Genomic DNA, 113360 nt, shown 5'->3' with positions numbered 1-113360 from the left:
CAAAAAACGCTTTAAATGTGAAACCATCGCGGCGCAACTGCGCCTTCTGGTGGGGCATCTTTACAACCTCTATACGGAAACAGACGTAGCATAGGTGAAAGCAAAGCGCCGGAAAAGTAATAAGCTTACAAACAGATGAAGATTGCAGCCGTAACGTCTATAATCAGCGCCCCACACAGAGGTAGATCATGACTGTAACGACTTTTTCCGAACTCGAACTCGACGACAGCCTACTGGACGCGCTCCAGGAGAAAGGTTTCACACGCCCGACCGCCATCCAGGCCGCCGCCATTCCGCCTGCGCTTGAAGGGCGTGATGTACTTGGCTCAGCGCCGACCGGTACGGGTAAAACGGCGGCATATTTGCTGCCAGCGTTGCAGCACCTGCTGGACTTCCCACGTAAGAAATCCGGCCCGCCGCGCATTCTCATCCTGACGCCGACTCGTGAACTGGCGATGCAGGTTGCCGACCACGCCCGCGAGCTGGCAAAAAATACCCACCTGGATATTGCCACCATCACCGGCGGTGTGGCCTATATGAACCACGCCGAGGTGTTCAGCGAAAACCAGGATATCGTGGTCGCAACCACAGGCCGACTGCTGCAATACATTAAAGAAGAGAATTTTGACTGCCGTGCGGTCGAAACATTGATCCTCGACGAAGCGGATCGCATGCTGGATCTGGGCTTTGCGCAGGACATCGAGCATATTTCTGGCGAAACACGCTGGCGCAAACAGACCATGCTGTTTTCCGCAACGCTGGAAGGTGAAGCGATCAAAGACTTCGCCGAGCGTCTGCTGGAAGATCCGGTTGAAGTTTCTGCAACGCCGTCCACCCGCGAGCGTAAAAAGATCCACCAGTGGTACTACCGCGCAGACAACTACGAACACAAGCTGGAATTGCTCAAGCATTTGCTCAAGCAAGACGGCGTGACCCGTTCAATCGTCTTCGTGCGTAAACGCGAGCGTGTCCATGAACTGGCGGAGCAATTGCGTGCAGCGGGTATCAACAACTGCTATCTCGAAGGCGAGATGGCACAGGCGAAACGCGTTGAAGGCATCAAACGCCTGACCGACGGTCGCGTTAATGTGCTGGTTGCCACCGATGTCGCCGCCCGTGGTATCGATATTCCTGACGTGAGCCATGTGTTTAACTTCGATATGCCGCGCAGTGGTGACACCTATCTGCACCGAATCGGCCGTACCGGTCGCGCGGGACGCAAAGGGACCGCGATTTCACTGGTCGAAACCCACGATCATCTGCTATTGCAGAAGATTGGTCGCTACGTTGAAGAACCGCTGAAAATCCGCGTGATTGATGAACTGCGCCCCACTACGCGCGCACCGAGCGAAAAAATGACCGGTAAGCCGTCGAAGAAAGTGCTGGCTAAGCGTGCAGAGAAGAAAAAAGAGAAAGAAAAAGAGAAGCCGCGCGTTAAACAGCGCCACCGCGATACCAAAAATATTGGTAAGCGCCGTAAGCCAAGCGCCGCCGCGACAGAACAACAAAATAACGAAGAATAAAAAAACGCCGGGATAGCCCGGCGTTTTTATTTCCGCAGCCTGCGGATTACAGGCTTTCAGTAAAGGTACGAGCGATAACGTCGCGCTGCTGTTCCGGCGTCAGAGAATTGAAACGTACGGCATAGCCAGAAACACGGATGGTGAGCTGTGGATATTTTTCCGGATGTTCTACAGCATCCAGAAGCGTTTCGCGACGCAGCACGTTTACGTTCAGATGCTGACCGCCTTCTACACGAACTTCCGGTTTCACTTCCATCGGAATTTCACGGTATTCAATGTCACCCAGTTTGCTCACAGCAACGACTTCATCTTCGGAATAACCGGCTTTTGCACAAACACAGCGCGCTTCGCCTTTTTCGCTGTCGAGCAACCAGAAAGAGTTCAACAGATCATCGTTTGCCGCTTTAGTAATTTGGATACCCGTAATCATGATGTGCCTCCCTTAGGCATTATTTTTGATTTGATCGGCCTTGTGGCGGCCAATTGGTAAAACCATTGTTGCTTGAGTGTATATATACCCTCCGCACACCCCTGATTCTTTGATTAAAATCAATAAAAACCACACCACGAAAAAGGTGATAGGCAGAATTTATTGTTTTACATCAAGTTAGCAACTTTCCGACCTTTAAAATTTTTGTAAATTTTCAAATTTTTTTAAGCTTCTAACGTTCTGTTTTACGTGTCGATTTTGCGCCAGCGGAAGAAGCAGTTAAGCTACAGTCACTGAAATTGGCAGGAGAGCGGGATGACCACCTCATTAACATGGCACGACGTGCTGGCAGAAGAGAAACAACAGCCTTACTTTATCAATACCCTCAGCGCGGTAGCGACAGAACGGCAGTCCGGTGTCACCATCTATCCGCCGCAAAAAGATGTCTTCAATGCGTTCCGTTTTACTGAACTGGGCGATGTCAAAGTCGTGATCCTCGGTCAGGATCCCTATCACGGCCCCGGTCAGGCCCATGGGCTGGCATTTTCGGTGCGTCCCGGTATCGCCATCCCGCCATCATTACTGAATATGTATAAAGAGCTCGAACAGTCGGTACCCGGGTTCGTTCGCCCGACGCATGGTTATCTGGAAAGCTGGGCGCATCAGGGCGTGCTGCTTCTCAATACTGTCTTAACGGTGCGCGCCGGGCAGGCGCACTCCCATGCCAGTCTTGGCTGGGAGACCTTTACCGATAAAGTGATCAGTCTCATCAATGAACACCGTGAAGGCGTGGTGTTTTTACTTTGGGGATCGCATGCGCAGAAGAAAGGGGCAATTATCGACGGTAAACGCCACCATGTATTGAAAGCGCCCCACCCGTCACCGTTATCCGCACACAGGGGCTTCTTCGGGTGTAAGCACTTTGTTCTGGCAAATGAATGGCTGGAAAAACACGGCCAGACACCGATCGACTGGATGCCTGTGTTACCGGCGGAAAGTGAATAAATATTGCAGCTCACATCCCGCAGCAATGGCGGGATGTGTTGAACACATTTACAGGTACTCTTCTCCCGTCGCAATTTCCCGCACGGCCCGTTCCCGGAACTGACTGGGACTTACGCCCGTATGCTTATGAAAGAAACGGGTAAAATAGGCCTCATCGTTAAATCCCAGAAAGGCAGCCAGTTGTTTGATGGTCTTTGAGGTATAAACCAGCTCGCGCTGCGCTTCCTGAATTACCCGCATATTAATCACATCCAGACTCGACATCCCCAGCGTTAAACGGCACAGACGCGAGAGATGTCCGGGCGACATTCCCATTTCGCAGGAGTAATCATTCACTGTCAGCCGTTGGCGAAATTTCTGGTCAACGATGGCGAGGAATTTGTTGATCTGCGATGCCTTGCGCGACGAGTTATCCATCTGCTGATCGGCGAGACCGGGCTCGGTAATCCGCGATAGATGAACAAACATAGAGATAAACAGCGACGCGCACATTGCTGTCTGGTTAATCATGGGCACGCGTAATTCATTCAGCATAGAGTAATAAAACGCCCAGATGGCATCCTTCTCGTCGGGGAAATACTCCAGCGAAATAATGCACGGTTTATGCACCAGCTTGAGGATATCGGGTGCCAGCACGCCCATGACCGACTCAAGCGGCCGCTGCGAAGCCGTAATGGTGAGTCCTTCGGTATCTGGCGTGTAGTGAAAACCGTGAACAGTCTGCGCGGGGACCAGAATCAGACAGGGGGCTTTTGCCAGTTGTCGCGTGCAGTTCATCAATACTTCGACCTGCCCTCGCTGGATGAATAACACCTGAATAAGCGAGTCATGTACATGCGGGCTTGCCCGCCAGTTCAGATCCTTTGATCGCAAGGAGATCATCTCGACATTGAAAAAATTCTCCCAGCTTAGCCCAGACTGCTCACCGTATAATGCATAAGTAGGAATAGTGGTTGCCATCAATGCTCCTCTACTCTTCTCAGTGCTGCTGCACGGCCTGGCTGGTCTGTCGGGAACTGTGAAAACAGCGGACTTATTCCGCAATATCTGCGTTCAGCACTCGAAGACCAGCGCAGCAAACGATTTAAAAAACGAGATCGTCAGGCGGGTAAAATGACTGCCCCCTCCTGACGTAACGACTCGATATCTTTAGCTGAGTATCCATATTCATTCAGAATTTGTTGTGAGTGATATCCCAGTCGCCGGGACGGTTGGATCTGCGATTCTCCCATGCCGTGGATCGTAACAGGCGGCGTCACCAGCACCCGTTTGTTTCCCGTGGGGTACTCAACGTGACGCAGGCAGTCGGTCGCCCATGCCTGGTCATCTTCCAGAATCTCATCCGGGGTATACCCTTTCTCATGGGCAAAATCGTTTTCTTTTAAGAGCCGCATCATCTCGCTAAGCGGACGTTTGGCGACCTGCTCACTGATAATATTGATAATGTCCCGATTACGGCCAAACTGGTTCACGTCAGCAATACGGCAAAATTCCGGACTGTCGACCAGATCCTCACGGCCAAGAAGCACCATAAACTTATTGAAGAAGCGATCGTATTCCGGAATACAAATGACCATCCATCGCCCATCAAGGGTTTTATAGGTGTTGTTGAACGGGTTGGAGACTTCACAGCGCGACTTCGGATAGACGTTGCCGTACTGTGCTGAGGTCACGGCAATGCTCATCATAAACAGCGCCGTATGGTGCAGGCTAACCGTCACCTTCTCGCCCGTTCCCGAAAGCGTACGCCCGTACAGCGCAGCGCAAATACCCGACACCAGGCACATGGACGCCTGAAAATCACCAAAGCCGTTTACCGAGTTGATCGGGGTTTCGCCGCGCTCATTGGTTGACCCAAGGATCCCGCCGCGACAAACGTAAGCCGTCGCATCAAACCCGGCGGTGTCTTTTTCCGGCCCTTTTTCGCCATACCCCAGGATCTGCGCGAAGATTAAGCGTGGAAAGCGCAAGTGCAACTCTTCCCAGGAAAACCCAAGCCGTTCAAGCGCTTTTGTGCGATAGCTGGTCACAACGACATCTGCCGTCGAGAGGATGCGGTACGCAATAGCTTTCGCGCTCTCTTTTTTCAGGTTCAGGCACAGGAATCGTTTATTAGCGTTAGAGATATCAAATGCCGGGTTTTCGTCATCCTCGTAAGGCATGTTGAACACAGAAGCCTGAGTACGTCCCGGATCGCCAGACGGCGGTTCGATTTTGATCACATCCGCCCCCCAGTCACCCAGAATACGTGCCACGGTGGGTGCTGCCAGGAATGACGTTAAATCCACTACTTTAATGCCTTCTAATGGCCTCATAAGTCATGCTCCTTCATTTTGGAAAAACCCTGTCGCCCGGCCAGTCCGCCCGCGCCGCGCAAATTCCCGTGCAATCCTTTCTTTTCAATGGGTTTAATCCGGGCGATAAGCATGAAGAATGCGCCCAGAATGGCGATGCTTGCCCCCAGATAGAGCGCGTACTCATACTGTCCGGAAACATCAATAACCCATCCCGCCAGAACCGGCGAAAGAATACCCGCCAGCGTGCCAAATACGCCGTTCAACCCCACCAGCATGCCGGTGTTTTTCTGGGAGAAAATAATCGGAATGGAGAAATGCGCAGCCATGGTGAAACAGAGGAAAAAATTCGAGGCGGAGATGAGCGTAGCCGCGCTCCAGAGGCTGTTTGCTCGCGTCCCCAGAATCAGAAACACCCCGGCCAGCAGCAGTCCGGCAACCGGAGAGAGCTTACGCCCGATATTTTGCCCAAAGCGCCGACAGGCGGCGTCCGTGACCAGACCGCCGAGCGGATAGGCCAGAATGGCCACCAGATACGGGAGCATGGAGTAAATCGCGCTTTGTTTAAGATCGATACCGCGTCCCATCGCGAAATAGGTCGGCAACCAGGTCATAAAGAGAAAAAACAGATAATTCGTACAGAAGTAACACAACGCGCAGGCCCAGATAGAGGGTGTTGACAGGATATCGGCTTTCGTCAGATCGCCCCCTGCCGTCTCTTTCTGAGCGGATGGTTCCGCGTTAGCAACAGCCTGCCCCGCCTGAATATACGCAAGCTCCTGACGGTTGATGCGATTATCCATTTGCGGGCGACTGTTACCCAGCCACCACCACAGCAGGCACCACACTAACCCCGGCACAGAGACGATGTAAAAAACGGATTTCCAGCCCCAGGTTTGAATAATCCAGGCCGCCAGCACCATGGCAAAGGCGATCCCCGCAGGACAACCAACCTGTAGTAAGCCGGTCGCTTTGCCGGATTCACTTTTAGGTACCCATCTGGCCGCCAGCGAAAAGTTCGCCGGAACCAGCAGCCCCTGCCCGACGCCAACCAGAATACGCAGCAGCATCATGATGCCGAGCGTGGAACCTAGCGGTGTTAAGAAAGTAAAAACGACCCACCACAAGGTACCGGTTACCAGCACAATCCCACCGCCAAAGCGGTCAGCCAGCAGCCCTGCCGGCAACATTGTTATCGCGTAGCCAATAAAAAATGCAGTGGAGACCCAGCCAAACTGTATGGCGGTCCAGCCATATTCATGCATCAGTGCCGGCCCGCACATCGACATACTGCTACGGGCAACAAACATAACGAAATAATCAATAATCAGCAGAACAATAATGCCCCAACGTCTATTCCCAGGTGATGTACTCATAGGTCACTCTCGCGAGAAAATAAGAATGATCGCACCCACGAAATCACGCGCAGTGTGCGATCACAGGCGGGATATAACGGAATAACATCCCGTGATATCCCTTCGTTGCATGGGCTCAGGCGGATTAGCGAATTTCACCCGCGGCGGCAATCAGCGGACGTGCAATCGTCAGGCGCTGAACGGTACGCGGGCCTTCTTCAAACCACAGCGCGCGTGCATCGCGATACATTCTTTCCACCGGGCCATACGGGTTATCTTCGAAGTAACCAATCCCACCGAAGATCTCCAGGCAGCTATCCGACACAGTTCGCACCGTATCAATACCGTGCAGTTTGCACATCGCCGAAACCATCTCGATGTCTTCGCCGCGGTCGAATTTCTGCGCGCAATCACGCAGCATTACGCGCAGGGCATGAACCTGAGTGCCCATGTCTGCCAGCGTTTGCTGAATGGCCTGACGCGCTACCAGTGGCTTACCGAACGTCACACGATCCTTCGCACGGGCAATCGCCAGTTCCAGGAAGCGCTGCGACATGCCCAGGCAGGTAACAGCAATCATCGCTCTGGAGTGCGCCAACGCATCCATGAAGATATCCAGACCATCACCCTCTTTGCCCATAATGTTGTGCGCAGGCACTTCGCAGTTTTCAAAACGCAGATATGCATGGCCCGCGCCACGGCAGCCCATCATGTGTGGCATCGGATCGATGTAATAACCCGGCGTGTTGGTTTCGATAAAGAAAGCGGTTAATCCCCCTTTTTTGCGTTTGCTTTCATCCGTTACCGCAATAACGTAGCTACCGTCAGAAATATCCGTATGGGAGATCAGGGTCTTGGTACCATTAAGAATGTATTTATCCCCTTTTCTTACTGCGGTTGTCCGAATATCCGCCCCGGAACCACACTCTGCTTCGGTCAGTGCAAAGTTGATGTAAGCATCTTTATTGGCCAGTAACGGCAGCCATTTAGCGCGAAGGTCGGGGGCGCCATGGTCATACATGATGCGCCAGTTCAGGCCGTTAGCATGGTGCAGGTTCATACGCATACCGCCAGGGCCGCGGCAGAACTCTTCCATGACGGAAAAGAATTGCTCGCAGTTCAGTCCCAGACCGCCAAACTCTTCAGGAATGGCCAGGCGAAATAAATCATTTTTGCGACATACGTCGTAATAGGAGTCCGGGAAGACATTAGTTCGCTCAACCACCAGTTGGATTTCCTCCAACTCTGTTTCCGTGACTTTTCTGACTTTTTGTTTCAGTGCTTCCAGTTGCTGTTGAGATAAAATAGCCATATACCAACCCCACTTCATATTAAATGATTAAATAACCATTGAAGAATTCAGACGATACCAATGTAAGTTGCAATAAATCCTGGGCCCCTTTTCGTCTTTCTTCACGAATTGACACCGGGATTATAAAAAGTGGCGCAAAGGCTTGATATTGACATATCCAACCAATTATTGGACAAATCGAACATACATGATGTAGCGATAGCATATAAAATAACAATAAAAACAAATATATAAATAAAATAATCAGGCGATAAAAAATTTAAAAATTACCAACACGCATCACAAAACGGGCTTTAATGTTCGTTTTGTCCAGGATCAAGTGAGATATGTCTATATATCCTCGCAACACCTGTAATTATTATTCCAGATAAAACAACATTCGAACCAGTAATTATAAAAGCTGGCGAACCGGACAGAATGATCGGCGATAAATAATGCCGGGGAGTGCTTTATTTTATAAATCCCCACCGGAGAACCTATCAAGAGGATGCGTCATGGACTTTAGCCTGACCGAAGAACAGGAATTACTATTAGCAAGTATTCGGGAGTTGATTACCCGTAATTTTCCCGAAGAGTATTTCAAAAGATGCGATGAGACACGGACTTTCCCGCGCGAGTTCTTCAATGCCTTAGCCGAAAGCGGCATTGGTTTATTGGGCATTCCCGAAGAGCTGGGCGGCGTGCCCGCCGACATGATGACCCAGGTACTGGTGCTCGAAGAGATTGCCCGCATGGGCGCCCCGGCCTACATCATGACCGAGGGGCAATGCATCCATAACATGCAGCGATTTGGTAACGCAGAGCAACTGGCCAAAACCGCCGAGGTGGGCCTGACGGGGATCCCCGCCTACTCTCTGGCATTTACCGAACCCCAGGCCGGTTCAGACAACAATCGCATCGCCACCACCTACACCCGTAAGAACGGCAAAGTGTATCTGAATGGTCAAAAGACCTTTATCACCGGTGCAAAAGATTACCCCTACATGCTGGTGCTGGCACGCAATCCCGAGCCGGAAGATCCTAAGCGCTGTTTCACCTTATGGTGGCTGGATCCCAATTCCCCCGGCGTCAAACGCAACAATCTGCATAAAGTCGGCTGGCATATGGTCAGCAACTGCGAAGTCTTTCTGGATAACGTTGAGTTAGAAGAGAGCGACATGGTGGGCCAGGAAGGTTATGGCTTTATCCATATGATGCAAAACTTCGATATCGAACGCCTGGTCATTGCCGCCCACTCGCTGGGGGTGGCGGAATGCGCCTTCGAAGATGCTGCGCGCTACGCCAATCAGCGCATTCAATTCGGCCAAAACATTGGCCAGTTCCAGATGATACAGCTCAAGTTGACCCAAATGGCCATCAAAATTCAGAACATGAAAAACATGGTCTACCGCACCGCCTGGGAGTGCGACAACGATTTATCGATGCGTCTGTCCGCCCCGATGTGCAAGTTGTACTGCGCTCAGTCGGCCTGCGAGGTGATTGACGATGCGATGCAAATTCTGGGCGGTCTCGGCTACACCGATGACAGCCGCGTATCCCGCTTCTGGCGCGACACCCGCGTAAACCGCATTGGCGGCGGCACAGACGAGATTATGGTTTACATCTCCGCTCGCCAGATCCTGAAACAGTATGAAAAATAATAGGATATGCCATGAGATTTATTGCCTGCTACAAACTGGTTCCTGAGGAACAAGATATCGTTATCACGGCTGACAGAACCCTGGCGACAGACAAGGCCGGGGAAAAAATCAGCCCCTTTGATCTCAACGCAATTGAGGCCGCCGTTCAGCTCGCGGGAGAAAGCCATGAAGTGGTGGCCCTGAGCGTAGGGGGAAAAGCGCTCGATAACGCCAAACTGCGTAAAGACGCCCTTTCACGTGGTCCCAATGCGCTTTACCTGGTTCGCGATGATCGTCTGGCCAGTTCCCTGCCCTATGACACCGCACGCGCTATTGCTGCCGCAAGCCAGAAAATCGCCTTCGACCTGCTGATCTGTGGCGAAGGTTCCGGCGATATGTACGCCCAGCAAACCGGGCTGCTGGTCGGTGCAATGTTGCAGCTCCCGGCGGTGAACGGCGTCAGCAAAATTGAACTCAAAGAGGGCTTCGTCACCGTTGAGCGCACGCTGGAAAATGAAATAGAAGTGCTGGATGTGCCACTCCCGGCGGTACTGTGCGTCTCATCGGATATCAACCTGCCACGCATCCCCTCGATGAAAGCCATCCTCGGCGCCGGGAAGAAAAGCGTCACCCAATGGAGCGCGGGTGACATTGACTGGGCACCGGATTCAGCGCGGACTGAATTAGCTGGCGTCTACGCGCCGCAACAGACGGAACGCAAACACATCATCATTGAAGGCGACGGGCAGGAAGAGGTCTCTCGCCTGCGTGATTATCTGACCAACGCGTTGAGCTAAGGGTAGCGGAGAAGCATCATGGGCAAAATCAATAATGTTTGGGTATTCAGCGACAGTGCCGATCGCTATGCAGATCTGCTCGCTGGCGCACGACAACTGGGTGAACACGTTAACGCAGTGATATGGGATGAGCGTGACGTCACTGAGGTTAAACAGGCAGACGCGGTCTATTTGCTGTGTGGCAAAACCGATAAGCAGCGCGTCGAAAACTATGCGGAAACATTCGCCTCGCTTATCAGAAAAGAAGACGGCAAAACGCTGATTCTGCTGGCCGCGACACGCCGTGGCAAAGGCCTGGCGGCAAAACTCAGCGTGCTGCTGCAATCCGCGCTGGTGAATGACGTGACCCTGCTGGAACGCAACGGCGACGACCTGTACGCCGAACATCGCATGTATGGCGGGCTGGCATTTGGGCGGGAAAAAGTGAATACCGCTGTCGCCGTCATCACGCTGGCGAGCGGTGTTTATGAGCCGTTGGCCGAAGTAAACGCCGCTACTCCCCCACTCACTCAGGTGGATTACATCCCACCCGCCAATGAAATGCTCTGTCGTGAACGGCGGTCAAAAACGGCCAGCAACGTCGACCTTGGCAAAGCGCGCCGTGTCATCGGTATTGGCCGTGGCCTACTGGCGAAAGAGGATCTGCAAATGGTCTGGGATCTGGCCTCTGCGCTGGATGCCGAAGTGGGCTGTTCGCGTCCGATTGCCGAAGGCGAACACTGGATGGATCGCGAACGTTACGTTGGCGTTTCCGGCGTGCTGCTGAAATCCGATATTTATCTCGCCCTGGGCGTTTCCGGGCAGATCCAGCATATGGTCGGTGGCAATGGCGCCAAAACCATTATCGCCGTTAACAAAGACAAAAACGCGCCGATTTTCCAGTACGCCGATTATGGTCTGGTGGGCGATATCTATAAGGTCGTCCCCCTGTTAACGGAATTATTAAAACGATAAGACGCAAGCCGCCAGTCTTTCTGGCGGCAATGGAGTAAAAGTATGTCGGACGAAAAATTTGACGCGATTATCGTGGGGGCCGGAGTGGCGGGATGCACCGCCGCGTATGTGATGGCGAATGCCGGGCTGGACGTACTGGTCATTGAGCGGGGGGATACCGCAGGCAGTAAAAATATGACGGGCGGGCGGCTCTATGCCCACAGCCTGGAAAAGATCATCCCCGCTTTTGCGCAAAGCGCCCCCGTTGAGCGAAAAATTACCAAAGAGAAGATCTCTTTTCTGACCAATGACAGCGCCGTCACGCTGGATTATCAGGCGCCGTCTCGCAATGCGAACCCGGAACAAGCGTCCTGGACAGTTCTGCGTCATGGATTTGATAGCTGGTTGATGGAACAAGCCGAAGCGGTTGGCGCACAGTTCATCACAGGCGTGCGGGTGGATGCGTTAATTCACCAGCAGGGGCGGGTAACCGGAGTTCAGGCCGGGGAGGATGTCCTTGAGGCAAACGTGGTGGTGCTGGCCGACGGGGTAAATTCGCTGTTAGGTCGTTCAATTGGACTGGTACAAAAATCGAACCCTCATCATTACGCCGTCGGGGTTAAAGAGCTCATTTCACTGCCAGCCCAAACCATTCAGGACCGCTTTGGCGTAACGGGTGACGAAGGCGCGGCCTGGCTGTTTGCCGGTTCCCCGTCGGATGGCTTAATGGGCGGAGGGTTTCTCTATACCAACCGTGAATCCATTTCACTGGGTCTGGTGTGCGGCCTGGGGGGCATTGAAAAAGCGCAAAAATCGGTTCCGCAGATGCTGGAGGATTTTAAACAGCACCCGGCGGTGCGCCCCCTTATCGAAGGGGGAACGCTGCTTGAGTATTCCGCTCATCTGGTACCAGAAGGCGGAATCGAGATGCTGCCAAAACTGGCGGGCGATGGCGTGCTGGTCGTGGGTGATGCCGCCGGAATGTGTCTGAACCTCGGCTTTACCGTGCGGGGTATGGATCTGGCGATTGAGGCCGCGAATATCGCAGCGCAAACCATCATTGCCGCAAAAGAGAGTAATGATTTCAGCTATGCCCGGCTTGAAAAATACACGCAGGCGCTGGAGAAAAGCTGCGTCTTGCAGGATATGCGGCACTATCGCAAGCTGCCTGGCCTGATGGAAAACCCGCGCCTCTTTACGCAATACCCACAGATGGCGGCCAATATCATGTCCGAACTTTTCACTGTGGATGGCGCCAAACCGACGCCCTTCTGGAAGACGATATTGAAACAGGGAAAACGCGTCGGGTTAATGAATTTATTAAAAGACGGCATCGCTGGAGGGCGCGCATTATGAGCACGGTAAATGTCGATGTGAAACTGGGCGTCAACAAATTCAGAGTGGATGAAACTAACCCACACATTATTCTTGTGGCCGACCCTGACAAAGCGCAATTTCGTAAATTGATCACTGCCTGCCCTGCCGGGCTATATCGCGAGGATGAGGCAGGAAATATCCATTTTGATTATGCCGGCTGTCTGGAATGTGGCACATGTCGTGTGTTGTGCGAAGGGACAATATTAGAGAAATGGGAATATCCGCAGGGGAACTTCGGCGTTGAATTTCGTTTTGGCTGATCCCCTCTTTCGCTCGCGTCACCCTTTGTGGTGAACGTCACTCTCCCGTGCGGGGAGGATTTATGTCAACTCAGGAAAAAATTGATATCAGTACCGTTCTGGATAAGCACCCGATTAGCCGACGCCAGTGGCTGATAGTTTTTTTAGGGTTCTTTGTATTAGGTATTGATGGCTTTGATGTTACCGCAATAGGTTTTATTGCTCCGGCCTTGATCGATGACTGGCTGATATCCCGCCATATGTTAGGTCCGGTGATGATGAGCGGCTTATTTGGTCTGGCTGCCGGTTCACTTATTTCCGGGCCGCTGGCTGACCGCTACGGGCGTAAAAAACTCATCATTGGCTCTGTCATATTTTTTGGTGCAAGCAGCCTGCTTTCTGCGTGGTCGTGGAATTTATCCAGCCTGACCTTTTTTCGCTTTATTACCGGCCTGGGGCTGGGGGCTGCGATGCCCAATATCACCACGCTGGTGGCAGAGTATGCCCCCTGGCGTTATCGCTCGCGCCTGGCAACCGTAATCCACTGCGGTTTTAATACCGGTGCGGCATTGGGCGGTCTGCTGAGCCAGCAATTACTCGGTACCTTTGGCTGGCGTTCCGTCTTAATTACCGGCGGGGTATTACCGTTAATATTCGCGCTCATCCTGATACGTTACCTGCCGGAATCGATGCAATATCTGGTTCAAGACCCCGCGAATAAACAGCGTCTGACGCACTTGCTGAATAAATTCGTCCCCGGCATTGCCGACGCAAAGACCCATTTTTATACCTCTGAGCCGCAAAAAGCACATGCCAGTACTGCCAGATCGCTTCTGCATCCGCCATACACCTTTGGCACCCTCGCGCTGTGGCTAACACTGTTTGCCGGTTTGTTCTGTGTCTATCTGTTATCAAGCTGGCTTCCGCTGATGGTCAGGGACACCGGGATGACGCTGTCACAGGCCGTCATCATGGGTTCGGTATTTCAGATTGGCGGCATGATGGGCAATTTCTGCATCGGCATTGAAATGGACCGCTGGGGCAGGCATTGCGCCATCATTCTGACCCTGCTGGGGGGCGCCTGCAGTGCACTGATTCTGGGGATGCATATCCCGTCACTGCCGGTGCTATGTGTTCTGGTTCTGATGCTCGGGTTTACCGTCAATGGTATCAGCCCCGGTTGTTATGCGCTGGCCGCTCATTTTTATCCAACGTCCATTCGGGCCACCGGCGTGAGCTGGGCGACGGGAGTTGGCCGTCTGGGTGCCATAACCAGCGCAGGTGCGGGTTCAGCCATGCTGGCGGCGGGCTGGACATTCAGTGAAGTCTTTATGTTTCTGCCGCTTCCTCTGGTGGCAGGCGCGCTGGCGCTGTATTGCAAAAAGCAACGAAGAGCTATCGCCAAAACTCATTAGGCCAGGTTATGTCCAGGGACAACGACGGAATGACAACCATGAAAATCAACGAGGCGCTGAAAATGCGTTATCGACAACAAGGATACTGGGGTGACGCGACGCTGGCGGATTACTGGCATCTGTCGGCAAAGGCGTCGGCGGATAAAATCGCCGTCAGCGACAACCACGGCACAGCGTATACCTACCGTGAACTCGATAACGCAGCAGGCGCGCTGGCGATGTGGCTTGTGGAAAACGGTATCCAGCCGGGTGATCGGGTCGCCCTGCAACTTCCCGGCTGGTGTGAGTTTACCGTTATCTATCTTGCCTGTCTCAAATGCGGCGCCGTCGTCGTGCCGCTGCTCCCGGCATTTCGGGAGTCTGAACTGGCATGGATCATGAACAAATGTCAGGCTCGTATTCTCTTTACCGCAACGCGCTTTAAAAATGTTCGTCCCATTCAAATGCTGCCCGCGCTGCGCCCGCTGCTTCCCTGGCTGGAGAAGGTGATTGCGGTCGATAAGCTCGAGCCCGCCCGGCACGAGTTGTCTTTGAGCCAGATACTGGCAAACACGCCACCATTAGCTCAGGCCATTGCGACAAAAAGCGATGACCTGGCCGCACTGCTGTTCACTTCCGGTACAGAGGGCCACCCTAAAGGGGTAATGCTGACGCACAATAATATCATCGCCAGCGAACGGGCCTACTGCGCAACGCTTAATTTGAACAGCACGGATATTATGCTGATGCCAGCACCACTCGCCCACGCCACGGGTTTTATGCATGGGGTCACCGCCCCGTTTATGATGGGTGCCCGCAGCGTATTGCTGGATATTTTTAACCCGGAGCAGTGCCTTGAGATCATTGAACGGGAAAAATGCACCTGCATTATGGGGGCAACACCGTTTGCGTGCGATCTGCTTAAGGCGATGCAGGCCCGCCAGTGCGATATCTCTTCTTTGCGCTTTTTTCTGTGCGGCGGGACCACCATTCCGGGCAAACTGGTGCGTGATTACCACAAAGCCGGAGTTCCATTGCTGGGGGTATATGGCAGTACGGAGAGTGCGCCACATGCCATCGTCCGTCCCGAAGACTCGCTTATTCGCCAGGTGAATACGGACGGGGCGGCGGTAAACGGAGTGGAGATCAGAGTCGTCGATAAAAAGAGAAACACTCTGCCGGAATATACCGAAGGTGAAGAAGCTTCTCGCGGCCCGAATGTGTTTGTCGGCTATTTCGATGAACCGGAATTAACGGCACAGGCACTTGATGATGAAGGCTGGTATTACAGCGGGGATTATTGCCGGGTCGACAAGGCAGGGTATCTTAAAATTACCGGGCGAAAAAAAGACATCATTGTTCGCGGCGGTGAAAATATCAGTAGCCGGGAAGTGGAAGATATTCTGTTGCAGCATCCTGATGTTCGAGACGCCGCCGTCGTCGCGATGCCAGACCAGCGGCTGGGAGAACGTTCATGTGCCTATGTGGTACTGACCCATAAAGAACAACCTCTGGTACTGGCAGATATCATCCGTTTCTTTACCCATAAACGCATCGCTAAATATAAATATCCGGAGCACCTGGTGGTGGTCGACAATTTACCGCGAACGGCCTCCGGGAAAGTCAAAAAGTTCATGTTACGCAAAGATATCGTTCAGCGCCTGGCCCTTGCCTCCCGAGAAAACGCATCCCCGGCACTCGACGAGGCCATATCCAAATAAGGATACCAATGTGCTTATTAACAATAACCTTTCCGGCAGAACACAGCCGAAAACATCGACACGAATAAAAAACAGCACCAAGCCGTCTTTTATCCAGGGGGAGCCTACGTTTTATCACTGTCCCCGGTGCGGACAATTTCTTGTGACCATTAATAACAACGGCGGCGAGACACAACTACGCTGTTGTGACGAAACGCTGAGTGCATTAACCCCGCAGAATACAGACGATGCGCTGGCAGAAGACCACCTGCCGCAGATGACGATTTCCGGCGGCTTTGAATCAAATACCCTGACGGTGAATATCGGTACAACGCCACATCCGATGACAGACGATCACCGCCTGCTGTGGATCTACGTTTATACCTTCCAGGGTGGCCAGTTTAAATTCCTCAGGCCAGGCGATCTGCCAGAAGCCACCTTCGCACTGGCCGAAAACGATGCGTACGTCTACTGCGATCGTCCGGTCTGTAAAGGCAGCCGATGCAAATTTAACTGTAAACGAGGGTTCACCGCATACAGTTGGTGCAATCAGCATGGGTTATGGAAGCATTCATTTTGATGATGCATCTGCTCTGGGGGTAAAGCGAACAGACAGAGGAGAGAAGAAATCAGCATGCCGTGAAGGCATGCTGATCGTGGTTTTATCAGGCTTTGTTTTGACGCCACCATTCTGCCAGCAACACACCCGTTGCTACAGACACGTTAAGACTCTCAACGTTATTGGTGCCGTTAATCGAGATGCTCAGATCCGCGTTATCAAGCGCAGCATCGGAAAGACCGTCACGCTCCTGACCCAGCACCAGCACCATTTTCTTCGGCAACGTGGCGCTAAACAGCGGCGTACCTTTATGGCTGGATGTGGTCACAATGGCATAACCAGCTTTGCGGAAAGCATCCAGCGCCTCGATAACGCTATCGCCCGTAATCGCCTGCACGTGCTCCGCACCGCCTTCCGCCGTACGAACTGCAGCACCGGATTCGATAACGGCCGCATCCTGCAACAGAACGCCTTTCACGCCGAAATGCGCGCAACTGCGCATCATCGCACCCAGGTTATGCGGGTTACCCACATCTTCCAGCGCCAGAACGCAATCTTCGGCGCCGGCCTGTGCCACCCACTGCTCAACACTGGTACCGTTACGTTTTTTGATCAGGAAGCAAACGCCACCGTGATGTTCAGTACCGGACGCTTTTGCCAGCTCAGCCTCATCAACCACATGGTAGGCTTTGCGGTTAGCCGCCATCCAGCGCAGTGCTTCTTTAAAGCGCGGGGTTACGCTCTGAACAAACCAGGCGCGCACGATGCAGTCAGGACGGCTGGCAAACAGCGCCTGACAGGCATTCTCGCCATAAACGCGGGTCTCTTCCGCACGCTGACGACGCAGTACTTCCGGATCGATAAAGCTTTTACCGCTGATACCGCCGTGATCCGGCTTTGTTGGCGTCTCGTCACCCGGCGCGCGGGAAACGGTACGCCACGGGGAATCACTCTGTGGACGGTCACGGTCGCGACCACGATCATTGCTTCGCTCTTCGCGAGCAGGACGGCGGCCACTGTTTTTCTCTTCGCGAGCGGGGCGACGGCCAGCATCGGCACGAGACGATCCGCTACGAGCAGGCCCTTTCCCGGTACGCGGGTTTTGGCTGCGTTTATCGGAATCATCATCACTGCGGACATACATCACTTTGACTTTGCCGCTTTTGTTTTTCAGTTCATCGTTCATGCTTTTCTCCACCAGCGCTGCGCGAGCGCGCAGATTACCTGATGTGTCGGCGCTTAGCCATTAATTCGTTCAAAAGCTATCGACTATTGTACTCATTGAATAAAACGCGTTGTCGTTTAAAACCACTTCATCAATAATATGTAACATATTAGAAACATATCGGCCTTGTGCCACTCTGTACCACTGCTCTCCCGAGGTTAGTTATGAATACCGTATGTGCAAGCTGCCAGGCGCTTAACCGCATCCCCGAAGCGCGCATTAGCGATGTCGCAAAATGCGGACGCTGTGGACATGAGCTGTTCGACGGCGATGTGATTAACGCCACTGGCGAAACACTGGATAAACTGCTGAAAGATGACCTGCCGGTCGTTGTCGATTTCTGGGCACCCTGGTGTGGTCCGTGCCGTAGCTTCGCACCGATTTTTGAAGACGTGGCGGAAGAGCGTAGCGGCAAAGTTCGCTTCGTCAAAGTGAACACCGAAGCTGAACGCGAACTCAGTGCACGCTTTCGTATCCGCAGCATCCCAACCATTATGTTGTTCAAAAATGGCGAGGTTGTCGACATCTTAAGCGGCGCCGTTCCCAAAGCCCCTTTTAATAGCTGGCTTAACGAATCTCTCTAATCCTGGCGGGGCACATCTTGTGCCCCGTTTTCAGCTCTGCGACAATGGCGTTTTTCACGCGATTCTCATGACTGATAACGCCGTACTCACGCTCCGGGCAATGCGTATTGCTCGTTCCACTCGCCCTTTCCTCGCCCGAGGCAATCGCGTTATTCGCTGCCAGCGCTGCCTGCTGCCAAAACAACAGTGCCTGTGCGACACCTTGCAACCCAGTACGGCCCGCAGCCGGTTCTGCCTGGTGATGTTCGATACGGAACCCATGAAGCCCAGCAATACTGGCAGGCTTATCGCCGATATTCTGCCTGACACAACGGCGTTTCTCTGGTCACGTACTGAGCCACCCCAGGCGCTTATTGATTTATGCAACAGCGAAGACTATCAGCCGATGGTCGTCTTTCCCGCATCCTATGCAGGAAACGAACGGCAGGTATTATCCGCACCGCCCTGTGGAAAACCGCCGCTATTTATCATGCTGGATGGGACCTGGACCGAAGCACGCAAAATGTTTCGCAAAAGCCCCTATCTGGACGCCCTGCCGGTTATCTCCGTCGATTTATCACGGATTTCAGCCTATCGTCTGCGTGAGTCGCATGCCGACGATCTGTACTGCACTGCCGAAGTCGCGATTGCGCTTCTCGATTTAGCAGGCGATCAAGCTGCCGCGAAAAGTCTGGGCACCCATTTTTCCCTCTTTCGCGAACGTTACCTGGCGGGTAAAGCGAATCATCAGCGTAGCGTCACAGCAAAAGAACCAGAAAACGTTTAAAATCATCAGGTCACTCTTTACTGGAGGCCGGTATGAGCCAACGTGGGCTGGAAGCGTTGTTACGTCCCAAGTCGATCGCCGTGATCGGGGCATCAATGAAACCGGATCGCGCCGGTTTCCTGATGATGCGCAATCTTCTGGCTGGCGGTTTTGCCGGGCCGGTTTTACCCGTGACACCCGCGTACAAAGCCGTACTTGGCGTACTGGCCTGGCCCGATATCGCCAGCCTGCCTTATGTGCCGGACCTCGCCGTGCTCTGTACCAATGCAAAACGTAATCTGCCTTTGCTGGAAGAGCTTGGTAAAAAGGGCTGTAAAACCTGCATTATTCTTTCTGCCACCCCTGAGCAACACGCCGAACTGCTGAACTGTGCAGGGCGTTACCAGATGCGCCTGCTCGGGCCAAACAGTATGGGGTTACTCGCGCCCTGGCAGGGTCTTAATGCCAGCTTTTCCCCGGTACCGATTACCCGTGGCAAGCTTGCATTTATTTCGCAATCCGCCGCCGTCTCCAACACCATCCTGGATTGGGCTCAGCAACGTGAGATGGGGTTTTCCTATTTTATTGCGCTGGGTGACAGCCTGGATATCGACGTCGATGAACTGCTGGACTTCCTGGCACGTGATACCAAAACCAGCGCCATTCTGCTCTATCTCGAACATTTAAGCGACGCGCGCCGGTTCGTCTCGGCGGCTCGCAGCGCGTCACGCAATAAACCCATTCTGGTTATCAAGAGTGGCCGTAGCCCCGAAGCCCAGCGGCTTTTGCAAACCCGTGCCGGGCTGGATCCGGCTTGGGATGCCGCCATTCAGCGTGCCGGTCTGCTGCGTGTGCAAGACACCCACGAACTGTTTTCCGCCGTCGAAACGCTCAGTCACATGCGCCCGCTTCGCGGCGACCGGCTGATGATCATCAGTAACGGTGCCGCCCCTGCCGCACTGGCGCTCGATCAGCTGTGGTCGCGTAATGGCAAACTGGCAAAGTTGAGTGACGATACGCTGGCAAGGCTTCGCAATGGATTACCCGATTATGTCAATGTGGGTAATCCGCTGGATTTACGCGATGATTCCAGCAATGATCGCTACACCACCGCACTTGAGATCCTGCTCGACAGCCAGGATTTTGATGCGCTGATGGTTATTCATTCTCCGAGCGCCGCCGCCCCTGGCAGAGAGAGCGCTCTGGCGCTCATTGAGGCGCTGAAAAAACATCCACGCGGTAAATACATTACGGTGCTGACAAACTGGTGTGGCGAGTATTCTTCCCAGGAAGCGCGACGGTTATTCAGCGAAGCGAGCCTGCCGACATACCGTACGCCAGAAGGGACGATCACCGCATTTATGCATATGGTTGAATACCGGCGTAACCAGAAGCAATTACGTGAAACGCCCGCCTTGCCTACTCACCTGACGGCCAATACGGCCGAAGCCCATCAGTTACTGCAACAGGCGATCACAGAAGGGGCAACCACGCTTGATACTCATGAAGTGCAGCCGATACTCAGCGCCTGGGGTATCCAGACACTGCCGACGTGGATTGCTGGTGATAGCGCCGAAGCGGTACATATTGCCGAACAGATTGGTTACCCCGTAGCGCTAAAATTACGTTCGCCGGATATTCCTCATAAATCTGAGGTCCAGGGGGTTATGCTTTACCTGCGCACTGCGGCAGAGGTCCAACAGGCAGCAGATGCGATTATCGATCGCGTCAAAATGAACTGGCCGCAGGCGCGTGTTCACGGCTTGCAGGTACAAAGCATGGCAAACCGTGCCGGTGCGCAGGAACTTCGTGTGGTCGTCGAATCCGATCCGGTGTTCGGTCCGCTTATCATGTTGGGAGAAGGCGGCGTCGAGTGGCGCGCACAGGAGCAGGCCGCCGTTGCGCTACCACCGCTGAATATGAATCTGGCGCGTTATCTGGTTATCCAGGCCATTAAAAATAAGAAGATCCGCGGGCGTAGCGCCCTGCGCACATTGGATATCGCCGGGCTAAGTCAATTCCTGGTGCAGGTCTCAAACCTTATTGTGCACTGCCCGGAAATCCAGCGCCTGGACATTCATCCTCTGCTTGCCTCCGGCAATGAATTCACCGCACTTGATGTCACCCTCACGGTCGGGGCGTTTAGCGGCAACGGTGAAAGTCGTCTCGCGATTCGCCCCTATCCGCAGCAGCTAGAAGAGACCGTTGAGCTAAAAAACGGCGAGACCACGCTTTTCCGCCCTATTCTTCCTGAGGATGAACCGCAGCTACAGGCGTTCATCGCCAGGGTAACAAAGGAAGATTTGTACTACCGCTATTTCAGCGAGATCAACGAATTTACTCATGATGATTTAGCGAATATGACGCAGATCGACTACGATCGGGAAATGGCATTTGTTGCAGTGCGTCAGGTAGAAGGAAAGGATGAGATCCTTGGCGTAACCCGCGCCATCTCTGACCCGGATAACATTGATGCCGAATTCGCTGTGTTGGTTCGTTCCGATTTGAAAGGATTGGGTCTTGGGCGACGGTTACTGGAAAAGCTCATCAGTTACACTCGGGATCACGGACTTAAGCGTTTGAATGGTATTACTATGCCAAACAATCGCGGCATGGTGACTCTGGCGCGTAAACTGGGATTCGAGGTCGACATTCAGCTTGAGGACGGGATCGTTGGATTGTCCCTGAATCTGAAGCAGACCGGTGAATCCTGAGTAAGGTACTGGAAATGTTGACCACTTTCACAGGTACTGGTGTTATCATTGTCCGCTTCTGTCGGGGTTATCGGACAGAAGCCCTTTCAATAAACAGAGAAGAAACGCACTGTGATGTTGTCAAAATTTAAGCGTAATAAACATCAACAACACCTTGCCCAACTACCCAAGCTTTCCCAATCAGTTGATGATGTAGAGTTTTTCTACTCTCCCGCTACTTTCAGGGAGACATTGCTGGAAAAAATTGCCAGCGCAACACGCCGTATCTGCATCATCGCTCTTTACCTTGAGCAGGATGATGGCGGTAAAGGTATCCTGAACGCCCTCTATGACGCCAAACGTCAGCGCCCTGAGCTTGAAATCTGCGTGCTCGTCGACTGGCACCGGGCACAGCGTGGTCGTATTGGCGCGGCAGCATCCAACACCAATGCCGACTGGTATTGCCGTATGGCGCAGGAAAACCCAGGCATTGATATTCCCGTTTACGGCGTGCCAGTCAATACCCGTGAAGCGCTTGGCGTACTGCATTTTAAAGGCTTCATTATCGACGATAGCGTGCTGTATAGCGGCGCGAGCCTGAACGATGTCTATCTCCACCAACACGATAAATACCGCTACGACCGCTACCAGCTTATCCGCAATCCCAAAATGGCCGATATCATGCTGGGCTGGGTCAAACAAAACCTGATTGAAGGGCGCGGCGTAAATCGTCTCGACAACGCGCAACGTCCGAAAAGCCCTGAAATCAAAAATGATATTCGTCTGTATCGTCAGGAATTACGCGACGCGGCCTATCATTTTGAGGGCGATGCCGATAACGATCAGCTTTCGGTTACGCCATTAGTTGGACTTGGAAAAACCAGCCTGCTGAATAAGACCATTTTCCATTTGATGCCCTGTGCGGAAGAGAAGCTGGTTATCTGCACACCTTATTTCAACCTGCCAGCTGTGCTGGTACGCAATATTATTCAGCTCCTGCGTGAAGGCAAAAAAGTCGAAATTATCGTTGGCGATAAAACGGCTAATGACTTTTTTATTCCAGAAGATCAACCTTTTAAAATTATTGGCGCCCTGCCTTATCTGTATGAAATTAACCTGCGCCGTTTCCTGAGCCGTCTGCAGTATTACGTCAATACCGATCAATTGGTCGTGCGCTTGTGGAAAGACGACGACAACAGCTATCACTTGAAAGGGATGTGGGTTGATGACGAATGGGTGCTGCTGACGGGGAATAACCTTAATCCGCGTGCCTGGCGCCTGGATCTGGAAAATGCCATTCTGATCCACGACCCGAAACATCAATTAGCGGCTCAGCGTGACAAAGAGCTGGATCTTATCCGTACCCATACCACGGTAGTTAACCATTACCGCGATCTGCAAAGTATCGCCGACTATCCGGTAAAAGTACGCAAGCTCATTCGCCGCTTACGTCGAATTCGTATCGATAAACTTATCAGCCGCATTCTGTAACACCCGGCCCCATCATTTGATGGGGCTTTTTTTCAGGTTCCTCTATGATGCGATGCTTAATATTGACGAGTGTACTGTGTTTAACCGGGTGTGCGCACATGGCAAATGACCAATGGAGCGGGCAGGATAAAGCACAGCATTTTATTGCTTCTGCCATGCTCTCCGCTGCGGGCAACGAGTATGCACAACATCAGGGAATTAGTCGCGATCGCAGTGCCGTTTATGGCCTGATGTTTTCTGTTAGCCTTGGCGCATCAAAAGAGTTTTGGGACAGCCGCCCGGCAGGAAGCGGCTGGAGCTGGAAAGATTTTGCCTGGGATGTTGCAGGCGCTACCACGGGTTACGCCGTCTGGCAGCTAGCCAATCACTAAAGACGAATACCTTTACCTTTCCGGTGTAGCATCAACGAAACGATAAATGCCAGTGCGCAAAACGCAGTGACATACCAAAAGAAGGCCGTCTCGATACCTGCCGATTTCAGCGACAGCGCAACGTACTCAGCCGACCCGCCGAATAACGCATTGGCAACGGCGTAAGATAAGCCCACGCCCAGCGCACGGACCTGTGCCGGGAACATTTCGGCTTTCAGGATACCGCTTATTGATGTATAGAAACTCACGATGAGCAGTGCCATCATCACTAATGCAAAGGCGGCATAGGGTGATGAGACATACTGTAGCGCACTTAAAATAGGTAGCGTGAAGAGCGTCCCCAGCCCACCAAAACAGAGCATGGAAGCACGGCGACCAATGCGATCGGATAAGGCACCTATCAGGGGCTGAATAAGCATAAAAACAAATAACGCCACGGTCATCACAATGCTGGCCACATTGGCATGCATACCGGTCGTGTTAACCAGATATTTTTGCATATATGTCGTGAAGGTGTAGAAGCTTAGTGAACCGCCTGCGGTAAAGCCGAGCACCATCACAAACGCCCGGCGATTACGCCATAACCCTTTAAGCGACCCAGCCTCTTTTAATACTCGTACCTCTTTTTTCGATGTTTCATCCAGTTGACGACGCAACCAGAGCGCGACTACAGCCAGTGCGGCGCCAATTGCAAAGGGAATACGCCAGCCCCATGCACGTAACTCAGCATCATCAAGGATCTGCTGAAGAACAACGACCACGAGAAGCGCCAGCAATTGACCCCCAATCAAAGTTACGTACTGGAAAGAGGCATAAAACCCTTTACGTCCTTCAACGGCAATCTCACTCATATAAGTTGCACTGGTGCCGTATTCGCCACCCACAGATAACCCCTGGAACAGTCTTGCCAGTAATAACAATGCCGGGGCCCACGTACCAATGCTTTCATAACCCGGTAAGCAAGCGATCACCAGAGATCCCAGACACATCATGCATACTGAAATCAGCATCGACGTTTTGCGCCCATGCCTATCAGCAATACGCCCAAACAGCCAGCCGCCTATCGGACGCATGAGAAATCCGGCGGCGAAAATGCCTGCCGTCTGAAGTAGCTGGGTCGTTGTATTTCCGGCAGGGAAAAAGATGTGAGCAAAGTAGAGCGAACAGAATGAATAAACATAGAAATCAAACCACTCCACCAGATTTCCCGATGACGCACCAACGATTGCCCACACTCTGCGACGTACATCGGTCAAATCGGTTGTTTTATGCTCAGGACGAGTGGTGACATCTGCCATATTTCCCCCTTTGATTGGACATCTTCGATTTTTTATATAAATCAGATTACGCCGGGGTAAAAAGTTAATACAGTGTTAATGATTTGCCTGCTATCATTTCAGAATGTTAGCCTAAGAATGCGCTTATCCCCAGCGTGTGATATGTTCGCGCTTGCGTCGGAGATAATCTTTATCCTGGCGGATCTTATCCCACCATTTTTTAAAGATCGCCGCTGCGGCTGCTTTTACCGGGTCATTTCCTCTTTGCTGAATGCTACCGTCCTCAGCATACTTTTTACCCCCTTTATAGTTGGCGTAACGCCGGGCGCGGGTATATCCCATTTGTATAAATTTGCGGGCCATATCCATGCCAACAAAGTCATTTTGTTGTCGATAGGTTTCGAATAATTGGTAAATTTTTTCAGCTGATGTTGTAGCGGACTCAGCATCTTTGTAACGCCACCAGGGAAGGATTTCACTCTTATAGGGCTCAACCAGCAAAACGCCTTGTTCACCACGTCCCACCTGATAGCGCTCAGGATGATCACGAAAATTAATGCTGGCGAAATCTTGCTGGTAATTGAAGGAATGGCTGGTCAACTATCGTCTCCTTAAACATCTCGAATGGATAAGGATAGGCTATTTAAAAGGCAATGCTATGCAGGCTGGAGAGACGGAAAGTTGTCGAAAATCGTTTTCAGGAGATAAAAACGCAAAAAGCCCATCCGTGAGGATGGGCTTCTTACTTGTCTGATGCCTGGCAGTTTATGAATCACGTTGTGATTCACCCTTCGGGCCGTTGCTGCGCAACGTTCAAAAGCGCTCGCTTTTGTCCTACTCTCTGTCGAGTAGCGAACTGCCCCGAAGACGGGTGCAGGTCTTTTAATTTGATGCCTGGCAGTTCCCTACTCTCACATGGGGAGACCCCACACTACCATCGGCGCTACGGCGTTTCACTTCTGAGTTCGGCATGGGGTCAGGTGGGACCACCGCGCTAAAGCCGCCAGGCAAATTCTGTTGCCGGAAACGAATCTTTTTCACTGTGGCTGCGTTGGCTGCATTCGCAAAGTCAGTCACATACTCATGTATGCTCCTTCCTTTCCTTCATTTGCCGCCTTGCCTCAGCGTAAAATCTTTCGTTCCCGAAAATCTGTATCTAAGCTGAAAATTCTCTCAATCCGCCAAAACATCTTCGGCGTTGTAAGGTTAAGCCTCACGGTTCATTAGTACCGGTTAGCTCAACGCATCGCTGCGCTTACACACCCGGCCTATCAACGTCGTCGTCTTCAACGTTCCTTTAGTGTCCTTAAAGGACAAGGGAGAACTCATCTCGGGGCAAGTTTCGTGCTTAGATGCTTTCAGCACTTATCTCTTCCGCATGTAGCTACCGGGCAGTGCCATTGGCATGACAACCCGAACACCAGTGATGCGTCCACTCCGGTCCTCTCGTACTAGGAGCAGCCCCCCTCAATTCTCCAGCGCCCACGGCAGATAGGGACCGAACTGTCTCACGACGTTCTAAACCCAGCTCGCGTACCACTTTAAATGGCGAACAGCCATACCCTTGGGACCTACTTCAGCCCCAGGATGTGATGAGCCGACATCGAGGTGCCAAACACCGCCGTCGATATGAACTCTTGGGCGGTATCAGCCTGTTATCCCCGGAGTACCTTTTATCCGTTGAGCGATGGCCCTTCCATTCAGAACCACCGGATCACTATGACCTGCTTTCGCACCTGCTCGCGCCGTCACGCTCGCAGTCAAGCTGGCTTATGCCATTGCACTAACCTCCTGATGTCCGACCAGGATTAGCCAACCTTCGTGCTCCTCCGTTACTCTTTGGGAGGAGACCGCCCCAGTCAAACTACCCACCAGACACTGTCCGCAACCCGGATTACGGGTCCACGTTAGAACATCAAACATTAAAGGGTGGTATTTCAAGGTTGGCTCCATGCAGACTGGCGTCCACACTTCAAAGCCTCCCACCTATCCTACACATCAAGGCTCAATGTTCAGTGTCAAGCTATAGTAAAGGTTCACGGGGTCTTTCCGTCTTGCCGCGGGTACACTGCATCTTCACAGCGAGTTCAATTTCACTGAGTCTCGGGTGGAGACAGCCTGGCCATCATTACGCCATTCGTGCAGGTCGGAACTTACCCGACAAGGAATTTCGCTACCTTAGGACCGTTATAGTTACGGCCGCCGTTTACCGGGGCTTCGATCAAGAGCTTCTCCTTACGGATAACCCCATCAATTAACCTTCCGGCACCGGGCAGGCGTCACACCGTATACGTCCACTTTCGTGTTTGCACAGTGCTGTGTTTTTAATAAACAGTTGCAGCCAGCTGGTATCTTCGACTGATTTCAGCTCCACCCGCAGGGGCTTCACCTACATATCAGCGTGCCTTCTCCCGAAGTTACGGCACCATTTTGCCTAGTTCCTTCACCCGAGTTCTCTCAAGCGCCTTGGTATTCTCTACCTGACCACCTGTGTCGGTTTGGGGTACGATTTCGTGTTACCTGATGCTTAGAGGCTTTTCCTGGAAGCAGGGCATTTGTTACTTCATCACCGTAGTGACTCGTCATCACACCTCAGCCTTGATTATCCGGATTTGCCTGGATAACCAGCCTACATGCTTAAACCGGGACAACCGTCGCCCGGCTAACATAGCCTTCTCCGTCCCCCCTTCGCAGTAACACCAAGTACAGGAATATTAACCTGTTTCCCATCGACTACGCCTTTCGGCCTCGCCTTAGGGGTCGACTCACCCTGCCCCGATTAACGTTGGACAGGAACCCTTGGTCTTCCGGCGAGCGGGCTTTTCACCCGCTTTATCGTTACTTATGTCAGCATTCGCACTTCTGATACCTCCAGCATGCCTCACAGCACACCTTCGCAGGCTTACAGAACGCTCCCCTACCCAACAACACTTAGTGTCGCTGCCGCAGCTTCGGTGCATGGTTTAGCCCCGTTACATCTTCCGCGCAGGCCGACTCGACCAGTGAGCTATTACGCTTTCTTTAAATGATGGCTGCTTCTAAGCCAACATCCTGGCTGTCTGTGCCTTCCCACATCGTTTCCCACTTAACCATGACTTTGGGACCTTAGCTGGCGGTCTGGGTTGTTTCCCTCTTCACGACGGACGTTAGCACCCGCCGTGTGTCTCCCGTGATAACATTCTCCGGTATTCGTAGTTTGCATCGGGTTGGTAAGCCGGGATGGCCCCCTAGCCGAAACAGTGCTCTACCCCCGGAGATGAATTCACGAGGCGCTACCTAAATAGCTTTCGGGGAGAACCAGCTATCTCCCGGTTTGATTGGCCTTTCACCCCCAGCCACAAGTCATCCGCTAATTTTTCAACATTAGTCGGTTCGGTCCTCCAGTTAGTGTTACCCAACCTTCAACCTGCCCATGGCTAGATCACCGGGTTTCGGGTCTATACCCTGCAACTTAACGCCCAGTTAAGACTCGGTTTCCCTTCGGCTCCCCTATTCGGTTAACCTTGCTACAGAATATAAGTCGCTGACCCATTATACAAAAGGTACGCAGTCACCCCATTAAGAGGCTCCCACTGCTTGTACGTACACGGTTTCAGGTTCTTTTTCACTCCCCTCGCCGGGGTTCTTTTCGCCTTTCCCTCACGGTACTGGTTCACTATCGGTCAGTCAGGAGTATTTAGCCTTGGAGGATGGTCCCCCCATATTCAGACAGGATACCACGTGTCCCGCCCTACTCATCGAGCTCACAGCCTGTGTGCTTTCGTGTACGGGGCTGTCACCCTGTATCGCCGGACTTTCCAGACCGTTCCACTAACACACAAGCTGATTCAGGCTCTGGGCTGCTCCCCGTTCGCTCGCCGCTACTGGGGGAATCTCGGTTGATTTCTTTTCCTCGGGGTACTTAGATGTTTCAGTTCCCCCGGTTCGCCTCGTTTGACTATGTATTCATCAAACGATAGTGCAACGAATTGCACTGGGTTTCCCCATTCGGACATCGCCGGGTCAAAGGTTCATATCACCTCGCCGGCGCTTTTCGCAGATTAGCACGTCCTTCATCGCCTCTGACTGCCAGGGCATCCACCGTGTACGCTTAGTCGCTTAACCTCACAACCCGAAGATGTTTCGTAAAACATCATCGTGTCGCGAAAATTTGAGAGACTCGAACACACTTTCGTGTGTCGTTTCAATTTTCAGCTTGATCCAGATTTTTAAAGAGCAAATATCTCAAACATGACTCGAAAGTCAGTTTTGAGATATCGGTGGCAACGCCTTTCACACATTACCGCGCAAGTGGCGTCCCCTAGGGGATTCGAACCCCTGTTACCGCCGTGAAAGGGCGGTGTCCTGGGCCTCTAGACGAAGGGGACACTTAAGTCTCGCTCGCAAGACGCCTTGCTTTTTACTTTTCATCAGACAATCTGTGTGAGCACTACAAAGGCAGGTTCTTTAAGGTAAGGAGGTGATCCAACCGCAGGTTCCCCTACGGTTACCTTGTTACGACTTCACCCCAGTCATGAATCACAAAGTGGTAAGCGCCCTCCCGAAGGTTAAGCTACCTACTTCTTTTGCAACCCACTCCCATGGTGTGACGGGCGGTGTGTACAAGGCCCGGGAACGTATTCACCGTGGCATTCTGATCCACGATTACTAGCGATTCCGACTTCATGGAGTCGAGTTGCAGACTCCAATCCGGACTACGACATACTTTATGAGGTCCGCTTGCTCTCGCGAGGTCGCTTCTCTTTGTATATGCCATTGTAGCACGTGTGTAGCCCTGGTCGTAAGGGCCATGATGACTTGACGTCATCCCCACCTTCCTCCAGTTTATCACTGGCAGTCTCCTTTGAGTTCCCGGCCGGACCGCTGGCAACAAAGGATAAGGGTTGCGCTCGTTGCGGGACTTAACCCAACATTTCACAACACGAGCTGACGACAGCCATGCAGCACCTGTCTCACGGTTCCCGAAGGCACTAAGGCATCTCTGCCAAATTCCGTGGATGTCAAGACCAGGTAAGGTTCTTCGCGTTGCATCGAATTAAACCACATGCTCCACCGCTTGTGCGGGCCCCCGTCAATTCATTTGAGTTTTAACCTTGCGGCCGTACTCCCCAGGCGGTCGACTTAACGCGTTAGCTCCGGAAGCCACGCCTCAAGGGCACAACCTCCAAGTCGACATCGTTTACGGCGTGGACTACCAGGGTATCTAATCCTGTTTGCTCCCCACGCTTTCGCACCTGAGCGTCAGTCTTTGTCCAGGGGGCCGCCTTCGCCACCGGTATTCCTCCAGATCTCTACGCATTTCACCGCTACACCTGGAATTCTACCCCCCTCTACAAGACTCAAGCCTGCCAGTTTCGAATGCAGTTCCCAGGTTGAGCCCGGGGATTTCACATCCGACTTGACAGACCGCCTGCGTGCGCTTTACGCCCAGTAATTCCGATTAACGCTTGCACCCTCCGTATTACCGCGGCTGCTGGCACGGAGTTAGCCGGTGCTTCTTCTGCGGGTAACGTCAATCAACACGGTTATTAACCGCATTGCCTTCCTCCCCGCTGAAAGTACTTTACAACCCGAAGGCCTTCTTCATACACGCGGCATGGCTGCATCAGGCTTGCGCCCATTGTGCAATATTCCCCACTGCTGCCTCCCGTAGGAGTCTGGACCGTGTCTCAGTTCCAGTGTGGCTGGTCATCCTCTCAGACCAGCTAGGGATCGTCGCCTTGGTGAGCCATTACCTCACCAACAAGCTAATCCCATCTGGGCACATCCGATGGCAAGAGGCCCGAAGGTCCCCCTCTTTGGTCTTGCGACATTATGCGGTATTAGCTACCGTTTCCAGTAGTTATCCCCCTCCATCGGGCAGTTTCCCAGACATTACTCACCCGTCCGCCACTCGTCACCCGAGAGCAAGCTCTCTGTGCTACCGTTCGACTTGCATGTGTTAGGCCTGCCGCCAGCGTTCAATCTGAGCCATGATCAAACTCTTCAATTTAAAAGTTTGATGCTCGTAGAATTAAACTTCGTAATGAATTACGTGTTCACTCTATGAGACTTGGTATTCATTTAGTGTCCGAAGACATTAAGAATCCATGTCACTTTGAGTGCCCACACAGATTGTCTGATAAATTGTTAAAGAGCAGTGCAACGCGGCTTTCGCTCACCGTTGCGAGGTGGCGTATATTACGCTTTCCTCTTTCAGAGTCAAGCGTTTATTTTCGCTTTTCTCTGTCGGGACTCTCAGGAGAACCCCGCTGACCCGGCGGCTTGTTTGCCGTTGTTCCGTGTCAGTGGAGGCGCATTATAGGGAGTTCTTAGGAAGTGACAAGTATAAAATTCAAAAAAAATATCGTTTGCTCACTTTCCAGGCAAAACAGATATTGAGAGGCAATTCTTGCCTGGTTTTTAAACAAAAACGAGCCCCTGGAGGCTCGTTTTTGCTGTTTTGTGACTTACTGCACTGCCACAATCCGATCATCTTTCACAACTAATTGAATTGTTTTGCCCGGTAAAAGTTCGCCAGACAAAATTTGCTGCGCCAGCGGGTTTTCAATCTGCTGCTGAATTGCACGTTTCAAAGGCCGTGCACCATACACCGGATCAAAACCATTCTCGCTCAGCAGTTTCAACGCTTCATCGGAAAGGTTGACTTCATACCCACGCTCTTCCAGGCGTTTGTACAAACGCTGCAACTGGATTTGAGCAATAGAAGCAATGTGTTTTTCACCAAGCGGATGAAATACAACCACTTCATCTATACGGTTGATGAATTCCGGACGGAAGCTATGGCTGACCACACCTAACACCAGCTCTTTCATATGGCCGTAATCCAGTTCGCCAAACCGCTCCTGAATTAAATCCGACCCAAGGTTAGAGGTCATGATGACCACCGTGTTACGGAAGTCTACCGTTCTCCCCTGCCCATCGGTCAGGCGGCCATCATCCAATACCTGCAATAGGATGTTAAATACATCCGGATGCGCTTTCTCGATCTCATCAAGCAAGATGACGGAATAAGGACGGCGGCGGACCGCCTCGGTCAGATATCCCCCCTCTTCATACCCGACATATCCCGGAGGAGCACCGACGAGACGCGATACCGAGTGTTTCTCCATAAACTCAGACATATCGATACGCACCATGGCGTCATCACTATCAAACATAAAGTTAGCCAGCGATTTGCACAGTTCGGTTTTCCCTACCCCGGTCGGCCCAAGGAATAAGAAGGAACCAATCGGCCGATTCGGATCGGACAGCCCGGCGCGGCTACGGCGGATGGCATTCGATACAGCTTCAACAGCTTCATCCTGGCCAATCACACGCTGATGCAGCTCTTGCTCCATACGCAGCAGTTTGTCGCGTTCGCCTTCCATCATTCTGGAAACCGGAATACCGGTCCAGCGCGCCAACACTTCGGCAATTTCTGCATCCGTCACTTTATTACGTAACAGACGCATCGTTTTACCTTCAGACTGAGTGGCCGCTTCCAGTTGTTTTTCCAGTTCCGGGATCTTGCCGTATTGCAGCTCAGACATCCGCGCCAGGTCACCAACACGACGCGCTTGCTCAATAGCAATTTTTGCCTGCTCAAGTTCGGCCTTTATCGACTGAGTACCGGAAAGCGAGGCTTTCTCAGCCTTCCACTCTTCTTCTAATGTGGAATACTGCCGTTCTTTATCTGAAAGCTCGTCGTTGAGCATCTCCAGACGTTTTTTACTGGCATCATCCGATTCTTTCAGCAACGCCTGCTGTTCAAGTTTGAGCTGGATAATACGGCGATCGAGTCTGTCCAGTTCTTCAGGCTTAGAGTCGATCTGCATACGAATGCTGGACGCTGCTTCGTCGATCAGGTCAATCGCTTTATCCGGCAACTGGCGATCAGCAATATAGCGGTGCGACAAAGTTGCAGCCGCTACGATAGCCGGGTCAGTGATCTGCACGTGATGATGCAGCTCGTAGCGTTCTTTCAGGCCACGCAGAATCGCGATCGTGTCTTCAACAGACGGCTCAGCAACAAACACTTTCTGGAAACGACGTTCCAGTGCCGCGTCTTTTTCGATGTACTGGCGATACTCATCAAGCGTCGTGGCCCCCACGCAGTGAAGCTCACCACGTGCCAGCGCCGGTTTCAGCATGTTCCCGGCGTCCATGGCACCGTCTGCTTTCCCCGCTCCCACCATAGTGTGCAACTCGTCGATAAAGAGAATAACGTTACCTTCCTGTTTGGAGAGGTCGTTAAGCACACCTTTTAAGCGCTCTTCAAATTCACCACGGTATTTCGCCCCGGCCACCAGCGACCCCATGTCCAGTGCCAGTACCCGACGGCCTTTTAAACCTTCCGGGACTTCACCGTTAACAATACGCTGTGCCAGTCCTTCAACAATGGCGGTTTTACCGACGCCAGGTTCACCAATAAGAACAGGGTTGTTTTTGGTACGACGCTGCAGTACCTGGATGGTACGGCGAATTTCTTCATCACGCCCGATAACCGGATCGAGCTTGCCTTGTTCAGCCCGCTCAGTCAGATCGACCGTGTATTTTTTCAAGGCCTGACGTTGGTCTTCGGCCCCTTGATCATTCACGTTGTCACCTCCACGCATTTGATCAATTGCCTGAGTCACATTTGCCGTCGTCGCACCGGCTGATTTCAGCAGGTCGGCAAGCGAGCCGCGTGATTCAAGCGCCGCCAGAATAAAAAGCTCTGACGAAATAAAGTTGTCCCCTCTTTTCTGCGCCAGCTTGTCGCAGAGATTCAGTACTCGCATGAGGTCTTGCGAAGGCTGCACATCGCCGCCGGTGCCCTCCACCTGCGGCAAACGGCTTAACGCCTGCTCAATAGCCGTACGCAATTGCCCGGCGTTCACGCCAGCAGAGGTTAATAAAGGACGTACCGATCCCCCTTCCTGATTCAGCAAGGCGCTCATTAAATGAAGAGGTTCGATGAATTGGTTGTCGTGCCCCAGTGCAAGCGACTGGGCATCGGCAAGAGCAAGCTGGAATTTATTGGTAAGACGATCCAGACGCATAACTCCCCCCATAACAGGTCAAAATTGCTACTGGAGATTAAATGAGGTCATCCCTCAATTATTCAAGGTGAATGACCTGAATTATGCGAAAAGAAAGTTACACGTGCCGGATCGTCTTGATTCGATAGGTTATATCAGCCAAATGAAACTTGCCATACGGCCTGTGTTTTTGTCCCGACGATATGAGAAAAAATCATCCTTTTGGCTGAAAGTGCAACGATCGCCGCCGAAGACTTGCGTCACGCCGACGCTTGCCAGGCGCTGACGCGCAAGGGTGTAGATATCCGCGTAATATTTTTCCCCTGCCGGGCGAAACGCACTGTCTGCAATAGACTGTACTGCCATAAAAGCATCGCGCACTTCCGGGCCGACTTCGAAAGCATCGGGCCCAATAGCCGGTCCCAGCCAGGCAAGAATATTTTCGGGTTTATCAGCGAAGCAGTTCACGGTCTCTTCCAGTACACCCGCACAAAGCCCACGCCATCCCGCGTGAGCCGCTGCCACTTCTGTACCCGCGCGATTGCAAAAAAGTACGGGCAGACAGTCCGCGGTCATTACGGCACAAACTGTCCCAGGCGAATTGCTGTACGAGGCATCGGCACGCTTGCTGGCATATGGTTCACCGGTAAGTTTAAGGACATCCTTACCGTGCACCTGTTCAAGCCACACCGGTTTTGACGGAAGATTTCCCGCCATAAACGCTCGCTTACGGTTCTCTTCAACATGTGTCAGGTCATCACCGCAGTGCGCCCCCAGGTTGAGCGAATCGTAAGGTGGCAGGCTCACGCCGCCGATACGTGTAGAGCTACATGCCGCTACGCCTGAGGGAAGCGGCCATTCAGGGACAATCAGTTTGGTCATAACCAGGCCACATCATCCTTATGGGTTTCGAAGTCGGCACGCATGGCGTCAATCAGGTCAATCATGTCCTGCGGGATTGGCGCATGCCATTCCATCTCAATGCCAGTGATTGGATGGTACAGGCGCAGCATCGTTGCATGCAGCGCTTGTCTATCGAACTTACGCAGCGCGGCAATAAATTCATCCGACGCACCTTTTGGCGGACGCGGGCGACCACCGTAGAGCTGGTCACCGACCAACGGATGCGTGATGTGCGCCATATGAACGCGGATCTGGTGGGTACGCCCCGTTTCCAGACGCAAACGCAGGCGCGTGTGAATACGGAAATGTTCCATGATGCGATAGTGCGTCACCGCAGGTTTACCCATCGGGTGTACAGACATATGCGTACGTTTGGTCGGGTGGCGACTAATAGGCTCTTCAACCGTACCGCCTGATGTCATATGACCAATCGCCACTGCTTCATATTCACGAGTTATCTCACGCAGTTGCAAAGATTCCACCAGGCGCGTCTGTGCCGGGACTGTTTTTGCCACCACCATCAGACCGGTCGTGTCTTTGTCCAGACGGTGAACAATCCCGGCGCGCGGAACATCCGCGATAGGGGGATAATAATGCAATAACGCATTGAGCACTGTCCCGTCGGGGTTGCCAGCGCCCGGGTGAACCACTAAATCACGCGGTTTGTTAATAACAATAATGTCGTCATCTTCATAGACAATATTAAGCGGGATATCCTGCGGTTCGAAACGCGCCTCTTCTTCTATCTCAGCGTTGATAGCAACGCTTTCTCCACCCAACACTTTTTCTTTGGGTTTGTCACACATTTTACCGTTGACCAGTACTTTCTGGTCGAGAATCCATTCTTTTATACGCGAACGCGAATAATCCGGGAACAATTCGGCCAAAGCCTGATCTAAGCGTTGACCGAGTTGATTTTCGGTAACCGTTGCGGTGAGTTGTACTCGTTGTGCCATATACAGCTTCTTCGTTAACGTTGGGTTTTACGGCTTTGCCGTTTAATATAGTGTGCTATTGTAGCTGGTCTTAGTCGGGAGCAGGAAAGACAATCTCCCGCATACACATTCTGAGGAAAGTCTAATCGTCATGACGCGCATGAAATATCTGGTGGCAGCCGCCACGTTGAGCCTGGCTTTGGCGGGTTGCTCCGGTTCAAAGGAAGTGGTGCCTGATAATCCGCCAAATGAAATCTACGCGACTGCCCAGCAAAAACTGCAAGACGGTAACTGGAAGGCAGCCATAACGCAACTGGAAGCGTTGGATAACCGTTATCCGTTTGGACCTTACTCGCAGCAGGTGCAGCTGGATCTGATCTACGCTTATTACAAAAATGCCGATCTTCCGCTGGCTCAGGCCGCAATCGACCGTTTCATACGTCTGAACCCAACCCATCCTAACATTGATTATGTCATGTATATGCGTGGTCTGACTAATATGGCGTTAGATGACAGCGCTCTGCAGGGTTTCTTTGGCGTTGATCGCAGCGATCGCGATCCGCAACATGCGCGTGAAGCATTTAAAGATTTCTCTAAATTGGTTCGTGGCTACCCGCGTAGTCAATACGTTACCGATGCAACCAAACGTCTGGTTTTCCTGAAAGACCGCCTCGCGAAGTATGAGTACTCTGTGGCGGAGTACTACACCAAACGCGGCGCATGGGTCGCAGTGGTGAATCGTGTTGAAGGTATGATGCGTGACTTCCCGGATACCAAAGCAACGCGCGATGCGCTGCCGTTGATGGAAAATGCCTACCGTGAAATGCAGATGACCGCTCAGGCCGATAAAGTGGCAAAAATTATTGCCAGCAATGGTTCCAGTAGTTGAGTCATTCCAAAACGCAAAACGGCAGCCACGAGCTGCCGTTTTTTATGCCCGCAAGGCAGAGCTGAAGCGGTTTAGCTTCAAGTCATCCTATCAACTATGACGGGTATTCCGGCCTTCGACAAGTAATATTTGCCCTCTTCCTGTCCTGCCTCACAAAACGTCTCCCTTGACAAAAAGTGACAAAATAATGTGATTTAAATCACACATTTTGACATTGGTCGAGGTATGCTGGAATCACCAAGACGGAAAGACAAGAGGTAAAATTTATGACAGTGAACATTACCAGCAAACAAATGGAAATCACCCCAGCAATTCGCCAACATGTCGCAGACCGTCTCGCCAAACTGGAAAAATGGCAAACACATCTTATTAATCCACATATCATCCTGTCGAAAGAACCGCAGGGCTTCATTGCAGATGCCACTATTAATACGCCAAACGGACATCTGGTCGCCAGCGCAAAACACGAAGATATGTATACCGCTATTAACGATTTGATCAACAAGCTGGAACGGCAGCTCAATAAAGTGCAGCACAAGGGTGAAGCGCGTCGCGCCACTACCTCGGTGAAAGACGCGGACTTCGTTGAAGAAGAATAACCTCACAGCATTGAGTTAATCAGCAACGCGCCTTCGGGCGCGTTTTTTATTGACAGAGAGAAAACAGTACAGGTACTTTAGTCTGACACTCAAAAGGAAATTTTCATGAAACATGTTCCGTTCTTCTTCGCATTCTTTTTTACCTTCCCATGACCGGGAGGCGATTCGTTTTGTGATAAAGAATGCGAAGACGAACAACAAGGCCTCCCACTCCGGGAGGCCTTTTTTATTGATAACAATTAAGGCAACAACATGACAGCGGATAACCCTTTACTGGATTTACGTGTAAAAATAAGCGCCCTGGATGAGCAGTTACTTTCCCTGTTGGCCGAGCGGCGTCAACTGGCGGTTGAGGTGGGTAAAGCAAAACTGGCTTCTCACCGCCCTGTTCGGGATATTGATCGTGAACGTGACCTGCTGGAACGTCTAATTCAATTAGGTAAAACGCATCACCTCGACGCCCATTACATCACTCGCCTGTTCCAGCTTATTATCGAAGATTCCGTTCTTACCCAGCAGGCGCTGCTCCAGCAGCATCTCAACAAAATTAACCCACACTCTGCCCGTATCGCTTTCCTCGGCCCGAAAGGTTCGTACTCTCATCTGGCTGCGCGGCAGTATGCCGCCCGTCATTTCGAGCAATTTATTGAGAGTGGCTGTCTGAAATTTCACGATATTTTTAATCAGGTTGAAACAGGTCAGGCTGATTATGCGGTCGTGCCACTGGAAAACACCAGTTCCGGGGCCATCAATGACGTTTACGATTTGCTACAACACACCAGCCTGTCGATTGTGGGTGAGCTGACCGTGCCAATTGACCACTGCGTCCTGGTATCCGGTTCCACCGACCTGGATAAAATCCAGACCGTTTACAGCCATCCGCAGCCTTTCCAACAATGTAGCCAGTTTTTGAATCGCTACCCGCACTGGAAAATTGAATATTGCGAAAGTACCTCCTCCGCCATGGAACGTGTGGCACAGGAAAACTCTCCGCATGTGGCCGCACTGGGTAATGAAGCCGGCGGGGCGTTGTATGGATTACAAGTACTGGAACGCAATCTGGCAAACCAAACGCAGAATATCACTCGCTTTGTGGTACTTGCCCGCAAAGCGATTGATGTCTCCGATCAGGTCCCGGCCAAAACCACACTGCTGATTGCAACCGGTCAACAGGCCGGTGCGCTGGTTGAAGCATTACTGGTGCTGCGTAATCACAACCTGATCATGACCAAACTGGAATCGCGCCCGATCCACGGCAACCCGTGGGAAGAGATGTTCTACCTGGATATTCAGGCGAACTTACACGCGTTGGATGTGCAAAAAGCCCTGCGTGAGCTGACATCCATTACCCGCTCGCTTAAGGTGCTCGGCTGTTATCCCAGTGAAAACGTCGTACCTGTCGATCCGGCTTAACATTCTATAAACGGTGACTTCTTCATTCCTGCCACCTCAACCGGCAGGGTGAAGATCGCCCCCGAAAGAGGATAATCCGCTATCTCCTGCTCATCCATATTCTCCCGCGTGGTCGTAATAAACAGCGTTTTCATATCGGTTCCGCCAAAGCAGACCATTGTCGGGCAACGTACCGGCAGGCGATACTCTGCCAGTTGCTCTCCCTGCGGTGAAAACCGTGCAATACGCCAGCCATCGAACATTGCGCTCCAGTAGCAGCCTTCAACATCCATTGCCGCACCGTCCGGGATACCTTCACCGACTTGAAATCGCCGGAAGACTTCGCGCACACCAGGCTCCCCCTGCTCATCCAGCGGCGTTCGATAGATAACCCCGTTTGGTGTATCAGACGTAAACATCCACTGCTTGTCGTGGCTGAACGCCAGACCGTTATGGCCTTGAATATCGCATTGGATCACCCTGGGTTTAAGGTCATTATCAATACGCATCAGAAGCGCACCGTTGTAATCGCCCGGCCCCCAGAATGTCCCTGCATAGAAACGGCCAAGGTGATCGGTGCCACCGTCGTTAAAACGCGCCAGTTGCGGGTTTGACGGGTTATCACACACTTTTTGTACCAGCAACCCTCGCTTATCGGCGAGCCAGATAGCGTTGCGCATCGCGACAATAAAACCGCCCTTCTCTCTCAATGCGAAGCAGCCAACCTCCTCGGGAAAACAAAGCACCGAGTGCTCACCGGTAGCAGGATGATAACGATGGAGTTCGCCTTCAAGAATATCGGCCCACCAGAGCGCCTGCTCCTCTTCACTCCATGTCGGGCATTCCGGGAGGTGCCCGGTGTAATTAAACAGCAGTTGCGGTTCAGCCATATCTGTCCCTTAAAAAGAAAAAAGCCAGCGGTATACCACTGGCTTTTCAGTATAAACGGCTTTTTATTTATTGGCGGCTGTCATTCGCCTGACGCAGCAAGACGCGGCTTTCATTCTGGAAACGTTTAGCATAATCGCCAAACCAGTGTTCTACCTTACGGAAGCTGTTAATAAACGCCTGCTTGTCACCGTGCTCCAGCAGGCTAATCGCCTCGCCGAAACGCTGGTAGTAGCGCTTTATAAGTGCCAGGTTATTTTCCGACGACATAATAATGTCGGCATAGAGTTGTGGATCCTGCGCGAACAAGCGGCCAACCATCGCCAGTTCAAGGCGATAAATAGGCGACGAGAGTGCCAGTAACTGCTCAAGCTGTACATTTTCTTCGGCCAGATGCAGCCCGTATGCAAAAGTGGCAAAGTGGCGTAACGCCTGGATAAACGCCATATTCTGGTCATGTTCTACGGCGCTGATTCGATGTAAGCGCGCACCCCATACCTGAATTTGCTCCAGGAACCACTGGTAAGCATCCGGGTTTCGACCATCGCACCACACGACAACCTGTTTCGCCAGGCTACCGCTGTCAGGGCCAAACATCGGATGCAGACCGACAACAGGTCCTTTATGTGCTTCCAGCATCGCCTGCAATGGCCCGCTTTTTACTGACGCCAGGTCGACAAGGATACAGTCGTCCGGTAACGGCGGTAACTGTGCGATCACCTTTTCAGTGATATGAATAGGAACACTCACAATGACCATGCCCGCATCAGCGACAATTGCCTGCGCCTGTGCCCAATCATCTTTTTCCAGAATACGCACCTGGTAGCCAGAAAGCGTCAGCATTTTGGCAAACAACTGCCCCATTTGCCCGTTGCCGCCGACAAGTACGACCGGTCGTAGCGAAGGACAGAGGGTTTTGAACCCCTTGTCGTTTTCACTGGAATAGGATTCACGCATAACGCGACGCAGAACATCCTCAATCAAATCCGGTGACACCCCCAGGGCTTCTGCTTCCTGACGACGGGACGCCAGCATCGAGGCCTCGCGTTCCGGAACATAGATCGGCAAGCCGTACTGGCTTTTTACTTCACCGACTTCGGCAACCAGCGACATACGGCGAGCCAGTAGTTCCAGCAACGCTTTATCGACTTCATCTATTTGATCGCGTAACGCGGTCAGCTCTGCAACCATAACACCCTCTTAAGCCAGACGTGCCGCAAGGCTACTGCGCAAGTCATTGCCGATTTCACGCAGCAACACCTCAGTGGTTTCCCAGCTAATGCAAGCATCGGTGACGGATACACCGTATTTCATTTCACTACGCGGCTGCTCGGATGATTGATTGCCTTCGTGGATATTACTTTCAATCATCAAGCCAATAATTGAACGGTTTCCGTCTTTGATCTGCGCAACAACCGATTCAGCCACTGCTGGCTGGCGGCGGTAATCTTTATTCGAATTGCCATGGCTGCAATCTACCATCAGTGCTGGCTTGAGTCCCGCCTGCTCCATCTCTTTTTCACACTGAGCAACATCTGCAGGGCTGTAGTTTGGCGCTTTACCACCGCGCAGAATCACATGACCATCAGGGTTGCCTTGCGTTTGCAACAGGCAGACCTGGCCGGCCTGGTTAATACCGACGAAACGGTGCGGCATTGCTGCAGCGCGCATCGCGTTAATCGCTGTTGCCAGGCTACCGTCGGTACCGTTTTTGAAGCCCACTGGCATTGATAAACCGGAAGCCATTTCACGGTGTGTTTGTGATTCCGTGGTGCGTGCACCAATGGCGGACCAGCTAAACAGGTCGCCCAGGTACTGCGGGCTATTCGGGTCGAGCGCTTCGGTTGCCAGCGGCAGCCCCATGTTGACCAGTTCCACCAATAACTGGCGAGCAATTTTCAGCCCGGCCTCAACATCAAACGAGCCATCCATATGGGGATCGTTAATCAACCCTTTCCAGCCGACGGTGGTACGGGGTTTTTCAAAATAGACGCGCATCACCAGATAGAGGCTATCGCTGACCTCTGCGGCAAGTGCTTTAAATCGACGAGCATATTCAAGTGCGGTTTCTGGATCATGAATTGAGCAGGGGCCGCAAACGACCAATAAACGCGGATCTTCTCCGGCGATGATGTTGGAAATCGTCTGGCGGGACTGCGCGATCTGCGCTTCCTGAGCAATACTCAGCGGGAAAGCGGCTTTCAGTTGATCCGGAGTAATGAGAACTTGTTCGTCGGTAATGTGTACGTTATTCAGCGCGTCTTTTTGCATGATTGGTGATCCTGTATGACTCGTTTGCGATAGTTATTCCTCAGTGAGGAGGTGACACGATATCACAATCAGTAAAGAATTCAATCCAAAATTAGTACATTTATCTTTACACACCAATTTTAATCCTCATCGCACGGCAGTAATATGTAAACAATTTAATACATACCATTTCCCAGGAGTCTGTAAGTGCGCATATGAAGGCTTGCGCAAAAGTACCATGCAGGGCAAGCCATAAGCATTCATCGTATGGACGTTACACAGGTGTTCGACGACGAAGCCATTATCTGAATTGGGGGAGCAAGAACATGATGCTGGGGCTGGGGCTTTGAATAAGCATTACCACTCCGGGTCATACGGGTAAATGCAATTCCATTGTCCCTTTTTAAACCATAAAAAAAGGGCCAGCCCACAGGCCAGCCCTTTCTAACAGGATGTCGCGAAAGCGAATCTTAGTTAAGACGCTCTTTGATACGAGCAGACTTACCAGTGCGCTCACGCAGGTAGTACAGTTTAGCTTTACGTACAGCACCACGACGTTTAACAGCAATGCTGTCAACTACCGGAGAGTGAGTCTGGAAGACACGCTCAACGCCTTCGCCGTTGGAAATTTTACGAACAGTGAATGCAGAGTGCAGACCGCGGTTACGAATAGCGATAACCACGCCCTCGAATGCCTGCAGACGTTTTTTGGAACCTTCAACAACCCATACTTTCACTTCCACGGTATCACCCGGACGGAAGGAAGGTACGTCCTGCTTCATCTGTTCTTGTTCAATTTGCTTAATAATGTTGCTCATAATTTAATCTCTTATCCTGGGTAAACTGATATTGGGGGCTTACGCTGTCCCATCATGTTTATGTTGCTGTTATGCGTGTTCTTTTTTGAACTCCGCCAGCAACCTTGCTTGCTCTTCAGTCAGAGCCAGGTTTTCCAGAAGTTCAGGTCTTCTAAGCCAGGTGCGGCCCAGCGACTGTTTCAAACGCCAGCGACGTATCTCGGCATGATTTCCCGACAGTAACACTGGCGGTACTTCCATCCCTTCTAACAGCTCAGGTCGAGTATAGTGTGGGCAGTCCAGTAATCCATCAGCAAAGGAATCTTCCGTTGCCGAAGCTTCATGTCCCAGAACACCCGGAATAAACCGGGAGACAGAATCAATCAGCGTCATGGCTGGTAACTCACCACCGCTGAGAACGTAATCGCCGATAGACCATTCTTCGTCAATCTCGGTTTGGATTACGCGCTCATCTATCCCTTCGTAGCGCCCGCACACCAGAATCAGTTTCTGATTCGTTGCCAGTTCGCTGACGCCCGCTTGATCAAGCTTACGCCCCTGAGGTGACAGATAAATCACTTTTGCGCCTTCACCGGCCGCATCTTTTGCTGCATGAATGGCATCCCGCAAAGGTTGCACCATCATTAGCATCCCCGGTCCGCCGCCGTAAGGACGATCGTCCACGGTACGGTGCCGGTCATGAGCAAAGTCACGTGGACTCCAGCTCTGGATGCTCAGCAGGCCATTTTTAACTGCCCGGCCAGTTACCCCGTAGTCGGTAATCGCGCGGAACATTTCAGGAAACAGGCTAATTATGCCAATCCACATAGCGCCGTCTTTTACCGTATATCCGGAGGTTTAAAAACCAGGATCCCAATCTACTTCAATGGTTTGAGTAGTGAGATCGACTTTCTTGATAACCTGCCCATCGAGGAACGGAACCAACCGCTCCTTGATACCAAATGCATCTTTCAGGTTTGCCTTGATGACGAGAACGTCATTTGACCCGGTTTCCATCATATCGATGACTTTACCGAGGCTATAACCTTCGGTGGTCACTACCTGGCAGCCCATCAGGTCTTTCCAGTAGTAGTCACCCTCTTCCAGTTCCGGCAACTGCGATGAATCTACGACAATTTCGCAATTGGTCAGCAGATTCGCGGCATCTCTGTCATCAACACCTTTCAGTTTGATGACAATGTCCTGATTGTGGTAGCGCCAGCTTTCCAGCTCAATGCTCTGCCACTGACCCGCCCGTTCAATAAACCAGGGCTGATAGTCAAAAATGCTTTCGGCGTCTTCGGTGGAAGAAAACACTCTGAGCCAACCACGGATACCGTAGGAAGATCCCAGTTTACCCAGAACGATAGGATTAACAGGGCTCTGCGCGGCGTGTTGCTTGCTCATCATGACCACCGTGACAGATTAAGCTGCTTTGTTTACTTCTTTGATCAGCGTAGCTACGCGATCAGAAACGGTAGCGCCCTGGCCAACCCAGTGAGCGATACGATCCAGATCCAGGCGGGTGCCTTCTTCTTTCTCAGACGCGATCGGGTTGAAGAAGCCAACGCGCTCAATGAAGCGACCGTTGCGTGCATTACGGCTGTCGGTGACAACAACCTGGTAGAACGGACGCTTTTTAGCGCCGTGACGTGCTAAACGAATAGTTACCATAACATCCTCTTGTGTGAATAAAACAACCGGGCCCCATCGAGGAACGGAGCCCGGTGTCATATTAAAAGCCCGAAAATTTTACTGATTTCTGGGGAAATTGCAATCAACAGTTTAGAAACTGTGATATCAAGGCCGTCGGCATTGCAGTCAGTTTGGTGCCGGCGTGCGCGCAGCCACCGGAGCGTACACGCAGTACGTAAGGATGGCGAGCACACCCCGGCACCAAAATGGCCAATAAGCCAGGCCGATTTAGTCTTAGCGGCCAGGGAACCCCGGAGGCATCATTCCCTTCATACTTCTCATCATCTTCGCCATACCGCCCTTCTTCATTTTCTTCATCATGCGCTGCATGTCGTCGAACTGTTTCAGAAGGCGGTTAACATCCTGCACCTGCATCCCGCAGCCTGCAGCAATACGGCGCTTACGAGAGCCTTTGATGATTTCAGGATTCGCACGCTCTTTAAAGGTCATTGAGTTGATGATCGCTTCCATACGCACCAGGACTTTGTCATCCATCTGCGCTTTCACGTTGTCCGGAATCTGCCCCATGCCCGGCAACTTGCCCATCAGGCTCGCCATACCGCCCATGTTTTTCATCTGACGCAGCTGTTCCAGGAAGTCGGTCAGATCGAAACCGTCACCTTTTTTCAGTTTGGACGCCAGTTTCTCAGCCTGAGCGCGGTCGACCTTGCTTTCGATATCTTCAATCAGCGACAGGACGTCACCCATGCCAAGGATACGCGAAGCAATACGGTCCGGATGGAACGGCTCCAGTGCTTCGGTCTTCTCGCCGACACCGAGGAACTTAATCGGTTTGCCAGTGATATTGCGAATGGAGAGCGCCGCACCGCCACGGGCGTCACCGTCCACTTTGGTCAATACAACACCCGTCAGCGGTAGCGCTTCGTTAAACGCTTTCGCGGTATTCGCCGCATCCTGACCGGTCATCGCATCAACAACAAACAGGGTTTCTACCGGGTTAATCGCGGCATGAACCTGTTTGATTTCATCCATCATCGCTTCGTCAACGTGCAGACGACCGGCGGTATCCACCAGCAGCACGTCGTAGAACTTAAGCTTCGCTTCTTTCAGCGCCGCATTAACGATATCCACCGGCTTTTGCGCGACATCAGAGGGGAAGAAGTCGACTTCCACCTGTTGCGCAAGGGTTTCCAGTTGTTTGATCGCCGCCGGGCGATAAACGTCCGCGGAAACTACCATTACCTTCTTCTTGTGTTTTTCACGCAAGAACTTACCCAGTTTACCTACGCTGGTAGTTTTACCAGCCCCCTGCAAACCCGCCATCAATACAACGGCTGGCGGCTGAGCGGCCAGGTTAAGGCTCTGGTTCTCTTCGCCCATCGCCGCAACCAGTTCGTTGCGCACGATTTTGACGAACTCCTGACCCGGGGTCAGGCTCTTATTCACTTCATGACCAACCGCTTTTTCTTTTACGCGGTTGATGAAATCACGCACAACCGGCAAGGCGACGTCCGCTTCCAGCAGCGCCATACGCACTTCGCGTAGCGTGTCTTTAATGTTGTCTTCAGTGAGGCGTCCACGACCACTGATATTGCGCAGGGTGCGCGACAAACGATCGGTTAAATTATCAAACATTGTCTCTCGCCTGAGGTAAAACGATGGGCCGCCAGGGCGACGCATAACAGAAATTTGCGTCAGTATAACATGAAGACATTCGTGATGTATGTGATGCAACGGTTGGAGCCAGAGTCACGTAACGTTATACTGCTTCTCTTTCTTCTCAGGTCAACTGTCGACGTCACTATGCCCGTGTTCGCCTTAATTTCTCTTGCCGCTTATTCCATCAGCCTCGCACTGATCGTTCCCGGTTTGCTGCAGAAAAACAGCGGCTGGCGCCGCATGGCGATTTTATCAGCGGTTGTCGCGCTGATGTTTCACGGCTTCGCGCTTAAAGAGCGGATTTTCCCGGACGATGGTGGGCAAAACCTAAGCTTATTAAACGTCGGTTCGCTGGTCAGTTTGATGATCTGTACGGTCATGACCATTGTGGCGTCGAAAAATCGTGGCTGGCTGCTGTTGCCCATCGTTTATACCTTTGCGCTGATCAACCTCGCCTTCGCTATTTTTGTGCCGAACGAGTACATCACGCATCTCGAAACCACGCCTGGTATGATGGTTCATATTGGGCTTTCACTCTTCTCCTATGCCACGCTGATTATCGCGGCGATGTATGCGCTGCAACTGGCGTGGATTGACTACCAACTGAAGAATAAACGACTGGCATTCAGCAGTGAAATGCCGCCGTTAATGAGTATTGAGCGCAAAATGTTTCATATCACGCAGATTGGCGTGGTTCTGCTGACTTTAACGCTCTGTACAGGTCTCTTCTTCCTCAAGAACCTGTTCAGCATGGAGAATATCGACAAAGCTGTCCTGTCGATCATCGCCTGGTTCGTCTATATCGTCTTGCTGTGGGGCCATTACCATAAAGGATGGCGCGGGCGCCGTGTCGTGTGGTTTAACGTCGCAGGCGCGGGCATTTTAACGCTGGCCTATTTTGGTAGCCGCGTTCTGCAGCATTTCCTAAGTTAATAAGGAGTTCCCCCTGGAACACATTTCCACCACGACGCTGATCGTCACCCTGATCATCATGGTGGTGATTTCGGCGTACTTCTCCGGTTCTGAAACCGGTATGATGACCGTTAACCGTTATCGCCTGCGTCATCTGGCAAAGCAGGGCCATCGAAGCGCTAAGCGCGTCGAAAAACTGCTGCGTAAACCTGACCGACTTATCAGCCTGGTATTGATTGGCAATAACCTCGTCAACATCCTCGCCTCTGCGCTGGGGACTATTGTTGGTATGCGTTTATACGGTAACGCTGGCGTGGCAATTGCAACCGGTGTGCTGACCTTTGTCGTGCTGGTATTTGCCGAAGTCCTGCCAAAAACCATCGCCGCTCTTTATCCCGAAAAAGTCGCTTTTCCCAGTAGCGTTCTGTTAGTACCGCTGCAAATCATTATGATGCCGTTGGTCTGGCTGCTTAATGGTGTGACGCGGATTCTGATGAGGATGGTGGGAATCAAAGCTGATGTCGTTATCAGCGGGGCCCTCAGTAAGGAGGAGTTGCGTACCATCGTGAACGAATCCCGCTCCCAGATCTCCCGACGCAACCAGGACATGCTGTTGTCGATACTGGATCTGGAAAAAGTAAGCGTCAATGACATCATGGTGCCGCGTAGCGAAATTGTCGGTATCGATATCAACGACGACTGGAAGTCGATCGTGCGCCAGCTTACCCATTCGCCGCATGGTCGCATCGTGCTCTATCGGGATTCGCTTGACGATACCATCAGCATGCTTCGCGTTCGCGAAGCCTACCGCCTGATGACGGAGAAAAAAGAGTTCACTAAAGAGGTCATGCTGCGCGCCGCTGATGAGATTTATTATGTGCCGGAAGGTACGCCGCTCAGCATTCAACTGGTGAAATTCCAACGCAATAAAAAGAAAGTCGGCCTGGTCGTGGACGAATACGGCGATATTCAGGGGCTGATTACGGTTGAAGATATTCTTGAAGAGATTGTTGGGGACTTTACGACATCGATGTCGCCATCACTGGCCGAAGAAGTAACACCGCAGAATGACGGGTCTGTGATCATTGATGGCAGCGCCAACGTACGTGAGTTGAATAAAGCATTTAACTGGCAGTTACCGGAAGCAGAGGCCCGGACAATTAACGGAATGTTACTTGAAGCCCTGGAAGAGATCCCGGCCGCTGGCACCCGTGTGCGCATTGAACACTATGATATCGATATTCTCGATGTGCAGGACAATATGATTAAGCAGGTGCGGGTTATTCCGGTCAAATCCCTTCGCGACAGCGTGGCGGAATAATACTTATAACCCTCTCCCGGTAAGGAGAGGGTTAACATGAGGGGAAAATTAACCCTTCGCTTTTGCCACCGTCACCATCGCGGCACGAATCGTACGGCCATTGAGGGTAAAGCCTTTTTGCATCACGCCCAGCACGTTGCCCGGCGCCACCTCTTCTGACTCCACCATCGCGATAGCCTGATGCACATTCGGATCCAGCGGAACGTTGGTATCGGCCACGACTTCCACGCCGAATTTTTTCACCACATCCAGCATAGATTTCAGCGTCAGTTCAATACCTTCGACCATGGAGGACATGTCGGCATTGTTCTTGTCCGCAACTTCCAGTGCACGATCCAAGCTATCAATTACCGGCAGCAGTTCGTTGATAAATTTTTCCAGCGCAAATTTATGCGCCTTCTCAACGTCCAGCTCGGTACGACGACGCAGGTTTTCCATTTCTGCTTTCACACGCAGAATACCGTCACGCTCACGGTTCTGCGCTTCAATCAGTTGCGCTTCGAGGTTGGCAATCTTCTCATCGCGCGGATCCACCTGCTCAGCAGAAGCGTCTGGTTCAACCGCCTCAATATCTTCGTGCTGATCCATGATAATTTCTTCCGGGGCTTGCCCGTCAGGCGTTTTCTGTTCTTTACTACTCATGAATTTCTCCGCGTTTTTTCGCATTCATCTCGCTAACTTCGCTTATTATGGGGATCAGTTTCCGGGTTTCAAGGGAACGCGACAGATTGTCATCATTCATTTGGCACAAGGACCACCAGAAAATGGCTCATCATTTCAAGTGTATTGGTATTGTCGGTCATCCACGTCACCCCACCGCGCTGACCACACATGAAATGCTCTATCGCTGGCTGTGTACAAAAGGGTATGACGTCATTGTCGAGCAGCAGATTGCACAAGAGTTACAGCTTAAAAACGTGCGTACCGGTACGCTGGCCGAAATTGGTCAGCAGGCGGATCTCGCGGTTGTCGTCGGCGGTGACGGTAATATGCTTGGCGCCGCACGCACGCTGGCGCGCTACGATATTAAAGTCATTGGCATCAACCGTGGCAATCTGGGCTTTCTGACAGACCTTGACCCCGACAACGCACAGCAGCAGTTGGCTGACGTTCTGGAAGGTTATTATATTGCGGAAAAGCGTTTTTTGCTGGAAGTACAAGTCTGCCAGCAGGACTGCCAGAAGCGCATCAGCACTGCCATCAATGAAGTCGTTCTCCATCCGGGTAAAGTTGCCCATATGATTGAGTTCGAAGTTTATATTGATGAGGTATTTGCCTTCTCCCAACGTTCAGACGGCCTGATCATCTCCACGCCGACAGGTTCCACGGCCTACTCGCTTTCAGCGGGCGGCCCAATCCTGACCCCTTCACTGGATGCCATCACGCTGGTACCCATGTTTCCGCATACGCTCTCAGCACGCCCGCTGGTCATTAACAGCAGCAGCACCATTCGCCTGCGTTTCTCACACCGTCGCAGCGATCTGGAAGTAAGTTGCGACAGCCAAATCGCGCTGCCTATTCAGGAAGGCGAAGATGTATTGATTCGACGCTGCGACTACCATCTCAATCTGATACACCCTAAAGACTACAGTTATTTCAATACATTAAGCTCGAAACTCGGCTGGTCAAAAAAATTGTTCTGAAAACATGCCCCAGGGCTTTACTGTATATAAAACCAGTTTATACTGTATTTAAACACAGTTATGGTTATTCATACAGGAAAGCAACCATGTTGGCACAACTGACTATCAGCAACTTTGCGATTGTTCGTGAACTCGAGATCGACTTCCATAGCGGAATGACGGCTATCACGGGTGAGACCGGCGCAGGTAAATCCATCGCTATTGATGCGCTGGGGCTTTGCCTGGGTGGTCGTGCCGATGCCGACATGGTGCGAGCGGGGGCTGCACGCGCTGACCTGTGCGCGCGTTTCGCCCTGAAAGATACGCCTGCGGCACAGCGCTGGCTGGAAGAAAACCAGCTTGAAGACGGGCGTGAGTGTTTACTTCGTCGCGTTATCAGCAGTGACGGGCGCTCTCGTGGTTTTATCAACGGCACGGCAGTTCCCCTTTCGCAATTGCGCGAGTTGGGGCAGTTGCTGATTCAAATCCACGGCCAACACGCGCACCAGTTGCTCGTAAAATCTGAGCATCAGAAAGCGTTGCTGGATGGCTACGCAGGTGAGTATGCACTTACTCAACAGATGGCAGAACATTACCGTCAGTGGCATACAAGCTGCCGCGAGCTGGCGCAGCATCAGCAGCAAAGTCAGGAGCGTACCGCGCGTGCCGAACTGCTGCATTATCAATTGAAAGAGCTGAACGAATTCAACCCGCAGCCGGGTGAATTTGAACAGATCGATGAAGAGTACAAACGCCTCGCCAACAGCGGTCAGTTACTTAGCACCAGTCAGCATGCGCTGAATTTGCTGGCCGACGGCGAAGATGCCAATCTGCAAAGCCAGCTCTATACCGCACGCCAAATGGTTACCGAACTGGCAGGTATGGATGCCAGCCTGTCCGGCGTTCTCACGATGCTCGAAGAAGCGGCAATTCAGGTCAGCGAGGCAAGCGATGAACTGCGTCATTACTGTGACCGTCTGGACCTCGACCCGAACCGCTTGTATGAGCTTGAGCAGCGTATTTCAAAACAGATTTCGCTGGCACGCAAACACCATGTCAGTTCGGAAGCACTGCCGCAATTTCATCAGGCATTGCTGGAAGAACAGCAACAGCTTGATGACCAGGCTGACTCCCAGGAAACCCTGAAGCTTGCGGTGGCGAAGCACCACCAACTGGCACTGGACGCAGCCCGTCAGCTTCATACGCAGCGGGTACACTACGCGCAAGAACTGGGACAATTAATCACAGACAGCATGCATATGCTCTCGATGCCCCATGGGGTATTTGATATCGACGTCAGCTTTGATGAGCACACGCTCACGGCAGATGGCGCAGACCGTATTGAGTTCCGCGTTACAACAAACCCCGGTCAGCCCTTACAGGCTATTTCTAAAGTCGCTTCCGGCGGTGAGTTATCACGTATCGCATTAGCCCTTCAGGTCATTACCGCCCGGAAAATGGAAACCCCGGCGCTGATTTTCGACGAAGTGGATGTAGGGATCAGTGGTCCAACGGCAGCGGTCGTTGGCAAACTTCTCCGCCAGTTAGGCGAATCTACCCAAGTGATGTGCGTAACTCACCTGCCTCAGGTTGCGGGCTGTGGGCACCATCACTTCTTTGTTAGCAAAGAGACCGATGGCGCAATGACCGAAACACATATGCTGCCTTTAGATAAACGCGCACGTTTACAGGAACTGGCACGGCTGTTAGGCGGTAGTGAAGTCACCCGAAATACACTGGCAAATGCGAAAGAGCTACTCGCTGCGTAAACTTTTTGCCATTAGTAAGGTCTCAGTACACGATAAATTCGCCGTCAGACCAGGTAGCAAAGGTTTTAAACTGGCTAAAGGTCTATTATTATCGGCACATTACAAATGAGCCACGTACTGTTCGGGCCCGAAAAGGAATCAAATCACTATGCGCTGTAAAATGCTGACTGCTGCCGCAGCGGTTCTTCTGATGTTGACCGCAGGCTGTTCCACTCTGGAGCGAGTGGTTTACCGTCCTGATATCAATCAGGGGAACTACCTGACTCCGAATGACGTTTCTAAAATCCGCGTAGGGATGACGCAACAGCAGGTTGCATACGCATTGGGTACGCCGATGATGACCGATCCGTTCGGAAGCAGTACCTGGTTCTACGTATTCCGTCAGCAGCCAGGGCACGAAGGTGTGACCCAGCAGACGCTGACTCTTACCTTTAACAGCAGCGGCGTATTAACCAACATTGATAACAAACCCGCACTGACAAAAGAGTAATCGCAGGATTAGAAATGGCGCCCAATGGCGCCATTTTTCATTTCAGGGGAAGAGAAGATGGCCGTGCCAGAAAGCAAAACTGCCTTACTGGAAGCAATGGAAAAGTCGGCAAGCGCCCTGCGCAAAAAACTCATCCGCATTCCGGCGGACATCGCTTATCAGCAATGCCTGGAAGGGCACGTGGCTGGTAGCCGCATGAGTGTTGCTAATCTTGTCAGCTATCTGATTGGCTGGGGAGAGCAAGTTCTCTTCTGGCACCAACAGGAAGCCGCAGGCGAAGAAATAGACTTCCCGGCAAAAGGCTTTAAATGGAATGAACTGGGGAAGCTTGCGCAAAAATACTACGCTGATTACCAGCATATTACGTCATGGCCAACGCTGCTTGCCATGCTGGAAGAGAATCAACAGCAACTGATATCACTGGTGAATGGCTTTAGTGACGATGAGTTGTACCACCAGCTCTGGTACGGAAAATGGACGCGAGGACGTATGATTCAATTCAACAGCGCCTCACCGTATAAGAATGCCAGCGCCAGGCTGAACAGTCTGTTAAAAACGCTCGCCGAAGCCTGAACAGATCTATTTCTTCGCCGCTCTCTCCGCGCGCTGCCTGCGCAATTCTTTCGGATCAGCAATCAGCGGGCGATAAATTTCGATACGGTCACCATCAGCAACAACGTCTTGCAGTTTTGCCGGGCGACTATAAATGCCCACTTTGTTGCGGCTGAGATCGATATCTGTACGTAACTCAAGCAGGCCAGAGGCAACAATCGCCTGTTCGATGGTTGCCCCTTCTTCCAGGCTTACCCGCTGCAGGTACTGCTTTTCCGGCAACGCATACGCCACTTCCACCGCAATCTTACCCGGCACTGTAGACCTCTTTCGCTCGTACGGTAAAGGCATCTACCATATTAGCGGCCAGCTCTTTGAAAATACGACCAAACGCCAGCTCAATCAGCTTATTGGTAAATTCAAAATCAAGGTTAAACTCGATGCGGCAGGCATCCGCTGATAGCGGCGTAAACTTCCAGCCCCCCATCAACCTCTTGAATGGACCATCGACAAGGTGCATCAAAATGGTTTGGTTTGCCGTTAAGGTATTTCGCGTTGTGAAAGTCTTGCTGATTCCCGCTTTCGAGACATCCACTGCCGCCGTCATCTGCGTAGGGCCGGACTCCAGCACGCGGCTACCCGTGCACCCCGGCAGAAACTGCGGGTAAGATTTCACATCGTTAACCAATTCATACATTTGTTCCGCGCTGTAAGGCACCAGTGCAGAGCGACTAATCTGAGGCATAGCATTTCCTGCGATCACACAATCATCAAATAATAACATTTCCCATACATGAAAGGAAAACGCTACGCCGGAACTCGTGCTAAGATAACGCGTTGAACCTCACAGGATGCAATGAGGTCTTTTTGGATATCAGATTACCAATGGCTTCACGACACTTATGACGAAGAAAAAAGTACACAAACCCGGTTCCGCCACTATCGCGATGAATAAGCGCGCCCGCCATGAATATTTTATCGAAGAAGAGTTTGAGGCGGGTCTGTCTCTGCAGGGCTGGGAAGTCAAATCCCTGCGAGCGGGCAAAGCCAACATCGGCGACAGCTATGTGATTCTGAAAGATGGCGAAGCATACCTGTTCGGTGCCAACTTCACCCCGCTGGCGGTGGCTTCGAGCCACTATGTTTGCGATCCAACCCGTACGCGTAAGTTGCTGCTCAACCAACGTGAATTGGATAGCCTCTATGGTCGCGTAAACCGCGAAGGTTATACCGTTGTCGCGCTTTCGCTGTACTGGAAAAATGCATGGTGCAAAGTCAAAATCGGCGTTGCGAAAGGTAAGAAACAGCACGATAAACGTTCCGATCTTAAAGAGCGTGAATGGCAACTGGATAAAGCCCGCATTATGAAAAACGCAGGCCGCTAATAATGCCAACCGGATGCTTCCGCAGCGGGAGTGTCCGGGCAACACATCTTTCCCGCAGCGCCTTTCTCACTTTGGGTGTTGAGAAATGTTTGAACATCAAGATTTCTTGTATGTCATGCCCTTCTCTTCCCATATCGCTTCTCTGAATTTTACCTCTGAACTTGATCATCTCTATTCGTAACGATACCAGTGGCTATTGCTCACATTGTCGCCAGACAACTCTGGCAAAAAGCGTTACAGCGATATGGACTGGTGTGCTGCGTCATAAATCTGTTATACTTAGCGCAACACTTTTGGGGCTGATTCTGGATTCGACGGGATTTGCGAAACCCAAGGTGCATGCCGAGGGGCGGTTTGCCTCGTAAAAAGCCGCAAAAAATAGTCGCAAACGACGAAAACTACGCTTTAGCAGCTTAATAACCTGCTCTGAGCCCTCTCTCCCTAGCTTCCGCTCTTAAGACGGGGATCAAAGAGAGGTCAAACCCAAAAGAGATCGCGTGGAGACCCTGCCTGGGGTTGAAGCGTTAAAACTAATCAGGCTAGTCTGGTAGTGGCGTGTCTGTCCGCAGGTGCCAGGCGAATGTAAAGACTGACTAAGCATGTAGTACCGAGGATGTAGGAATTTCGGACGCGGGTTCAACTCCCGCCAGCTCCACCAATTAAAACAAGGGGTTACGTGAAAACGCAACCCCTTGTTTCATGGTGGTGGCGACAAAATGGCGACAGCAGATAGCCACCACTTTAAATCCTTATGCCCCGCCTCGGCCACAGACATAAAAAAAACCGCACAAGGCGGTTTTTTTTACATCCACAATTGACGCTGTCCTGTTGGTAAAGGATGTGGCGGCGCAGGAACTATTGTGCCTGGCGTGACAATAAAACGCTCTACCGACTCCATCGTTACAAAAGTGCAACTGCAATTGATATTAGTGCACTGATGGTAGCGCTCTTTCGTATTTTCACTCAGATAACGGCTGGTGCGAGCATGAGCGGCGTGCTGACATTTCGGACAATGAAACATTTCCTTCCCCTATAAATACCAATACAGAGAACAAATAATATCCCACTGAATCAATTTAGAGAACAACTAATCTCATTATCAATACTCGCGTTCCTCATATTCAACATCCGAAATCTTCACTTCCAGCTCCAGCGCCGTGATATAGCCACTGTTATTCAGTGAATGTGTCACCTTCGTAATGATCCATGCCTGCTCATCAATGACGCGCTTGAAGCCCGACACCCGCACAGGCATTTCCGGGCAAAGGTCGGCACGGCCATAAGCCAGACTCACCGAAAATTCCGCCACCCCGCGTTGCAGTTTGTCCCATTTGGCCTGAGCCGCCCGCATCGCCTGGGCTTTGGTGGCAAAGACCGTCGTCAGCGCAAAAACATTATCGGCAGCACCGCTCATATATTCCCCCTGGCGCGCTTCCGGCTCTTTCGGTTTCGCTTTCGGGTGCTGTGGATCACCGGGTTTCGCGGGCTTCGGTTTGCGTTTGAGTTTGACCTTCTGCTTTTGCGGCTTCGGGTCTTTGGTATGCAGCCATTTTGCCGTGACGCCCGTATATGCCCCACGGTCAGCAATCGTAAACTGGTGCCGGTCGCCCTCGCTTCGGGTAATGGTGACCTGGGGGATCGGTTTGCCGCTGGCCGTCACGCCCTTACCGGCCCTGAGAAACAGCAGTCGCCCCATTTTTACCGACACCTCGCCGCCGTTCCGCTCTGCCAGCCGCGTCAGGAATTTAATATCGGACTCCTGCGACTGGTCGATGTGCGGAATTTTTATTCCGGCCAGCTCCGGCGAAACACCGGCCTCCAGTTTGTTGCGCGCGGCGATGGTTTCCACCAGTTTACCGAGCGTGGTGTCATGCCAGGACTCTTCACGCCGTGAATTGAGTGACCCCCGAAAATCCGCGCTGCGTGCCCGGACAGTCACCACATCGGGCGCGCCCCGGTGCTCAATCTCATCAACGGTAAAACTGCCCTTACCCGTGAGCGCCTCACCTTTCCAGCCGATAAACAGCGTCAGCACCGCCCCCCGTAACGGCAGTTCGACCAGACCGTCGGCGTCGTTCAGTTCGATATCAAGCTGGTCAGCCTCAAAGCCCCGGTTATCGGTGAGGGTCATGCTCATCAGCCGGTCGCTGATGTTGCCGGTAATATCCTTACTCTCAATTTTCAGCATATAGGCAGGCGTGCGCGTGCCGCCCGCATTGCCGGTCAGCATCGTCAGCATCAGCCCATCCCCACCATTGCCGTGTATTTCTGTGCCATATCGCCCGCCTGCCCCATAAGGGATTCGGCCTGTTTTCCAATGTCGCCATACAGCGCGGCCAGTGATTCATCAACGCGGGTGAGCTTTAACGTAAAGTCGATTTTTCGCGGCGTACCGTCACTGAAAAACACGCTGCCCGTGTCGCTCACGCTGTTGATGACATACATGCCATAGATAAGGCCGTTACCGTCCAGCAACGGCCAGGCGCGCCCCTCTTCCGCCATCAGGCGCAGCGTGGTGAGGGTCAGCTTTCCGCCGGTCAGTTCCGGGTAAAGCACCCCGGCAAGGCTGATACTTTCGTCACCGGGGCCGAGAAACTGAAAAGCATCCCGCTTACCAATGCGGGCGTTTGAGGGCCAGCGGTATTCCGTATCGCGTTGCAGGGTCTGATAGGGCAACGTCTGGCGCATAAACACAAACATTCCAAGTGCGAGCATCATCGTTTTATTCTCCGTCGTGCATCATGCTGGCGCGCGCACGGGCGCGCTTCTCACGTTCGTGGCGCTCCAGTTCCTCGCGAAGCTGGCCTGAAATATTGCCCCCCGGCGCGCCGCCGCCCTGCAACGTGATGTTGTATTCACTTTTGCTCTGGTCGACGTAAGAGCGCCCCGCCGGGGCGGTGACGGGCTGATACGACTGATACCCCGGATATGCGCTGGTGACGGGCTGATACGACGGGTTACCCGCCGCAGCCCCGGTGACCAGCGCACCGCTCCCGCTCCGTGCCGCTACCGCACCGGCTTTTGCGGCGGTCTGGTCAAGCGTGGCGGCATCCTTGTTTATCACGCCGAGCTTTTCGAGTACCCAGTCAATGCCGCTGCGCAGTTTGTTAAACGCGGTCAGTGGCAGCATCAGCGCCTCCGCCAGTGCCTGACCGAACATCACCCCCACATCACGGCAACTGTTGAGCGTCTCCTGTGTCGCCTGTACCGGGGAAATCAGGTCTTTAAACCACTGCCAGACCTTTTGCAGCCAGCCGCTGAGAACGTCAAACACCGGAGCCAGCGGAGCAAAAATATCTGCCACCGGGCCGAATGCGGCGCGCAGCCCCTCCACCACACCACCAAAAAAGGCGCTGATGGGTTCCCAGTATTTTCGGATGAGCAACGCACCGGCGACGATGGTCGCCACGACCGCCACCACCGGCCAGGCAATCGCACCGACGGCGGTCGCTATCGTGCCACCGGCAATACTCAATCCGGTTGCCAGCAGACCCGCCCCGGCAATCAGGGCGTTAATCCCGGCCATCACCGGCCACAGTACCAGCCCGACGCCACCGAGCACGGCAACCAGCCCCGTTACCGCACCGGCCACCATGACGATGTTGGAGACCAGCGCCGGGTGTGCTTTCACCCACACCGTAATCTGATTAACCCACTGTGCCGCCGTCTGCGTCAGTCCGCGCAGGCTGTCATCCATGCCGCTGAACACGCCCAGCCGCAGCCCGGATAATGCCCCCTGCAATTTATCCACGTCACCGGACAGGTTATCGCGCAGCGTATTACCCATCGCGTCCGCCGCTCCGCTGACATCACCGAGCTGATTTTTTGTCCCGGCCAGCGCCGCCAGAAATTTCGGTATCTGGTCGACGGATAAATCCTCAACCGGCGTACCAAACAGCGCGATGGCCGCGTTTGCCCGCTCCGCCGGGTTCTTAATTTTGAGCAGGCCGGTTGCGGTTTTCTGCATGGCCACACGGGCCTTTGCACCCCCGCTGGCGATATCTGTCGACATTTTTTTGGCATCAAGGCCAATCTGCTTGTACGCCGCGACGCTGTTTTTCGACATATCCGAGCCACGGATGGAAAATTCCTTGATGGCGTCGCCGGTTTTATCCAGCGCAAATTTTCCCTGTTTCGACATATCGACCAGCAGGGACATCGCCTCCGCACCGGTGAACCCCATATTGCGAAAATGCGTCGAATATTCATGGAGAATTTCCGGCAGCTCGCCGCGCATTTCCGTGGAAACCCGCTGCATTCCTGACACAATCAAATCCATCGCCTGGTCACTGCTCGCGGCCAGCCCGTTTTTCATCATGATGGCCGCAATCTGGATACTCTCCGTTGTGTCGGTGCCAAAGGCGGTCTGCATGTCCAGCGCCTTGCGGGTGATGCGCGTCAGCTCTGCCTCACCAATATTGCCCAGCGTGCCCAGCGTACTACGCACCGCTGACACCGCGTCGGTTATCTGCTCAATATCACCGCTGATGCCCGACGTGCTGATGTCCTGAATTGTCCTGGTGTACTGTGCACCGCTGGCACTGCTCTCTCCCTGACGGGCTGCAATCAGCGCCCCGCTTTTTTTCGACTCCACAACCGGGGCCATCAGACGGCTTCCGGCAAACAGGCCCGCTGTACTCAGACCGAGCGCGGCAGCGCTGGTATTGCGCGCCCCGGCGACCACATCCCGGCCCCGCTCGTAACGCGCCCGTACCGCGTTGAGTCGCTCCTGTTGCTGCCCCACCCGCGCCAGGGCGGCACGCTGACGTGTCAGGGTGTCAGTGGTCTGTGCAATATTGCTGCGTAGCTGGCGCTCAGCGGCAGAAAGCTGACGCGTATTGATACCCGCCTGTTGCAGCCCGTCGCGCTGACGCTGCACCGACAGGCGCAGGCTGTCATAGGTGGTCTGCAACGCTGACGCGCTTTGCCGCGCACTCTCCAGCGCCCTGACCTGTGCGGCGGTCGGGTTTGCCGTGTTGCGCATCTGGAGCGCCAGCGCAGCGGCCTGTGCTTTCGCGTCGTTCAGCGCATGACCGGTGACCGCAAGCTGTGCGCTTGTCTTACGGAAGCCCTCAATCTGGCGCGCGCGGGCATTGAGGTCTTTCAGTTCGTTCTGAGCGCCCCGGATTTCACCGGACAGGGTTCGGCTTGCCGTCTGTACAGCGTTGAGGGGGCGCGATGCCTGGTCTACTGCTTTGAGCAATACTTGTAACTTAAGGCTGTCACTCATATTTATGTCCGCTTCGCTGGAGCGCTTTTTCACGCCAGATAACGATTTCAGTCAGGCTAAGGGGATTTAATTCAGATGGCGGCCAGTGAAAGATCACTGCAATGTCCGCCATCAGGTCATCGACCGAGAGATTTTTGGGAAAGGTTACTGTGCCGAACTCGGTGACAAAAAACCGACCACCTTACCGGCCAGCGCCACAAGGTCGGGCAGTTCCAGCGCGGCTAACTCCTGCTCAGTCAGCATCGGTGCCGTCATACGCGGCAGCACTTTAATCAGCGCGTCGACCTCGGCGTTAGCCACCGCCGCCAGACTGACACCGCGCAGCGTACCGGCAGTGGGTTTCATCAGCGTAACCTGATCAATGATTTGTTCACCGCGTACAACCGGTTTATCCAGGGTCACTACATTCTCTTTGTTCATGTGATTTTCTCATCCAGAAGTCAGGAATTAACCGGCCTGACTGTGCGGGCCGGTCATCAGTTACAGGCCGATATTACGGCGGTGCTGCTCCAGCCGGTCGGTGCCGTTCACTTTCTCAATCATGTTGATGGTGTCGATCTCGACCAGCTCCTTACCGTCAACCGTGAGTCTGTAATAGGTACAGACAACAGAGATTTTCGACGTGGTGTCTTCACCCTGTTTCGCGTCACCGGTGTCGATTTCTTTCTGGCGGCCACGCATGAGCACCTCGACCGCCACAATTGCGCCGGTATCGTCGCGCTGGTAGGAGCCTGCGAAACGGATCGGCACCGCATCGACCCCCGTCGCACCGTACAGTGTCCAGATAACCTCATCCGGGAAGCCGCCGAGCGACCATTCCATCGACAGGGCGTCATCGTCGAGACCGAAATCCACCGGCGCGACACCGTTCATCCCCGCCCCGCGCCAGTTTTCGAGCTTGCGGGTCAGCTTTGGCAACGTGACGGAATCGGCCACCCCCTGATAGCTGTAACCGTCCAGAAAAACATTCATGTATTTGAGTTTGCGCGGCATTGCCATGTGTCAGGCTCCTTAGTTGCTGTTGACCGCTGTCACCAGCGTGGCGAGGTATTTGTCAGTGATACGCTGACGTAAGGTCAGGTTTTCCAGCGGGGGAACCGGCGTATAGTCATAATCGATAACCAGTTTTCCGGCCTTTAGGGTGTCTTTGTCGTTAGCCTCTTCGTCAAACCAGCAGGTCGCATCCACGATATAACCACTGGTTTTGAGTTCGCGGAATTTGGCATTGATACCGTCCACGATGTCGCGGATGAGTGTTGCGGTAACGGGCTTGTCGACCGCCCACATGTGCGCCTGCGCCATCGTGTCAGCGATAACCTGTGCCGTGCGGGTGTAGTTTTCAAAGAGGAAAAGCGGGTCATCGGAGCAGGTGCGGTTACCCCAGAAGCGGAAACCATCCTTGCGGATCAGCGTGGTCACGCCCGCCTCGTTGAGTAAATCCGCATCGGTGCCAGGCTCCTGCAAATCCCAGAAGACCGAGGCACTGATGCCGGTCACGCCCTGCACACCAACGTTAGACAGGGTTTTGTGCCAGCCGACAGTCTGGTCAATATACGCGCGAAGACCGAGCGCGCGGGCGGTGGCGTAAGCCGTGGCGGTCGCATTGCTCACGGTGTCCCAGGCGAGAAAATCCGGCCAGATAACCATCAGCTCGCGCTGGCTGAAATTGTCCCGGTATTTGATGGCGTCAGATACCGTCTTACAGCCCCACGCACTGACATAACCAAATGCGCGCAGCTTCTGACAGACGGGGGCAAGCGCCGTCGCCACGTCCAGCGTGTCAAAACCCGGCACACCGAGAATGCGCGGCTTAACGCCGGTAACCGCTTCGGCGGTCAGCAGTGCCTTGAGGCCGGTGTATTTACCGTTCTCATCCGTGGTGCCGATGATGTTGGAAATAGTCTGCGCGAGGGCCGCGTCTTCATCGGTGCCGGTGCCCTCAGCCACACGCACAACGACAATCACCGGTTTTGACTGGTCAGCGATGGCCTGTAAGGACGCCGCCAGCGTGCCTTTTTTACCGGCTTTTGCGATGGCGCTCTGCACGTTAGTAATCAGCACAGGCTCGTTAAGGGGAAAGGTCGCCGCATCGGCATCACTGGCGGTGCAGACCATACCAATAATGGCCGTTGAGACGGTGGAAATGACGCGTGTGCCGTCGTTAATCTCGACGACCTGCACGCCATGGTGAAAGTCACTCATCCGTTTAACTCCTGGGTTTAGGGTGAGTGCTATTGTCCGGGGGGATGTGTTGTGCAGCCACAGATTCGGACTGGCTCAGGAATGACACAACAGAAGAAACAATAAAGCGGGCAGCGCCCGCTTTTCTCAGGGGTGTTCCGGCCAGACTGGCGCCGCAGGGTCAACGCGGTTTACCAGCACACGGTACTTTTTCAGCGCCGTCAGGGTTGCCACCTCCTCATCACTGGCAATACCGAGTTCAACCGCATCCTGGAGGGGCGCAATACGGGTCGCAATGTCAGCCAGTAAACGCGTCTTCTGACTCTCTGCCTGTGTCTGTAATTCCTGCGGGGTATACTCGCGGGGAATAATTTTTTCCCCGTCATAGACCCAGTTCCCCGTATTATCCACGCGGCGGTTTTCTTCGTTATCCTCCACCTCGGAAACGCTCAGGCCGTCCGGCCACAGGGACGACACATCGGTAAAACCCGTGGCAATCACTTTAATAATCCCCCGCCCGTCGTAGCCGATTTTCATCGTATCCGGTGAAAAATGACGCTGGCTTTCATACCAGTCAGCGCCGCTTTCATCCATCAGAAACAATACATTCTGTTTTGCCAGCTCCCGTTGCTCTGGCGTGGCGGGTGTGCACGCCCTGAAATTTTTCAGCGTAATATAAGACCCTGACATTATCCTCTCCCGATGGTCAGCCACTGGCCGTTGCGGTAAACCTGGATATAGCTCCAGTACAGATCCTCAACGGAATAGTCGCCGTCTTTGTTAACAAATCCGGTCAGGACGGTGTTGCCGTTGCGATAGTCACGCACACCGACTGCCCCCACCTGATGCTCGGCGGTAAAACGCACATCCACCACGCGGTTAATCTGGGCGTCGTTCGCCTTGTTCCAGGCATCATCCGCGCGCGCCTGCACGGCATTCACTCGCGCATCAATGGCATCCCCCAGCCAGCCCCCTCCTTCTCCCCAGCGGGTGCCAAAGATATTGCCGTCCGTTGAAATGACCGTTCCCGTATTGCCAACCTTAAGATAACCATCCACCATTGACATATGCGGCAGCGTTACCCGACCGGTTTCCGCATCCACGATCAGCGGTCGGGTATTATCCCAGAGTCCGTCCGGGTCGCCCTTGGCGGTTTTCATCAGGTAAAAAGAAGCGCCATCAAAGCGGAAAAAAAAGGCGCGGTCACTCATTCGCAACCGGTAGTTATCGGGACTGGTCGATACCACCTGACCGGACAGTGTGCCGCCAGTCAGTCGCAGAAAACGCCCGTCGCTGGTCGCTTTCGTGTACGCCTCGCCCGCCGGGGTATAATCGCCTCTGGGCTGGAATGTGCGTGCGAGATAATTCGACAGCCAGTCGTTTCCCCAGGCACTGCCACGAATGTTCCCCGACGGGTTATCAACCGGTATCGCAGCAAACTGGCTTTGGATCCCCCGCCATTTTTCCGCCAGATGCGCGGACAATAAACCGCCCCAGGCGGGACCAGAAATATCCCCCGTGGCATTGTTCACCGGAATGGCACCGAAGCGGGCATTCAGATTATTGGATAACCATTCACTGTTGCCGCCCGTCCCCCAGATGGTGCCGTAGCTGTTACCATCAATGGCGAATTTAGCGGCCCCGGCATAGATGTTACGCCCGGCAAAAATCTCCCCCAGCTCGTTAAAGGTGACGCGACCATATTCAGTTTTATTGGTTGAATCCACGGTGCGAAAAATAAACCCACCCGTACCCAGCCCCCGGTTATTGGTCAGCCCTGCGGCACCAAACCCGACGCCGTTCCAGTCAATCGTCAGTCCCTGCACAGACGGTGAGGCAGGTGTGTTAACGCGCATTGATGCTGCATGAATTTCACCAATGACATCGAGCCAGGCCATCGCATCGCCGGTGCGCTGGACGGCATTTTCCGCCCGGTTTACCGTGTTCTGTAAACCGATGTTTTGTACAAACAGAGGCTTATTGGGAATGTCCGCACCGTTCCGCTCTTTCGCCAGTCGCGCGCTGGCATTGTCCATGGCGATTTTTACCGCTTTTGGCGTGGCGGCCAGACTGTCGGCCTCACTGTCGGTCGCGTTGCTGAGCTGAGTAAAACCCTTTTCCTGTGTGGTCGCATCGGGATGGCGACGGGATTTTTCATGCGCCGAAATCGCATCATCCACATAATCCTGGGTTGCCATCACCATCGTGGAATCAACGGATAACGCCACCGAGGCGACACTGCTGACAATAATGACCATGCGGCAGGTCTGCGCTCGGCCTGACCCCTCGGCCAGTTCCGGTTTATAGCTTTCGGCCATGTTGGAGACGGCAATCAGCGTCCCCTCATCGTCATACAGGCCCAGCTCACGCATCCAGAAGCCGCCCACCTCCGGCGGGATAACCAGCTCGGCCACAACATAATTACTGTGCCGGTTATCCTGGCTGATTTTATTCAGGGCATGACGCCAGACCTCATTAACGAGACGGGTCTGTCCCGCATCCGGCACCGGCAGAATACCGCCACCATCACCAACGGCCATTGCGGTGATATTGACTTTCTTACCACCCGGCAGCGTGGCCGCCGCAAGCTTTACCGCACCGGCTGTGGTGATAACAGTTTTAAATTTTGTGCTCATCAGTCCTCACTTATCCGGGGTAAACCGTAATAATGTCGCCATCACAGGCCACGCCGCCGGTGAACAGCCAGCCGGGGATATCCTGAATAATGTTCAGGCCGATCAGGTGACGGCTGGCCGGTTTTGCATCAGCAATCAGGCGCTCTATCTCGTAATACATTTCTTCGGTGATACCGCTTTCCAGCACGCCGATATCCAGGCGAAATGTCCCCGGCGGATCGCTGGTTTCCCACCACTCCGTGATGTTGATGAGGTAGCCGAGCGGCTCCACCACCCGCCGGACGGCACCGAGGGTGCCCTTATGACAGTGAATAAACCACGCATCACGGATAACGGCGCGCTTTGTCAGCTCCGGCCACTTTTCATCCCACCGGTCAACGGAAAACGCCCAGGCCAGCCACGGCAACAGGTTTGCCGGACAGGTGTCAGGATTCCACAGGGTACGAAGGCTGACGGGCGTTTTTTCGATTTCCGCACAGGCGCGGGCGGCGGCCACCTCCAGTGGCGAGGAACCCACCGGCAGGAGACGGGCATCACTCATCCGAACCCCCGACCGTAATCGCGTAACGCGTACAGAATGACGCCTGCGTGTTATTGAGCACGATGTCAGCCAGCGGCGCGGTCAGCTCCACGCGCTGCACCCCCTCCACATGGAGCGCGGCATAAATGGCTGACCGGCGAATGTCGCGCCCGATACGGTGTTGCGCGCTGATGTACGCCTCCAGCTTTTTCACGGCAGCGGCGCGGACAGGCTCGCTTTCCGGGCCGGGGTAAAGATAAAGCGTGGCGTCAATCTGGTACGCCACAATTTCGGCAGGCTGTACCGTCACCCGGTCAGCGACCGGCCTGACATCCTCGGCATTCAGGGCATTGCGCACCACCGTGAGCAGTTCATCAGACGCGACGCCATTGTTTTCACGTGACAGCACGGAAATGGTCACACAGGACGGCGACGGGCTGGTCACCGATATGTCAGCAACACGCCCGTCGGCGCTGCGACCATGATATTCATACGCCCCCACAGAACCGGCGACGCTCAGCCCTTCAAACGCCTGTTGAATGCGCAGACGAAAATCCGTGTCAGACTCCATGACAGCAACCACCGGCGGAATGGCCGTATCGTCAGCAGGGGTCACAACGAGCCGCGTGACATTAAAATTCCCGCCGAGCACATCCAGATCCGTTTTTTCGGCATAGGCCAGCATCACCGCCCGCGCCGCCTCATTTACGCGCTGACGCCAGATAACCTCACGGTAGGCGTTTTCCTCCAGGAGCTTAACTATCGGCTCTGACTCCAGTAACAGTGTGCGGGCCACGGCCTGTTGTTGCTCCGGGGGGTAAAGCGAAATAAAGGTCGCCTTTCGTGCTGCCAGAATGGTCTCGTAGTCCAGTGTTTCCACCACATCCGGCGCGGGGAGCAGGTTCAGATCGATAATTGTCATGGCTTAACTCACAGGGATGGTTAAAGAAAGCGGGGTGCCGGTATCCGCGACCTGACCTGTCAGACTGACGACCATTCCCCCGTTAAACTGACGTTCCGTGGCGATGGCAGTCAGCGTGACGCGCGGTTCCCATTTCAGCAGTGCCATGTAACAGGCAACCTTAATTTGCAGCTCAAGGGCGGGGGTCTGCGGCTGGTCAATCATCGCCGACAGTAACGAACCGTATTCACGGCGCATCACACGCGACCCCACCGGCGTGCGCAGAATGTCACTCACGCTCTGGCTGATGTGTTCCGCGTCGGTGATTGTCCTGCCGGTGCTGCGGCTCATACCGATATAGCGTGCTGTCATTTGGTGCCCTCCGTCCAGCTCCCGCCCCTTTGCACGCCGCCGTGATCATGGTCATCGACCTGCACGCCGTTCGATGTAAATGTGCCGCCGGTGTGCGAGATGTTGCCGCGCATAGTGCCGCCTTTCTTCACTTCAAGGGTGGCGGTAGTCAGTTTGTTGGTACAGACCACCTCCGGGGTGTCCAGAGTGATACGCTCCGCCGCTTTGACCAGCACCACCGGCACCGTGGCAGTAATAGACTCTGATGCCGTCACGTCAGCGGTTTTTATGCCGCTGACCGTCAGGGCGCTGGTTTTCGGTTCGTACTCAATGACCGCACCATCGGGGAAAGCAACATGCCAGGCGTCCGCCGAGGCAGACGGCGCGGGGTGGTCATCAGAGAAAATGCCCGGCAGCACAAAAGCAGTATCCAGTTCACCGCCCACGGCCAGAACGAGCACCTGCTCACCAATGGACGGAGCCCACCACGTGCGCGAGCGACCGGCCCTGTGTGTCAGCCACTGGAGCCAGTCGGTAACAATGCCGCCGGTCTGCACACGACAGCGCCCGGTGTCAGGGTCGGTTTCGACAATAACGCCGGTGCGAATCATGTTGCGCAGTGCGCGGGTGAGTTCCTGAATAGATGAAAGTGTGTTCATAGCGGAAAGGATGCCGCCGGACAGATCCGGCGGCAATGTGAGGGGGTTTTGTCACAGATGGCACAACTGACCGGAGCTAACCGGCGAGGTGATTAATTATCGCCTCCTCAACTGTTTTCTGGTCAGACGCAGAGAAACCCAACAGGGGGCGATGCGGATAAAGCACGGGCTTACCGCCCGGCCCCGGCTTATCCTTAAGCCCGTACTGGTGAACACGGGCGATGCGTTGCACCTTACCGGTAAATTCCACCGCCGCCTCACTGTCGTTGCCGATGGCCTTCATGTAACGACCGGTGCGAAGTTTCGCGAACATTTCCCGTTTTACCCGTCCCTTTTTTCCCCTGATGGCCTGCGGCTTTCGTGCCTCATACGGCGTGCCATCCGGCGCACGTTGAGATTTAATTCGCTGTTGCTGTTGCTGGCGTAGCGTCCGGGCAATCTCCGCACTCAGACGGCGACGCCCCGCCGGTGACAGCGTGGCAATCAGCGCCGCGATTCTGTTATCAAATGGCGTAAAGATGTCGTCACTCATCCCATTGGCTCACCAGTTCGTCGCGCATATACAGTGCCATGGGGCGCGTCACCGGTTCCGGGGGAGCCGGTTCCGGGATGTTATCAACGTACAGCGCGTCACCGACCTGGCTCACCCGTGTGCGCTCGGTCAGTAACAGGCTGATACTGATATCCATTGAGCTGTCATTGTTGATATCAGCAATCCACGTAAAGCCCTTTTTCCGCCCCTCGTCCGTGGTCATGATGTCGGGCTGTTGCTCACGCAGCCACGCCAGCACCGGCACGAGCAGCAGGTCAATCTCGCCGGTGAAATCCGTCACCACCACATTGAGCGTGTAACGTTTTTCAAAGGACAGAGACGCGGCCAGCGTTGCACCCATGCTGCCACCGTCGATAAACAGGCGCAGCATATCGGGGTTATTGCGCAGCACCGGCACGGCATCAGTCAGGGCTTTTCTCAGGCTGTCGGGTTTCAGCATCTAAATCATCCTGGCATTGTTTGACGGTTTTCACCTGTAGCGCACAACGCTCCAGCGCGCGCTCAAGGTGGCGAATATCAGCGCTTAAATCGCCGTTCGTCTGGGGGTCGCTGCCCGGCATCGGGCACAGACTCACTTTCGGACAGCCGTTGTAAACAATCACCGGCGTCGACGCAGGCGGGGCGGTGGTGCAACCGGCGCACAGCATCAGGAAGGTCAGCGCCATACCAGCGGCGAAATTCGACATTTTCATTCAGTAACCTCGTGATGGTCTTTTCCTGCTCGGCGTCACGTTGCGCGGCAGCGTCCAGTTTCCGGCGCATATCCACCTGCGCCCGCTCGTTTTTATCCGCCCGGTCAGTGGCAACACGGAGCTGATTTTTCAGCATACCGGCCAGTGTCTTTTGCTCACTGGCGACCCGGTTCGCTTTATCAAAGGACGCCTGTAACGTGCTGTTTTCGTGACGCATCCATAACAGCGCCAGCACAGCCAGCGCCAGCAGAATGAACAGTGTTTTCATGCCATCCCCCCGCCTGCGGTTCGCCACACGGTGATCAGGCTGTTAAGCGTGTGCTCACGCTGACCGTAACCGGCCCCCGGCAGCGACGCCCAGACAGTGCAACAGCGTGAAATCGCCCGTTCAATGCGCCCGGCCCGGATATCCTCCAGTGCACCGCGTTCACTGATTAACTGGATAGCGAGCCTGTCCTGTGACAGCGGGCTGAAATCCGGCAGGGAAAGCTGTTTCTGATAGTGCGGCCAGTAGCGGTAAAGTTGCTGATAGCGCCCTGACGCCGTGGACTTCTCGCCGCGACGGTTAAAGACTTTTGCCGCCCGGCCACCGGCGAACGGGTGATCGCGGTAATCACTGAAAATTTCGGGGCGACCATCCAGCCCGGTAACAATCACGTCATAGCCGCGATTTTTCGTCAGCGGGTGCGTTGCCGTTCCTTCTGACCAGGCCAGCATGTCAAGAAAGGCAGCGATATTCGGGTGTGTGCTAATAGCTGGCATCAGTTACCCCCCATGGATTTCAGGCGGCGCTTAATGGCGATTTCGACAAACTGATAGCCTGCGATACCAAGCATGGAGCCAATCCCACACACGGCGGTCAGCGGCATATCGGGAAACTGAACCAGCACCACACCGGCCACCATCGAGACAAAACCACCAAGTAACATACGGCCAATAAACAGGCGCGGCGTAATAGCCTCCCCACCCGCCAGCACTTTTCCGACAACGATCATGACGCCAATCACAAACAGCGACAGGACGCCTTTTTCCCCTTCCGTCATGGTTTACTCCCACAGGTTTATTGTCTGACTGACCGGTGCAGACTGAACGTCAGGCAGGTCAACCGCTGTACCGTGCGGCAGCACGGCACCCCATTCAGCCAGTCCCGGATTCGCGGCAAGCACGGCCTCAAAAACCCCCTGCGTGCGCCCGTAGTGGCGGTCACAGAGGGCGTCAAGCGTGTCGCCCTGTTGTGCGTAAATCCGCATCAGATTTGCCCCACGATACAGCGGGGCCTGTCCTGGATACGCGCCACGGCCCAGCGCATATCCCGCCACAGCTCATCAATCGTGGTATCAATGCTGTCGGCTTTTTTGTCCCCCTTCGCGCTCGCATCCACACCGCGATAACGCTCATAGAGGGTGGCGGTGGTCATGGCACAGACCGCATTCACGTAGTGAAAAACCCGCTCGCTCTCCCCGTCGATTTTTTCCGCCGGGACATCTGCCAGCAGGGCATAACCGGCGGCCATTTGCTGCGCGCGCCAGTCGAACAGCTCCGCGTTGGTTTCAGCCATGCCGGTTTTAATGGCGCGACGCAGCCGGGCCGGTGAAACGGTCTGCTCCAGGCGCATCAGTTCGCGCACGCGCACGGGGTCGATATCGGGAAAGAAGAAGGTGTTTTTAATCACCGGTTCGTCCGTGGCAGGCTGCGGAATAATCACCGTGCGGCCCTGCGGTTGTTCGTGTGCATCAATAATCAGTGTCATCATGACTACCTTTCAAAAGGGGTGGGCGGTGGACGCCGGTCGCAGGGCTGGTGAAACACCGCCATTGACCGGCGTGCCGCCCGGCGCGGGGCGCATTCGGTTAACGGGCAATTTTTCGCGGACGACCGCGTTTAGCAGGCGTCGTACTGCCGGGTTTTCGTGCCCGCGTGGCGGTCTTTTTCTGCGGGGCATCCGGCGCGGGGCGCAGTTCACGCGTCAGGCGCTCAATGTCTTTTTTCACCCCGGCGAGACGGTCAAGTTGCATCGCACGCGCCAGATGGGTGAGCGCGTCAGCAGACCCGCCACCATCACGCAGCACAAAGCCGGTAATTTTGTGCAGTTTCGCGCGTACCGGGTCGGGCATATCGGCGGTATCCGTCAGCGCGATCACGTCCTGCAACAGCGCCACATCGACCGGCTCACCAGCCCCATGGGCGCGCATGGCCGCAAGGGCCGCCTCCTCTGCAAACAGGTACGCCGGGGGGCGCTTGTGTCGGCCCGGCATGGTCAGGCCATAACGCAGGGCGTAGCGGGCAATCTCCAGCGCGCCGGCAATGTCACCGGCATCAAGCCGCCACAACATGACCGTCATCAGGATGTCGTCCTGTGCGCCTTTACCGGCGGCCAGTACGCCACTGACCCACGGCGCATAGAACGGCAACAGCTCGCGCTTTTTCACGGCCTTAAGTTCTGTCGAAAAGATATTTTTTAACGTGCGTTGGTCTGCGGCCAGCTTGACCAGCATCTGCTCATAAGCAGTGGCATGGCGCAGCGGGTTTTCCTCCCGCTGCGCGGTGGTCTGGGCCGAGACCCGCATCATGTGACGCTGTGCGGGACTCGACATGGGTTATTCTCCGCCACCAACAGCCGGGGCAAATTTGCCGACACGGATGTTTTCCACCAGGCAACCGGCGGCGTAGTCTTCCACCACATAATCAATGTTCATTGATTCGTAGTTTTCCACACGGTCGCGCTTCGCATTTTCGTCGATATTTCGGCGGTGGCTCTCGTCCATAAAATAAATGGACAGGTTATCCAGACGGGTGATCAGCATGGCGTCAGCCGGGAAAAACGGCACGCGTACCGCCGGTAAGTTACCGATACGCTTCTGGCTGACAATGACATCAGCGGCCAGCATTTCGGTATTGGCCTGCGTCTGGTTCACGAGCGGGAAGTATTTATCGGCCAGCAACTGACGACCGACAATCACCACTAAATCGGGGTCTTCCTGATACCACGGCGCAATCAGGTTATTGGTCGCATCCATCACCACGGCATCGAGATTTGCATAATCCCCGAACTCACCCACGCGGATCACATCTGACTTCACAGCACCGGTGTCATCAGTGATATTTTTCATCACCCGTGCTGGCGCTTCATTGCGGTATTTCTGCAACCAGCCCACGGCAACATCTTCCAGCATCGGGTTAGCCGCACGATCGGAAGTCGCCGCACGCTTCACGCCGTTAAAGCCTGCCATGATGAAATCCAGCCCCTGACGCTTGATGATGGCGTTGCGGATACGTAGCTGGAAATCCTGAAAACGCGCCCACAGGTCAAGGGTCTTGTAACGGATATGAAAATCGAAGTTGATTTGATCACATTCGTATTTGTTGGACTCCAGTTGCGTAAAGTCCTGGGTCTGGCGCTCGTTGCCGCCTGCGGTGTCGGTGGTGCTGGCAATGGAGCCGGTGACACCCACGCCGACCTTTTCCCCCTTGAGTTCATTCACCGGCACAACGTTGATGCGGGTCAGAAAGTCGGACGACTCCTGCACCGTGTCCATCAGCGTCTGCGTGACCGACGGGTTAACGCTGAACTTCTTGGAAATGTCGCCAACGTCGATGCCGTTCAGTTCAGCGATACGGGACAGATAGGCATTAAATTTAAAGCGGGTTTCCGGACGCATATTTTTTCCTGAATAAAGTTAATCGGGTTTACTCACAAGCCGGGCGCTGCGGGTCAGCAGTTCGTCAGACCGGCATCACCACCGCCGCCGGTGCTCAGTTCGCGGCGCGGCTGGCGCGGGTTTTCGGTGTTATCCAGTGAGGTTTTGAGCCGGGTAAACTGCTCGCGGGTTTCGCCGGTCTGGCGGGTCACGTCCTCCTTAAGAGCGGAAAACGCCGCTTCCAGCGAGGAAAAACGCGCTTCGGCGTTGTCGTGACTGGTCTGGACGTGCCCGGCAATCGTGGTCACGGCTTCATGCACATCAGCAAAGCGGGCGTCATCGCTGGCCTGTTTACGGCTGAAAATGCCCTTTACAGTGTCAGTCAGCTTTGCGAGCACGCTTTCAGGCTGGTCTTCAAACTCCAGCGCGGCGAGGGTGGCGACGGAAATCAGATTTTCCGGGCTGGCCTTGAAGCGGTTAAGCGGATTGGTTTTTGCGGTACGGCAGAACTCCAGATATTCCGTACCGAGGCTGGCCGGGTCATCAGTGACCGCCAGACCGACCAGATAGCACTTACCGGTATTGGCAAAATTCGGCTGAATTTCCATGGACGTGTAAACTTTCTGGCCCTTGCCGACCATCTCAACCAGGTTGTCGAGCGGCGCAATTTTGCCGAACAGCGCCCACTTGCCGTTCAGCACGGAATCGTCCTCAATCTTTTCGGCTTTCAGCTCAATCACATCGCCGTAACGGTTGAATGCGCCGTCAGGGTAAATGCCGCGCAGGTGTTCCAGATTGATGCGGCAGCCGTAGACGCGGGGGTCAAACGCTGCGGCCATTTCCTGTATATCCGTGGCGCTGATAACGCGACCATCGCAGGTGTCGCCCTCTACGCCGATACGGAAGAATTTTGAAACTTTTTTTGCCATCGTCAGGAGTCCTGATTGTTGGTGAAGGTTCACGGTTTTGTCGGGACTTAGTTTCCCGACACCGCGCCCCCGTCGCCATCAAACCCGGATGGCTTACCCCTGACACAACAGCGCCTTAGCGAATCACTGGCCGCGCTTAAGTAGCCTTGCCATGAATCCATTGAGGCGAGGCATTCATGACCATCACCACTGACACCACGCTGTTACATGACCCGCGACGGCAGGCCGCCCTTCTGTACTGGCAGGGGTTTTCCGTGCCACAAATCGCGGAGATGTTGCAGACCAAACGCCCGACCGTTCAGAGCTGGAAGCAGCGCGACGAATGGGATTTAACCGCGCCGATTAACCGGGTGGAGAGCACCCTGGAGGCCCGGCTTATCCAGCTTTATGCAAAGCCGGAATTAACCGCGCATGACTTTAAAGTCGCGGATTTTTTATCGCGTCAGATGGAACGGCTCGCCAGAGTCAATCGCTACAGCCAGACCGGTAATGAGGCCGATTTAAATCCGAACGTGGCGAACCGCAACAAAGGGGAACGTAAGAAGCCGAAAAAGAATTTTTTCAGCGATGAGGCTGTCGAAAAACTGGAGGAAATTTTCTTCGGTCAATCCTTTGAATACCAGCTCAACTGGCACCGGGCAGGGCTGGCGCACCGCATCCGTAATATCCTGAAATCGCGCCAGATTGGCGCAACCTTTTACTTTGCCCGCGAGGCGCTGTTACGCGCCCTGAAAACCGGTCATAACCAGATATTTTTATCCGCCAGTAAGACCCAGGCGCACGTATTCAGAAAATACATTATCGCGTTTGCCCGTCTGGTTGACGTTGACCTGACCGGCGACCCGATTGTCATCGGCAATAACGGCGCGGAGCTGATTTTCCTTGGCACCAACTCCAACACCGCGCAGAGCCATAACGGCGACCTGTATGTCGATGAGATTTTCTGGATACCCAACTTCCAGCGCCTGCGTAAAGTCGCCTCCGGCATGGCCTCGCAAAAGCACCTGCGCACCACCTATTTTTCCACACCGTCCTCCCTCGGTCATGGCGCGTATCCCTTCTGGTCTGGCGAGCTGTTCAATAAGGGCCGTACCAGCGCCAGCGAACGCGTGGACATTGATATCTCACACACGGCGCTCGCCGGTGGTGTCCTTTGCGCGGACGGACAGTGGCGGCAGATTGTCACCATTGAGGACGCACTGGCGCGCGGCTGCACCCTGTTTGACCTGGACACGCTGAAACAGGAAAACAGCGCGGATGATTTCCGCAACCTGTTTATGTGCGAGTTTGTGGATGACAAAGCGTCAGTGTTCCCGTTTGAGGAGCTGCAACGCTGCATGGTCGACAGCCTGGAAGAGTGGGAAGACTTCGCGCCGTTTGCAGACCGGCCTTTCGGGCAGCGTACCGTCTGGATTGGTTACGACCCCTCACACCGGGGCGACAGTGCCGGGTGCGTGGTCATTGCGCCCCCGCTTGTCAGCGGCGGCAAGTTCCGCATTCTGGAGCGTCACCAGTGGAAGGGCATGGATTTTGCCACCCAGGCAAATTCCATTCGCGCGCTTACCGAAAAATACCACGTCGAGTACATCGCGATTGACGCGACCGGCATCGGCCAGGGGGTGTATCAGCTTGTGCGCTCGTTTTACCCGGCAGCACGAGAAATCCGTTACACGCCGGAAGTCAAAACCGCCATGGTGCTGAAAGCCAAAGACACCATCGCGCGCGGGTGCCTGGAATACGACGTTTCCGCTACCGACATCACACAGTCGTTTATGTCAATCCGTAAAACCATGACCGGCAGCGGACGCAGCGCCACCTATGAGGCCAGCCGTACCGAGGAAGCCAGCCACGCGGATTTAGCCTGGGCGACCATGCACGTACTGATTAACGAACCGCTCAGCGCCGGAAGCGGCATGGCGGCCACATCCATTCTGGAGTTTAACTGATGAGCAGAAAAAAACAGCGCGCCGCACAGCCGGTCAACACCACCGCACAGACTATGGAAGCATTCAGCTTCGGCGAACCCTCGCCGGTACTCGACCGCCGGGATATTCTGGATTATGTGGAGTGCATCAGTAATGGCAAATGGTACGAGCCGCCGGTCAGTTTTACCGGTCTGGCAAAAAGCCTGCGTGCCGCGGTGCATCACAGCTCCCCCATCTACGTGAAACGTAATATTCTGACCTCGACCTTTGTCCCTCACCCGCTGTTGTCACAGCAGGATTTCAGCCGTTTTGTGCTGGATTTTCTGGTGTTCGGCAATGCGTTTTTAGAAAAGCGCATGAGCACCACGGGCCGCGTGATGAAGCTGGAAACCTCCCCGGCCAAATACACCCGGCGTGGCGTGGAGGACGGCGCTTACTGGTGGGTGCCGTCATTTATTCAGCCGCACGCCTTTGAGACTGGTTCCGTTTTTCACCTGATGGAGCCGGACATTAACCAGGAGATTTACGGGATGCCGGAATACCTCAGCGCGCTGAATTCGGCCTGGCTGAATGAATCGGCGACCCTGTACCGGCGCAAGTATTACCAGAACGGCGCGCACGCCGGTTACATCATGTACGTGACCGACGCCGCACAGAGCAGCACCGACGTGGAGGCGATGCGCGATGCCATGCGCAACTCAAAAGGCCTGGGTAATTTCAAGAATTTATTTTTCTACGCGCCGAGCGGAAAACCGGACGGGATTAAAATCATTCCACTCAGCGAAGTGGCGACAAAGGATGATTTTTTTAATATCAAGAAAGTCAGCGAGAGCGACCTGTTAAGCGCGCACCGCGTACCACCGCAACTGATGGGGATGATGCCGAACAATACCGGCGGATTCGGGGATGTGGTGAAAGCCGCACAGGTGTTCGTCCGCAATGAGTTGTGCCCGTTGCAAAGCAGGCTAGGCGAGATAAATGATTGGCTAGGTATGGATATTATCAAGTTTAAAAATTACTTGCTTGAGATAGATAATAAATAATAACACAGGTATGAATTGGCAAGTTACTTTACAGCGTCAAGCCTAATTGCACAGGTAGTTCCGTGCTTAGCATAAATATCATTCTCAAAATAAAAAGCTCGCTAAGTTAGCGAGCTTTTTATTTGTGTGCTGATGAAAAATAGGCGTACCAGTAAATATCAATCGTATATTCTCTTAAAGCCATTTTTCAGCTTCAAAGTTTCGGCAGCAGCAGTATCTTTTGGTATGAATTGGTTGATGTAAGACTTTATACTACCAACATCTATTTTTTTTAATTGAGTCGGCTGTGTTACTTTTTCTCCAGCCTTAACACCGGATACTTTTTTCTTAATCATTAAACCAAGCGCACTAACACTACCCATATCGAGGTTGATAATATTATAATGCTTTGATTTAACATCAGAAATCAAAGAATCCCCATCTTCTTGGTCTATAGACAAACCACAAAACTCGAGTTCCTCATCACTCAAAATAATATAATCTATTGGTGAAAGACTACCTCCATTAGTTGCTAATGTAGCAATAATTTTTTTATCATCATCACTAGCGAGGAGTTCACTATCGATTTTCCAGATAGATAATGTGTTATTTGAAGTTTTACAGCAATTCGTAACACCATCCGTCCCAAGAGCATTGGCGGCTATATTTGAGCCAACTGGATTCCTCCAATCCCATTTAGCTTTTACTACTTTTCTAATGTAAATAGCCATCATTAACTCACTTTTCTACATAATGTGTAAGATTGTTAATAACCTTTTCTTTATAGTCGTTAAGAAAATCATAATCAAAATTTCTGATTTTCTGTGCTATATCCAAAGCATCCTTATCTTTCCCATATTTATCTAAAAGAGATAGAGCCCCCTCTGCCGCACTTATATCTTGGTGAGATAGAAACATTTGAACAACGGTAAGGGCAATATTTTCAATATCTGATTCCTCTAAAGACATTAAAAGAGCAAAGAACTTCTCAATAATATCGCTCTCTGATGTAAATACCTTTCTTGTTGCCATATTGATGAAAGCCATTTGGGCTTCGGATTTATTTTTTCTGAAAATATTTTCCACTACATACTTTAATTCTGGAGTATCTCCATAACCAAAATCTTCTGATAAGAGCATTTTATACACAGATGACATAATGCTATCTAAGTCATCATTTTTTTTAGATTTAACTTCTGCTGTGCTATTATCTAAAAATTCAAAAAAAGTATTAATACTGGTAGTGGTGGTATTGTTTTTACTTTCATTATCATTTGAATAATATGAAACTAAATAATTCCACACTACATTATTTTTATTTAAGTACGAATCCACATTCGTACTTTTATCTTGAATCCAATTATGCTTTGCATTTAAATTAATCATAACCCACCTCAACCTAACAGGTGTTCTAGATTTTTTCTTGCTTTATCAGTAAGATGAAAAATAATATCTCTTGATATATTAAACCTATCAGTAGTTTTTTCCGGAGCTGTATTGACATCTAATTGGACAATAACTGCGTCAAAGTTTTCAGTTGGGTTAATTGTATTCGTAACAGGACCACGACTTATGGTAGCTACAACATTCAGTACTTCAGACTCATACTGTTCTTTTTTAGCTCTTCTTACATTCCATTCAAAAAAGTCATTATGTGCACCATCAGCAAAGAATTTACTGTACATCCTCTCGCTATTCTCATACGTAACACGCTCGACTGACGTTACAATTGAAGCCAGACGCCAAACTTTAATGTTTGAATTAATTTTAGAAAGTGCATTTATTATAAAATCTAATCTGGCGAAAACTTCCTCTTCTTTCGGCTTATAGTCGCGATACAACATATTAATATTCACTGACTCAGATGAAAATAATACTGCGACACCATCAAACTCATTAATCCCCACTATTCTAATAACTTTCCTAAGTCCATGAGGAGATATTTCATCTGCGTAGCTAGGCAAAAATTTATTCTCAAAAGCCATCATTATAGGCGATATACTTACCGGAGCATTGTCAATGAACTGCCCTCGAGTAAAGTAGCTAAACTGGAACTCAAACATTAAAAAACTCCTTTTTGTTTATTCATCATATAGTTCTCAAAATCACTATGACCCACATATGTAGATCCAACATGTTATGCTAGTTTATACCATAACTTGATGGCGGGGCGAGACGATAGTTGTGATTCCCGCATCAGATTAGGCTTCTATACGATTGAGCAATCATGTTAAGGCCTGCCAAAGGCTTCTCAAAGAAGCCATTAAGGATTTATCTTGCTCGATGCCGCATTTCAGATTTGATTGTATAGTATGTGCAAAAACAGTCATTTCAAGTCCAAGCTTGTGCATATAACAGATGATAGCCAAGGTACTTTGGCGTTTTATGTTGCGAGTCAATTTATGATTCTGGATTACCATTACCATTGACAAAACATCATACTCTGCGCGCAATGCTATCCCCGCCTCGCCTGCCCGCTTTATGTGCCGCTTTTAATGCAGATGCATATCCGCACCGGATCCCCGCCAGTGCTGGCGGCACACAGCCTTAACGAGCGGCCCAAACAAATGCAAAACCATGCACCTGATGCATGCACAGCTAAAAATGGAGAAATCGCGGGAAAATGACTTAAAAAAAACCGGCATACAGGGTGCCGGTTTGAGCCTGGTTTAAACGTTAATCTGATAACATCAGCGCCGTAGCTAACGCCTCGCCCTGCTCGTTGTTCAACCCCGCGGGCGGTAAAAAACAAGTTTTTATCACCCGCGACGTTATCTAATTTAACCAGCTATCGTCTTCCCAGACATGCTGCATGATTTCCATTACCTGCTTTTTATCTTCATCCAGCTTTACTCCGCTCAACTCAATGCCGTTGGCACTACCCTTGCGGATACGAATGACCGTTTTTGGGTACAGTGGGCGCAAATTTCGGTAAAGCTCGTATTCGAGAGTATCAATCGTTGTCTGGTTAATCTTCTGCTCTTTATCGATCATTATTTCAATGCGCATAGAGATTTTCCTAACTGATAACGTCCATGGTTTTGCTGTATTCGTGATTACGAATTTTTGCCATCAGTTCATCGGTCAATTCAGACACCCACTGGATAGCCATCCTCTTTTCTTCGTCGCTGCACTCACTAGCCGCTACAAGCTTGATAAAAAAATCAATGCGCTGGAGCTTCAACGACTCCAAAAAATAATCCTGCATCATTCCTCCTTTCAACTGCATACAAAACCAAATACTGTATGCATATACACTGTTTATAAATACAGTATACGAGCTATTTCAGAATGTAAAATGTTTTTTCTTTCTCAGAATTATCATATTGATATGAATGAGCCACGATCAGGAATCATAACGTTGCGGCATCAGTACCACTGACGCCATTTATCATCCTCCTGTAACCATCCATTTCTGTAAAAAATGCGTAGTCCCGCACCAGAAGGAATACTGCCGCCGCACAGAAGCAAATCAATCTCCCGTCCGCTGCCATCAAATCCTCTGGACGTTAGTTCCGCCTCAAGTTGCAGGCGCTGATGCTGTGAAATGTTCTGTTTGTATGCTTTTTTCCGCTTCGGTTTTACCAGCCTCAGCCGGGCTGTAAGCTCGCGCCGCTCTTTCTGGCTCATACTGTGCAGGTATTCGTGTAGTTCTGCCTTATCCATGGTTTGAATTTCGGGTAAATCTCCCCCTGCCTGGATCAAATTTTCAACAGGGGGACAGTTATTGCCACGAGTCCAAGGGGCGCAAGCGCCCTGGTCGGCTGTCGCCTCCTGAACGTCAACGGCTTTGCGAACCATTTTCCACTTAACTGCATGAGTACAAATCCGGCCCTCTGCAATCGGCGACCAGATGCCATAAATTCGGGTACTGTGATCGCCGTAGGCGCTCGGTTCCTCGTTAAGCTCGTATGCCGTTCTGACTAAGTGGTGTTTACGTGGAACCAGCACGCCACCCTGTTTCATAATGTAGGTAGCAAAACAGCCCACATCAGCAGCAGCCAGCACCGCATCGAGACGCGGGTTATCCAGTACCGGCGCACCGGCTTTGCTACCGTCCTGTCGCCTTTCTGCCTGCCCTGCCAGTAAACGTAATTCGCGGTACGCCTGACGCCCCGGAATACCAAAAAATCGGAATTGCTGGACACGGTGCAGTGACGCCCAGGCGCTGACATGCTCCGCGTTATCTCGCAGCGATTTTCCGGTTTCCTTACTGATTTCATTAGCCAGCCCGCGCCCGTCAATATTCTTGCTGATGTATTTGGCAATGTAGCTGGTCGGTGTTCCCTTACGCGGATTGATAAGCTCGGACTTGAAGCGCGGCCCCGTATTGTTACCCAGTTCCTCGCGGTCTTCGCGGATAGCGAATTTTCGCAACAATGCGGTGACAGAGCGGCGGTCTTTTTTGCGCATAAAGCACAACAGGTGCCAGTGCACAGTGCCGTCATGGTGTGGCTCTGCAACGCGCACGCCATACCAGCGAAGACCGGCTTTATGCATGGCTTTGCGGAATGCGGCAAACGTATCAACCAGATAATCACTACTCTGTCGTACAGTCGCGCTGGTCCACTTCGGATTGGGCCTGCCATTACTGAGGGTCGCATGGAAGCGAGACGGGCAAGTGATGGTGTAAAATACCGCACTGTCCCCGCGCATTTCGGCAATAAGTTCCAGCCCTTTTACGCACGCCATCATTTCATTGCGACGGTGTGCCGGATTGCTGGCGCTGGCATTAATGACATCCTCCATATCCAGCGTGTCACCGTCTTCATTAACCAGCTCATGCGAGCGAAAGAACTCCAGCGATTTGCGGCGCTGTTCGCGTTTGTGGATCACAGCTTCATAGCTGACATACGGGGACGCTTTCTTGTTGACCAGGCAGACGGCGCGCAACTGCTCCTCCCGCCATTCACAGCGCATTCTCCACAACTTGCGATACCACCAGTCAGCACACAGCATTCGGGCCAGTGAACCGGGTATAAGGTCATAGGAAACAGGTTTGCGACGGTGTTTCTTTCGGCGCAATTGCTCAAATGCAGGCGGAACAACCTCAAGGCGCATGACTTCTGCGGCCACCCTTTCCCACACCTTGCGGATTTCTTCTGGTTTTACGTCATCAGTGACAAAAAGATCACCGCTGGCCGCATCGAGACACATGCTCATATGTGCCGCAACGAGGGTAGACAGGCGTTTAACCTGCTCTTGATTCATTTCAGGCAGCATCAGTAATCCGTCCAGCCCGTCATGGCTCGCCATGAACCGGAAAGAAGAAGACACCTGGCTTTCGCGTGTACGCTCCAGCCGCTCAAGGCATGGCCTGATAGTATCGTGCAGATAGCGGGAATAAGCTTTCGGCCTGCCGAGACCGTGGAAAAACTTAATCCGCTCCAGCATGGGCTTGCTGATATGGGAAGGGGCAGCGCTTACATCGGCCAGAATGACCAGATCGGGATCAAAACTTTGTTGTTCACGTGCCATTCTGGCACGACTGATAAGCCTGTCCTGCTCCATATCGCGATAGACAGGATCACGGGATTCGTTAAAGAAATAGCGCTCCCAGACCTCATCACTCAGCGCTTCACGGCGCAGCTTCTCATGCTCATTATCAGCAGCGTAAAGAGTGATCAGGTTTGAAAGTGCAGACTCCGGCGCAACGTCCGCCGGGGCAAAATAAGGGTTAATTGCTTTTTTCGGGGTATTCCAGGAAAAAGCCCCGGCGGCTTCATCTGAGCCGCCGGTGGTTTGTACATGAAGGGATATGAATTTACTGGCCGTCACGCCATGACTCCGGCAATAACAGAACGGTCAGAACCAGTGGCAAAATCAACACCGAAGAAGCCTACCGACTTCGTGGCAATAATTTCCTCTGCCGATTTACCTTCACCGGCGGCAACGCCCAGACTACGCGGTGCCGTGATACAGTGGCGCTTGAAATTGCGATAAAGCGAACGGGTTAACGAGGTGTCGCTATTGGAAACGACAACCGGGTAACCTTCTGACGACCGGCGTTCCAGAATTGACGCCAGATGATACTGGTCATCTTCTGTAAAACCAGCAGCGTGATAACCGTTAAATGTCCCGTCATAAGGTGGATCGCAATAAATCACGTCACCATCTTTCAGCATTGCCAGTGTTTCATCATAGCTGGCACAGATAAACGTTGCGTACCGTGCCTTTTCTGCAAAAGCACGGATTTCTTTTTCAGGGAAATACGGTTTTTTATAATTACCAAATGGAACATTAAATTTCCCAATTTGGTTATAACGACACAGACCACGATAGCAGTGGCGATTGAGATATATAAAATAACCTGCTCTCCATGCAGAGTTCAGCGACTGGCTATAATTAAACTCCTCACGAATAAGGTAATACATTTCTGCATTATTATTGCAGGCAAAAAGCCCCCTTGAGATATCGATCACCCAATCACTATTATCTTGTAACTGCCTGTATAAATTAATCAGATCAGGGTTAATGTCTGCAACAAGATATGCAGGATAATTCGTTGCCATCATTACGGCACAGGAACCCGCGAACGGTTCTACCAGACGCAATCCAGCGTCGGGGAGGTGCTCTAACAGCTCATGCATGATAGCGGTTTTATTGCCCGCCCATTTCAGAATGGTGCTCATACGGCACCCTCGTTGTAATGTTTGCCTTTTAGCTCTGCGACTTCCTGACAGGTGACACAGCACTGCACGCCGGGAATAACGTAACGGCGTACAGGTGGGATTGGTGCTTCGCATTCAATGCAAAACATACGGGAAGCGCCCGGCACTTTTGCACGGGCTGCATTAATATGGCGTTGGCGCTCCTCTTCAACGCGCTGTTGTACGATGTCCATTGCGTCGGCCATTAATGTATCTCCGCCGCTTCGTTCTGAATGTTTTCAGCAACAGTGCGCAGCAGCTCTGCCGCCTCAACATGGTTAAGCTGGCGGGAAGAAATATGGCAAGCCAGACTATCAAGACGGGCCGCCATTACTTCCACGCGCGCCCGACGTTCTTCCATGCGTACCTCGGTAAACAACTGGTTAAGCCCTGCATCATCTGGGCCGCTTTTGGTGAATCGGGTTTCAATATTTCGCATCGTTCTTTCTCCTGAATTTGGGCAAAGGAATGCCCGGCGGGTTACGCCTTTAATCTCTGTTGTTGGTTAATTCGGCATTGCTAGCCGAGTTGGAAATAAACTCACCACTGTACGGAAATGGTTCATTGCTTTAATCAGCTCCCGCTTTTCGTCAGTCGTCAGCTCACTAATATTGACGCTATGACGTTCCGCCGGAATCTTTGCCATAAAGAATATTGCGGCAAGTGCGCGTTTATTCTGCTCATGGTTAATATCCCGTTGGCTCCGCATATCGCTAATAAATCGCTCCAGCTCTGAATCAATATTTAAGCCAAACACTTTCGCCCTTAATTCCGCGATGTGATTTAACCCATTAAGGCGGAGACCAGCGTTTAGCGGAACAGTCGCAGCATCGCCTTCAATAGCCATGGTTTCCCCTGCTTTGTAGTGGAGAGTCCTGCCAGCAGCGCATCTTGCGAGCGGCATGGATGCCAGCGCTTGCCATCCTCACCCATAATCCAGCCGTTACCGTAGTGCATTGCCGGACTTTGCTTAACGAGTAGTGATGCGAAAGATGGTTCATTTTCCAACATAGCCACCTCACATAAGGCCGAATGAAGCACCGATACCGCTCATGGTATCAACCGTGCTTGCCATAGCCGGGTTAGCCTGGAGTCGGGCCTGCAATGCGAGAGCTGACAACGAAAGCATGCGGATACCAGCATTAACGCTTTCAATCATGTTGCTTCTGCGGGCCGGGGTCAGACGCTCATCAGAGACCGCACCGCTCGCCAGTTCGCCAAGCTCCCCCATGGCGCGCATGACATAGGACTGCAATTTGTCTTTTGCCAGTTCATTGACTGGTACGCATGGCAGGCAATGAATCTGAGCCAGAAAACCATCAACGAGGGTTGAGTCTTCGGTCAGGTCAGTCAACGCCCATATCTCGCGGGGCGTTAACTGGTGTGGCGAATCAGGGGTGAGCTTATTACGCAAAGTTTGAGGTTTAATACCTGCCAGCTTAGCCAAAGCGGTGATGTCGTGTCGTTTAGCGAATGCCCGGCAGGCTTCGTCAAAGTGAGGATGTTTAGAAACGCGAAAATCAAACATGCTGGCCTCGAAAAAAGTTCTCATAATTGAACTTGCTAACCGACAACAACGTTGTAATTGAAAGCTGAATGCTCCATGTTCTTACGTGCCTGCTCTTGCTTGTACTTGAGATACAGGATGAATACACGACCTTTATTTTTTTCTTTCTTTTCAATGTAGTTAGCAAGTTTTCCGTTGTGAATCATTTGATAAACGGAGCCACGGGAATACCCCTCCCACTCAGCGAATTCGGCTGGCGTTGCTATCACTTTTGGTACACGAATTGAAATGTCGGTGCTCATAGTGCAGTATCTCTTCGTTTAGGTTTGTTTTACGTCGTTTTATATCACTTTACAGGATTCCCATTTAGGGAGTTAGTTGATACTACGATCACTTAAAGTGATCGTCAATGGAGTATTTAATGATAAACATCCAAGCAGGTCCCAATACGGGAGGTCGCGAAGCGATTGAAAGATTGCTAAAAGCGTATGGATTCACTACTAAACAAGCTCTTGCCGATCACTTGAAAATTTCAAAAAGCACTATGGCAAACAGAAACTTACGCGATAGCTTTCCTGCGGAATGGGTTATTCAGTGCGCTCTTGAAACAGGCGTATCTTTGTTATGGTTAGCGACAGGGCAAGGAGAAATGTTCTCCTCGCAGGACCGTGATAAAAATCCCGTAAACGAATCCACGATCACACTTCGCCCGCTTTCAAAGATTGTGGCGCCAGGACTCAAGCAGGTTGAGTTAAAAAACGGCGAGTTAATAACAGAAGGTGAGATTTTGCTTGATAGTAGCCTGCTAGATGCGGAGCCAAGCGATTCATTATTCATCAAAACTCAAGCTGACTGCTTTGTTGTAGATACCTCAGTAAAACAAATCAGCAATGGATATTGGCTCGTAGATATTGATGGGGTTAAAAGCATTGTCAAAATAGGCCGCATTCCTGGTAACAGAATCGTTGTCCATCAAGATGAATCCTCTTTTGAATGTTCAGTGGATGATATTGAAGCCATCGGACGTGCCGTCAAAGTGATCAAGAGCCTTTAGTTTATGACCATACGAAAACAGCCAAACGGAAAATGGTTGTGCGAGTGCTACCCTAGCGGTCGCGATGGAAAGCGCGTGCGAAAACAGTTTGCGACGAAAGGCGAGGCAATAGCGTTCGAAAACTTCACAATGGATGAAGTGAACAAAAAGCCATGGTTAGGTGAAAAGGAGGATCGGCGACAATTGTCAGAAGTGATTGAACAATGGCATTCACTTTACGGGCAAACCCTTGCAGACCCCAAGCGCCTAATGGCAAAACTCAGCATTATTTGTAATGGCCTCGGCGATCCCATAGCCTCCGAGCTAACCGCTGGCGATTTTACAAAATACCGTGAAGCGCGTCTAAAAGGTGAAGTAAAAAATGAAGATGGTGTGCTTATGTCGCCAGTTAAGCCCCGCACGGTAAACCTTGAACAACGCAACCTATCATCGGTTTTTGGCACGCTGAAAAAACTGGGCCACTGGTCAGCCCCCAATCCACTCGCCGGGCTACCAACATTTAAGATCGCGGAGGGTGAACTGGCGTTTCTGGCCCCGGAAGAGATTAAGCGCCTGTTAGATGCCTGCGCAGATTCTCAAAGCCCCAGCCTGCTGATGATTGCAAAAATTTGCCTTGCAACTGGTGCGCGCTGGAGTGAAGCCGAAAATCTGCAAGGCCACCAGTTATCAAAATACCGTATCACCTACACCAAGACCAAAGGCAAGAAAAACCGAACCGTTCCCATATCACAAGAGCTGTATGACGAACTCCCGAAGAACCGGGGAAAGTTGTTCACGCCATGTAGAAAAGCGTTTGAACGTGCTGTCACGCGGGCTGGTATCGATTTACCTGAGGGCCAATGTACCCATGTGTTGCGCCACACATTCGCCAGTCATTTTATGATGAATGGCGGAAACATACTGGTACTGCGCGATATTCTGGGCCATGCAGATATAAAAATGACGATGGTTTACGCCCACTTTGCGCCCGACCATCTGGAAGATGCAGTCACAAAAAACCCGCTTCACAATCTCAACTGGAACCGCTAATTTGTGGCGGCACTTTGGCGGCAAAGACTTAAAACCACATAAAACCCGACAGATACGAAAAACAATAAGATGATGATTTAAAAAGTAAATATATGTTTTTTCTACTATAAAAATGGTATGTAGGAATTTCGGACGCGGGTTCAACTCCCGCCAGCTCCACCAAAATTCTCCATCGGTGATTACCAGAGTCATCCGATGAAGTCCTGAGAGCCCGCACGGCGCAAGCCCTGCGGGCTTTTTTGTACCCTGAATTTGTCCGTTGAAGTCCAATGGCAACTAAATGATTCCGAACTGACCAGCCCCGGTATTGTCTACCCTTGCCCAAAAACTGTACGAAAAACAGGTACCCCTACCAGCGGCATATGGCAATTTAGTAGTGCAGTGTCAGTCTCCTCAACGGAGCTTGCTGTATCTGCTGTTCCATTATTTGGTGCATTGAGTACTTCCGACAATGATCTTCTGGAAGCGCTGGCGCGCCGCTGCGACAAAGCTTTGTAAAGTGCTACACCAGCAGGCTGAAATAGCTTTCTCAATGAAGCCAAAAGCGCAGGTAACGAGGCAGAATAAACTGTAGAAAAAGTATGGCGCTGCAATTAAATTCCAGTACCGAACTTGAGTGAATAACATTATCGAGCGCCAGAAAAATGAAGGACGCAGCGAGCCAATAAAAACCGCTTTATCCCGGCAGCCAGATGATAAACGTCGCGCTTTCATAGCCTCGAACTTAAAGGAAACTCTTGAATGCACGATAGTTGGCAGCCTGGATTTGAGCAATAAAAATCAGCAAGTTACCTTTTATCTGAGATGGATTTATTTTTAAATACAATTTAAGATCCCAGGAGTTTTTATTAATCGGACATTCATATGAAACAATTACAGACTTTCGGGGGGCTAAAACTAATAGCCAGCCTCTCGGTTACTCTTCTTCTTTCATCTTGCACGGCTGGTCAATTTTTTCCATCCCAAACCCTTTCCCGGTTCCATATCATCAAGAACGACGATTATAAGCAGCGCCCGGGATGGAATGCGATTGTTCGCCTGGGTATCGAGGACTGTGAAACGTACCGAAAAGGTGGCAATAGCCTGTTAAAGTGGGATGACACAACATGTAACGAACAGAATATCATCAAAGCCGTTAACGCTAATCTTTCGTTCATTCCTGTTTTCTATGCTGCATACCATGAGTACGGTGGCCCGAATGTTGGACAACTATCTTCACTTGAGGATGATGAAGAAAAGCGAGTTGATATTTATGCATACTTGAAAAATTTGGCTGAAGCCTTAGAGAACAAATACAGAGTCGATGTCATTTACATTGATTATCAAAAAGATTACTGGAATATGGGGCTTGGCAAAGTTAGCGAAACTGATTTTTATCAGAGTATTTCTGCATTCAGTGCTAAAAAAGACCAGTTCGATGAAAAGTACCAAAAAGAGTTTAATGCCTTTGAGGAACAGTACAGCGCGAGAAACGAAGCAAACAAGGAACGTGAAAAAGAAGCATATATTGCCTCCGAAAGAACTATTTATCCTTCCCCGTGGATAGACCCAACACCAGATCAAAAAAAGATAGTGGATGCGTTACGCACTGTTAAGTTTACCGCTCGTGACAATGGTATGGTGTATGCCAACGGTCGCAGTTTTATATCCATTAACGGGCTGAGTTATTTAAGAAACAGTCTTGATATGAGCATGGCATCATGTTCTGACATGGGCGCATACTACGGCAAGAAAGTGTTAAGCAGGGCATGTGTTCAGGGGCTTGCAAAAGAGATTGTCGAGTGGGGGAAAACTGCCAGGGATCGTAAAATTTCAGATAATGCATGGAACACAGCAGCAATGGATAGCATCATTGACTACACACCGGTTAAGTATGAAATATTGTTCTCGGATTGGGCGGGAATGGCCCGTGTCTATTCTGCTCGTGGGTATTAACTATTAAACAGGATTGAGAACGCAGATTTGAGCCATGACAATAGCATTAGCCCGCGAAAGTGCGGGCTTTGTTTTGTCCGGCATTACAGCGGTGGCATCTTGTCACCTGCCTCACTCCGCGTCGGGACAATTCACATAGAATTTCATACATGGCTAAATTAGCCTCTCTGTGTACTCGCACGCGTTTGTCATGCAAAAATGTTGAGATGCAAGTGCGAAATCTGATCATTGCCGGGCAGATAGTTTCCTTCTCTGCCCCTCTTCGAACATCGTCCTGAAAATGTGGCAAAACAGAGTGACCGTACATTTTTCATGTCAAAGGAAAAACATGGACAGTGGCCTGGCTGGACAGAAGAAGACGTCACCCGACTCGCAATGAAGTTCATGGCCAGGAAATCGACCATTATTGATCGCGTTGTTCCGGCCCGCTTGCTATTAAAACAGCGTCGGAAGCACATTCAATATGAGCTAAACAGACTTCTTGTCGAGCTGGATAAATGCACTTAGCAAAAAGCGTGAAGAGAAGACAACCTGCAGTTGGTATTTCTTAAAGCGCTATTTCACACGCTTAGCTTGCCGCTTATCAAGTACAACACACCTTCCTGACGCAACGGGCTGACCTGGACAAACGGTGCGGCATGATTTTGAATTCGCGACAAAGCGCACAAATCTTTCTCATTCTATTTCGGATATAAGCAAAGCGTGACGGTCAATTACCGGGAGTAAGGGTATTGAGAAGAAAAAAGACCCGTTGCGAAAGGGGTTTTCAGAGATGACTACCCATGAAATTGGTAAGGATGAGGGAAGTGGTTATGCTTTTAACTGCGCAGCGAAATACTCTACTTAGAAAAAAAAGAGTAATGACACTAAAAGACAGACATTTCCATTCATAATTTGCTATAAATTATTTTGCATCGGCGGTATATATATTGTGTCCACCCGAGAAACAAAAGTGATACGCTCGTTTGGTTTCCAGGAACCATTCGTAAAGAAGCAATTCGAAACACCACCAAATTCAAGTAAAAGGATCTGCAAATGTCAGAAGCACTGAAAGCCTTAAACAACATTCGCACACTGCGTGCTCAAACGCGTGAAGTTAGCCTGGAATATCTTGAAGATATTCTCGAAAAGTTCACGGTCATCGTTGAAGAACGCCGCGAAGAAGAAGCCTCTCAGCGTAAGGAACTCGAGGATAAACAGGCAAAACTCGAAGCGTTTCGTGTGAAACTTCTTGAGGAAGGCATTGACCCGGCAGAGCTCATCTCCTCCTTAAAAGGACAGGCGACAAAAACAAAATCGACCCGTGAGCCTCGCCCGGCGAAATACAAATATATCGACGAAGACGGCAGCGAAAAAACCTGGACAGGCCAGGGCCGCACGCCTAAAGCGATTACCTCCGCGCTTGAGAAAGGGAAAAAACTGGAAGATTTCGCAATCTAATATCCAGCTATGGGGGGAGGCACGCTCCCCCGCAATGCTATGAAACTCTTTATATAGTGAAACCCGCCCACCCTGCCGATAACATAAGATGATTGACCATCAGCTACAGAATAATCTTAAGCGCATGACGGTCAATTAAAAAACACCGCCATATTCTTCGTTGTACTACTGCGCTTTATCGCACTCTCCTCATATTCATATCCCCGTCGCGGCAAGTCCGTTTAGCCGAACTGTAATCCTTTACTCTCTATTACAATAAAAAAACCAGCGTCTAATATAAGCAGCAGAGCCGAAAAAACAGATGTTCAGGTTACCAGGTCAAGCCGGGCCAATAACATCCCGGGGCGGTTCCCGAAAGGCCGGACCATTAAAATTAATACCCGGTGGAATATACTTTTGAAACGCAACGGTACGGCATCAAGCCGATGCTGACACCCGACTGTCAAATAACCAGGCAGGATAAAATGGCAACCAGCCGCAAAAGTGTTCCTCGCTACCCATATCGCATCGTGAAATAGCCCTGCTGTTAAACCGCTTTTTCAGCGAGGAAAATTTTTTACCCCAGGCGAAACTTTCCCGCGACATCCAGCGAACTGTCTATGAGCGTTAAATTTCCTAACCCCGTGGAGCGCAACATGACACCGATGAAAAAACTTTTTTTGAGCCTTACCTCTGCCGTACTGCTTAGCGTCTCAATGCCGATGTTCAATGCCCAGGCCGCATTGCCAACCGGTGCGCAGGCCCCCGATTTTCAATTGCAGGGCGCCCTTGCGGGCAAGCCTTTGACGTTCTCACTGAAACAGGCCCTGCAAAAAGGCCCGGTCGTGCTCTATTTCTTCCCGGCGGCATTCAGTAAAGGCTGCACCATCGAAGCCCACGCCTTTGCCGAAGCCACGGATGACTTCAAAAAATTGGGCGCGACCGTCATTGGCGTGACCGCAGGTAATGTGGACCAGGTGGATGAGTTCTCTAAACTGGAGTGCCGCGATAAGTTCACCGTCACGGCTGACCCAGGCGCAAAAGTCGCCTCGGAGTACCAGACGCTGATGCAGATGAATGGCAAAACCCTTTCTGACCGGACCTCATTTGTTATCGCGCCGGACGGTAAGATCCTGCTGAGCTACACTGACAGAAACCCGGAAACGCATATCCAGAAAACGATGGATGCGGTGAAACAGTACGCAAATTCGCACTCGTAAAAGGCGGACGTCAACCACCCCATTAGCCATCAGAGACTCACTATGTTAACCGCAATGCTGGCCGCCTTTGCAGGCGGCATTATCCTTAATTTTATGCCCTGCGTTTTCCCGATAATCTCGCTTAAGGCGCTGGGGCTGGTTCGCCATTCGCACAGTACGGTGCAGACGCGCAAAGAAGGGCTTGGCTTCTTACTCGGCACGGTTGTTACCATGCTGATACTGGCCGCGGTTTTGTTAGCCCTGCGTGCGGGCGGTACCGCCGTCGGTTGGGGGTTTCAGCTCCAGTCGCCGCTGGTGATTGCCTTCCTCGCACTGGTTATTCTGGGCGCTGCGCTGAATTTACTTGGCGTGTTTGAAGTGGGTCTGTCGATGCAGCGCGCCGGGGAAATTTCCGTTGAGCGCGGTGCGTTTGTCCGGGCGGCGCTAACCGGGGCGCTGTCGATCATTGTGGCAACCCCCTGTGCCGCCCCGTTTATGGCAGGTGCTATTGGCTATGCGCTGGTGCAACCACCTGCCGTGGCGCTGGTTATCTTCTTTGCCCTCGCACTCGGTTTCGCCGCGCCATTCACTCTCATCTCCCTCTTCCCGGCGTTGGGAAAATGGCTACCGCGCCCCGGTGCCTGGATGAATACGCTAAAACGTGGCCTGGCGTTTCCGATGTTCGGTGCCTTCGGCTGGCTGGTATGGGTACTGGCTCAGCAGGCAGGAACCACCGCGCTCGCCGCGATTCTGGCGGCTGCTGTAGTGCTGAGTTTCGCCGCCTGGCTCTATGGTATGGCGCAGCAACGGCGCTTTGCCGGTAAGCGGCATCTCGCATTGTTTGCAGTCACCGCTGCGCTGATTCTGGCAGTCATTGTTCCGCTGCCGTCGGTAATCAAAAATGGCGCCCCGCTTGAGACGATGGCACATGTCGAAGAGGTAAAATGGTCGCCGCAAAATGTGGCGGATAATCGTGGCCACGGCAAAGCGATTTTCGTCAATTTCACCGCATCCTGGTGTATCACTTGTCAGGTAAACGAGAAGACATCGCTGTCTACGCAGGCCGTGAAAGAGGCGCTCGCGCGCACGGGCACACTTTATATGGTGGCCGACTCAACCAAATTTAATGCCGATATCGATGACACGATGAACGCCCTGGGTCAGGGCAGCCTGCCGCTGTATGTGGTCTATCCGGCAGATGGCAGCGAACCGAAAATTTTGCCGCAGGTGCTCACCCCGTCGATAGTGGTCAACGCCCTGACACAGGCCAGCGGTAAAAAGACATGAAGCCGTAAATAAGGCGGGATATGGAAAAATATGAGGCAACACGTGAGCAATGGCCACAATTGATGGCGCTTGCCCAGGCCGGCGATCAGGCGGCCTACACGCAGTTGCTAAAGGCGCTGGTACCGGTTATTCGCTCGCTGGTACGTAAGCAGGTTGACGATGACATGCTGGTTGAAGATGTCATTCAGGATGTGCTGCTGACCGTGCACAGGGTACGTCATACCTACGATCCCGCTTCGCCTTTTTTACCGTGGCTGATGGCGATTGCCCATGCCCGTTCGGTTGATGCGCTGCGCCGTCGTGGCCGTCATCGCCAGCGCGAGCAAGACGGCAACGAGGTGCCTGAGTACGCAAACGAAGACCGTTATCTGGCCGCCAGCGTTGAACAACACCAGTCCAGGGAAGAACTCGCCATGCTGTTAAACCAGCTTCCGGCGCGCCAGCGGCAGGTAATTGAACATGTTCACCTGCACGAAATGACCCTTTCAGAAACCGCGACGCACAATAACCTGACGGTGGCGGCCGTTAAGTCTCTGCTGCATCGCGCATTAAGTAACCTTCGTCGGTTAGGAGCACATCATGGCCGATCATGATCTTTTTATTGAGCAGTTAAGTCGCACTATCGAGCCCGTAAAACGTCCGTGGCAGCCCGGATGGCGGGTTGTAGCGTGGATCGTGATGGCATTGCCCTGTGGGGCGCTGGCCAGTTTACTGGTGCACCGGACTTTTACCGACTGGTCTCAGACAGGCGCCGCGTGGGTTATCTTACAGCTATTTCTGACCTTTATTACCGGCGCGCTGGCTATCCGTAATGCCTTTTTGCTGAGCATTGCCGGGCAGCAATCCCTGAGCTGGAAATGGTTTACGCCGCTGGTTAGCCTCTGGCTCGCAATTTCCTTTGCCAATATGCAATTGCATCACCACCTCCCGGTACAAGGCAGCGAGGTGGGAACAAATTGTTATCTCTTTATGGTTGTAGTGAGCGTGCCGATGATGGCGATCGTGATTGGTTATCTGCGCCGTACCCGCACGTTATTTCCCGCCCGCAGCCTGGCAGCCGCCGGGGCTGGCGTCGCCTGCATGGCGCTGACATTACTGGCCCTTTGCCACCCAACCCAAGTGAGTGCGCTGGATTTTCTGATGCATCTCAGCGCCACGGCAACGATCATCCTGAGTACTATGCTGTTGGGCTATAAATGGGTGTCGCTGCCCCACCATTAGACGTATACCGTTCCCTTTGCTGGATAACACGCAGAGCGTACGCGGTTTTGCGTACCGTCCCGACATTCACTGATAACAGCAGGTAAAACTCTCCTCTGGGTCAAATGAGTGATATATTTTCACGCATTAACCCAAGGAGACGTCATGTCGGAATTTGATTCAATCGCGCAGGAGCTTCAGCGCCAGGCCGAAGCAGAAGACAAACGGCAACGAGAAGACGACAACGCATTGCTGGGCCGGGTACTGGAAATCTACGGACAAAAGTATGTGGCGGAACAGTTACGCAAACTGGGTCAAAACGAATGGAGTCGTGAAAGATTAAACCGGCGGGTCAATGGCAAAGGCACCCCTGCGCCACTTACCGCCGCCGAGGAAGCCTTACTGCGCAAAATGCTTCCTTCGCCGCCTGCGCACCATCCGCATTATCAATTCCGCTTTATCGACTTGTTCGCCGGTATTGGCGGTATCCGCAATGGTTTTGAAGCCATTGGCGGACAGTGTGTCTTTACCAGTGAATGGAACAAAAATGCGGTGCGGACTTATAAAGCTAACTGGTACAACGACGAAAGCAGCCATCGTTTTAATCAGGATATTCGCGAAGTTACGCTGAGCGGTAAACCGGACGTCACCGACGCGCAGGCCTATGCGCATATCGACGAACAGATCCCCGATCATGACGTCCTGTTGGCAGGATTTCCGTGCCAGCCGTTCAGTTTAGCCGGGGTGAGTAAAAAGAACGCCCTCGGTCGCGCCCATGGTTTTGAATGCGAAGCGCAAGGCACGCTCTTTTTCGATGTCGCGCGGATTATTAAAGCCAAACGCCCGGCCATCTTTGTGCTGGAAAATGTCAAAAACCTGAAAAGCCACGATCAGGGGAAAACCTTTACCGTGATCATGAATACCCTTGATGAACTGGGGTACGACGTGGCCGACGCCGAAGCGACCGGTAAAGACGACCCGAAGATTGTGGATGGCAAACACTTTCTGCCCCAGCACCGCGAACGTATTGTTCTGGTGGGTTTTCGCCGCGATTTACAGCTAAAGCAAGATTTTACCCTGCGTAATATCGACCGCTTCTATCCGCGCAGCAGACCGACCTTCGGTGAGCTCCTTGAGCCCACTGTTGATGCGAAGTATGTGCTGTCGCCCAAACTGTGGGATTACCTTTTCCATTATGCGAAGAAGCACGCGGCGAAAGGCAACGGTTTTGGATTTGGACTGGTTGATCCCACGAATGCAGCCAGCGTGGCACGAACCTTATCTGCCCGTTATCACAAAGATGGCTCAGAAATTCTGGTCGATCGCGGCTGGGATAAAGCGCTGGGTGAAAGCAACTTTAGCGACGCCGCCAACCAGCAGCGTCGTCCGCGCAGGCTAACGCCACGCGAATGCGCGCGCCTGATGGGTTTTGAGAAACCGGGCGAAAAACCGTTTCGCATTCCGGTGTCGGACACGCAGGCCTATCGTCAGTTTGGTAACTCCGTGGTGGTGCCGGTGTTTGCTGCGGTCGCCCGGCTGCTGGAGCCCTCTATATTGCGTGCCGTCACTCTCAGGAAGGGGCAACCCACGCGTTGATATGGTCGAGCAAATGGGCAACATAGCGAGTGAGCTTAGGTAACGGACGGCGCTGCTGGCGATAAAGCAGCCACACCTGGCGCGGCTGTGGCGCAAAGTCCGTTAACACGCGTACCAGTTTGCCGCTTGCCAGTTCATCGGTCAGTAAGATCTCCGGCTGGAGTAATAATCCCGCTCCCGCAACAGCGGCAAGGCGCAATGCCTGCCCGTCATTACAACGAAATACCGGGTCTCGCCGCCAGGACATGTCGCCTTCCGTTCCCGGTAGTTTCCATTCGTTATTCGCGTTCCAGACCATATGCGACAGGCAGCGATGATGCTGTAAATCATCCGGCGTACGTGGCTCACCGTGCCGCGCCAGGTAATCGGGTGAAGCACAAATCACCATGCGATAAAGGCACAGTGGCTTTGCAACCACGTCATCGTTGTGTAACCCACCAATGCGGATCGCCAGATCGAATCCTTCATCAACCAGATCAACCCGTCGGTTGCTCAGATCCAGTTCTACGCGTACCTGCGGATGCGCATTAAGAAAGGCGGCAGTCAGCGGAGCCACCACGCAGGCGCCAAACGTCGTAGAGGCACTTACCCGCAACGTACCGGCGGGAGTATCGCGCAGTCGTTCAATGGAGGTATCCGCCATATGTACCTGCTCAAGCACCCGGCGTGCCTCTTCATAATAGACACGCCCGGCATCCGTCAGACTTTGTCGCCGGGTATTGCGCTCCACCAGCCTTGCGCCAAGCTGCTCCTCCAGCGCACCGATGTATTTCCCCACCATCACCGCCGACAGACTCAATTGACTTGCCGCCTGGGTGAAACTGCCGCAATCCGCAACGGTAACGAACACTTCCATACTGCGCAGCTTATCCATATTGCTAACCCACAGTTAGTAATCAATTAACGTTTAGCTCATTTATCTTATAAATAATTAGCGGAAGAATAGCCACTACTGCAACAGAGGAGCATAACGATGAAAATTCTACTGATTGGCGCAAGTGGTACCGTAGGTCGGGCGGTTGAGCAGGAACTGAGCCAGGGTCAACATGACATTATCCGCGCGGGGCGCACCAGCGGTGATTTCCATGTTGATATCACGTCCGATGAGAGCGTGGCAGCACTGTTTGAAAATGTGGGGAGAGTCGATGCTATCGTCGCCACCACCGGCAACCTTTTCTTTGGGCCGCTGGAGAAAATGACCAGCCGGGATTTTTCGATTGGCCTGCAGGATAAGTTGCTCGGCCAGGTACGTCTGGCGTTGACAGGGCAACATTACCTGAACGAGGGTGGCTCGATTACGCTAACCAGCGGGATTGTTGGCCAGGAGCCCATCGCGCAAGGAGTAAATGCCACGACGGTCAACGCCGCGCTGGAAGGTTTTGTGAAGGCAGCGGCGTGCGAACTGAAACACGGGCAGCGTATAAATGTCGTTAGCCCGACTATGCTGAGCGAATCGCAAGAAGCCTACGGCCCCTTCTTTCCGGGGTTTGAGAGCGTGCCAGCCGCGCGGGTGGCGCTGGCTTATCGCCGCAGTATTGAAGGCGTGCAGACAGGGCGCGTCTATACCGTGGGATATTAATCGCCCCTCATCCGTCAATGAGGGGCAGCGGATTAGACATCCGTTTTCAGGCCCGTGACAAAACTCTGCCACTGCTCCTGTAGTGCGCTGATATGGCCTTGCTCAATTTCACGGATGTAAGGTATCGAGCGGTTTTTCGCAACCCAGTTGTTGATTGAAGAGAACCAGGCCTCACTGTCTGTGGTGCTGGCGGTGAGGCTCAGCATTGCATTGCGGACTGTCTGGGAAGAGTGCGTTCCTTCGGCCAGTTGTGCGAGGGCATCCTGATGATGCTGTGCCTGGTCGCGATCTCCCAGGCTTTCCGCCAGTCTGCTCGCCTGAGTCAGGACCACTTTGGTCATCTGATCGGCCTGTGAAGATTTATCACTAATAAACTGGGCGACAAATGCGCTTGCCTCAGTCTGGTAATCCGTCGTCACATATTTCTGTACCACCAGGTTCAGCTTGGCTTGTGTTAAGGCCAGATCCATCGCATTGGTGGTGTAATCCCCGTTTTGGGTTGGGGATGTCAGGGCTTTATGCAGTGCGTCAGCCATCTCATCGGCGTTAACCGTGGCGTTCTGGAAAAAGGCCTGAAAACTGACCGCGTCATTAGCGGTGGCGGGATCGGAATAGAAATCACTGGCAAGGCTTGGTCCCGTTGGCATTCGCGCTATCGCCTGGTTACGCAGATTGAGCGCTTCGCGAGCGCTCGCGTCTATCTCCTCCTGAGTCGGCGGCGTTAAGTTATCCCTTGCTTGCGCCATCGCTTCCGGCGACAGACTGACTTCAACGGAATCAACGGGATCAACGTTTTTCCCCGTCACGGCATGCACCGTTTCCAAACGGGTAGTGGCAGGCATGTCCCTCAACGAGGCAGCCGAACTTACATCCTTAATGCTCATATCTTCTCCTTAGAATTGATGCCAAACGTATTTTTTATCGTCTCAATGGCGAAGAACTTTACGGACTTGCACAAAAAATCGGAGAAAATATCAGGTTAACAATCAGTTATAAAAACATAAGGTCGAAAGCTCTCGCCCTTCGCCTCTTAGTCACGTGACTGAACCCAAAAAGCGTGAATCAGGCCTGGGAAATAGCCAAGCAACGTCAGAATCACGTTGAGAATGAAAGCCCAGCTAAAGCCTTTACCAATGAGTACGCCCAGCGGGGGAAGAATAATCGTAAAAATAATACGCCAGAAACCCATAACTTCTCCATTGCGATAAAAATGCAGGTGATTGTTAAAAAAGGAATTTAATGTAAAAGCTTAGCCACTTTACGGAACACCGCCAGCCGAGCCTTGCGCTTTTACCCTCTTTTACGCAAAACAACATTTCATCAATAGCAGTCATCATCCGGCCCAACTGTACCTTGTGGGCAGTTCGCGCTAAGGTTTAATGACCAGGAAATAAGGAGGACAATATGATTACTGTTGGTGATGTAGTGCAGCCGCGTATTGGCGGACCGAAGTTAAAAGTCATTGAAGTGCATGAGGACCAAATCGTTGCCGTACCGGTGCATAATGACGCGGCAGAGAAAATTACCCTTAAAGCTGCGGACGTATCTCTTTATAAAGAAGACGGCGATTTCGGCGTCTGCTAATTCTTTTTTGCGGTGAGCATTTCTCACCGCAACTTATCTAAATTTCCCCACCCTTCATCACCTTTCTTTATGCAAACAATCCGCATATTTACCCAAACAGAGAAACAGCATTTAACGCTGGTAAAATCGTTTGTTTAGCATAAAAAATGCTGCTGATTGAATTATGAACATCAGGGAAGGATTGTTCGCTAAAAGTACGCGTTGCTACGATAAGTCATTTCGTGAATAACATCACAACTCATCCATAAGTTAATGATATCAAATGCTTTTATTGCCCTCTCCAACAAAAATAACGAAATGCGCAAAAAACAGGCAAAGGCAGAGCAATTTATCCAGAAAAAGAAAATAAATAAAAATTATTAGCTAGTTGTTAGTTTATATCCAGACATATAATCTAGCACCATCAAATGTACCACAGCAAACCGCTAGTTACCGTCCGGTATCAGCTTATTTTCTCTTTTCAAGGAGCAGTACCATGTTCTCTTCGCAGTCCCGCCTGCGTCATGCCGTGGCAGACACCTTTGCAATGGTTGTCTATTGTTCGGTAGTGAACATGCTCATTGAAATATTCCTCTCTGGAATGACCTTCGAGCAGTCACTTTCATCACGTCTGGTTGCTATTCCGGTCAACATTATTATTGCCTGGCCTTATGGTCTGTATCGCGATGCGATCATGCGTTATGCCCGCCGTATTAGCCCGAAAAGCGGAATGCGAACGCTGGCCGATGTGGTGGCCTATGTCACCTTCCAGTCACCGGTATATGTCGCTATTTTGCTGACTGTCGGCGCCGACTGGCATCAGATTGTCGCTGCGGTGAGTTCAAATGCGGTACTGTCGATGCTGATGGGTGCGCTGTACGGCTACTTCCTGGATTATTGCCGCCGTCTATTTGGCGTGAGCTTTCAGCAGGCGAAAGCCTGAAGGTAGAGTGACAGGCCTGCGCCTGTCACTGCTTATTGAAACTCGCCGAACAGGCCCGATAAAAAACGCTCAAGCGCCAGCCGGGAACTGAAACCGTGTGGAATACCGTAATGTTCCTGCGCGTCCCCGCCTAAATATAACGGGAAGTTTTGATAGTGATCGCACGTCTTGATTTCCGAGGCGGGTTCCGCAAGGGACAGACTTCGTTCTTTTAGCGTGGGGTGAATGATCAGCGCCGTACGGCCCATGCGCGCCTCCCGATTAACATACACGTAATTATCCCCACGGCGATAACCGTAGGTCTTCGGTGTAGCGACATCCATTTTAAATCCCACTTTCTCAAGAACGCGTGCCACCTCATCGGGTCGTAAATACATATTTTTTCCTCGTCATCTTTTTACTGCACCGCAACCTTACATTACTCAGCATTAGCAACGCTTTCAGAAAAGTCCATAAACGAGGGCAAATGCCGTTTCGGTGATTAGCGGCACAAAATTATGGTCTAAACTAAAATTCACATCGAAAACAAAGGAGGATCCGATGTTTAACAGACCTAATCGCAGTGATGTAGATGAAGGCGTTCAGGATATCCAGAATGATGTTCATAAACTGGCCGATAGCCTGGAAGATGTACTCAAGTCTCTGGGTAGCGATGCAAAAGACGAAGCGGATACCGCACGTCGTAAAGCGCAGGCCCTGTTAAGAGAGACCCGGGCGCGTCTGCATGGTCGGACACCAGCACATCAGGCAGCGCGTGACGCGGTAAGCTGTGCAGGTACCTATGTGAAAGAGAATCCGGTCTATGCCCTGGGGGCAGTTGCCGCCGTCGGGATTTTCCTGGGCGCGCTGATTTGTAACCGCCGTTAAACCCGCTTACTCTCCCCTCCTCAACCCCGTACGTGATGCACGCGCGGGGTTTTTTATTGCCTGCTGGCCTGTTTTACGCATATAAAGCCCCCTCCTCGTTGCGCTCATCAACCAGGAAAAACTTATCTTAATTTCCTATATGTTGTGTGGTTGAAACTTTTATCAACTACATCTAGTATTCCTGTTAGCAACGAGCACACGACTGACGCGAACCTTCGCGCCGTTCTCTTATTTTAAATGGAAACACGAATCATGCGCATTACTATTTACACTCGAAATGACTGTGTACAGTGCCACGCCACAAAACGGGCAATGGAAAGCCGTGGCCTTGAATTCGAAATGGTGAATGTCGATCTGGTACCGGACGCCGCAGATGAACTGCGCGCAATGGGTTTTCGTCAGTTACCGGTCGTGGTTGCAGGTGAAACCCGATGGTCTGGTTTCCGCCCGGATATGATCAACCGCCTGCACACCGCACCGCGTGTGGCCAGCGCATGAGCACCCTCGTCTACTTCTCCAGCAGCTCGGAAAACACGCAGCGGTTTATTGAGCGACTGGGGATGTCGGCGGTGCGTATTCCACTCAATGAGCGTGAGCGCATCCGGGTAGACGAACCCTACATTCTTGTTGTTCCCAGTTATGGCGGCGGCGGTACGGCAGGTGCCGTGCCGCGTCAGGTCATCCGCTTTTTAAACGATCAGCATAACCGTGCGCTGATTCGCGGCGTGATCGCCTCCGGTAATCGCAATTTTGGCGAAGCCTACGGGCGAGCGGGAGATGTGATCTCGCAGAAATGCGGCGTGCCGTATCTCTACCGTTTTGAGCTGATGGGAACCCAGCAGGACATTGAAAACGTGCGTAAAGGAGTGAGCAAATTTTGGCAACGACAACCGCAGAGCGCGTAATGCAAGCCGCACCGGATTACCATGCGCTGAACGCCATGCTGAATCTGTACGATAAAGCAGGCCGCATCCAGTTCGACAAAGACCACCAGGCGGTAGACGCGTTCTATAACAACCATGTCCTGCCCAATAGCATGACATTCGCCAGCCAGGATGAGCGCCTTAACTATCTGGTGCAGGAAGAGTATTACGATGAAAGCGTGCTGGCGCGTTATGATCGCGCTTTCGTGGTCGACCTTTTTGCTCACGCCCATGCCAGCGGTTTCCGTTTCCAGACGTTCCTTGGCGCATGGAAGTACTACACCAGCTATACGCTGAAAACCTTCGACGGCAAACGTTATCTTGAACATTTCGAAGACCGCGTGTGCATGGTCGCGCTTACCCTCGCCCAGGGAGATAAAACCCTAGCGCGGCAGTTGACCGATGAGATCCTGGCCGGTCGCTTCCAGCCTGCAACACCGACCTTCCTCAATTGCGGCAAAAAGCAGCGCGGCGAGCTGGTCTCCTGCTTCCTGTTACGTATTGAAGATAATATGGAATCCATTGGCCGCGCGGTGAACTCAGCGTTGCAGTTGTCTAAACGCGGCGGTGGCGTGGCCTTTTTGCTTTCTAATCTTCGCGAGGCCGGTGCGCCGATTAAGCGCATTGAGAACCAGTCGTCGGGTGTGATTCCGGTGATGAAGATGCTGGAAGATGCCTTCTCTTATGCAAACCAGCTAGGTGCGCGCCAGGGAGCGGGTGCCGTTTATCTCAACGCGCACCACCCGGATATTTTGCGTTTTCTCGATACCAAACGGGAAAACGCCGACGAAAAAATTCGTATTAAAACGCTCTCACTGGGTGTGGTGATCCCGGATATCACTTTCCGTCTGGCAAAAGACAATGCTGACATGGCGCTGTTTTCTCCCTATGACGTGGAGCGCCTGTACGGCAAACCCTTCGGTGATATCGCAGTAAGCGAGATGTATGAACAACTGGTTGCCGATGACCGCGTACGTAAGAAATACATCAACGCCCGCGATTTCTTCCAGACGCTGGCGGAGATCCAGTTCGAATCAGGCTATCCGTACATCATGTTTGAAGATACGGTGAACCGCGCTAATCCCATTGCCGGGCGTATCAATATGAGCAACCTGTGCTCCGAGATTTTGCAGGTGAATAGCCCGTCCACGCTGGATGAAAACCTGGACTACGTGGATATTGGCCACGATATCTCGTGCAACCTCGGCTCGCTCAATATCGCCCATACCATGGATTCGCCTGACTTTGGCCGCACGGTGGAAACGGCGGTGCGTGGCCTGAGCGCGGTCTCAAACATGAGCCACATCCGCTCGGTTCCCTCGGTAGAAGCGGGGAATGCGGCATCACACGCTATTGGCCTTGGGCAGATGAACCTGCACGGCTATCTGGCGCGAGAAGGCATTGCCTACGGCAGTGAAGAGGGGCTGGATTTCACCAACTTCTATTTTTACACCATCACCTGGCACGCGCTGAATACCTCAATGATGATAGCCCGCGAACGCAATCATCGTTTTGCAGGCTTCGAACAGTCGCGCTATGCCAACGGGGAATTTTTCAATCAGTACCTGGAAAAGGACTGGCAGCCAAAAACAGAGAAAGTCCGTGCGCTCTTTGCCCGAAGCGGCATCACCCTCCCTGACCGCAATATGTGGGAGCAGTTGCGTGAGAACGTGATGCGCTACGGCATTTACAACCAGAACCTGCAGGCGGTTCCGCCTACCGGGTCTATTTCTTACATCAATCACGCCACGTCGAGTATTCACCCTATCGTGTCGAAAATTGAGATTCGCAAGGAAGGCAAAACCGGGCGCGTTTACTACCCTGCCCCGTTTATGACCAACGAAAACCTGGCGTTTTATCAGGATGCCTATGAAATCGGGCCGGAGAAGATCATCGACACCTACGCTGAGGCCACGCGTCATGTGGATCAGGGGTTGTCATTGACGCTGTTCTTCCCGGACACCGCCACCACGCGCGACATTAATAGAGCGCAGATTTATGCGTGGAAGAAAGGTATCAAGACGCTGTACTACATCCGCCTGCGCCAACTGGCGCTGGAAGGTACTGAAATCGAGGGCTGCGTGTCCTGCGCGCTGTAAGGAGAAAAGGATGAAACCACTATCACGCGTGAGCGCCGTCAATTGGAACAAGATTCAGGATGATAAAGATCTTGAGGTCTGGAACCGCCTGACCAGTAACTTCTGGCTACCTGAAAAGGTACCGCTGTCGAACGATATCCCCGCCTGGCAGACGCTGAGCCACGCGGAACAGCAACTGACGATCCGCGTTTTTACCGGGCTGACGCTGCTCGATACCATTCAGAATACCGTGGGTGCGCCGACATTAATGGCTGATGCGCTGACGCCCCATGAAGAGGCGGTGCTGTCGAACGTCAGCTTTATGGAAGCGGTGCATGCCCGCTCTTACAGCTCGATTTTCTCCACACTGTGCCAGACGAAAGATGTGGATGCGGCCTACACCTGGAGTGAAGAGAACAGCGCGTTGCAGCGTAAGGCACAGCTCATCCTGGAATATTACCGTGCCGATGATCCGTTGAAGAAGAAAATTGCCAGCGTCTTCCTGGAGTCGTTTTTGTTCTATTCCGGCTTCTGGCTTCCGATGTACTGGTCCAGTCGTGGCAAGTTGACCAATACGGCGGACCTGATTCGTTTGATCATTCGCGACGAGGCGGTTCACGGCTATTACATTGGCTATAAGTATCAGAAAGGGCTGGAAAAAGTCAGCAGTGAAAAGCGTGAAGAACTAAAAAATTTCGCGCTGGAGCTGATGATGGATCTCTACGATAACGAAGTGACCTACACCGAGGACTTATATGCGGAGTCGGGTTGGGCCGAGGATGTGAAAGCCTTCCTCTGTTACAACGCCAATAAAGCGCTAATGAACCTGGGCTATGAGCCCTTGTTCCCGGCGGAAATGGCAGAAGTAAACCCGACAATTCTCGCCGCCCTTTCACCGGGGGCGGATGAAAATCATGACTTCTTCTCGGGTTCCGGTTCGTCTTATGTGATGGGCAAAGCGGTGGAAACCGAGGATGAAGACTGGGATTTCTGAGCCGCCCGTCTCCCCTCACCCCGGCCCTCTCCCCTGAGGCTGAGGAATCCCCACAAAAATGCGAGCACGATCGGTCCCCTCTCCTCTTTGGGGAGAGGGTTAGGGTGAGGGGAAATACCCGCACATTGTTCAATATTATTCCCGCTCACTCACTACAAACATTCCGTAATATTTCTTCCGTCATTCTTTCGCCATATTCACCCACAATCACCATCATCGCACCGTAATTTCAGCAGCGAACACGAAAAATCTCATAAAAATTCAATCACCGCTCAGCCCTTATCTCATGGGAAATTCAGGCGATTTTACCCTTGCAAAATTCCGCCAATACAAGTCATGAGGGTTGTCACAGAATCTCAGTATGCTAGGGTATACGCGGTCAATTATTCGCATCAGGTAACATATCGACATAAATAACAGGAAACGTTCTATTGCATGGCAATTAAATTAGAAGTTAAAAATCTATATAAAGTATTTGGCGAGCATCCGCAGCGGGCTTTCAAATATATTGAAAAAGGATTTTCGAAAGAACAAATTCTGGAAAAAACAGGGCTATCGCTTGGCGTTAAAGACGCCAGTCTGGCCATTGAAGAAGGCGAGATATTTGTCATCATGGGATTATCCGGTTCGGGTAAGTCCACAATGGTACGCCTTCTCAATCGCCTGATTGAACCCACCCGCGGACAGGTACTGATTGATGGTGTGGATATCGCCAAAATATCAGATGCCGAACTCCGTGAGGTGCGCAGGAAAAAGATTGCGATGGTCTTCCAGTCATTCGCGCTAATGCCGCATATGACAGTGTTAAATAACACTGCCTTTGGCATGGAATTAGCGGGTGCGAGCGCCAGTGAGCGTCAGGAAAAAGCCTTAGACGCATTGCGTCAGGTCGGGCTGGAGAATTATGCCCATGCTTATCCGGATGAACTCTCTGGTGGTATGCGCCAGCGCGTAGGTCTCGCTCGCGCATTAGCGATTAATCCCGACATCTTATTAATGGACGAAGCCTTCTCGGCGCTCGATCCATTAATTCGAACCGAGATGCAGGATGAACTGGTGAAATTACAGTCGCGTCATCAACGCACTGTGGTCTTTATTTCCCACGATCTGGATGAAGCAATGCGTATTGGCGATCGGATTGCCATTATGCAAAACGGCGAAGTTGTTCAGGTCGGAACACCGGATGAAATTCTGAATAATCCGGCGAATGATTATGTGCGAACCTTCTTCCGTGGCGTGGATATTAGCCAGGTATTCAGCGCAAAAGATATTGCCCGCCGCACGCCGGTCGGCCTTATTCGCAGAACGCCAGGCTTTGGCCCACGTTCAGCGCTGAAGATGTTGCAGGATGAAGACCGTGAATATGGTTATGTAATTGAACGCGGTAATAAATTTGTTGGCATTGTCTCCATCGACTCTCTGAAAACGGCGCTAAGCCAGAATCAGGGTATCGATGCGGCGTTAATCGACTCCCCGCTTGCCGTGGAAGCGGAAACGCCGCTCAGCGAGTTGCTCTCTCATGTTGGCCAGGCACCCTGCGCGGTACCAGTGGTCGGTGAAGAACAACAATACGTCGGCATCATCTCCAAACGGATGCTGCTACAGGCTTTAGATCGCGAGGGAGCAAACAATGGCTGATCAAAATAACCCGTGGGAGAGCGCACCGGCAACCGACAGCGCGGCACAATCGGCTGATGCGTGGGGATCATCACCCGCCCCCGCACCAACGGATGGCGGCGGTGCCGACTGGCTCGCCAATGCCCCAGCACCTGCGCCGGAGCATTTTAATATTATGGATCCCTTCCATAAAACGCTGATCCCACTGGATAGCTGGGTCACGCAGGGGATCGACTGGGTGGTGACGCACTTCCGCCCGGTGTTCCAGGGCATCCGTGTCCCGGTGGATTACATCTTAAGCGCCTTCCAACAGTTGCTGTTGGGGATGCCTGCACCGGTCGCGATCATCGTCTTTTCACTGATCGCCTGGCAGATTAGCAGCGCCGGAATGGGCGTCGCGGCACTGGTGTCACTGATTTTGATCGGTGCCATTGGCGCCTGGTCGCAGGCGATGGTCACGCTGGCACTGGTGCTGACCGCCCTGCTGTTTTGCATCATTATCGGGCTACCGCTTGGCATCTGGTTGGCGCGCAGTGAACGTGCGGCGAAGATCATCCGTCCGCTGCTCGACGCCATGCAGACAACGCCTGCGTTTGTCTACCTGGTGCCGATTGTGATGCTGTTTGGTATCGGCAATGTGCCGGGCGTGGTGGTGACGATTATTTTCGCCCTGCCGCCGGTGGTGCGTTTGACCATCCTGGGTATTAACCAGGTGCCGGAAGATTTAATTGAAGCATCACGGTCATTTGGCGCCAGTCCGCGCCAGATGTTGTTCAAAGTACAGTTACCACTGGCCATGCCCACCATTATGGCGGGGATCAACCAGACGCTTATGCTTGCCCTCTCCATGGTAGTGATCGCATCGATGATCGCCGTCGGTGGACTTGGTCAGATGGTACTTCGCGGTATTGGCCGTCTCGATATGGGGCTGGCAACCGTCGGTGGCGTGGGGATTGTTATCCTCGCCATCATCCTCGACCGCCTGACACAGGCGATGGGTCGCGATGCCCGCAGCCGGGGTAATCGTCGCTGGTACAGCACCGGCCCACTTGGGTTGATTACTCGCCCGTTCATTAAATAACGATGTAGCTCGCCCGGAGACACGCGCTCCGGGCCTACTGAGTCCTACCTAAAATTGAAGGAATAACAACGATGCGACAGAACATTATTCTCGCCACAGCGTTTGCCACCCTTGTCTCCACCAGCGCATTTGCGGCCGACCTGCCCGGCAAAGGCATCACCGTACAACCTTTCCAGAGCACTATCTCTGAAGAAACATTCCAGACCCTGCTGGTCAGCCGTGGGCTGGAAAAACTCGGCTATACCGTCAACAAGCCCAGCGAAGTGGACTACAACGTCGGTTACACCTCACTGGCGGCGGGCGATGTGACCTTTACCGCCGTGAACTGGCAACCACTGCATGATGATATGTACGCGGCGGCCGGCGGAGATAAAAAGTTCTATCGCGAGGGGGATTTCGTTACCGGCGCAGCGCAGGGGTATCTGATCGATAAGAAGACCGCTGAGAAGTACAACATTAAAAGCATCGATCAGCTTAAAGATCCCAACATTGCCAAACTGTTTGATACCAACGGCGACGGGAAAGCAGACCTGACAGGGTGTACGCCGGGCTGGGGCTGTGAAGCGGTGATCAACCACCAGATTGACGCCTTTGGCCTGAGTAAATCCGTGGTGCATAACCAGGGCAATTACGCGGCGATGATGGCCGATACCATTACTCGCTTTAAAGAAGGCAAACCGGTGCTCTATTACACCTGGACGCCGTACTGGGTTAGTGACGTACTGAAACCGGGGAAAGATGTGGTCTGGCTGCAGGTGCCATTCTCTTCTCTGCCGGGCGAGCAGAAAAATATCGACACCAAACTGCCTAACGGTATGAACTACGGCTTCCCGGTGAACACAATGCACATTGTCGCCAATAAAGCCTGGGCCGAGAAAAACCCGGCGGCGGCGAAACTGTTTTCCGTAATGAAGCTGCCGATTTCTGATATCAATGCGCAAAACGCGATGATGCACGCCGGTCACGCCTCCGAAGCGGATATTCAGGGTCATGTTGATGGTTGGATCAAAGCCCACCAGCAGCAGTTTGACGGTTGGGTGAAAGAGGCGCTGGCCGCGCAGAAGTAAGGGTTTGGCTTTTTAGTCGCTCTTCCCCTCGGTTTTCTCCCTCTCCCCGTGGGAAAGGAATCCCCACAAAATAATACGAGCACTATCGGTCCCCTCGCCCCTGCGGGGTGAGGGCAATAAACCGCACAAATTCTTAACCGCACTAAGCGACACGCGATCCCTCCCACCTTTTTCTCTTCATTAGTTATTATTGATATCCACGAAAATAATCAGCTAATGAATCAGTCACAGAAAAATGACCAAACAACATCAAGGGCTTAGCCCGGCGCTGATCGCGCTCATGTCCGTCGCCACCGGTCTATCCGTCGCCAGCAACTATTACGCGCAGCCGTTGCTCGATGCGATTGCCCGCGCCTTCGCGCTTTCTCCCAATCAGGCTGGCTTTATTGTCACCGCAGCCCAACTCGGCTATGCGGCTGGCTTGCTGTTCCTGGTTCCCCTGGGCGATATGTTTGAGCGCAGACGGCTCATCGTCTCCATGACTCTGCTGGCTGCGGGAGGGATGTTGATCACGGCCAGCAGCACCACGCTTGGGATGATGGTTCTTGGAACCGCACTGACGGGCCTTTTCTCAGTGGTGGCGCAAATCCTCGTTCCGCTGGCCGCCACCCTTGCCGCGCCGGAAAAACGTGGCAAAGTCATCGGCACCATTATGAGTGGCCTGCTGCTTGGCATTCTGCTGGCGCGAACCGTTGCCGGATTGCTGGCAAGCCTCGGCGGCTGGCGTACGGTCTACTGGGTAGCCAGCGTGCTGATGGTGATCATGGCGATTGCGCTATGGCGTGGTCTGCCAAAGGTCAAACAGGACAATCACCTGAATTACCCGCAGCTTCTGGGATCGATCTTCACCCTGTTTGCCAAAGAAAAGGTACTGCGCACCCGCGCCCTGCTGGGCTGCCTCTCCTTCGCCAATTTTAGCATTCTCTGGACTTCGATGGCCTTCCTGCTCGCCTCGCCGCCCTTTAACTTCTCAGAAGGGGTGATTGGGCTGTTTGGCCTGGTGGGCGCAGCAGGCGCACTGGGCGCGCGTCCTTTTGGTAGCCTGGCGGACAAAGGCAAAGCTCACCTGACCACCACCGTCTCACTGGGGTTACTGCTTCTCTCCTGGCTGGCGATTGCCTGGGGGCAAAGCTCGGTGCTGGCGCTGATCGTCGGGATTTTGGTACTGGATTTGACCGTACAGGGTGTCCACATTACCAACCAGACCGTCATTTATCGCGTCAAACCCGAAGCCCGTAACCGTCTGACCGCCGGTTATATGACCAGTTATTTCGTCGGTGGCGCGGCCGGATCGCTTATCTCCGCATCGGCATGGCAGCATGCAAGCTGGACCGGGGTGAGTATTGCAGGTGGCAGTTTCGCTGCCCTTAACCTGTTGGTCTGGTGGCGAGGCTATCAGCCCCCGCAAAAAGCAGAATAAAATCCCGCCCACGCCAGGTCGCAACACCAAAAAACCGGGGTGTTAAGGTGCCCCTGAGTCTGATATGGTTATGCGACTTATTTATCCCGGTGATTTTAACGTGGGTGATATTTAACAAATACTATGGATAGTAGAGATACAACAACCGACCCCTTCCCCGTTGCACTGGCAACCTTTCCGGAAGGGTTCAGAAACCGTCTTCCTGACGTATTAAGTTACGTTCCTGTGGCATTCCCATTCGGCCTGAATGCCACGAAGCCAGGTTTTTCGCCACCCGGCGAGTTCATCTCCCGCATCACTCTGTTCTCCATCCCCGCCGCGCCCCTTACGGGCTGCGTTAACGTTTTATTTATCTTTCTGGGGCTGCGTTTCTGGAAAACGCTCAGCCTGATTCTTGCTGGATTATTGCGCGCGCTCGCTTACGGAATCGTCTGGAAATTACTGACAGTCCCATAACTAAAGCAAATTTATTAGAGAAAATAATACATTTACTTTATTTGTCACTGTCGTTACTATATCGACTGCAATTAATGAGGTTATGCCCAAATGGATAGTTCGTTTACGCCCATTGAACAAATGCTTAAATTCCGCGCCAGCCGCTATGAAGATTTCCCGTTCCAGGAAATTCTGCTCACCCGCCTGTGTATGCACATGCAGGGCAAACTGCTGGAAAACCGCAACAAAATGCTGAAAGCTCAAGGGATTAACGAAACATTATTTATGGCGTTAATCACCCTGGAGTCGCAGGAAAATCACAGTATTCAGCCATCGGAACTGAGCAGCGCGCTAGGCTCTTCCCGCACCAATGCGACCCGTATCGCCGATGAACTGGAAAAACGCGGCTGGATTGAACGCCGTGAAAGCGACAATGACCGTCGCTGCCTGCATCTGCAGTTGACCGAAAAAGGGCATGAATTCCTGCGTCAGGTTCTGCCACCGCAGCACAACTGTCTGCACCAACTCTGGTCTTCGCTGACTACCGCTGAAAAAGACCAACTCGAGCACATCACACGCAAGTTGCTCACTCGCCTGGATCAAATGGACGAAGACGGCACCATCCTCGAGGCGCTGCGCTAACGCTGAGATCCGCTCGAACATCCAGATTGAATAAGAATTCCGTCAGGCCGGCACGTCACACTGCTGGCCTTTCTGACAAAATAGGTCGGCCTTGCCGATATGAAATAATAAGATCGTGGAGAAAAGCATGAGCGCAAATGCGGAGAGTCAAACCCCGCAGCAACCGGTCAAAAAGAAAGGCAAACGCAAAGGCGCCCTTCTGCTGTTGACCTTGCTCTTTATTGTTATTGCCGTGGCATATGGGATTTATTGGTTTTTAGTACTGCGTCATTTTGAGGAAACCGATGACGCCTACGTGGCAGGGAACCAGGTTCAAATCATGGCGCAGGTATCCGGCAGCGTGACGAAAGTCTGGGCTGACAATACCGACTACGTCAAACAAGGGGATGTGCTGGTCACCCTCGATGCTACCGATGCCCAACAGGCATTTGAAAAAGCGCAGACCGCGCTGGCCTCAAGCGTTCGCCAGACCCGTCAGTTGATGATCAACGGCAAGCAGCTTCAGGCAAGCATCGAACTGCAACGTACCGCTCTGGCTCAGGCGCAAACGGATTTAAATCGCCGTGTACCGCTGGGCAACGCCAACTTGATTGGCCGTGAAGAGCTGCAACATGCCCGTGATGCTGTCGCCACCGCACAGGCGCAGTTGGATGTTGCTATTCAGCAATATAATGCCAACCAGGCGATGATCCTGGATACCCGTCTGGAAGATCAGCCTGCGGTAAAACAGGCCGCCGCTGAACTGCGTAACGCCTGGCTTGCGCTGCAACGTACCAAAATTGTCAGCCCGATCACCGGCTATGTATCTCGCCGTGCCGTTCAGCCTGGCGCGCAGATAAGCCCGACAACCTCGCTGATGGCCGTCGTACCGGCCACGGGTTTGTGGGTGGACGCAAACTTCAAAGAAACTCAGCTTGCGCATATGCGTATCGGCCAGACAGCCACCGTCGTTAGCGATCTTTACGGTGATGAAGTGAAATACACCGGCAAAGTGGTGGGTCTGGATATGGGTACAGGCAGCGCCTTCTCTCTGCTTCCGGCTCAGAACGCCACCGGTAACTGGATCAAAGTGGTTCAGCGCCTGCCGGTACGTATCGAACTCGATGCAAAACAGTTGAGCGATCACCCGTTGCGTATTGGCCTCTCAACGCTGGTCAATGTTGATACCACCAACCGTGACGGCCAGGTACTGTCTAGCCAGGTTCGCACCAGCCCGGCCTATGAGAGCAACGCACGCGAGCTTGACCTGAAACCGGTCAACACCCTGATTGAAAATATCGTGAAGGCCAACGCGGGTTAATCCGAGGTACGCGTAATGCAACAGAGAAAACCGCTGGAAGGAGCGCAACTGGTCATTATGACCATTGCGCTGTCACTGGCGACCTTCATGCAGGTGCTGGATTCCACCATTGCTAACGTCGCGATCCCAACGATTGCCGGCAACCTTGGCTCTTCCCTGAGCCAGGGTACCTGGGTTATCACCTCTTTCGGGGTGGCAAACGCCATCTCGATTCCGATCACCGGCTGGCTGGCGAAGCGTGTGGGTGAGGTCAAACTGTTCCTCTGGTCTACCGTCGCTTTTGCTATCGCCTCCTGGGCGTGCGGTGTCTCCAATAGCCTGAGCATGCTGATCTTCTTCCGCGTCATTCAGGGGATTGTCGCCGGGCCGTTGATTCCACTCTCACAGAGTCTGTTGCTGAGTAACTACCCGCCCGCTAAACGTTCCATTGCGCTGGCGCTGTGGTCGATGACGGTGATCGTAGCCCCCATTTGCGGCCCGATCCTCGGCGGTTATATCAGTGATAACTACCACTGGGGCTGGATCTTCTTTATCAACGTCCCTATCGGCGTACTGGTCGTACTGCTGACTCTGCAATCGCTGCGTGGCCGTGAAACGCGCACTGAACAGCGCCGCATCGACGGCGTGGGCCTGGCATTACTGGTGATTGGTATCGGTAGCCTGCAGGTGATGCTCGACCAGGGTAAAGAACTGGACTGGTTCAACTCCCGCGAGATCATCATCCTGACCATTGTCGCCGTGGTGGCGATAAGCTTTCTTGTGGTGTGGGAGCTGACGGATGAGAACCCGATAGTCGACCTGTCGCTCTTTAAGTCGCGGAATTTTACCATCGGCTGTTTGTGTATCAGTCTCGCCTATATGCTCTATTTCGGCGCGATTGTTCTATTGCCGCAGCTATTGCAGGAAGTTTATGGCTACACCGCGACATGGGCGGGGCTTGCCTCTGCGCCAGTTGGGGTGATCCCGGTCCTGCTGTCGCCGGTCATTGGTCGTTTTGCCCATAAGCTCGATATGCGCAGGCTGGTGACATTCAGCTTTATTATGTATGCCGTCTGCTTCTACTGGCGTGCATATACCTTTGAGCCGGGAATGGATTTTGGCGCTTCCGCATGGCCGCAATTTATTCAGGGTTTCGCCGTAGCCTGCTTCTTTATGCCGCTGACGACGATTACCCTGTCCGGTCTGCCACCAGAGCGTCTGGCAGCGGCGTCGAGCCTGTCGAACTTTGCCCGAACGCTGGCAGGTTCCATCGGGACATCGATCACCACCACCATGTGGACCAACCGGGAATCGATGCATCACGCGCAGTTAACCGAGTCGGTAAACCCTTACAACCCGAACGCGCAGGAAATGTATAACCAGTTGCAGGGGCTGGGGATGTCACAGCAGCAGGCATCCGGCTGGATAGCCCAGCAAATCACCAATCAGGGGCTGATTATTTCCGCCAATGAGATTTTCTGGATGTCGGCCGCGGTATTCCTGGTCTTGCTGGGCCTTGTGTGGTTTGCCAGACCGCCGTTTGGTGCTGGCGGCGGTGGTGGTGGCGCGCACTAAGCGCCGTTCAATCCGGCAGAAAAAAGCGTTCACCTGAGGGATCTTCGGATCCCTTTTTTATGCCCGCACTCGCAGGTGGTTGTTTTATCATCATAACGCGTGTATCTTTACGCCCGCCCCGAAATCTTCCATTCACCTTAACCGGTTCTGAGCAACGCGCTCAGGTTGTTTATCCCTCTGACGTCGTCCACCCCTTTTGCGGGTGATTGTTAACCTCACATTTTTAACCCACTCAACCTGGCATTCGCACGCCGCGCGGGCGAACAATAATTACACAAAAAAATAATGGATTATCATGAATTCACAACGAAAATACGGGAGAACCTGGCACTATCCTTTCTCCCCTGGCACCACCAGCGATGACCGCATCAATGCCGATTACTGGCGTGATGTGCAGTCGATCGCGTCGCTGGTCCATACGGAAAAGCTGGACGGTGAGAATAACTGCCTGAACCGCTATGGCGTTTTTGCGCGCTCGCACGCTGCGCCTACCCAATCCGCATGGACACATAAGATTCGCCAGCGCTGGCAATTGCTGAAAGACGATCTCGGCGATCTCGAACTCTTTGGTGAGAATCTTTACGCCGTCCATTCCATTGAGTATCACGCGCTGGAGCAGGATTTCTTTCTCTTTGCGATCCGCTGCCAGGACGTCTGGTTAAGCTGGGAAGAGGTCAAATTTTATGCTGCGCTCTTTGATTTTCCCTGCGTACCAGAGATGAAAGGCCCACAGCCTGGAAACGATGAAAAGGCGTGGCAGCGTGAGTTTCTGGCGCTCACAACCGGCAGTGGCGCATTTGCGCCCTGGGATACCCAGACCGGCAAGCCGTGTACGCTCGAAGGTGTGGTCACCCGCAACAGTGAAGAATTTCCTGTTGATGAATTTGCGCATAATGTCTTCAAGTTTGTGCGCAAAAATCATGTGAAAACCACCGAGCACTGGAAGCGCAACTGGCAACGCGCCCGCATGGCGTATGAGTTTGCAGCAGGAGGCACACGATGATCTGGCAGCTAAGCGAAGACAAAAACTGGGCCACTTTACGCCAGCGTTTTAACTGGGTGGAAGAGATGCATCAGGTTCCACAGGATCCCTTTCACCATGCGGAAGGCAATGTAGGGATCCACACCGAGATGGTCCTCAATGCGTTGACGGAAATGGATGCGTATCAGCAACTGCCACGTCAGCAGCAGGAAATAATGTGGGCCGCGGCGCTCCTGCACGATGTCGAAAAGCGCAGCA

General features: G+C 52.5%; 119 protein-coding genes, 1 tRNA gene, 3 rRNA genes, 1 other RNA gene, 2 pseudogenes and 2 other annotated features (2 of these 128 running past the window's edge). Of the genes and pseudogenes, 56 read left to right on the top strand and 70 right to left on the bottom strand.

Going from position 1 to position 113360, the window contains the following annotated elements; all coding sequences use genetic code 11:
* A protein-coding gene (gene trmN / locus MRY16398_RS06400) for a tRNA(1)(Val) (adenine(37)-N(6))-methyltransferase TrmN (RefSeq protein ID WP_039079562.1) crosses the window boundary here: on the bottom strand, nt 1-58 show its beginning. It extends 680 nt beyond the left edge of the window; 58 of the gene's 738 nt are visible here — the first part of the coding sequence; it begins with the start codon at nt 56-58; its stop codon lies beyond the left edge, outside the window.
* Nucleotides 59-188: 130 nt separating this feature from the next.
* On the opposite strand from trmN, the gene srmB reads away from it, so the two are divergent.
* Nucleotides 189-1523: an ATP-dependent RNA helicase SrmB gene (srmB, locus tag MRY16398_RS06395; protein ID WP_039079561.1), complete on the top strand. Its 1335-nt coding sequence runs from the start codon at nt 189-191 to the stop codon at nt 1521-1523.
* Between the two features lie 46 nt (nt 1524-1569).
* Here the strand turns inward: srmB and grcA are convergent, their stop codons facing one another.
* The gene (gene grcA, locus MRY16398_RS06390; protein WP_039079560.1) at nt 1570-1953 is read right to left on the bottom strand and encodes an autonomous glycyl radical cofactor GrcA; all 384 of its coding nucleotides are present in this window, start codon (nt 1951-1953) and stop codon (nt 1570-1572) included.
* A 315-nt stretch (nt 1954-2268) separates the two neighbouring features.
* Between grcA and ung the strand changes: the two genes are divergently transcribed.
* A complete protein-coding gene (gene ung / locus MRY16398_RS06385) occupies nt 2269-2958 on the top strand; it encodes a uracil-DNA glycosylase (RefSeq protein WP_071193442.1) in 690 nt (229 codons plus the stop codon).
* A gap of 48 nt (nt 2959-3006) precedes the next feature.
* Here ung and MRY16398_RS06380 read toward each other — a convergent pair whose 3' ends face one another.
* The 4 genes from MRY16398_RS06380 to MRY16398_RS06365 all read right to left on the bottom strand — a co-directional run bounded on the left by MRY16398_RS06380 (nt 3007) and on the right by MRY16398_RS06365 (nt 7919).
* Nucleotides 3007-3918, bottom strand: coding sequence for a helix-turn-helix domain-containing protein (locus MRY16398_RS06380; protein ID WP_125124011.1), 912 nt, complete (start codon nt 3916-3918; stop codon nt 3007-3009).
* Between the two features lie 140 nt (nt 3919-4058).
* A complete protein-coding gene (locus MRY16398_RS06375) occupies nt 4059-5273 on the bottom strand; it encodes a CaiB/BaiF CoA transferase family protein (protein WP_079496141.1) in 1215 nt (404 codons plus the stop codon).
* A complete protein-coding gene (locus MRY16398_RS06370; RefSeq protein WP_107224236.1) occupies nt 5270-6628 on the bottom strand; it encodes an MFS transporter in 1359 nt (452 codons plus the stop codon). Before MRY16398_RS06370 ends, MRY16398_RS06375 begins: the two co-directional genes overlap by 4 nt.
* Nucleotides 6629-6752: 124 nt before the next feature.
* A complete protein-coding gene (locus MRY16398_RS06365) occupies nt 6753-7919 on the bottom strand; it encodes an acyl-CoA dehydrogenase family protein (RefSeq protein ID WP_039079556.1) in 1167 nt (388 codons plus the stop codon).
* Nucleotides 7920-8413: 494 nt separating this feature from the next.
* Here MRY16398_RS06365 and MRY16398_RS06360 point away from each other — a divergent pair, with 494 nt between their 5' ends.
* From MRY16398_RS06360 to MRY16398_RS06325, 8 genes are all read left to right on the top strand, one after another.
* Nucleotides 8414-9559: an acyl-CoA dehydrogenase gene (locus MRY16398_RS06360; protein ID WP_039079555.1), complete on the top strand. Its 1146-nt coding sequence runs from the start codon at nt 8414-8416 to the stop codon at nt 9557-9559.
* A gap of 11 nt (nt 9560-9570) precedes the next feature.
* A complete protein-coding gene (locus MRY16398_RS06355; protein WP_039079554.1) occupies nt 9571-10335 on the top strand; it encodes an electron transfer flavoprotein in 765 nt (254 codons plus the stop codon).
* Between the two features lie 18 nt (nt 10336-10353).
* Nucleotides 10354-11289 (top strand): FAD-binding protein, encoded by a 936-nt coding sequence (locus tag MRY16398_RS06350; RefSeq protein ID WP_125124010.1) that lies wholly within the window; start codon nt 10354-10356, stop codon nt 11287-11289.
* A 42-nt stretch (nt 11290-11331) separates the two neighbouring features.
* Nucleotides 11332-12624: an FAD-dependent oxidoreductase gene (locus MRY16398_RS06345; RefSeq protein ID WP_125124009.1), complete on the top strand. Its 1293-nt coding sequence runs from the start codon at nt 11332-11334 to the stop codon at nt 12622-12624.
* On the top strand, nt 12621-12905 hold the full coding sequence (locus tag MRY16398_RS06340) for a ferredoxin family protein (protein WP_079496138.1): 285 nt from the start codon (nt 12621-12623) through the stop codon (nt 12903-12905). Before MRY16398_RS06345 ends, MRY16398_RS06340 begins: the two co-directional genes overlap by 4 nt.
* A gap of 62 nt (nt 12906-12967) precedes the next feature.
* The gene (locus MRY16398_RS06335; protein ID WP_125124008.1) at nt 12968-14299 is read left to right on the top strand and encodes an MFS transporter; all 1332 of its coding nucleotides are present in this window, start codon (nt 12968-12970) and stop codon (nt 14297-14299) included.
* A gap of 29 nt (nt 14300-14328) precedes the next feature.
* Nucleotides 14329-15999 carry a medium-chain fatty-acid--CoA ligase gene (gene fadK / locus MRY16398_RS06330; protein WP_125124007.1) on the top strand — a complete coding sequence of 557 codons (1671 nt, stop codon included), beginning with the start codon at nt 14329-14331 and terminating at the stop codon, nt 15997-15999.
* A gap of 142 nt (nt 16000-16141) precedes the next feature.
* Complete coding sequence (locus tag MRY16398_RS06325) at nt 16142-16558, top strand: desulfoferrodoxin family protein (protein ID WP_232034383.1); 417 nt, start codon at nt 16142-16144, stop codon at nt 16556-16558.
* A gap of 85 nt (nt 16559-16643) precedes the next feature.
* Here MRY16398_RS06325 and MRY16398_RS06320 read toward each other — a convergent pair whose 3' ends face one another.
* Nucleotides 16644-17723: a tRNA/rRNA methyltransferase gene (locus tag MRY16398_RS06320; protein WP_039079548.1), complete on the bottom strand. Its 1080-nt coding sequence runs from the start codon at nt 17721-17723 to the stop codon at nt 16644-16646.
* Between the two features lie 203 nt (nt 17724-17926).
* Here MRY16398_RS06320 and trxC point away from each other — a divergent pair, with 203 nt between their 5' ends.
* The 5 genes from trxC to MRY16398_RS06295 all read left to right on the top strand — a co-directional run bounded on the left by trxC (nt 17927) and on the right by MRY16398_RS06295 (nt 23646).
* Nucleotides 17927-18346 (top strand): thioredoxin TrxC, encoded by a 420-nt coding sequence (gene trxC, locus MRY16398_RS06315; RefSeq protein ID WP_039079547.1) that lies wholly within the window; start codon nt 17927-17929, stop codon nt 18344-18346.
* A 67-nt stretch (nt 18347-18413) separates the two neighbouring features.
* The gene (locus MRY16398_RS06310) at nt 18414-19112 is read left to right on the top strand and encodes a tRNA-uridine aminocarboxypropyltransferase (protein ID WP_125124006.1); all 699 of its coding nucleotides are present in this window, start codon (nt 18414-18416) and stop codon (nt 19110-19112) included.
* A 32-nt stretch (nt 19113-19144) separates the two neighbouring features.
* Nucleotides 19145-21805: a bifunctional acetate--CoA ligase family protein/GNAT family N-acetyltransferase gene (locus tag MRY16398_RS06305; protein WP_125124005.1), complete on the top strand. Its 2661-nt coding sequence runs from the start codon at nt 19145-19147 to the stop codon at nt 21803-21805.
* A gap of 114 nt (nt 21806-21919) precedes the next feature.
* Nucleotides 21920-23275 (top strand): CDP-diacylglycerol--serine O-phosphatidyltransferase, encoded by a 1356-nt coding sequence (pssA, locus tag MRY16398_RS06300; RefSeq protein ID WP_125124004.1) that lies wholly within the window; start codon nt 21920-21922, stop codon nt 23273-23275.
* 47 nt (nt 23276-23322) lie between these two features.
* A complete protein-coding gene (locus MRY16398_RS06295; protein WP_039079773.1) occupies nt 23323-23646 on the top strand; it encodes a YfiM family lipoprotein in 324 nt (107 codons plus the stop codon).
* Here the strand turns inward: MRY16398_RS06295 and MRY16398_RS06290 are convergent.
* The 9 genes from MRY16398_RS06290 to rluD form a co-directional block, all read right to left on the bottom strand.
* Nucleotides 23643-24944, bottom strand: a complete 1302-nt coding sequence (locus MRY16398_RS06290; protein WP_125124003.1) for an MFS family transporter — start codon at nt 24942-24944, stop codon at nt 23643-23645. The two genes, MRY16398_RS06295 and MRY16398_RS06290, sit on opposite strands and share 4 nt — an antisense overlap.
* 123 nt (nt 24945-25067) lie before the next feature.
* Entirely contained in the window at nt 25068-25523 is a 456-nt protein-coding gene (locus MRY16398_RS06285) for a DUF4385 domain-containing protein (protein WP_108700814.1), read from the bottom strand.
* A 292-nt stretch (nt 25524-25815) separates the two neighbouring features.
* Nucleotides 25816-25931, bottom strand: a 5S ribosomal RNA gene (gene rrf, locus MRY16398_RS06280).
* 194 nt (nt 25932-26125) lie between these two features.
* Nucleotides 26126-29027: ribosomal RNA gene (locus MRY16398_RS06275) — 23S ribosomal RNA — on the bottom strand.
* A 187-nt stretch (nt 29028-29214) separates the two neighbouring features.
* A tRNA-Glu gene (locus MRY16398_RS06270) sits at nt 29215-29290 on the bottom strand.
* 85 nt (nt 29291-29375) lie between these two features.
* Nucleotides 29376-30915 (bottom strand): 16S ribosomal RNA (locus MRY16398_RS06265).
* The 16S, 23S and 5S rRNA genes sit together here with 1 tRNA gene alongside, the layout of an rRNA operon.
* 457 nt (nt 30916-31372) lie before the next feature.
* On the bottom strand, nt 31373-33946 hold the full coding sequence (gene clpB, locus MRY16398_RS06260) for an ATP-dependent chaperone ClpB (protein ID WP_039077549.1): 2574 nt from the start codon (nt 33944-33946) through the stop codon (nt 31373-31375).
* 129 nt (nt 33947-34075) lie between these two features.
* Nucleotides 34076-34807, bottom strand: coding sequence for a purine nucleoside phosphorylase YfiH (yfiH, locus tag MRY16398_RS06255; RefSeq protein WP_039077550.1), 732 nt, complete (start codon nt 34805-34807; stop codon nt 34076-34078).
* Entirely contained in the window at nt 34804-35784 is a 981-nt protein-coding gene (rluD, locus tag MRY16398_RS06250; RefSeq protein ID WP_039077551.1) for a 23S rRNA pseudouridine(1911/1915/1917) synthase RluD, read from the bottom strand. Before rluD ends, yfiH begins: the two co-directional genes overlap by 4 nt.
* 130 nt (nt 35785-35914) lie before the next feature.
* On the opposite strand from rluD, the gene bamD reads away from it, so the two are divergent.
* From bamD to pheA, 4 genes are all read left to right on the top strand, one after another.
* The gene (gene bamD / locus MRY16398_RS06245) at nt 35915-36652 is read left to right on the top strand and encodes an outer membrane protein assembly factor BamD (protein WP_039077552.1); all 738 of its coding nucleotides are present in this window, start codon (nt 35915-35917) and stop codon (nt 36650-36652) included.
* A gap of 266 nt (nt 36653-36918) precedes the next feature.
* Nucleotides 36919-37251: a ribosome-associated translation inhibitor RaiA gene (gene raiA / locus MRY16398_RS06240; protein ID WP_039077553.1), complete on the top strand. Its 333-nt coding sequence runs from the start codon at nt 36919-36921 to the stop codon at nt 37249-37251.
* A gap of 104 nt (nt 37252-37355) precedes the next feature.
* Nucleotides 37356-37481 (top strand) — a sequence feature (Phe leader region).
* Entirely contained in the window at nt 37357-37404 is a 48-nt protein-coding gene (gene pheL, locus MRY16398_RS06235; protein WP_103245904.1) for a pheA operon leader peptide PheL, read from the top strand. It overlaps the preceding feature by 48 nt.
* A gap of 22 nt (nt 37482-37503) precedes the next feature.
* Nucleotides 37504-38664: a bifunctional chorismate mutase/prephenate dehydratase gene (pheA, locus tag MRY16398_RS06230; protein ID WP_039077554.1), complete on the top strand. Its 1161-nt coding sequence runs from the start codon at nt 37504-37506 to the stop codon at nt 38662-38664.
* On the opposite strand, the gene MRY16398_RS06225 is transcribed toward pheA, so the two are convergent.
* From MRY16398_RS06225 to ffh, 8 genes are all read right to left on the bottom strand, one after another.
* Nucleotides 38661-39533, bottom strand: a complete 873-nt coding sequence (locus MRY16398_RS06225) for an SMP-30/gluconolactonase/LRE family protein (protein ID WP_125124002.1) — start codon at nt 39531-39533, stop codon at nt 38661-38663. The genes pheA and MRY16398_RS06225 overlap by 4 nt on opposite strands.
* Before the next feature lie 67 nt (nt 39534-39600).
* Nucleotides 39601-40722 (bottom strand): bifunctional chorismate mutase/prephenate dehydrogenase, encoded by a 1122-nt coding sequence (tyrA, locus tag MRY16398_RS06220; protein ID WP_039077556.1) that lies wholly within the window; start codon nt 40720-40722, stop codon nt 39601-39603.
* Nucleotides 40723-40731: 9 nt separating this feature from the next.
* Nucleotides 40732-41802, bottom strand: a complete 1071-nt coding sequence (gene aroF, locus MRY16398_RS06215; protein ID WP_039077557.1) for a 3-deoxy-7-phosphoheptulonate synthase AroF — start codon at nt 41800-41802, stop codon at nt 40732-40734.
* Between the two features lie 449 nt (nt 41803-42251).
* Nucleotides 42252-42599, bottom strand: coding sequence for a 50S ribosomal protein L19 (rplS, locus tag MRY16398_RS06210; protein WP_006178051.1), 348 nt, complete (start codon nt 42597-42599; stop codon nt 42252-42254).
* A 69-nt stretch (nt 42600-42668) separates the two neighbouring features.
* Nucleotides 42669-43406, bottom strand: a complete 738-nt coding sequence (trmD, locus tag MRY16398_RS06205; RefSeq protein WP_039077558.1) for a tRNA (guanosine(37)-N1)-methyltransferase TrmD — start codon at nt 43404-43406, stop codon at nt 42669-42671.
* Nucleotides 43407-43436: 30 nt separating this feature from the next.
* On the bottom strand, nt 43437-43985 hold the full coding sequence (rimM, locus tag MRY16398_RS06200) for a ribosome maturation factor RimM (protein ID WP_071194706.1): 549 nt from the start codon (nt 43983-43985) through the stop codon (nt 43437-43439).
* 18 nt (nt 43986-44003) lie between these two features.
* Entirely contained in the window at nt 44004-44252 is a 249-nt protein-coding gene (gene rpsP, locus MRY16398_RS06195) for a 30S ribosomal protein S16 (RefSeq protein WP_039077560.1), read from the bottom strand.
* A 255-nt stretch (nt 44253-44507) separates the two neighbouring features.
* Nucleotides 44508-45869: a signal recognition particle protein gene (gene ffh, locus MRY16398_RS06190; RefSeq protein ID WP_039077561.1), complete on the bottom strand. Its 1362-nt coding sequence runs from the start codon at nt 45867-45869 to the stop codon at nt 44508-44510.
* A gap of 168 nt (nt 45870-46037) precedes the next feature.
* Between ffh and MRY16398_RS06185 the strand changes: the two genes are divergently transcribed.
* Both MRY16398_RS06185 and MRY16398_RS06180 read left to right on the top strand, forming a co-directional pair.
* On the top strand, nt 46038-46826 hold the full coding sequence (locus MRY16398_RS06185; RefSeq protein WP_039077562.1) for a cytochrome C assembly family protein: 789 nt from the start codon (nt 46038-46040) through the stop codon (nt 46824-46826).
* A gap of 13 nt (nt 46827-46839) precedes the next feature.
* Nucleotides 46840-48126 (top strand): HlyC/CorC family transporter, encoded by a 1287-nt coding sequence (locus MRY16398_RS06180; RefSeq protein WP_039077563.1) that lies wholly within the window; start codon nt 46840-46842, stop codon nt 48124-48126.
* A gap of 48 nt (nt 48127-48174) precedes the next feature.
* Here MRY16398_RS06180 and grpE read toward each other — a convergent pair whose 3' ends face one another.
* On the bottom strand, nt 48175-48768 hold the full coding sequence (grpE, locus tag MRY16398_RS06175; protein ID WP_039077564.1) for a nucleotide exchange factor GrpE: 594 nt from the start codon (nt 48766-48768) through the stop codon (nt 48175-48177).
* A 122-nt stretch (nt 48769-48890) separates the two neighbouring features.
* Here grpE and nadK point away from each other — a divergent pair, with 122 nt between their 5' ends.
* From nadK to MRY16398_RS06155, 4 genes are all read left to right on the top strand, one after another.
* A complete protein-coding gene (gene nadK / locus MRY16398_RS06170; protein WP_039077565.1) occupies nt 48891-49769 on the top strand; it encodes an NAD(+) kinase in 879 nt (292 codons plus the stop codon).
* Nucleotides 49770-49855: 86 nt separating this feature from the next.
* Nucleotides 49856-51517, top strand: coding sequence for a DNA repair protein RecN (recN, locus tag MRY16398_RS06165; protein WP_125124001.1), 1662 nt, complete (start codon nt 49856-49858; stop codon nt 51515-51517).
* Between the two features lie 148 nt (nt 51518-51665).
* Complete coding sequence (gene bamE / locus MRY16398_RS06160; protein ID WP_039077567.1) at nt 51666-52007, top strand: outer membrane protein assembly factor BamE; 342 nt, start codon at nt 51666-51668, stop codon at nt 52005-52007.
* Nucleotides 52008-52064: 57 nt separating this feature from the next.
* On the top strand, nt 52065-52580 hold the full coding sequence (locus MRY16398_RS06155) for a ClbS/DfsB family four-helix bundle protein (RefSeq protein WP_039077708.1): 516 nt from the start codon (nt 52065-52067) through the stop codon (nt 52578-52580).
* Between the two features lie 6 nt (nt 52581-52586).
* Here the strand turns inward: MRY16398_RS06155 and MRY16398_RS06150 are convergent, their stop codons facing one another.
* Nucleotides 52587-52877: an RnfH family protein gene (locus MRY16398_RS06150; RefSeq protein ID WP_039077568.1), complete on the bottom strand. Its 291-nt coding sequence runs from the start codon at nt 52875-52877 to the stop codon at nt 52587-52589.
* Nucleotides 52867-53304 carry a type II toxin-antitoxin system RatA family toxin gene (locus tag MRY16398_RS06145; RefSeq protein WP_197718602.1) on the bottom strand — a complete coding sequence of 146 codons (438 nt, stop codon included), beginning with the start codon at nt 53302-53304 and terminating at the stop codon, nt 52867-52869. Before MRY16398_RS06145 ends, MRY16398_RS06150 begins: the two co-directional genes overlap by 11 nt.
* A 157-nt stretch (nt 53305-53461) precedes the next feature.
* On the opposite strand from MRY16398_RS06145, the gene smpB reads away from it, so the two are divergent.
* Nucleotides 53462-53944 (top strand): SsrA-binding protein SmpB, encoded by a 483-nt coding sequence (gene smpB / locus MRY16398_RS06140; protein ID WP_039077570.1) that lies wholly within the window; start codon nt 53462-53464, stop codon nt 53942-53944.
* Nucleotides 53945-54239: 295 nt separating this feature from the next.
* Nucleotides 54240-54602, top strand: a transfer-messenger RNA (tmRNA) gene (ssrA, locus tag MRY16398_RS06135).
* A 144-nt stretch (nt 54603-54746) separates the two neighbouring features.
* On the opposite strand, the gene MRY16398_RS06130 is transcribed toward ssrA, so the two are convergent.
* From MRY16398_RS06130 to MRY16398_RS06015, 26 genes and pseudogenes are all read right to left on the bottom strand, one after another.
* Nucleotides 54747-54965, bottom strand: a complete 219-nt coding sequence (locus MRY16398_RS06130) for a DNA-binding transcriptional regulator (protein WP_125124000.1) — start codon at nt 54963-54965, stop codon at nt 54747-54749.
* 78 nt (nt 54966-55043) lie between these two features.
* Nucleotides 55044-56183, bottom strand: a complete 1140-nt coding sequence (locus tag MRY16398_RS06125) for a phage late control D family protein (protein ID WP_125123999.1) — start codon at nt 56181-56183, stop codon at nt 55044-55046.
* Nucleotides 56183-56662, bottom strand: a complete 480-nt coding sequence (locus MRY16398_RS06120) for a phage tail protein (protein WP_125123998.1) — start codon at nt 56660-56662, stop codon at nt 56183-56185. The genes MRY16398_RS06125 and MRY16398_RS06120 overlap by 1 nt, the downstream gene beginning before the upstream one ends.
* Before the next feature lie 4 nt (nt 56663-56666).
* Nucleotides 56667-59174: a phage tail tape measure protein gene (locus MRY16398_RS06115; protein ID WP_125123997.1), complete on the bottom strand. Its 2508-nt coding sequence runs from the start codon at nt 59172-59174 to the stop codon at nt 56667-56669.
* The gene (locus MRY16398_RS06110; protein WP_085005806.1) at nt 59167-59286 is read right to left on the bottom strand and encodes a GpE family phage tail protein; all 120 of its coding nucleotides are present in this window, start codon (nt 59284-59286) and stop codon (nt 59167-59169) included. Before MRY16398_RS06110 ends, MRY16398_RS06115 begins: the two co-directional genes overlap by 8 nt.
* A gap of 32 nt (nt 59287-59318) precedes the next feature.
* A complete protein-coding gene (locus MRY16398_RS06105) occupies nt 59319-59594 on the bottom strand; it encodes a phage tail assembly protein (protein ID WP_125123996.1) in 276 nt (91 codons plus the stop codon).
* Nucleotides 59595-59654: 60 nt separating this feature from the next.
* A complete protein-coding gene (locus MRY16398_RS06100) occupies nt 59655-60173 on the bottom strand; it encodes a phage major tail tube protein (protein WP_125123995.1) in 519 nt (172 codons plus the stop codon).
* A gap of 12 nt (nt 60174-60185) precedes the next feature.
* On the bottom strand, nt 60186-61376 hold the full coding sequence (locus tag MRY16398_RS06095) for a phage tail sheath protein (protein WP_110296601.1): 1191 nt from the start codon (nt 61374-61376) through the stop codon (nt 60186-60188).
* Between the two features lie 126 nt (nt 61377-61502).
* The gene (locus MRY16398_RS06090; protein WP_125123994.1) at nt 61503-62045 is read right to left on the bottom strand and encodes a tail fiber assembly protein; all 543 of its coding nucleotides are present in this window, start codon (nt 62043-62045) and stop codon (nt 61503-61505) included.
* A complete protein-coding gene (locus MRY16398_RS31235; protein WP_336513215.1) occupies nt 62045-63211 on the bottom strand; it encodes a phage tail fiber protein in 1167 nt (388 codons plus the stop codon). Before MRY16398_RS31235 ends, MRY16398_RS06090 begins: the two co-directional genes overlap by 1 nt.
* 93 nt (nt 63212-63304) lie before the next feature.
* Nucleotides 63305-63991, bottom strand: a pseudogene (locus MRY16398_RS06085) (phage tail protein); the annotation flags it as partial.
* Nucleotides 63992-64001: 10 nt separating this feature from the next.
* Complete coding sequence (locus tag MRY16398_RS06080) at nt 64002-64532, bottom strand: phage tail protein I (RefSeq protein WP_110296603.1); 531 nt, start codon at nt 64530-64532, stop codon at nt 64002-64004.
* Nucleotides 64525-65433: a baseplate assembly protein gene (locus MRY16398_RS06075; protein ID WP_125123993.1), complete on the bottom strand. Its 909-nt coding sequence runs from the start codon at nt 65431-65433 to the stop codon at nt 64525-64527. The genes MRY16398_RS06080 and MRY16398_RS06075 overlap by 8 nt, the downstream gene beginning before the upstream one ends.
* Before the next feature lie 3 nt (nt 65434-65436).
* On the bottom strand, nt 65437-65784 hold the full coding sequence (locus MRY16398_RS06070) for a GPW/gp25 family protein (RefSeq protein WP_125123992.1): 348 nt from the start codon (nt 65782-65784) through the stop codon (nt 65437-65439).
* The gene (locus MRY16398_RS06065; RefSeq protein WP_125123991.1) at nt 65781-66422 is read right to left on the bottom strand and encodes a phage baseplate assembly protein V; all 642 of its coding nucleotides are present in this window, start codon (nt 66420-66422) and stop codon (nt 65781-65783) included. Before MRY16398_RS06065 ends, MRY16398_RS06070 begins: the two co-directional genes overlap by 4 nt.
* Before the next feature lie 76 nt (nt 66423-66498).
* Complete coding sequence (locus tag MRY16398_RS06060) at nt 66499-66954, bottom strand: phage virion morphogenesis protein (protein ID WP_085005815.1); 456 nt, start codon at nt 66952-66954, stop codon at nt 66499-66501.
* Nucleotides 66947-67414 carry a phage tail protein gene (locus MRY16398_RS06055; protein ID WP_125123990.1) on the bottom strand — a complete coding sequence of 156 codons (468 nt, stop codon included), beginning with the start codon at nt 67412-67414 and terminating at the stop codon, nt 66947-66949. Before MRY16398_RS06055 ends, MRY16398_RS06060 begins: the two co-directional genes overlap by 8 nt.
* A complete protein-coding gene (gene lysC / locus MRY16398_RS30860; RefSeq protein ID WP_232034382.1) occupies nt 67377-67667 on the bottom strand; it encodes an Rz1-like lysis system protein LysC in 291 nt (96 codons plus the stop codon). The genes MRY16398_RS06055 and lysC overlap by 38 nt, the downstream gene beginning before the upstream one ends.
* A pseudogene (gene lysB, locus MRY16398_RS06050) lies at nt 67588-67884 on the bottom strand (Rz-like lysis system protein LysB); the annotation flags it as partial. The gene lysC and the pseudogene lysB, both read right to left, overlap by 80 nt.
* Before the next feature lie 47 nt (nt 67885-67931).
* The gene (locus tag MRY16398_RS06045; protein WP_039078139.1) at nt 67932-68429 is read right to left on the bottom strand and encodes a glycoside hydrolase family 24 protein; all 498 of its coding nucleotides are present in this window, start codon (nt 68427-68429) and stop codon (nt 67932-67934) included.
* Nucleotides 68429-68710, bottom strand: a complete 282-nt coding sequence (locus tag MRY16398_RS06040) for a phage holin family protein (protein ID WP_039078140.1) — start codon at nt 68708-68710, stop codon at nt 68429-68431. The genes MRY16398_RS06045 and MRY16398_RS06040 overlap by 1 nt, the downstream gene beginning before the upstream one ends.
* A 3-nt stretch (nt 68711-68713) precedes the next feature.
* Nucleotides 68714-68917, bottom strand: coding sequence for a tail protein X (locus MRY16398_RS06035; RefSeq protein ID WP_125123988.1), 204 nt, complete (start codon nt 68915-68917; stop codon nt 68714-68716).
* Entirely contained in the window at nt 68917-69420 is a 504-nt protein-coding gene (locus MRY16398_RS06030; protein WP_125123987.1) for a head completion/stabilization protein, read from the bottom strand. The genes MRY16398_RS06035 and MRY16398_RS06030 overlap by 1 nt, the downstream gene beginning before the upstream one ends.
* A gap of 97 nt (nt 69421-69517) precedes the next feature.
* Nucleotides 69518-70261: a phage terminase small subunit gene (locus MRY16398_RS06025; protein ID WP_125123986.1), complete on the bottom strand. Its 744-nt coding sequence runs from the start codon at nt 70259-70261 to the stop codon at nt 69518-69520.
* Between the two features lie 3 nt (nt 70262-70264).
* Nucleotides 70265-71326: a phage major capsid protein, P2 family gene (locus MRY16398_RS06020; RefSeq protein ID WP_110296615.1), complete on the bottom strand. Its 1062-nt coding sequence runs from the start codon at nt 71324-71326 to the stop codon at nt 70265-70267.
* A gap of 53 nt (nt 71327-71379) precedes the next feature.
* Nucleotides 71380-72234 carry a GPO family capsid scaffolding protein gene (locus MRY16398_RS06015; RefSeq protein ID WP_110296616.1) on the bottom strand — a complete coding sequence of 285 codons (855 nt, stop codon included), beginning with the start codon at nt 72232-72234 and terminating at the stop codon, nt 71380-71382.
* Nucleotides 72235-72410: 176 nt separating this feature from the next.
* Between MRY16398_RS06015 and MRY16398_RS06010 the strand changes: the two genes are divergently transcribed.
* The gene (locus tag MRY16398_RS06010; RefSeq protein ID WP_125123985.1) at nt 72411-74180 is read left to right on the top strand and encodes a terminase ATPase subunit family protein; all 1770 of its coding nucleotides are present in this window, start codon (nt 72411-72413) and stop codon (nt 74178-74180) included.
* A complete protein-coding gene (locus MRY16398_RS06005) occupies nt 74180-75202 on the top strand; it encodes a phage portal protein (protein WP_125123984.1) in 1023 nt (340 codons plus the stop codon). The genes MRY16398_RS06010 and MRY16398_RS06005 overlap by 1 nt, the downstream gene beginning before the upstream one ends.
* Nucleotides 75203-75290: 88 nt before the next feature.
* Nucleotides 75291-75359, bottom strand: a sequence feature (Trp leader region).
* Between the two features lies 1 nt (nt 75360).
* Here MRY16398_RS06005 and MRY16398_RS06000 read toward each other — a convergent pair.
* The 13 genes from MRY16398_RS06000 to MRY16398_RS05940 form a co-directional block, all read right to left on the bottom strand.
* The gene (locus MRY16398_RS06000; RefSeq protein WP_125123983.1) at nt 75361-75915 is read right to left on the bottom strand and encodes a hypothetical protein; all 555 of its coding nucleotides are present in this window, start codon (nt 75913-75915) and stop codon (nt 75361-75363) included.
* Nucleotides 75916-75919: 4 nt separating this feature from the next.
* A complete protein-coding gene (locus MRY16398_RS05995) occupies nt 75920-76567 on the bottom strand; it encodes a hypothetical protein (RefSeq protein ID WP_125123982.1) in 648 nt (215 codons plus the stop codon).
* An 8-nt stretch (nt 76568-76575) separates the two neighbouring features.
* Complete coding sequence (locus MRY16398_RS05990) at nt 76576-77244, bottom strand: hypothetical protein (protein ID WP_125123981.1); 669 nt, start codon at nt 77242-77244, stop codon at nt 76576-76578.
* A 712-nt stretch (nt 77245-77956) separates the two neighbouring features.
* Nucleotides 77957-78190 (bottom strand): DinI-like family protein, encoded by a 234-nt coding sequence (locus tag MRY16398_RS05985; RefSeq protein ID WP_125123980.1) that lies wholly within the window; start codon nt 78188-78190, stop codon nt 77957-77959.
* 10 nt (nt 78191-78200) lie between these two features.
* On the bottom strand, nt 78201-78389 hold the full coding sequence (locus tag MRY16398_RS05980; RefSeq protein ID WP_125125633.1) for a hypothetical protein: 189 nt from the start codon (nt 78387-78389) through the stop codon (nt 78201-78203).
* Nucleotides 78390-78550: 161 nt separating this feature from the next.
* Complete coding sequence (locus tag MRY16398_RS05975) at nt 78551-80959, bottom strand: replication endonuclease (RefSeq protein WP_125123979.1); 2409 nt, start codon at nt 80957-80959, stop codon at nt 78551-78553.
* Entirely contained in the window at nt 80956-81813 is an 858-nt protein-coding gene (locus tag MRY16398_RS05970; RefSeq protein WP_125123978.1) for a DNA adenine methylase, read from the bottom strand. Before MRY16398_RS05970 ends, MRY16398_RS05975 begins: the two co-directional genes overlap by 4 nt.
* On the bottom strand, nt 81810-82037 hold the full coding sequence (locus MRY16398_RS05965; RefSeq protein ID WP_125123977.1) for a TraR/DksA family transcriptional regulator: 228 nt from the start codon (nt 82035-82037) through the stop codon (nt 81810-81812). The genes MRY16398_RS05970 and MRY16398_RS05965 overlap by 4 nt, the downstream gene beginning before the upstream one ends.
* Nucleotides 82037-82270, bottom strand: coding sequence for a DUF2732 family protein (locus MRY16398_RS05960; RefSeq protein ID WP_125123976.1), 234 nt, complete (start codon nt 82268-82270; stop codon nt 82037-82039). Before MRY16398_RS05960 ends, MRY16398_RS05965 begins: the two co-directional genes overlap by 1 nt.
* A gap of 66 nt (nt 82271-82336) precedes the next feature.
* Nucleotides 82337-82678: a DUF5347 family protein gene (locus tag MRY16398_RS05955; RefSeq protein WP_125123975.1), complete on the bottom strand. Its 342-nt coding sequence runs from the start codon at nt 82676-82678 to the stop codon at nt 82337-82339.
* The gene (locus MRY16398_RS05950) at nt 82642-82842 is read right to left on the bottom strand and encodes a phage filamentation protein Fil family protein (protein WP_125123974.1); all 201 of its coding nucleotides are present in this window, start codon (nt 82840-82842) and stop codon (nt 82642-82644) included. The genes MRY16398_RS05955 and MRY16398_RS05950 overlap by 37 nt, the downstream gene beginning before the upstream one ends.
* Before the next feature lie 7 nt (nt 82843-82849).
* A complete protein-coding gene (locus MRY16398_RS05945) occupies nt 82850-83359 on the bottom strand; it encodes a phage regulatory CII family protein (RefSeq protein ID WP_125125632.1) in 510 nt (169 codons plus the stop codon).
* Nucleotides 83360-83394: 35 nt separating this feature from the next.
* Nucleotides 83395-83640, bottom strand: a complete 246-nt coding sequence (locus tag MRY16398_RS05940) for a Rha family transcriptional regulator (RefSeq protein ID WP_125123973.1) — start codon at nt 83638-83640, stop codon at nt 83395-83397.
* Between the two features lie 119 nt (nt 83641-83759).
* Here MRY16398_RS05940 and MRY16398_RS05935 point away from each other — a divergent pair, with 119 nt between their 5' ends.
* The 9 genes from MRY16398_RS05935 to MRY16398_RS05890 all read left to right on the top strand — a co-directional run bounded on the left by MRY16398_RS05935 (nt 83760) and on the right by MRY16398_RS05890 (nt 94057).
* Nucleotides 83760-84392: a phage repressor protein CI gene (locus MRY16398_RS05935; protein WP_125123972.1), complete on the top strand. Its 633-nt coding sequence runs from the start codon at nt 83760-83762 to the stop codon at nt 84390-84392.
* Nucleotides 84393-84395: 3 nt separating this feature from the next.
* Nucleotides 84396-85421 (top strand): site-specific integrase, encoded by a 1026-nt coding sequence (locus MRY16398_RS05930; RefSeq protein ID WP_125123971.1) that lies wholly within the window; start codon nt 84396-84398, stop codon nt 85419-85421.
* 864 nt (nt 85422-86285) lie between these two features.
* Nucleotides 86286-87356, top strand: coding sequence for a hypothetical protein (locus MRY16398_RS05925; protein WP_052249201.1), 1071 nt, complete (start codon nt 86286-86288; stop codon nt 87354-87356).
* Between the two features lie 1035 nt (nt 87357-88391).
* A complete protein-coding gene (locus MRY16398_RS05915) occupies nt 88392-88796 on the top strand; it encodes an H-NS family histone-like protein (protein ID WP_039077584.1) in 405 nt (134 codons plus the stop codon).
* A 635-nt stretch (nt 88797-89431) separates the two neighbouring features.
* Nucleotides 89432-89995, top strand: a complete 564-nt coding sequence (locus MRY16398_RS05910) for a peroxiredoxin (RefSeq protein WP_039077585.1) — start codon at nt 89432-89434, stop codon at nt 89993-89995.
* Between the two features lie 42 nt (nt 89996-90037).
* Nucleotides 90038-91261: a protein-disulfide reductase DsbD family protein gene (locus MRY16398_RS05905; RefSeq protein ID WP_125123970.1), complete on the top strand. Its 1224-nt coding sequence runs from the start codon at nt 90038-90040 to the stop codon at nt 91259-91261.
* Nucleotides 91262-91281: 20 nt separating this feature from the next.
* Nucleotides 91282-91854 carry an RNA polymerase sigma factor gene (locus MRY16398_RS05900; protein WP_125123969.1) on the top strand — a complete coding sequence of 191 codons (573 nt, stop codon included), beginning with the start codon at nt 91282-91284 and terminating at the stop codon, nt 91852-91854.
* Nucleotides 91841-92482: an NrsF family protein gene (locus MRY16398_RS05895; protein WP_108700762.1), complete on the top strand. Its 642-nt coding sequence runs from the start codon at nt 91841-91843 to the stop codon at nt 92480-92482. The genes MRY16398_RS05900 and MRY16398_RS05895 overlap by 14 nt, the downstream gene beginning before the upstream one ends.
* 144 nt (nt 92483-92626) lie before the next feature.
* Nucleotides 92627-94057, top strand: coding sequence for a DNA cytosine methyltransferase (locus tag MRY16398_RS05890; RefSeq protein WP_039077589.1), 1431 nt, complete (start codon nt 92627-92629; stop codon nt 94055-94057).
* Here the strand turns inward: MRY16398_RS05890 and MRY16398_RS05885 are convergent.
* Entirely contained in the window at nt 94032-94931 is a 900-nt protein-coding gene (locus tag MRY16398_RS05885; RefSeq protein WP_125123968.1) for a LysR substrate-binding domain-containing protein, read from the bottom strand. The two genes, MRY16398_RS05890 and MRY16398_RS05885, sit on opposite strands and share 26 nt — an antisense overlap.
* A 99-nt stretch (nt 94932-95030) precedes the next feature.
* On the opposite strand from MRY16398_RS05885, the gene MRY16398_RS05880 reads away from it, so the two are divergent.
* Entirely contained in the window at nt 95031-95636 is a 606-nt protein-coding gene (locus MRY16398_RS05880) for a short chain dehydrogenase (RefSeq protein ID WP_108700760.1), read from the top strand.
* A gap of 32 nt (nt 95637-95668) precedes the next feature.
* On the opposite strand, the gene MRY16398_RS05875 is transcribed toward MRY16398_RS05880, so the two are convergent.
* Complete coding sequence (locus MRY16398_RS05875) at nt 95669-96520, bottom strand: hypothetical protein (RefSeq protein ID WP_108700759.1); 852 nt, start codon at nt 96518-96520, stop codon at nt 95669-95671.
* 146 nt (nt 96521-96666) lie between these two features.
* The gene (locus MRY16398_RS05870) at nt 96667-96825 is read right to left on the bottom strand and encodes a YqaE/Pmp3 family membrane protein (RefSeq protein ID WP_125123967.1); all 159 of its coding nucleotides are present in this window, start codon (nt 96823-96825) and stop codon (nt 96667-96669) included.
* Nucleotides 96826-97040: 215 nt separating this feature from the next.
* On the opposite strand from MRY16398_RS05870, the gene MRY16398_RS05865 reads away from it, so the two are divergent.
* Both MRY16398_RS05865 and alaE read left to right on the top strand, forming a co-directional pair.
* Nucleotides 97041-97220, top strand: coding sequence for a hypothetical protein (locus tag MRY16398_RS05865; protein ID WP_071194717.1), 180 nt, complete (start codon nt 97041-97043; stop codon nt 97218-97220).
* Between the two features lie 475 nt (nt 97221-97695).
* Nucleotides 97696-98142, top strand: a complete 447-nt coding sequence (gene alaE, locus MRY16398_RS05860) for an L-alanine exporter AlaE (RefSeq protein ID WP_047369158.1) — start codon at nt 97696-97698, stop codon at nt 98140-98142.
* A gap of 32 nt (nt 98143-98174) precedes the next feature.
* Here the strand turns inward: alaE and MRY16398_RS05855 are convergent, their stop codons facing one another.
* A complete protein-coding gene (locus MRY16398_RS05855) occupies nt 98175-98519 on the bottom strand; it encodes a DUF2002 family protein (RefSeq protein WP_039077596.1) in 345 nt (114 codons plus the stop codon).
* 163 nt (nt 98520-98682) lie between these two features.
* Here MRY16398_RS05855 and MRY16398_RS05850 point away from each other — a divergent pair, with 163 nt between their 5' ends.
* The 15 genes from MRY16398_RS05850 to MRY16398_RS05780 form a co-directional block, all read left to right on the top strand.
* Entirely contained in the window at nt 98683-99009 is a 327-nt protein-coding gene (locus MRY16398_RS05850) for a DUF883 family protein (RefSeq protein ID WP_039077597.1), read from the top strand.
* 252 nt (nt 99010-99261) lie between these two features.
* On the top strand, nt 99262-99507 hold the full coding sequence (gene nrdH / locus MRY16398_RS05845) for a glutaredoxin-like protein NrdH (protein WP_039077598.1): 246 nt from the start codon (nt 99262-99264) through the stop codon (nt 99505-99507).
* Nucleotides 99504-99914 carry a class Ib ribonucleoside-diphosphate reductase assembly flavoprotein NrdI gene (gene nrdI / locus MRY16398_RS05840; protein ID WP_110296160.1) on the top strand — a complete coding sequence of 137 codons (411 nt, stop codon included), beginning with the start codon at nt 99504-99506 and terminating at the stop codon, nt 99912-99914. The genes nrdH and nrdI overlap by 4 nt, the downstream gene beginning before the upstream one ends.
* Entirely contained in the window at nt 99887-102031 is a 2145-nt protein-coding gene (nrdE, locus tag MRY16398_RS05835; RefSeq protein WP_125123966.1) for a class 1b ribonucleoside-diphosphate reductase subunit alpha, read from the top strand. Before nrdI ends, nrdE begins: the two co-directional genes overlap by 28 nt.
* 10 nt (nt 102032-102041) lie before the next feature.
* Nucleotides 102042-103004, top strand: a complete 963-nt coding sequence (gene nrdF / locus MRY16398_RS05830) for a class 1b ribonucleoside-diphosphate reductase subunit beta (RefSeq protein ID WP_125123965.1) — start codon at nt 102042-102044, stop codon at nt 103002-103004.
* A gap of 435 nt (nt 103005-103439) precedes the next feature.
* On the top strand, nt 103440-104642 hold the full coding sequence (gene proV / locus MRY16398_RS05825) for a glycine betaine/L-proline ABC transporter ATP-binding protein ProV (RefSeq protein WP_039077602.1): 1203 nt from the start codon (nt 103440-103442) through the stop codon (nt 104640-104642).
* On the top strand, nt 104635-105702 hold the full coding sequence (proW, locus tag MRY16398_RS05820) for a glycine betaine/L-proline ABC transporter permease ProW (protein WP_039077603.1): 1068 nt from the start codon (nt 104635-104637) through the stop codon (nt 105700-105702). The genes proV and proW overlap by 8 nt, the downstream gene beginning before the upstream one ends.
* A 71-nt stretch (nt 105703-105773) precedes the next feature.
* Nucleotides 105774-106769 carry a glycine betaine/L-proline ABC transporter substrate-binding protein ProX gene (proX, locus tag MRY16398_RS05815; protein WP_039077604.1) on the top strand — a complete coding sequence of 332 codons (996 nt, stop codon included), beginning with the start codon at nt 105774-105776 and terminating at the stop codon, nt 106767-106769.
* Between the two features lie 235 nt (nt 106770-107004).
* A complete protein-coding gene (locus MRY16398_RS05810) occupies nt 107005-108189 on the top strand; it encodes an MFS transporter (RefSeq protein WP_125123964.1) in 1185 nt (394 codons plus the stop codon).
* A gap of 123 nt (nt 108190-108312) precedes the next feature.
* Nucleotides 108313-108645 (top strand): hypothetical protein, encoded by a 333-nt coding sequence (locus MRY16398_RS31180; RefSeq protein WP_072039703.1) that lies wholly within the window; start codon nt 108313-108315, stop codon nt 108643-108645.
* Between the two features lie 90 nt (nt 108646-108735).
* A complete protein-coding gene (gene mprA / locus MRY16398_RS05800; protein WP_039077607.1) occupies nt 108736-109266 on the top strand; it encodes a transcriptional repressor MprA in 531 nt (176 codons plus the stop codon).
* Between the two features lie 127 nt (nt 109267-109393).
* Entirely contained in the window at nt 109394-110566 is a 1173-nt protein-coding gene (gene emrA / locus MRY16398_RS05795; protein ID WP_039077608.1) for a multidrug efflux MFS transporter periplasmic adaptor subunit EmrA, read from the top strand.
* 15 nt (nt 110567-110581) lie between these two features.
* Nucleotides 110582-112120, top strand: a complete 1539-nt coding sequence (gene emrB, locus MRY16398_RS05790) for a multidrug efflux MFS transporter permease subunit EmrB (RefSeq protein ID WP_071194726.1) — start codon at nt 110582-110584, stop codon at nt 112118-112120.
* Nucleotides 112121-112415: 295 nt separating this feature from the next.
* Nucleotides 112416-113123, top strand: a complete 708-nt coding sequence (locus tag MRY16398_RS05785; RefSeq protein ID WP_125123963.1) for an RNA ligase family protein — start codon at nt 112416-112418, stop codon at nt 113121-113123.
* Nucleotides 113120-113360, top strand: the 5' portion of a protein-coding gene (locus MRY16398_RS05780) for an AAA family ATPase (RefSeq protein ID WP_125123962.1). The gene runs 875 nt beyond the window's last position; the window shows 241 of its 1116 coding nt (coding positions 1-241); its start codon is at nt 113120-113122; its stop codon lies beyond the right edge, outside the window. Before MRY16398_RS05785 ends, MRY16398_RS05780 begins: the two co-directional genes overlap by 4 nt.

The organism is Phytobacter sp. MRY16-398 (assembly GCF_003925915.1).
Lineage (GTDB): Bacteria > Pseudomonadota > Gammaproteobacteria > Enterobacterales > Enterobacteriaceae > Phytobacter > Phytobacter diazotrophicus.
Note: the sequence above shows the minus strand (reverse complement) of the source record. Positions and strands in the feature narration are given on the sequence as shown.

Bases quoted from the DNA above. Each gene is read 5' to 3' on its own strand.
- emrA (WP_039077608.1), top strand. From the start codon at position 109,394: ATGAGCGCAAATGCGGAGAGTCAAACCCCGCAGCAACCGGTCAAAAAG.
- MRY16398_RS05955 (WP_125123975.1), bottom strand. From the start codon at position 82,678: ATGGCTATTGAAGGCGATGCTGCGACTGTTCCGCTAAACGCTGGTCTC.
- MRY16398_RS06080 (WP_110296603.1), bottom strand. From the start codon at position 64,532: ATGAGTGATGCCCGTCTCCTGCCGGTGGGTTCCTCGCCACTGGAGGTG.
- MRY16398_RS05880 (WP_108700760.1), top strand. From the start codon at position 95,031: ATGAAAATTCTACTGATTGGCGCAAGTGGTACCGTAGGTCGGGCGGTT.
- nadK (WP_039077565.1), top strand. From the start codon at position 48,891: ATGGCTCATCATTTCAAGTGTATTGGTATTGTCGGTCATCCACGTCAC.
- MRY16398_RS06155 (WP_039077708.1), top strand. From the start codon at position 52,065: ATGGCCGTGCCAGAAAGCAAAACTGCCTTACTGGAAGCAATGGAAAAG.
- MRY16398_RS06375 (WP_079496141.1), bottom strand. From the start codon at position 5,273: ATGAGGCCATTAGAAGGCATTAAAGTAGTGGATTTAACGTCATTCCTG.
- MRY16398_RS06130 (WP_125124000.1), bottom strand. From the start codon at position 54,965: ATGTTTCATTGTCCGAAATGTCAGCACGCCGCTCATGCTCGCACCAGC.
- MRY16398_RS06090 (WP_125123994.1), bottom strand. From the start codon at position 62,045: ATGTCAGGGTCTTATATTACGCTGAAAAATTTCAGGGCGTGCACACCC.
- MRY16398_RS31180 (WP_072039703.1), top strand. From the start codon at position 108,313: ATGGATAGTAGAGATACAACAACCGACCCCTTCCCCGTTGCACTGGCA.
- rluD (WP_039077551.1), bottom strand. From the start codon at position 35,784: ATGGCACAACGAGTACAACTCACCGCAACGGTTACCGAAAATCAACTC.
- rpsP (WP_039077560.1), bottom strand. From the start codon at position 44,252: ATGGTAACTATTCGTTTAGCACGTCACGGCGCTAAAAAGCGTCCGTTC.
- smpB (WP_039077570.1), top strand. From the start codon at position 53,462: ATGACGAAGAAAAAAGTACACAAACCCGGTTCCGCCACTATCGCGATG.
- MRY16398_RS06025 (WP_125123986.1), bottom strand. From the start codon at position 70,261: ATGTCGAGTCCCGCACAGCGTCACATGATGCGGGTCTCGGCCCAGACC.
- tyrA (WP_039077556.1), bottom strand. From the start codon at position 40,722: ATGGTTGCAGAGCTGACCGCGTTACGCGATCAAATAGATGAAGTCGAT.
- MRY16398_RS05870 (WP_125123967.1), bottom strand. From the start codon at position 96,825: ATGGGTTTCTGGCGTATTATTTTTACGATTATTCTTCCCCCGCTGGGC.
- MRY16398_RS05850 (WP_039077597.1), top strand. From the start codon at position 98,683: ATGTTTAACAGACCTAATCGCAGTGATGTAGATGAAGGCGTTCAGGAT.
- MRY16398_RS06055 (WP_125123990.1), bottom strand. From the start codon at position 67,414: ATGCTGAAACCCGACAGCCTGAGAAAAGCCCTGACTGATGCCGTGCCG.
- MRY16398_RS06355 (WP_039079554.1), top strand. From the start codon at position 9,571: ATGAGATTTATTGCCTGCTACAAACTGGTTCCTGAGGAACAAGATATC.
- MRY16398_RS06015 (WP_110296616.1), bottom strand. From the start codon at position 72,234: ATGGCAAAAAAAGTTTCAAAATTCTTCCGTATCGGCGTAGAGGGCGAC.
- raiA (WP_039077553.1), top strand. From the start codon at position 36,919: ATGACAGTGAACATTACCAGCAAACAAATGGAAATCACCCCAGCAATT.
- yfiH (WP_039077550.1), bottom strand. From the start codon at position 34,807: ATGACCAAACTGATTGTCCCTGAATGGCCGCTTCCCTCAGGCGTAGCG.
- MRY16398_RS06020 (WP_110296615.1), bottom strand. From the start codon at position 71,326: ATGCGTCCGGAAACCCGCTTTAAATTTAATGCCTATCTGTCCCGTATC.
- MRY16398_RS06225 (WP_125124002.1), bottom strand. From the start codon at position 39,533: ATGGCTGAACCGCAACTGCTGTTTAATTACACCGGGCACCTCCCGGAA.
- MRY16398_RS06310 (WP_125124006.1), top strand. From the start codon at position 18,414: ATGACTGATAACGCCGTACTCACGCTCCGGGCAATGCGTATTGCTCGT.
- proV (WP_039077602.1), top strand. From the start codon at position 103,440: ATGGCAATTAAATTAGAAGTTAAAAATCTATATAAAGTATTTGGCGAG.
- MRY16398_RS06125 (WP_125123999.1), bottom strand. From the start codon at position 56,183: ATGCTGACGATGCTGACCGGCAATGCGGGCGGCACGCGCACGCCTGCC.
- MRY16398_RS06360 (WP_039079555.1), top strand. From the start codon at position 8,414: ATGGACTTTAGCCTGACCGAAGAACAGGAATTACTATTAGCAAGTATT.
- MRY16398_RS06295 (WP_039079773.1), top strand. From the start codon at position 23,323: ATGCGATGCTTAATATTGACGAGTGTACTGTGTTTAACCGGGTGTGCG.
- nrdH (WP_039077598.1), top strand. From the start codon at position 99,262: ATGCGCATTACTATTTACACTCGAAATGACTGTGTACAGTGCCACGCC.
- MRY16398_RS05970 (WP_125123978.1), bottom strand. From the start codon at position 81,813: ATGAGCACCATTCTGAAATGGGCGGGCAATAAAACCGCTATCATGCAT.
- MRY16398_RS05995 (WP_125123982.1), bottom strand. From the start codon at position 76,567: ATGATTAATTTAAATGCAAAGCATAATTGGATTCAAGATAAAAGTACG.
- MRY16398_RS06060 (WP_085005815.1), bottom strand. From the start codon at position 66,954: ATGAGTGACGACATCTTTACGCCATTTGATAACAGAATCGCGGCGCTG.
- bamE (WP_039077567.1), top strand. From the start codon at position 51,666: ATGCGCTGTAAAATGCTGACTGCTGCCGCAGCGGTTCTTCTGATGTTG.
- MRY16398_RS06115 (WP_125123997.1), bottom strand. From the start codon at position 59,174: ATGAGTGACAGCCTTAAGTTACAAGTATTGCTCAAAGCAGTAGACCAG.
- MRY16398_RS05980 (WP_125125633.1), bottom strand. From the start codon at position 78,389: ATGCAGGATTATTTTTTGGAGTCGTTGAAGCTCCAGCGCATTGATTTT.
- MRY16398_RS05950 (WP_125123974.1), bottom strand. From the start codon at position 82,842: ATGTTGGAAAATGAACCATCTTTCGCATCACTACTCGTTAAGCAAAGT.
- MRY16398_RS05885 (WP_125123968.1), bottom strand. From the start codon at position 94,931: ATGGATAAGCTGCGCAGTATGGAAGTGTTCGTTACCGTTGCGGATTGC.
- MRY16398_RS06065 (WP_125123991.1), bottom strand. From the start codon at position 66,422: ATGAACACACTTTCATCTATTCAGGAACTCACCCGCGCACTGCGCAAC.
- MRY16398_RS05925 (WP_052249201.1), top strand. From the start codon at position 86,286: ATGAAACAATTACAGACTTTCGGGGGGCTAAAACTAATAGCCAGCCTC.
- MRY16398_RS06320 (WP_039079548.1), bottom strand. From the start codon at position 17,723: ATGAACGATGAACTGAAAAACAAAAGCGGCAAAGTCAAAGTGATGTAT.
- MRY16398_RS06340 (WP_079496138.1), top strand. From the start codon at position 12,621: ATGAGCACGGTAAATGTCGATGTGAAACTGGGCGTCAACAAATTCAGA.
- MRY16398_RS05940 (WP_125123973.1), bottom strand. From the start codon at position 83,640: ATGAGCACCGACATTTCAATTCGTGTACCAAAAGTGATAGCAACGCCA.
- MRY16398_RS05865 (WP_071194717.1), top strand. From the start codon at position 97,041: ATGATTACTGTTGGTGATGTAGTGCAGCCGCGTATTGGCGGACCGAAG.
- MRY16398_RS06380 (WP_125124011.1), bottom strand. From the start codon at position 3,918: ATGGCAACCACTATTCCTACTTATGCATTATACGGTGAGCAGTCTGGG.
- MRY16398_RS06185 (WP_039077562.1), top strand. From the start codon at position 46,038: ATGCCCGTGTTCGCCTTAATTTCTCTTGCCGCTTATTCCATCAGCCTC.
- MRY16398_RS05915 (WP_039077584.1), top strand. From the start codon at position 88,392: ATGTCAGAAGCACTGAAAGCCTTAAACAACATTCGCACACTGCGTGCT.
- MRY16398_RS06345 (WP_125124009.1), top strand. From the start codon at position 11,332: ATGTCGGACGAAAAATTTGACGCGATTATCGTGGGGGCCGGAGTGGCG.
- MRY16398_RS06095 (WP_110296601.1), bottom strand. From the start codon at position 61,376: ATGAGTGACTTTCACCATGGCGTGCAGGTCGTCGAGATTAACGACGGC.
- nrdI (WP_110296160.1), top strand. From the start codon at position 99,504: ATGAGCACCCTCGTCTACTTCTCCAGCAGCTCGGAAAACACGCAGCGG.
- MRY16398_RS06005 (WP_125123984.1), top strand. From the start codon at position 74,180: ATGAGCAGAAAAAAACAGCGCGCCGCACAGCCGGTCAACACCACCGCA.
- bamD (WP_039077552.1), top strand. From the start codon at position 35,915: ATGACGCGCATGAAATATCTGGTGGCAGCCGCCACGTTGAGCCTGGCT.
- trmD (WP_039077558.1), bottom strand. From the start codon at position 43,406: ATGTGGATTGGCATAATTAGCCTGTTTCCTGAAATGTTCCGCGCGATT.
- ffh (WP_039077561.1), bottom strand. From the start codon at position 45,869: ATGTTTGATAATTTAACCGATCGTTTGTCGCGCACCCTGCGCAATATC.
- proX (WP_039077604.1), top strand. From the start codon at position 105,774: ATGCGACAGAACATTATTCTCGCCACAGCGTTTGCCACCCTTGTCTCC.
- mprA (WP_039077607.1), top strand. From the start codon at position 108,736: ATGGATAGTTCGTTTACGCCCATTGAACAAATGCTTAAATTCCGCGCC.
- MRY16398_RS06350 (WP_125124010.1), top strand. From the start codon at position 10,354: ATGGGCAAAATCAATAATGTTTGGGTATTCAGCGACAGTGCCGATCGC.
- srmB (WP_039079561.1), top strand. From the start codon at position 189: ATGACTGTAACGACTTTTTCCGAACTCGAACTCGACGACAGCCTACTG.
- fadK (WP_125124007.1), top strand. From the start codon at position 14,329: ATGACAACCATGAAAATCAACGAGGCGCTGAAAATGCGTTATCGACAA.
- MRY16398_RS05855 (WP_039077596.1), bottom strand. From the start codon at position 98,519: ATGTATTTACGACCCGATGAGGTGGCACGCGTTCTTGAGAAAGTGGGA.
- MRY16398_RS31235 (WP_336513215.1), bottom strand. From the start codon at position 63,211: ATGCGCGTTAACACACCTGCCTCACCGTCTGTGCAGGGACTGACGATT.
- MRY16398_RS06045 (WP_039078139.1), bottom strand. From the start codon at position 68,429: ATGCCAGCTATTAGCACACACCCGAATATCGCTGCCTTTCTTGACATG.
- MRY16398_RS06290 (WP_125124003.1), bottom strand. From the start codon at position 24,944: ATGGCAGATGTCACCACTCGTCCTGAGCATAAAACAACCGATTTGACC.
- lysC (WP_232034382.1), bottom strand. From the start codon at position 67,667: ATGAAAATGTCGAATTTCGCCGCTGGTATGGCGCTGACCTTCCTGATG.
- MRY16398_RS05905 (WP_125123970.1), top strand. From the start codon at position 90,038: ATGTTAACCGCAATGCTGGCCGCCTTTGCAGGCGGCATTATCCTTAAT.
- MRY16398_RS06335 (WP_125124008.1), top strand. From the start codon at position 12,968: ATGTCAACTCAGGAAAAAATTGATATCAGTACCGTTCTGGATAAGCAC.
- MRY16398_RS05960 (WP_125123976.1), bottom strand. From the start codon at position 82,270: ATGCGAAATATTGAAACCCGATTCACCAAAAGCGGCCCAGATGATGCA.
- MRY16398_RS05910 (WP_039077585.1), top strand. From the start codon at position 89,432: ATGACACCGATGAAAAAACTTTTTTTGAGCCTTACCTCTGCCGTACTG.
- MRY16398_RS06305 (WP_125124005.1), top strand. From the start codon at position 19,145: ATGAGCCAACGTGGGCTGGAAGCGTTGTTACGTCCCAAGTCGATCGCC.
- MRY16398_RS06120 (WP_125123998.1), bottom strand. From the start codon at position 56,662: ATGATGCTCGCACTTGGAATGTTTGTGTTTATGCGCCAGACGTTGCCC.
- MRY16398_RS06145 (WP_197718602.1), bottom strand. From the start codon at position 53,304: ATGCCTCAGATTAGTCGCTCTGCACTGGTGCCTTACAGCGCGGAACAA.
- MRY16398_RS06110 (WP_085005806.1), bottom strand. From the start codon at position 59,286: ATGGCGGACATTGCAGTGATCTTTCACTGGCCGCCATCTGAATTAAAT.
- emrB (WP_071194726.1), top strand. From the start codon at position 110,582: ATGCAACAGAGAAAACCGCTGGAAGGAGCGCAACTGGTCATTATGACC.
- MRY16398_RS05935 (WP_125123972.1), top strand. From the start codon at position 83,760: ATGATAAACATCCAAGCAGGTCCCAATACGGGAGGTCGCGAAGCGATT.
- MRY16398_RS05990 (WP_125123981.1), bottom strand. From the start codon at position 77,244: ATGTTTGAGTTCCAGTTTAGCTACTTTACTCGAGGGCAGTTCATTGAC.
- MRY16398_RS05785 (WP_125123963.1), top strand. From the start codon at position 112,416: ATGAATTCACAACGAAAATACGGGAGAACCTGGCACTATCCTTTCTCC.
- clpB (WP_039077549.1), bottom strand. From the start codon at position 33,946: ATGCGTCTGGATCGTCTTACCAATAAATTCCAGCTTGCTCTTGCCGAT.
- grcA (WP_039079560.1), bottom strand. From the start codon at position 1,953: ATGATTACGGGTATCCAAATTACTAAAGCGGCAAACGATGATCTGTTG.
- MRY16398_RS05890 (WP_039077589.1), top strand. From the start codon at position 92,627: ATGTCGGAATTTGATTCAATCGCGCAGGAGCTTCAGCGCCAGGCCGAA.
- MRY16398_RS06040 (WP_039078140.1), bottom strand. From the start codon at position 68,710: ATGACGGAAGGGGAAAAAGGCGTCCTGTCGCTGTTTGTGATTGGCGTC.
- MRY16398_RS05985 (WP_125123980.1), bottom strand. From the start codon at position 78,190: ATGCGCATTGAAATAATGATCGATAAAGAGCAGAAGATTAACCAGACA.
- aroF (WP_039077557.1), bottom strand. From the start codon at position 41,802: ATGCAAAAAGACGCGCTGAATAACGTACACATTACCGACGAACAAGTT.
- rplS (WP_006178051.1), bottom strand. From the start codon at position 42,599: ATGAGCAACATTATTAAGCAAATTGAACAAGAACAGATGAAGCAGGAC.
- MRY16398_RS06070 (WP_125123992.1), bottom strand. From the start codon at position 65,784: ATGACAGCACGCTATATCGGTATGAGCCGCAGCACCGGCAGGACAATC.
- pssA (WP_125124004.1), top strand. From the start codon at position 21,920: ATGTTGTCAAAATTTAAGCGTAATAAACATCAACAACACCTTGCCCAA.
- MRY16398_RS06100 (WP_125123995.1), bottom strand. From the start codon at position 60,173: ATGGCAATGCCGCGCAAACTCAAATACATGAATGTTTTTCTGGACGGT.
- MRY16398_RS06000 (WP_125123983.1), bottom strand. From the start codon at position 75,915: ATGATGGCTATTTACATTAGAAAAGTAGTAAAAGCTAAATGGGATTGG.
- ung (WP_071193442.1), top strand. From the start codon at position 2,269: ATGACCACCTCATTAACATGGCACGACGTGCTGGCAGAAGAGAAACAA.
- MRY16398_RS05945 (WP_125125632.1), bottom strand. From the start codon at position 83,359: ATGTTTGATTTTCGCGTTTCTAAACATCCTCACTTTGACGAAGCCTGC.
- MRY16398_RS05930 (WP_125123971.1), top strand. From the start codon at position 84,396: ATGACCATACGAAAACAGCCAAACGGAAAATGGTTGTGCGAGTGCTAC.
- MRY16398_RS06365 (WP_039079556.1), bottom strand. From the start codon at position 7,919: ATGGCTATTTTATCTCAACAGCAACTGGAAGCACTGAAACAAAAAGTC.
- MRY16398_RS05965 (WP_125123977.1), bottom strand. From the start codon at position 82,037: ATGGCCGACGCAATGGACATCGTACAACAGCGCGTTGAAGAGGAGCGC.
- nrdF (WP_125123965.1), top strand. From the start codon at position 102,042: ATGAAACCACTATCACGCGTGAGCGCCGTCAATTGGAACAAGATTCAG.
- MRY16398_RS06030 (WP_125123987.1), bottom strand. From the start codon at position 69,420: ATGATGACACTGATTATTGATGCACACGAACAACCGCAGGGCCGCACG.
- recN (WP_125124001.1), top strand. From the start codon at position 49,856: ATGTTGGCACAACTGACTATCAGCAACTTTGCGATTGTTCGTGAACTC.
- trxC (WP_039079547.1), top strand. From the start codon at position 17,927: ATGAATACCGTATGTGCAAGCTGCCAGGCGCTTAACCGCATCCCCGAA.
- MRY16398_RS05875 (WP_108700759.1), bottom strand. From the start codon at position 96,520: ATGAGCATTAAGGATGTAAGTTCGGCTGCCTCGTTGAGGGACATGCCT.
- MRY16398_RS06035 (WP_125123988.1), bottom strand. From the start codon at position 68,917: ATGCGGATTTACGCACAACAGGGCGACACGCTTGACGCCCTCTGTGAC.
- MRY16398_RS05895 (WP_108700762.1), top strand. From the start codon at position 91,841: ATGGCCGATCATGATCTTTTTATTGAGCAGTTAAGTCGCACTATCGAG.
- proW (WP_039077603.1), top strand. From the start codon at position 104,635: ATGGCTGATCAAAATAACCCGTGGGAGAGCGCACCGGCAACCGACAGC.
- grpE (WP_039077564.1), bottom strand. From the start codon at position 48,768: ATGAGTAGTAAAGAACAGAAAACGCCTGACGGGCAAGCCCCGGAAGAA.
- MRY16398_RS06010 (WP_125123985.1), top strand. From the start codon at position 72,411: ATGACCATCACCACTGACACCACGCTGTTACATGACCCGCGACGGCAG.
- MRY16398_RS06370 (WP_107224236.1), bottom strand. From the start codon at position 6,628: ATGAGTACATCACCTGGGAATAGACGTTGGGGCATTATTGTTCTGCTG.
- alaE (WP_047369158.1), top strand. From the start codon at position 97,696: ATGTTCTCTTCGCAGTCCCGCCTGCGTCATGCCGTGGCAGACACCTTT.
- rimM (WP_071194706.1), bottom strand. From the start codon at position 43,985: ATGAGCAAGCAACACGCCGCGCAGAGCCCTGTTAATCCTATCGTTCTG.
- pheA (WP_039077554.1), top strand. From the start codon at position 37,504: ATGACAGCGGATAACCCTTTACTGGATTTACGTGTAAAAATAAGCGCC.
- MRY16398_RS05810 (WP_125123964.1), top strand. From the start codon at position 107,005: ATGACCAAACAACATCAAGGGCTTAGCCCGGCGCTGATCGCGCTCATG.
- MRY16398_RS06075 (WP_125123993.1), bottom strand. From the start codon at position 65,433: ATGACAATTATCGATCTGAACCTGCTCCCCGCGCCGGATGTGGTGGAA.
- MRY16398_RS05900 (WP_125123969.1), top strand. From the start codon at position 91,282: ATGGAAAAATATGAGGCAACACGTGAGCAATGGCCACAATTGATGGCG.
- MRY16398_RS06105 (WP_125123996.1), bottom strand. From the start codon at position 59,594: ATGAACAAAGAGAATGTAGTGACCCTGGATAAACCGGTTGTACGCGGT.